Raw genomic sequence first — 114,975 nt, forward strand, 5'->3', positions numbered from 1 at the left:
TTCCTTTGCGCAGGGGCCTCCAAGCGAAGCGCGGAAGTTAAAAAAAATACGCCAAATCAAGCCGGATAAATATCTATTTTATTGACAGAAGTCCAGATTCGGCCAAACCAAATGCTTTAACCTAAACTAATCAATCATTTACCCAAACAGAAAGTTATTTTCGAAATTACTAAATCATAGTAAAATAGTAATAATATATATATTTAGAGGGGTAGATTCCTTTTGTTTTTCATTCGCCTTGTTAAATCATTTATGAAGAAGAAATGGTTTATCTATCTATTTCTCACTTTGGTCCCTGCTGCCGTTATTAGTTTTGTATTAGCACAGCATACGGTTAGCTCTGTTGAAAACAAATATAAAAGCGAAGCACAAGAGTTTGCCGATTTTCATGCGATGAATATTGAGCATTTTCTGAGTGAAACAGTGGGCAGATTAGAGATGCTCGCTACCTCTATTAAAATTCAAAATAATAACAAAGATGATTTACAAAAAATACTTCAAGAAACGGAAGAAAAGGATCCCCGTTTTTCCGGTTTTTATTGGTCTAACTCCAATGGTGACTTGTTAATCGGCTCAAATCCAATCAACAAACCAATCAATGTGAGTGATCGTCCTTATTTTCAGCAGGCGCTAAAAACGGGGCAAACCAGTTTATCTAAGGCCCATATCGGAAGGGTCATGGGAAGATATATCATTTCCGTTGCAACACCCATCGTGGATTATGGAAACGTAAAAGGAGTTCTTATAGCAAGCTTGCGGATAGACGAATTAGGAGCAGCTATTAATACTTTAATTAACGAGGAAATGATTGTCGTTACCGATGAAAGAGGGCAAACCTTAATAAAGGCCGGTTCCATTCCCGAAAAAAACTCGGTAAAATCCAGCATGGAAGTGACCCAGATACCTTGGACGATTTCTGCATATGTCACTTCTGAAAACGATTTGGTTTTTCGGAAAGCTCTGTTGCAATACTTCATCATTTTCCTACCGATTACGAACATATTGTTTTTATCGGTCCAACATTTATTATTGAGAAAAAAAATAAACAAAGACAAAGAACAAATAGAAATTCATAAGCTTGAGTTAATTGGCAATCTGGCTGCCAGCACAGCCCACGAAATCAGGAATCCTTTAACCGGAATTAAAGGTTTAGTGAAACTCTTAAGCGAGGAATTTCGGGAAGAAAAGGCACAAACTTATTTTGAAGTGATTCAATTGGAGATTGACCGAATTAATACGATTGTTGGTGAACTCCTTGTTCTGGGAAAACCAACCGCCTACAGGCTTAAAACTTATTATGCCAACGAAATTGTCGCTGAAATTGAACCGATTATTCATTCCGAAGCCAATTTTATGAATGTCGAATTATCAATCCATTATCATTCGGAAGGTCTTCCTGTTTCTTGTATCAAAGACCAATTAAAGCAAGTCATTCTTAACTTAGCGAAGAACTCTTTTCAGGCGATGCCAAATGGCGGGAGATTGTCTATTATTCTAGGAAAACAAGACGATTCATGTTTGATTACCGTTGCAGATAATGGAATCGGAATGCAGAAGGAACAAATAGCCCAGGCCTTTAAACCTTTTTTTACATTAAAAAAAGATGGTTCAGGATTGGGGTTAACCGTCTGCAAACGAATTATTGATTCTTATGGCGGGAAAATTTTGATAAAAAGTGTTCCTAACGAGGGTACTCAGGTTGAGATTATTCTTCCTTTAGTAATGAAAGAAGTTGACGGCAGACAAAAGTCGCAGTGAGCTACACTGCAATTTTTCTATTAGTCGCTATGAAAATTCGAAATAATAGAAAGAAATGAGCCGGAGTATTATCCTGGCTCATTTCTTTATTGAAAAATCTCTTGGAGCATCTCATCCTCGTCCAAAAATCTTAGTGCTTTTTGGCGATAAATCTCATCATGCAAATACGTATACCGATTGGGTTTCACCGTTGGAGCGATTTCGATGGCTTGTCGGTATTCTTCTTTATTTAAGCCAAGCCCTTTTACATAATCGAAAAAGCCGGTCCTTGTGAAAACTTTCATCATTCGCTCGGCGCGATGTTCTTGAACATTGGCCATAATGTAGGTTGCGATTCCCACTTGGATTCCGTGCATTTGCGGCTGCCTTGCGATTTTATCAAGTGCATGGGAAATCAAATGCTCAGAGCCGCTGATTGGCGAACTGTTTCCGCTAATAACCGTCGAGATACCGCCAAGTGTAAGTGAACTGATGAGTTCCTTTAGAAGAATCGGATTGCGAATGTCGGTCAATGGTGTTCGAATAAAACTATTAACCGCTTTTTTACTAAGCATGTAGGCGAAATGGTTCATCCTTGCCGCTCCATGCTGTTCCTCAAACTCCCAATCATAAAGAGCGGTTATGTTAGATAGCAAATCGCCAATCCCTGCTAGGATAAACCGATTCGGGACATGCTGAATAATATCTAGGTCGGCAATAATTCCGTACGGGACTCTCGCTGGAACCGTCGTTTTCTTTTTATTGACGATGAGTGAGCAATTGCTGCTGGCAAAGCCATCATTGGAAGCAGACGTTGGAATGCTAAGGAATGGACTCCTTCGTGAAAAGGCAATATATTTTCCGTAATCAATCACCGTCCCGCCGCCCATGGCAATCACCACATCAAAGCGCTCCATTTCGAATGCTTTTTTGATGAGGTCCTGAATATCTAGATCTGACGTCATGAGTAAAGCTGAAATTTTCACATCGGAAATAGAGTTAAGAATATCCTGTCTGTACGTTTGATAGGTAAAATCATCGAACAAGAACACAGCATTAGCAAACCCATGTTGTTTCAAAATCCGATCAAGGTTAAAAACAGTTCCCTTACCTATTTCTAAAATTGCGGGAATCGGAACACTGGTAACAGGTGTCAACACTTAAGACAGCACCCCTTTTTCAAGCAAATAATTCTCCACTTCTTTAAATGTTTCAACCGGAATAAATGGCACCTTCTTTTCACGGAGCAAGTCCTGCAAGCCGTTTTTTGCAAACGTAACATCTGCATACCGGGCAGGGTGGGAATCCGGCTCACTATCGCCGATAAAATAAATCGTTTCGTACTCTTCCTTCAGTTTCTGAATCACTTTGGTTTTATCGATTCCGTAACGTTCAGAATAATGCCATTGGTTTTTGTCAATGTTCATTTGGACGTTCTTCTCACGATAGTGCCCTTCATTGGAAAAAACCTTTACATTCTCAACACCATACTTTTTTAAGAGATGATAAATATAATAGTCTGTACCGGCACTCAAAATATAAAAATCGGCACCGCTCGCTTGTACCTTTTTAATAAAATCAGGAACATATTCATCAATTGGGATGGCAAGTGTATCCTCGATAATTTTTTCTTCCTCTTGATTGATCGACTTGAAAATCGTCGCCAGGAAATCAATATCCTTGATTTCGCCAGCTTTCCAGTTCTTATAAAGTTCCCGGCCTTCCGGAAAATATTTGTCCATCATCACAATATAGAAGTCCTGTTTAGAAATCGTCCCATCAAAATCCGAAACAAACGCCCATTTTTTCACAAAGCAGCCCTCCATGGTCAATGTTATTCCTTTGTATAATACCCAAAATATCACAAAAGGCGGATTTTACAAAGGAAAGGGGCCCTGAAGTCTATTAAAACTTAAAAACCTTCGCCAAAGCTTTCATTGACTCTGGACCGCAGATTTTTGCAAAATGGTTCTTGATTTCTGCTTTTGCCGTTTCAACGTCAATAGTACGCTCGTCAACATGGTGGTTTTCAGCCCAATACCTCATCGTTTCAAAAGATGTACTGCTCCAGCCATTCTTCTCTCCCAGATCATTCATTTTCGCCTTCGTACCGGAAACAACAATATCCATGGATCCTTGAAGCTCTAGCAAGGCGTGATCAAATGGCTTTTTCTTTTCTTTATCTTTCATTCCTGCTTGGACTCTTAGCAATCTTGTATCGATGCCTTCTTCTCCGCTAATTAACGTAAACAATTCCAGCGCCTCTCTTGAAACGAGACCATCCTCATAGCGTTTTTTCACCGGATGTTGTGATCCTAATATAGTTTTTACTAGAGGAAGGAGTTCCCTTGAGATTAAAATAGATTTTTTCTTTATGAATTTTCCGTAGGCAGCCACACCATCGACCGGGAATTTAGCCCGCCACATCCATGGATCTAATTCCGAACCCGAATGCCAATTTTCTTTCAAGGTAATGCTATCTAGCGACGGGTAACCAGGGATGAGCTGTGCCAATGGGAGCATACCAACTTCTTTTATGACTTCAATGGCTTCTTCATATGTATGTATCTGAAAATCTTTCAAATTAACCACTCTACTTTCTCCGTTAATGAGTTATCTTACTTGTTCTCCTTAACAACATTGTGGACCCAGGTGCCAAATTTAAAACTACCATTTACCACGATATTCCAAACCTATTATACATTGTGTTCTGAATTTTCGGTATGATAATTTTGAGATGTGAGTGAAAATTATGATAAATTAATAGGGAGTGCAGTTTTCTTTATTTAAATCCAAAAAATACCGATAGGAGATGTTGGTAAAGTGTCGTTGGAAAGTGTAAAAGCCCATTTTAAACAGTGGCATCGTGAAGTAGATGTGATGGAATTTGACACCTCGAGTGCTACCGTTGAACTTGCAGCCGAAGCAATTGGCGTCATCCCTGCCCGGATTGCGAAAACATTATCATTCAGGGGTGACGGAGAACAAGCCATTTTGATCGTCGCCGCTGGAGATGCAAAAATCAATAACAAGAAATTTCGTGATACCTTTGGTTTTAAAGCCCGAATGCTTAATCCTGATGAAGTGCTCGAACAAACCGGACATGCGATTGGCGGCGTGTGCCCATTTGGGTTGGAAAATAGCCTAGATGTTTACCTTGATGTCTCAATGAAACGATTTGAGACCCTGTTCCCGGCTTGCGGAAGCTCCAACTCTGCCATCGAATTGACAACGGAGGAAATTTTCCACTATTCATTTGCTAAGGAATGGGTGGATGTTTGTAAAGGCTGGGAAGAAGCTGAGCCCGAAGAGAATGTTACTCTAATTAATCAGCACACAAAAAATGCCTAGGGGCTGTTCAGACCCCTAAGCGTTTTTATTTATCGTTTCTTGATGAATTAAACCCCTATTAGCTTGTAAGAGGGGTTTATTTTTTTAGGTGACCTTTTAATGCAATTAATTTTTTCTGAATAAAAGGCTCGATTTCTTCGGGTAATTGATTTAATCTAAAAAACATAGCTTCTATTCCTTGATTACGATCAGGAGTTATTTCTCCTTCATACTCGGTACATAAATAACCAATTGCAACAGTATGGTACCTTTCATCGACTCGATTTATTAATTCCTTGCCTGAATAGACACCAATCAATTTTAACGACTTTATCTTTACGCCTATATTTTCAAAGACAATTCGTGTAATACACTCTTCAACTGACTCATTTAACTGTAAAGTTCCACTTGGAATAGTCCACGTCCCACCTATGTTTCGACTCAGTAGAATTTCTCCTTTATTATTAATGATAGCTACACTAGGCCGCACGATGATTAGTGGAGAATCCCCAATCATTTCTCTTATATCTTCACAGTACCCCATAAATACCACTCCATTTGATAAGGATTAAATGCAACTATTTTAATTGAAATAGAAGAGTATGAAAGGAGTAACCTACTCCTTTTTAGATGGCATTTGTCAGCCGCCTTCTATGCAAGTTGTGTTGGAACTTCCTACTACTTTATTTAATTCAGTTAACAATTCTTGAAAAATGCTGTCGTTTACTAATACTTGTAATGTTTTTTCTGTAATTGGAATATTGTATTTTTGAAAAACCTCTACTGTTTCTTCCCATACTTCGCTTATAGCCTTTGAAGTCATATTTGATTGGATTACCAAAGAAACAACCACCTTTAATCCTTTTTTCTATTAGAATGGTTTTAATATCATTAAGGAGATAATGATTAGAAAAATTACATTTTCCATGTTTTCATAGCGAAATAGAACTTTTGATAGGCGCCAATATTCTTCTGGAATGGCTTCGCCCTTATGTGATTCTAATAGTGCTTTAATTGGTTTAGACCTTGGTGATAATACGAGCGGACCCATCGCAAGCGCAGCTAAAAAGAGGACGAGACTTGTTACATACCACCCCATTCGGAATAGACTTGGATTTAAATAGCCCATCGCCAAACCTGTGAGGAGTAAAAATATGCCCCCAATCATCACAAATATATGTAATTTATGCCTGATCATATAAGAATGTCTTAACTCGGTCATCGTATTCCCCGATTTAACAACAGTCGTTAAAACAAAACCCGGGCCCATTCCCAAAATCGCTGAAAAAATATGTATGAAAACAATGATGTTATAAATAGTACTCACAGGTGTGAAACCCCCAATCTCTGCATTCTCCTATTTTAACATAAAAATATCATCTTAAAAGTGATGGTATTGGCACCTGTGAGCCGATTTGTCCTTTTTCAGCCATTAAATTTCCATCCTCTAAATGCTATAATGGAGATTATTGAAATCTAAAAGGGGGCTGTCATCATCAATAAAATTGTTAAGATTCTCTTTGTTATCGGTGGATTTCTCGCCCTTGGTTTAGGGATTTTAGGTATCATCCTGCCGCTTCTGCCGACGACTCCATTTTTACTTTTAGCATCGTTCTGCTTTGTGAAAGGCTCAGAACGATTTGAACGCTGGTTTAAAGGAACAAAAATCTATCAGCGTCATTTGGAAAGCTTTGTTAGAGAGAGGGCCATGACATTAAAAAAAAAACTGACCATTCTACTTTTTGCAGACGCGATGATTGCCATCCCCTTCTTTCTGCTCAACAGTATAATCATAAGGGGCATCCTTCTCTTCATCATCCTTTATAAATACTATTATTTCTTCACAAAAATAAAAACGGTTCAGACTAATAAGGGTGTCAGGCACCCTGTGAAAAATTCACATGGTGTCTGACACACTTTTCTTTTCGGAACTAGTACAAAAGTCGAACCAAATTTTCAGTTGAGGTAATATAATATTAGGATGATGAGACAAGCAGGGAGTGATGATATTGGAACCGAAATGGCTGGGTTGGGCAAAGCAGCTTCAATCCATTGCCCAAGCAGGATTAACCTATTCAAAAGATGTGTATGACTTGGAGCGTTTTGAATTAATCCGTAATATTAGCGTGGACATTTTAGCTCACCATACAGATTTGGACAGGACAATAATCAAAGATCTATTTGCTAGTGAAACGGGTTATGCGACGCCTAAAGTCGATATTCGCGGTGTGGTCTTTAAAGAAGGGAAAATATTAATGGTCCGCGAAAACATGGATGGACGCTGGTCATTACCTGGGGGTTGGGCTGATATTGGACTAACTCCAAGTGAAGTTGCTGTTAAGGAGATTAAGGAAGAATCGGGATTTGATGTGAAAGCCTTTAAATTGTTAGCCGTAATGGATATGAAACGCCACCCCCATCCGCCTTCTTCCTATCACATTTATAAAATGTTGATCCAATGTGAGATTATTGGCGGGCAGGCTGCGGAGGGAATTGAAACAAGCGAAGTGAAATTCTTTGCTGAAAACGAACTTCCGCCGCTGTCAACAGCCCGGAATACAAAATCACAAATTGAAATGGCCTTTAACTATTTAAAAAACCCACAAGAGCCCATCTATTTTGATTAGGTCTATTATAACAATTGGCGGTCTTCGTTTTAATTCTGAAAATGGAAAAAACCAAGGTGTATTTGAAATTCGTCAAAATACATCTTGGTTTATTGTTTTTTAGTCTGGTTATTCTAGGCAATAAATTAAATAAACCACGAGCACAAATTATCAAAAGGAAAAGCCCGCCACACTGTTTGTATAACGAACCAGTCAGATTATTAGGGCAGTCATTTTCCTACTCCTTTGGCATTTTGCTTAAATCCATATACAACACATTCCAGCGATGGCCGTCCAAATCAGCAAAACCGCAGCCGTACATCCAGCCTTGGTTCGCTGCCGGCTCTCCAAAGATGGTACCGCCAGCCATTGCTGCCTTCTTAGCCATTTCATCAACTTCTTCCCTGCTCTCTGCATCAATGGAAAGCAATACTTCCGTAGCTTGCTTTGTATCGACAAGTTCATGTTGGGTAAAATTTTTGAAAGTGGAATCAGGAAAAAGCATCACAACAGCGTTATTATCCCCGATGATTAATTGCGCTTGATCGCTATTGCCATGTTGAGTATTAATAGTAAATCCAAGTTTGGCATAAAACTCTTTTGATTTATTAATGTCTTTTACCGGCAAGTTAATCCAAAATTGTTTTGTCAAAGTGATTTTTCTCCTTTTTTTATTATTCCTAAACGCTGGGTATTGATTTTCCTCTATTTTATTATTAGAAATTTAATTACTATTTATGAATACTAGGTCAAATATATTAGTAAACCTTCTAGCCATAGAAAGTTTATTTACCCCTCAATTCTTTGATATCTTCCCTAAGTAGTTTGTTTTCTTTTATCAGTACATCCTCTATAAATTTATAATCTGTAATAATCAAGTCTAAAAAACTATCAACTGCGCCTTCATTGTAGCCGCCAAAGAGCTTTTTTTTGAAATTCTTATCATGTATCATTTCTTTAGTTAATACTAAATTATCGTGAATTTTTCCTTTTCTAGAAGGTATCTCATCAACGGATAGTAAATTTATAGTTCCATCCCAGTAATTGATTACAATTCTTGTACCATTGGTATTTTCCATGTGAATTTCTATGCTTTTAATATCGAACGATTTTTCAGGAGGGAGCGACCTGGCAGAAATATTTGTTATAGTATATCCTTCATCGAGCTTAGATTGATAAACTTTTTTCAATTTAGGATATTCATTAATAAATTCCTTTAATTTTTCAAATAGCATTGTGGACACCCTTTTTTTTATTCGTTATGATAAAAAACAAATCTATTGCCAACCACATTTTCTTACGTCGGCAACAATCCATTTATTACCATTTAATGTTTTCACCCAAATCAAAACACTGAATCACATTATTCTCAAAATCTTCGCCATATAGTATTCATCCACAAATTCCCCAGCAATAAAAAGTGAATGGCGTTTTGTTCCTTCAATCTCGAATCCCATTTTCTTATACAACGCTACTCCGGCCTCATTCTGAGTGACTGTCGTTAACTCTAGACGGTGAATATTGTGTTCCATTGACCATTCTTCTAGTTTCGTAAATAACTTTGTTCCTACGCCTTTTCCTCGATAATCCTTTAGAATCCCAATAACAATATAGGCTGAATGTTTGGTTCTTCTCGCAGTGCCGCCAATCGCATACAGATATCCTAACAAATTGTTGTCTTTTTCTGCAATGAATATAGTCGAGTTATCACTTTTTTTCATATTTTCAATTCTATTTCTTTGCTGTTCAGCTGTTATTTGTCTTTCTCCCGCTTCCATCAACATAAATTCGGATTCAGCCTCAACTTGCTGAATAACGCGCACTAAGTTTTCTGCATCTGTTATTCTTATTTCTCTAATAAGCAATGCCTATCTCTCCCTTGAAAAATTTTCCCTTATGTAAATGTGTCATTATATCTTATCGACCGTTAACTGCTTTTCTGGCTGATGAACCATTCATATCCTAAATTATAGGTATATTTCTTATATCATCCCACCCATAAACAAGTTCATATAGTTTTTCCCCGGCAAAATCCACTTCTATGGTATCGATTTTTTTACCTCCCAACACCTCATAAAAAAACCGGGAGCTATTATCTTCAAGCACTAATACCAACATGGTTGAGATATTTTGCTGTAGCAGTTCCGTAATAATTGGTTTCACCAATAACTTTCCAAGTCCGTTTCCTTGGTATTCCTTTAAAATATAAATGGCATATAATTCGCCTGCGTATTCAGGGTATTCACCCGTTCTCTCCTTGCCCCCAGATGAAAATCCAACAATTTTTCCATCCGTGGTTTCTGCAACATAGACACCCCCGTTGGGTATGTTGTCCTGCCATAACTGCTCACGGCTTTCATAGGAAAGCTTATTTAAATATTCGTCTGGAACAATATTTGTATAGGTAGTTCTCCAACTATCAACATGGACTTTCGCGATTCCAATGACATCAGCTAACACGGCTTTTCTAATCTTCATTCCAACACCTCCACATTTATCGATTGTTATTCCCTTTATATATCTCTAAAGCTTCTAATAAAAATTGCATGTCATATCCAGTTTTTTCATGGATTCTTTCTGCCCAATCCTCTACTCTATCGATCTTTGTATCATGAAATTGTCCTTCACTCGTGCTTAAAAAGCTCTTCCAGCCGTAGAATTCCCAATGGGCTACTTCAGATTTATATGGTATTCTACACTCTAGCAAAGGCTTTGGTTTAATTAAATTCTGAGAATACTCAGCTGCCTTGATGAAGATGTCCCCATCTATTGGTTGAGTGTCATATATCTGTTTGGATACTTTACCATTGGGTCTATGATAGAATATTTCGACAAACTTTTCACATTGTTTAACTTGAACCTGTGCTCCTGGAAAAAAACCACTAAGCTTCTCTTCAGTAAAATCTTCGTTATTTTCGTCGATTAGAATGGGATTTAACCATTGATCCCCCAAATCACACAAAAACCGATTGCCCTCCTCATCTAGTGCAACCACCACCACATGAGCATGGCTGCTGTTTAGATTATGACCAATTGGATAGGCTGTAATCCCGTTATTTTGAAATTCATCAAGTAGCCATATGGCAAGGTCAAAGCAATTACCAGCTATACCAAACTGATGCCTGTGTTCCCACATAAGGGAAACATCTCGTTGTTTCTTATCATTACTTTTTGTCTGGAACCATGCTTTTGTTAAGGTTTCCATGGGGAAATCATCAAATTTGTTCCATGTACTTAGAATACTATTTGGGGCAAACAAATTTCAAACACCTACTTTAGAGATTTTTCTTTCTAGAAATCTTACAAACTCTAAATAAAATCCAATGGGACAAGAAACCCATAAGGTTTTCCTATTTAATTCGCCAAAGCAGTGAAAGACCCCTTCATGCTTCCTGTTTTAACAGCTGAGCAATGGAGAAATTCTCTAATAGTGAGAGAAAACTCGTCTTAGTTTCACTAAGGTGGAGAACGGCATATTATTAACAACAAAAATTTTTAATATAACATGTAACGTCCGAGAACCTCCAGACGTTTTTATTATTGTTAACAACCTGGCAGAGAAAGTAGGTGCTAAATAAATGCCTGAATTTAAGAATTTACAACAAGACAACGATGGTACCACAGATTCCTTGGAAGATATTTGTTCGGCTACGTGGGAACCGGTCTATCGATTTATATATTATAAAGTTCAAAATCGTGAGGAAGCAGAGGATATCACGCAGGAAACGTATGTCAAGGCAATTTCTTATTTACAGAGGGGTACTATTCATCCTGAAAAATACATTGGTTTTTTAAAAACCGTTGCCTTAAATGTTTTGCGTGACCTGTGGCGGAAGAAAAAACGCAGAGGAACCTCCGTCAATATTGATTTGATTAACCCAGTCGATAACACGGAGGAAAATCCTGCAGAAACAGCTACACAACGTCTATTAATAGAAAATGCACTGATTCAACTAAATAAAGAACAACGTACTGTTATTGAGCTACGGATTATTAAAGGGTATTCGGTAGCCGATACCGCTAAAGTCATGAATAAAAAAGAAGTGACCATTCGTGTGATGCAGCATCGGGCATTACAGCTGCTTGCCGAGATCCTTAAAACAAATAATTAGAGTAAAGGGGGAAAATGAAATGGATTCCAAGGAACAGAAATTATCCGATTATATTGATTGCTTGAATGCCGAGCGGAAGCCTGATGAACTGGAAGGTTACACTGATTCAGAAAATTTAGAGGATCTTTTTCAAACCGTTCGACTGGTTCGCACCCTAAAGGAACCAGCGATGCCGGAAGCTAATTTTCAAAAGAAACTAACGAAAGCGATGGAAGAAAACGTATCACAAAAGAAGCCTGCCAAATACAGAAAATGGGCGTGGCTTACTGGAGTGGCCAGTATCGCTGCCATTTTCGCCCTTATGTTGAATCTCGTGTTACCTTTTGGCGGGGCAAAAATCGTGAATGCGATGGAAGCGGCGTACCAAGATGTCAAAGCCTATCATGGAATCCTTGAAATTGTTGAAACAAATGCTAACGGAGAAACGACCACGCAAGGGAAAGTGGAGGTATGGGCAAACAAAGATGGGCAGTATTATATAAAAGGGTTGGAAGGACCAAATAAAGATTTAATCACTGTTAATAATGGCAAACAGAAATGGCAGCTCCAACCTGACCAAAAGGAAGTGCATCTATTTCCTGCCTTTCCTGACGCTTACCGGTTTATTTTTGAACTAGGAAATGAAATTAAGGAAGTAACGAATGCCTTGTCCACTAAAGTGGTTGGCGATGATACTGTAGCTGGTAGGAAGGCATCTATTCTAGAGGTAACCCCTAAAGGTGGTGCCCCGTACCGAATTTGGGTTGATAAAGATACAAACCTTCCGTTACAAAAACAAACGGCCATGCAAAATGCAATCCAATATAAAGTAACGTACACAAAAATTGATTTCAGCGAGGCAGTACCTGCGGAACTTATCGCTTATCATGTACCAAAAGGCTTTAAAGAGATTGACACTAACCCTGAGCAATTAGTAACCGATATGAATGAAGTAAAGGCAGTGGCCGGATTTTCTCCAAAGACACCTACATCCATCCCGGCCGGATTTACGCAAGACCATTTAGCGGTTATCCCCAATCAAAATCTTGTGAAAGTTTATTACAGCTCACAAGATAAGAAGAGCAAGGTTATCATTGCACAAGGGAAGTCTGTAAGCGAGTTTAAACCTGTCGCAACGGCAATTTTAGGAAAAATTAAAAATGGGATCGCTGAAATCCAGTCACCTGTTCAGGAGGATGCCGGAGTGCTTGGCGGGGGCGGTCTCTATGCGGGTGTAAAGGATATTAGCTCAATCCGCTGGCAGCAGGATGGCTTTGAATTTGCAGTAGTAGGCAATGCTCCATTAGAAGAACTGGCCTCATTTGTTAAGGGCTTAACGAATGGTGCTTTTGAAATGCCTGCTGTTGATGAGCAGATGAAACCTCAAGTAGAAGTTCCTTACGACATAACCGTGGAAGAAAATACGCAGAAAAGTGTCGATGCAGGAAGCTCTCCATGGAAACTCGATCCTGCATTTACAGCACAGGTTTTTGTCAGCTTAAAAATTTCTCCAAATGGGATCACTGGAGAATATCCAATTGCCGAGGAGGACTTGAAAGTCATCCAAAACAACGGGAAAGAGGCAATAATTGAGGTTGGCGGTGATAAAACCCCGATAAAGAAAGTGTACCTAAAGCGGCTAGTTAGACAAGATACCACAGGAATTTGGACCGTCGTTGGCTATGACCCAAAGTAAACTCGCCGATTGGCGAGCCGTTAGGCGGTTCATGAGGCGTAGTTGCACTTATGCCTGATAGGAAAGTTATACTTTCCTATCGGCCAAAATAAAGGTGTCAGGCACCATGTGAAAAATTCACATGGTGCCTGACACCCTTTTTTATATATTCTCCTGCTTTAGTGCGTCAATGATGTTTTCTTTTTTTACTTTGGCGCTGGAGTAGAGCATGGCGGATCCGACGATGATGAATACGGCGGCAATCACATAAATTATGCTCATCCACGGAAGGGTGAATCCATAGCGGAAGCTGTTCATCAATGCCTTGTGAATTAAATACATCACTGCAATGCTGATGGGAATTCCGTAAAGCAACGACTTGATGCCATAAAAAATACTTTCATAATTGATCATTTTGTTAAAGCCTTTTGGTGTCATACCAACCGATTTCAGCATCGCAAATTCCCGTTTTCTGAGGGAAATTGAGGTCGAAATCGTATTGAAAATATTCGCTATCGATATCGCTGTAATCAGCGCAATAAATCCATACGTAAAGACCGACATTAATAAGAGCATTTGTTCATCATGCTGTCTGCCTTGATATACATTCTGTACATACATCTTGTTGTCTTTTATTTCTTCGATTTCCTGCTGGGTTTTCATTGGATCCTTACTTTTAAGGTAAAGCAATGTCTGAATCCTATCATTCACCTTTTCGTTTACCAGTTTGTTCATGACTTGTTCTGAGACGATAATAGTTAGCCCGCCAATCTCTGTAGGTAAAATTCCCATTGGTAATTGATCGGTTAATGCCGCAATTTCCACTTTATTAAAATTTACTTCTTTTTCTGTTTCCGGATCTGAATAGGTTAAATCGATACTTTGGCCAACCTTCGTATGAATGACCTTCGTTTCAATATATTTCCCTGATGCTTCATCCTTGAAAGGAATCGTATCAATCACAATGCCAGTAATGTTAGTCGGGTTGGTAAGCTGTTCAAAATCTGCTCCAACCGTTTTTGCATACGTTCTTAGGTTCTGTTCATTTAGTGTGTGTATTTGAATAAAATAAGGATATTTCTCGTTCTCAAAATTATCCTTATATACCGCCTTTCGGAATTCATCAGCAACTTCTGCTTTGTTTATCCAGGCGTTCACGTATAATTTGTTCATCACACTAGATTCTGTCACATCTTTTAGGGATGCGAATGATTTCAGCAGTTTCTGATCTGATACCGAAGCTGCTGTGGACAATGAAACTTCAATATCATAATTCACCCCTTTTTGCGAGAGCTCAAGCGATTTTTTCAAATTGGCTGTGAAAAATGAGACCGTTAAAAACAAAACGATACTGATGACAAGTGAAAATACCGTTGCCTGGTAGCGGCGTTTGTTTCTTTTCAAGTTTTTCAAGCCAATTTCCGCTTCAATTCCGAATAACTTACGAACAAACATTGATGTCTTAACAGCTTTACGTGTAAGCTTTACATCTGCAGTTTGGCGAATCGCATCAATAGCGGAAACCCTGGATGCTTTTATTGCTGGGAGATAGGTTGAGATAAAGATCGTCACCACCGAAACGGCACAAGCAAGAAGGATAGATAATGGTGTGATCGACACGGTTAATTTTTCAGTCATTCCTAGTGCACCTTGAATGATTGAGTTAATGAAATAAAAGGTAATTCCAATTCCCACTAGACCACCAATTATTCCAATTGGGATGCTAATTAATCCAATAATTGCTCCTTCAAAAAACACTGAGTTTCTTTTCTGCCTATTCGTAGCCCCGACACTCGAGAGCATCCCTAAATGACGCGACCGTTCCGACACGGAAATTGCGAAAGCATTATAAATTAATGAGACAGAGCCTATGATAATTACTGCCATAATGATCGTCGATAATGAAAAAATTGTGCTGCGCAAGCCGTCGTTTTTTATCACACCATAATTGCGAAGTAAATTATTATTAAATTGGAATGTTTCAATTTTGTTTTTCTTTGCTAAGGCTTTCGCATGAGTATACAAGGATTTTTCGACCTTTTTTAATACAACTGCCGTATTGACCGTATCGTTTACTCCAATCATGCTTTCATCCACATAGCTAATGATTGTATATCCCGGTGCCCATGTTGGTTCCCATGTAGGACGTTTTATGAAGCCTACGACCGTGTAACTTCTTGCTGTTGTATTTTTTAAGGTTTCGGTGATTTTACCATTTTCCATTCGTAATGGTTCAAATTGTTCTAGTGGATACTCGTTAGCTTCAATGAATCGTTCGCCAACATCAAGGGTGAAACGGTCACCAATTTTGAATGCCACTTTAGCATTTGTGGCAATCTCTTCTGAGATCACCACTTCATCAGCTGCTTTGGGCAGCTTCCCCTTACTTAATTCAATCGGAAACTGTTTAAACCCTTGGGTATTATACTCCTTGACAAACAAGTATGGCTTGCTTTCATTTTGAGATCCATTTAAAAGGGCATAACCACGATCTCTTGAAATTACCACTGTTTTCGTTGCTTCTTCGTTTTTAATCGCTTCAAGCTGATCCTTGTTCACATCCTTATATAGGACATGCCATTCTCCTTCACTCGCAATCGTCTGCCTTTGCATTAAATCCATAAATGAGACACCGAGCGTGGCAACGGCGGTCACCATAGCCACTGATATAATAACTCCTATGATGGTCACCAGCGTCCGCCGCTTGTTTTGCTTCAAATGTCGAACCGTTAGTTTATTGACGATATTCACGGACGAATCACCTCATCCTTAGCGACCCTTCCATCTTCAATTGCAATGACTCTGTCAGCCTGGAGGGCAATCCGCTCATCATGGGTAATGACAAGGAGCGTTTGATTAAAGGTTTTATTGAACATTTTTAATAGATCGATGATTTCACTACTATTCTTGCTATCTAGATTCCCGGTTGGTTCGTCAGCGAGCATTATTGCAGGGTTACTAATCAATGCCCGGCCAATGGAAACACGCTGCTGCTGCCCACCGGAAAGCTGATTAGGCAGATGTTTTAGGCGGCTTTTCAGATTAAGAACCTTGACGATATCGTCAAATTGTTTTTGATCAACCTTATGTTCATCAAGGAGGAGCGGCAGGGTAATATTCTCCTCAACTGTTAGAACCGGAATTAGGTTGTAAAATTGATATATGAGTCCGATTTGCCTCCGTCTAAAAATGGCCAGCTGTGTTTCATTTAAGTTGTAGATATCGGTATTGTCGACGAGCACTTTTCCACTTGTTGGCCGGTCAACACCGCCAAGCATATGCAGAAGTGTCGATTTCCCCGAACCAGAAGGTCCAATAATCGCGACAAACTCACCTTTTTTTACTGAAAAAGAAATATCATCAAGCGCCTTTACTGCCGTTTCACCTTTTCCGTACACTTTAGACAGATTCTCTATTTTTAAAATATCCATTGTGGTAAAACCTCCATGTATTCCTGATAATCATAGTTTATCTGTTTAAAATGACTTTCTAGTGACTGGAAAATGACAGTTTAGTCACTTAACACTATTCTACTTAACGGCAAACAAGGGGGCTTCTCTAGTTTGGGCGATGGATTTCTGCATGTAAATCACTTGTTTCCGGGAGTAAAAATCTTATCCGAGAGTAAAGTGACCCCATCCGAGAGTATATCTCCCTTATCCGAGAGTATATCTCCCTTATCCGAGAGTAACTCTCCTTCCCCGGCTATTCTCACTAGATTACCTGCTTATAAACCTTAATCCGAAACTCGGTACCCTCTCCGCTCTTACTGTTAACCTCGATATCGCCATGTTGGCTGGTAATGATGCTATGTGCCATTGCAAGCCCGATGCCGATGCTGTCCTCACCAGCATTCTTTCCTTTGTAAAATCGTTTAAAAATATACGGGAGATCTTCCTTGGCGATGCCTTTGCCGTTATCTGCTATAACAATTTCCGTAAACAAAGCATTTTCTGAAAAAGAAATGTCAATTTTTCCACCGTCTAGGGTATGCTCCACACAGTTTTTTAAAATATTGATTATTGCTTCGGTGGTCCATAGAATGTCACCAGTAAAGGTGACGGAATCTTTGCCTTCTAATGAAACGGTTTGTTCTTTAATGTCCATCGGAATCATAACCGGCTCTAATGCTTTTTGCAGCAGCCTTTTCACCGATACCACTTCTTTTTTAAAGTACACCGTTCCCGCGTCAATTTTTGAAAGTTTTAATAAGGAGGAAACGAGCCACTCAATCCGTTCAAGTTGAATGCGAATATTGTGGGTAAATTCGGTTCTTTTTGCAGCGGGCACCTTGGCATCACTTAATAAATCGGCCATCATCAGCATCGAAGTAAGCGGAGTTTTCAGCTGATGGGAGATATCAGAAATCGCATTGGTTAGTTTAATTTTATCTTGCTGTAAAAGGGAGCCCTGCTCCGATAGCATGATGGTCACCTTATAAATATTGTTTTTTAATATACTTAGCTCACCTTCGTGATTATCACGGACATCAAGCGAATAATCGCCACTGCTAATTTGCCGCAAATAGCTAGACAGCTTCTCGATTTCACGATATCGCCAGCTTGTAAATAATAAGCTGCAACCAATTAACAAGGCAGAAATGATAAAAACAAGTACCGTGGCAGCGAGCGAGAAAAAAGCCGCTGCTATGATGGTGATAAAACTTAGCAAACACATCGTTAATATAAATATTTGAATCTCGCGATTTCGGAGCATGCTAATCACCGACCTTGTAGCCTAAACCGCGCACTGTTTTAATAATCTGCGGATGTTGTGGGTTATCCTCTAACTTTTCTCGCAGTCTTTTTATGTAAACTGTTAAGGTATTATCATTCACGAAGTCCCCCGCTACATCCCAAATCCGCTCCAACAGCTGACTACGTGAGAGAACCTGTCCAATATGGTTCGCAAAGATTAGGAATAGGCGATATTCTAGGGCAGTTAATAGAACTTCTTCGCCATTTTTATACACCTTACCTTCAAGCGTATTAATTCGGACATTTTCTATTTCTATTATCGTTTTTGTCGCCGTCTGCTTTTGGTAGCGTCTCAAGACTGTTTTGATTCTTGAGATTAACTCTCTAATTCGAAAAGGCTTGGTAATGTAGTCATCTGCGCCCATGTCGAGCCCCATCACGACATTGACTTCATCATCAATCGCCGTTAGAAAAATGACGGGAATATCGCTTCGCTCCTTCACAAGCTGACACAACTCATAGCCGCTTCCATCAGGCAGGGATAAATCAAATAAACATAACGCGAATTGGTCAATTTCATCAGCTATCACCTTTTTTGCTGATGCTGCATCAAGGCAAAGAACCGTGGCAAATTGATCCTGTTGCAGTGAATATTCAAGCCCAGCGGCGATTGTCCTATCATCTTCCACAAGCAAAATTTTCATCATTTTATCCCGCCTTTCTCTATCGTCATTATATCAGCATTAAAGGGTGTCAGGCACCATGTGAAAAATTCACATGGTGCCTGACACCCTCAGTAACTATTTAAATCAAAAAAACGAGCTTGGAATTCCAAGCCCACCCTTCTCATTTTACTAACTTACTTCAAATGCAGGACCATATATTCATCATCATAATAAACACCGTTTACTATCAGGGCCTTTTCTTCCAATCCAAAAGTTTTAAACCCTAATTTGTTATAGAGCTTCTTCGCTTTTTGGTTACTTGCTGTTACGGATAAATTTATTTTTTCAATCGCTTCTATCGTTCTCGCTTTATTGATGGCTTCTGTGAGCAATGCTTTTCCCACACCTAAACCTTGTTTCTTTGGCGTAACATACACTGCAAAAATGTTTGCACGGTGCTGGATTTTCGCTCGCTCATCCAAAACTAAGGTCACAACCCCGATAAGTTCCCCACTGTCAAACGCACCAAACGTGTAGTTTCCTTCTGTGGTAAAGTTGCTGGCAACCTGTTCAATTGGATTTTCTCTTTTTACAGATTCTTCATAGCTTGTTAAAAATGCTTCCGGATTTTGCTGTAATGCTTCTAAACGTAATGCCCAATAACTTTCCGCATCTGATGGGCTTAGTAATCTAATTTCCATTTCTATTCCCCTCCAGTCAACAATTTGCCTTTTTCATTATGTTTTCCGTTTATTTTACCACATTACCCCAATAGCGAAATAGGTAAATGATTTGACTTTTAGTGCAGAAGGCTCTTTGACCTCGAGGGGTCAGGCTGCTTGCGGTGGATTCAGAAAACTTTGTCTACACCTAAATGATTCTAAAGTTTTCTAGACGACGAAAAATTCGGGAGCCATCAAGGATTCACAGATTTTTTATAATAGAAATTAGGAAAGAAGATATGTTCCTCCATTGGTGGCTGTATTTTTATTTTTGACTTTCAGCAAATTGAGCATTTTCTGGAATTTGATCAAATGGAAGTCCTGATGCCGCTTCCATTCTTCCACTAAAGTTAAAAAAACTAATCAATGCTGTGACTTCGTAAATGGCATCATCGTCAAATTCGACATTTTTTAAATCTTGGATGTCCTGATTCTCAATTAAATAAGGAGTTTTTGTAAGTTTTTCCGCATAAGAAAGCAACGTTTTTGTAGCTTCGTCTAATTCAAATTGCCGCCAATTTGTGGCAAACTCTGGACTCACATGTTCATTTCCCGTTATACGGCGAACTGCCGTTGCGTGTAATATTAGTCAGGGAGCCCCGCCAATGGCACCATTCACAACGGTTGCGATCATTTCTTTTTGCATACGAGAAATTGGCGAGTTCTTTTTTAAATTCAAGTATTTATACAAATTTCCAGCAGGTCTCCCTATTTTTAAATCCACTAATAATAATCTCATTACACTAGGAATGAAACCCCCATATTGCTTTTTGAACAGTTTAAGTAACAACTTCCGAATACCTTTGGCACTGTTTTCATCTATGATTTTAATTCGAGACGACATTTTGATCCTCCTGAATTCATTCTGACTAAAGCAATTACCATATTATTTATATTAAATAATTAATAAAAATGCTTATCTTGTTTTAATATTTTTCGAGCTCGATTTATCACTTTTAGTAACAAAGCCTTATAAATATATGTGGATCAAAATGCTGTTTGATAAAGTAATATTTCTGAACAATGTTCCCATTGAAAGAAGCTATGCAATGTTTCAATTCTAACAAAAACCTTGCCGGCTAATTGGCAAGGTTTTATGTTTAGAAGAAAGAGTGATTTCAGGTTGATCGAAAAATCCGGGAGCCATCGAGGGTTCCCGGATTTTTTTGCTTTGTTAATCATGGTGCCCAACACAGTTAGCTCCTCTGCTATTTCCTTAGAATCGATTTGATACAATTGTCTGTATATTTTTCGTCTTTTAACGGATTACGAACTTGTTGATTCCAAATACTATTACTTTTAGTTAATTGACTAAAATCATCATATAAACTTTTGACATTTTCCCTTTTGACTTCAAAAGATTCATCCGCGAAGTTATATTCGATTTTTTCCAAGTTCCCAATCAGGGCAAAGGCAGCTGTTGAATTATAAATAAGTGACTGATTGACAAGGTTGGTGCCAATTTCCGAAACTGATTGGTGATAATTTACTATTAACGTAAACGCTTCAGATTTAAGTTCAAAGTCCTTTTCAACCTCGTTCAGCGGTAAATGGTTAAATAAGTTGAACACGTTGCTGGCATTGCCCATATAGAGAAAACGATAAGGAATAATATTTTCTAAATCATGTGTAAGCGGTCTTCTTTGATCAATGACATATTGTTCTGCCGCATCATTCTGCTTTGGAATGATGATAAACTGTACAATAATAAATAGCCCTATACCTAAGGCAAGTAATGCAGCAATCAATTTTCCCAGCTTATTCATGGAAATCCCTCACTTCGTATTGTGGTATCAACTTAATGCACAAGTTTAGAATTAATGGGATTATTATTGATATAAATGGCAAGGCATACCGGGCAATTAATATTCCAAACTGATATGGTCCATCGATGTGTATCGGTCGAGAGAACCAAATGTTGCTGCCGAATAATAGCGCCGATAAATATCCCCATGTAACAATAATAAATAGGAGCCAGAGCAGCCAAGTGATTTTCTTTGCTCTCGTAAAGGCTGCTGCATTCAATTCCCCAATTTTCTTCTCATTTCCTTTTACGTTTTTAGCTAAAAATAAATAGAAGATTCCGAGGACCAAACACACGAAAAACAAGCTGTAATTCAACATAAGCCCCATACTTATGATAGAAAATGGAATCGTCACAATCCACGCGATCAGGATATAAATATATGCGATTTGAAACGCTTTAAAGCGAAACTGATTAATCCAGACGGGGATATGATCATCAATTAGGTCATCTATTTTTGTAATACTGTTTTTGGCTCTGGCAATTGCCTCGCGTTCATTCAATCCTTCTGCCATTAAATGAGATACCTTCGCTTCCAAATTTCCTAAAATCTCATCCTTCAGGTCGCTAACACCACGATGGTTTTTATATTTTCTGAACAAGTGATCGACATATTTTCTTAGTTCATTCATCGCTTTTTCCTCCCCTGACAATTAGCTGATCAATTAGTTCCTTCGCCGCCGCCCATGCCTCAATTGCTTGTTCATAAGCACCTTCACCATTGGGGGTGATTTTATAATACTTTCGTCTGCCCCCTTGACTTTCATCACCCCAATAGGCGGAAATCAGTTTTTGTTTTTCAAGCCTTTTTAAACTGGTATAGAGTGAAGGTTCTTTTAGCTCAAATTTTCCATTGCTTTGTTCAAATATCGATTTAATAATTTCATATCCATAGTTATCACCTTCACTCAACACACGAAGTATCATCGTATCGATGTGGCCGCGAATAAGGTCGCTGCTTATTGGAGTCTCAGCCTGCATAAAATAACCTCCTCTGATATTGTATATTGTAACACATATTACTATGTATGTTGAGGTACTAAATTAAAAAAATTTCAAGAATTTGTTTTATCTTGCAAAACAGTAAAGACAAAAGAGGAATGGCATGTAAAATCATCCAGAAATTCATATAAAAAAACAGTAAAAAGAACTTGGGGAGACCAATTTCTTTTTACTGTTTTTAAACTAAACTCCACCTGAAAAGCAAAAAAACATTTGGTAGTTCCCCTCATTTTTTCATCATCGCTAATTTCTTTCGATCTTCAGCTAATGGAGGCTGCTCTAGCCAGCCGTTGTCAATCATCATGTCCAACCAATCGTTTCCGATTTTCAAATCTCCTGAAATCGCCAACATATATTTTGGAGTCAAGTCTCTTCTAGGTGATGACGCCCATCCCGTTCCGTAATAAACCATTGCAGTAGAGAATAAGAATCCAACTTGAAACATCATCAGCTTCTCCGAAAACGGAGAAGTGGTGGAATTGGTGATCTCCGCATCTAACAAGGGTACTACCGGCAGGTTTTCGCTATTCATTAAGTCAAGAAACATTTGGACATGACTGTCTTTTGTATTCATCGCTTTTAAAAGAAAATCACGCACTTTCTTAGAAGTGGCCACTTGGCTAAATGCAACTGTGAGAGTTTTTGTCAGGATGCTTTTTTTCATATTAAAATAGATATCGGTTATTTCAATACAGCTTAATGGTCTTTTTTCACCAAACCATCCTGCTAAAAAGTTATCATTTTTGACAAAATCCGGTTTTTCAGGGGGGAAAACTGTTGGAGGGCGAAAGTATTGGCCTTTTTCTAACAAGATATTCTTTGATCGATTACATAATTCAACTGCAGATACGTTACAGCTCGTATAATAATCACGAACGTCTTGTCGAGAACAGGTTGTGACAGCCCCGCTGTACCCATGACAGCCATGGATGGACATGATATTTAAATAATGTAAACACAATACATCTGAAAATAGCCGTGGACTGTTGGGGATCATGTCATCATTTGTAAAGCCGATTGGAACTGGAAAACCTTCACTCACAAGAAACTCTTTAATTTTCTCCAAATGTTGGGTGCCAAGCAAAATTGCAAATTCAAAAATTTCTCTAATTTCCATATCCTCCAGGTGTTCCAACATGTGTTTGTGAAAGCAAAGTCCAGCTGTTTCGTTTAAATACTGTGACCATAAAGCAGCAATCTCTGCGGAAGTCATTTTCGGTTTATGGAGGGAGTTCAACCCAAGCACCTCACTGTTTTTTCCATAGGTTGTCTTACTTTACTTCGGAATATTCTCGATTGATCATTGAACGTAACCAATTAATAGAAAAAAGACTGCCATATGCAGCCTAGTCTTTAGAAAAATGCAGATAGTTCTCTAGTGGATTCGGTGGCACGTTCTTTGTTCGTACCTATGCTTATAGGGCATGTGTTTTTGCTCCACGTTATTACAGGCAAGCTTTAAGGGAGTGAAATTATTTGTTAATAATTGGAGGTTATCCCACTGTGCCATTAAAGGTTGAATCTGATGTTCGGGTATTATGATCCCTTTTTTTTCTAAGAATTTCAAAATATTTTCAGTCATTTTCCTCTACCCCTTCCATGATTTTAATAAGTTGTGCCTGATGTAGAAAAAATCATGAGGTCCTATGGTTAATTATACCATTTGTCAACGTAAAATGTTAGCGCCTTCAGAATTTTTGTATTGTGTTTTTAAGAAGACGGAACAACATTATTCTCTGGCATACAGTTCCCACAAATATCGCTAAAGTGGAATAGCAGTAGCTGCTGAGGTTAAACTATGAGAGGTTACTATTGGAACAAGGGCGGTGTTTATTTTGTCAGATTTTCTGGAATCCATTGAGTATGAAACGGGTACAGCTATTCAAACGTTTAACATTATCGAAGTTAAGGAACATGCTGAGGGTTTTGAAGTACTTTTGGATATCGATTTAGACAGCGGTTACGGATTGGAAGGCGTTAAATTAATTGTTACTCATGAGGACTTAGACGCATACGAAACCAATGATATCCATGAAGGAGTCAAATATGCTTTAGGCTTCTTTGATCAAACGTAGGAGGAGATTCAGCTGGAATTAGAAAAGAAGAGCCGGAAAGAACCCTTAAAAAGTCCGGAGTCACGAAATCAAGAAGATCAAGCATTAAAAGAAAAGTACAATATTAAAGACGATGACAGGGCATGGGAAGATGACCGCCTATAAAGGGGGCATCTTACCTTCCTCTATTCATAATGACCCTTAACTTCCGGCAGGGATTGATAAGTCGAATTTTTCTTCAAGATTTCAAGGATGTTAGCAATCAACTCGGTCATTTCCTGACCATCATAACTCTTATCACATTCCGACCATTCAAAATGCCGTTCCCCGCTATTAATCCAAACCTGCATTTCATAGCCCTCATACGGTTTCTGATTACATTCCTTTGATAGTTTTTACTCTCCAAGGTAATTGGAAAAAATCATCAATTTATAAATGGCGTTCATTTCCTTTTTGGAAAATTGAAAGTCGCTAACGGCAACGGTTTCGCCATTCTGTAAATCTTTAATCAACTTTTGTTCTACTGTATTAATGACGTTTTTCTTGCTCACCCCATATTTTAACTCAAAGGCAAAATAATCCTCCTTGTCTACATCATGGGAAATGGTTAATAGGTCAGTAAGATCCGGACATTCTTCAAGAATATATTTAGTTTCTGTTTCTGATTCTTGCTTTTGAATCCCTTTACAGACATATGTGGTTACTTCCCCTTGACCAAACTTATCTTCGGTGTTATCTATTTTTATCGTTAATTTTGAATCATGATAAGCTAAATCGTGAAAAATAGGATCGCCTTCAATCGTATATCGGGTAAGCCGTACCTTATCGTCTTTACCGGTTTGAGCATTTTCAACAAATAGATTTAACCGTTCGATATTTTCCATCATACCGTAAATTTCTTTGACTTCATTACTGGCAGGTTTTTTATTTTGCCCACTGTTAGCAGGCAGGTCACTGGCAGTACCATTATCTAATCCGCAGCCGGATATAAAAACAGCCATTAATGCGATTAAAATAATCGAGGATATTTTATTTATCACAATTCTACACATCCCTTTATAGAAAAAGACGAATTAATGCTGGAAAGGTTTCTTGACTATTTATTCTTTGATTTTATTTTTAGCGATAAAATCATGAATATGATTGAACACTTCTTTCGCAGCATCGATGGACGCTAACGTATCCCCTTTTATTTCTAATCCATGGTCAGCCTTGGGAATGACAACCGTACTGACATGTTCATTATTTTTCAGGGAAGAAATCCGTTCTTCAATATAATGATGGTCTTCATCCCCGATTACACAAAGGGAAGGCAGCTCAGTTTTCAATAACGCATCAAAAACAGCGTCAATTTTTAAAAGCGGAGTTAACCAAATTCCGAGCGTATTTTTGATGAAATTCCGTTGATTCCATTCAAAAGCCATCGGAATCGTGCCAATCGATTTACTTAATACAAAGGACTGTTCATATTTGGTATCCTTCAAAACCTCCGCGACAACCGCCTTCACATCTTGGTACATCCAACTATCTTGCTCTTGATTGTTAAGCTTTTTAAAATGTTCATTTTTTGCAAAGTTATAATTGATATGAAGAACATCCACGTTCTGATTTAAACATACTCCCGTTGCGTAATGAAACAACGGCCGCTCCGTAGAATAACCGAGTCCTGGAAGCATAATACAAATGCTTTTATTTGGGTGTTCACCGCGAATCCACGTATAGGGGATGGTGGATTGCTCGGTTCTTACAACTTGACCTTCCGTAATTTGATACATTGGATTCACCTCTTTTGGGAGTCTGTAAATTTGAATTCTGCAATTTTACCACTTTCTAAAAAGCCGATATTTTGATAAACCTTATTGGAGTCAGGATTTTTAAGGTCTGCATACAGCATCGGAACTAGTTTCTCAGATGCAATGATTACACACAGATCTGCTACAAGCGCGCTTGCATAGCCATTTTTCCGATGTGAAATCGGTGTAAATACTGAATTAATCCGTGCGTGTCTTGGGGAGCGATGTGAAATATTCGCCATCGATACCGGCTGGCCATCTACAATCCAAAGATATAGATTCCCCGTTTGTACCATCGTCTCCGCCCTGGCTGCCTGGGTATCCGGTTCAACAGCGGTCCCAAAAGCATCTCTTAAAAATCCTGCTATATATTCGGCGACGGTATCCACATCCTGCAATGTGGCTGCTTGGATTTCACCTGGAACATTTAACGGCTTGATTACCTTAGGACAATAATAGGCTTCCATAACCATTTCGGTTTCGTATTGAAGATGATTCTTTTTCGAATAAACGTCGGCAAACATTGCGGCAGTCTCGGGTTCGCCGGTCACCCCGGGAAGGGGAACTCCTTTAAGATGGTTGACCAATTCTTGAGTAATGTAATTCCGTTCCTCAGCCGTCACCTCTTTTGAAACCCATAACCAGCCACTATGCCCCGGTGTTTGGGCAAAAATCATTTTTCCATCCCGTGTTTTACAGGATAAGGAATCGCTGCCTTCAGTGATTCGATGGAACAGATTGTATTGTACTTCGTCCGATTCAAAGGCACTACCAATGGCAATTGCGTCATCATTTGAGACAAGTCTTGAAAACATATTCGCTTCCTCCTATGGGAAAATAACTTATTTTTTCTGGTACTTTTTATCCTAAAAGCTTTGTTCTTCAAATTTTAAAATACCGAAATGTCACAGTGCCCGTCTTCCACTTTTTTTCCGCACTATGGGCACTCTCGACTCTTCACAGTGCCCGTCCCCGGCATTTTTTCCGCTCTATGGGCACTCTCGACTCTTCACAGTACCCGTCCCCGGCATTTTTTCCGCTCTATGGGCACTCTCGACTCTTCACAGTGCCCGTCCCCGGCATTTTTTCCGCTCTATAGGCACTCTCGACTCTTCATAGTGCCCGTCCCCGGCATTTTTTCCGCTCTTTGGGCACTCTCAACTCTTCACAGTGCCCGTCCCCAGCATTTTTTCCGCTCTATGGGCACTCTCGACTCTTCACAGTGCCCGTCCCTGGCATTATTTCCGCTCTATGGGCACTCTCAACTCTTCACAGTGCCGTCATCTGATTTTTCTCCACCATACGGGCAATGTTTTGTGACCGCGACGACTCTTTTCCCCCAGAATCATATTTTTTCAATGTGTCTGTTAACAGACTTCATATTTAACCCTAACCATGATTTATTCATTCGGTCCAAAAACCCGGTCGCTGATATCGGGGGACTTAGTGCCGCCTTTCTCAATTCGCTTTTCTAATGTCGTTCTCATGCCTGGTGCAAGCAATTCACAACAAGCAAGCTCCCGCATTTCTACTAAATTTTGCTGCCTAGCATGAATAATTTGATTACATTTTTGGATGGTCCACTGTGGATACGGGCGGTCTACTAGTGTAAAAGTTTGACCCTCCTCCACATATCCCTCATTTAACACACGGAAATACCAGCCGGTCCTTCCGGTATTCTGTAATAACAGCGCTAAATTCTTTACTTTAAATCGGCGCGCCGGCTTCCAGCATGGCTGTCTGGGCTGTGAAACTTGGATAACCGCCTCGCCAATTTGAAAGGTATCGCCAATCGCAATTGTTTCCTCATTTACATTGCCCATGACCAAATTTTCTCCCATGCCGCCGGATGATATCTCTTTAATGCCTAATTCTTCTTGCCAGTATCGATAATTTTCAAACGAATAGGCGAAAACGGCTTTTTCTGGTCCGCCGTGATGTTTCAAATCACCTTGTCCGTCTCCTGTTAACCCCGTTTTGCCGACCCAGATTGATCCTTCGACAGGCTCTTTAAAAATTGCGCTAGTCCATTCCCGCTCCATTGGATTTACCGCTTCTTTATTACCGACTGTTTTTGGTAAACCAACAAATACTTGTTTCAATAAGAAATCCATTATTTTTCCTCCTAAAAATCACATCCGATTTATTTAATTTCGGCAGAAAGGATAAACATCCCTTCCTAGGTACGTTAAATAAATCATTAGCTAAAATTTTTTTGGAATAATAAATTTAGTAAAAGCGCTTGCATTTTCAAAAATCTGTTTTATAATACTTGTATACAAGTATCCTAGTATATTTTAGGAAGGTGGTTTAATGACAGAATCGAAGGAATTTCTTTATCCACAAAAGTGGCTTTCAAAAGCATCCACCGGTGATCGCGTCACCTGCGAGCTTAGAATGCAGATCATTTCTGGCAGGATTGAAAGCGGTGCCATCCTATCAGAAAATAAATTGGCTGCCGATTTTGAAGTAAGCCGTTCACCGATTCGTGAAGCATTAAAAGTATTGGCAGCTGAGAACTTGATTCGCTTAGAAAGAATGGGCGCAGTTGTCATTGGTTTAAGCGAGAAAGACATCGAAGAGATTTACGATGTACGCCTGCTCATCGAAACGTTTGTCTTTGAACGGCTTGTCAAAATAGATACGAAAGAACTAGTAAGGGAACTAAGTAAAATTGTTGAAATGATGAAAATCGCCATCAAATATCACGATGCTGATGAATTTTCCTATCAAGATATCTTATTCCATGAAACAATTATTCGGGCAATTCATCATTCTTACATGTTGATGATTTGGAATAACACAAGACCCGTGATGGAAAGCTTTATCCTATTATCAATGCGTGTCCGCTTCGAGGAAAAATACGATGACTTTACACGCATTATCAAGAATCATCAGTTGTATATCGAAGCAATCGATACAAAAGACCGAAACCTGATGATTCAATCATTACATCAAAATTTTGATGATGTTCAAGGGAAAGTAGAAGACCTTTGGATATCACAACAAATGCTATCTAAAGGAGTAGACCCGGAGAAATGACCAGCTATATGTTAGGTGTTGATATCGGTACAACAAGTACAAAAGCCGTTTTATTTACTGAAAAAGGCGAAGTCATCCAACAAGAGAATATCGGTTACCCCCTTTACACACCTGATATTTCGACAGCTGAACAAGATCCTGAAGAGATTTTTCAAGCTGTCGTACAAGCGATTTCGAAAATAATGAAACAAAATTCACAAAAAGGAATATCGTTTCTTTCATTTAGCAGTGCGATGCATAGTCTCATTGCCATGGATGAAAATGATCAGCCGCTGACACCTTGTATCACTTGGGCAGATAATCGCAGTGAAGCCTGGACCCATAAAATAAAAGATGAGTTAAACGGGCATGAAGTCTACAAACGGACGGGAACACCGATTCACCCGATGGCACCATTAAGCAAAATTACTTGGCTTGTGAATGAACATCCAGAAATCGCCACAAAAGCGAAAAAGTATATCGGGATAAAAGAATATATTTTTAAAAAGTTCTTTGACCAATACGTAGTTGATCATTCCCTTGCTTCGGCAATGGGTATGATGAATTTAAAAACCTTGGATTGGGATGATGAGGCCTTAAGAATTGCTGGTGTGAAACGGGAACAACTATCCACACTCGTGCCAACTACCACGATTTTTACAAACTGTCATCCAGAATTAGCGAAACAAATGGGGCTTGATCCACAAACACCATTTGTCATTGGCGCAAGTGACGGTGTACTTTCCAATCTAGGTGTAAATGCGATTAGAAAGGGCGAAATTGCAATTACAATTGGGACAAGCGGTGCGATTCGGACGATTATTGACCAGCCGCAAACAGATGAAAAAGGGCGAATCTTCTGCTATGCCTTAACTGAAAAGCATTGGGTCATTGGCGGACCTGTCAACAACGGCGGGATGGTCCTTCGCTGGATTCGGGATGAATTTGCCGCTTCAGAAGTAGAAACAGCAAAACGTCTCGGAATTGACCCCTACGAGGTTTTAACGAAGATTGCTGAACGGGTAAGACCAGGTGCTGACGGCTTGTTATTCCATCCATACCTTGCCGGTGAACGTGCGCCATTATGGAATCCTGATGTAAGAGGCTCATTTTTCGGGTTAACGTTGTCACACAAGAAAGAACATATGATTCGTGCAGCCCTAGAAGGAGTCATTTACAATTTATACACCGTATTTTTAGCATTAATTGAATGTATGGAAGGTCCTGTGACCCGAATTCAGGCAACTGGAGGCTTCGCAAGGTCAGATGTTTGGCGGCAAATGATGTCCGATATCTTCGAATCCGAAGTAGTTGTTCCAGAAAGCTACGAAAGTTCATGTCTCGGTGCTTGTATTTTGGGCCTATATGCTACAGGGAAAATTGAATCGTTTGAAGTAGCCTCTGAAATGATTGGCACTACACATAAGCATACACCAAAAGAAGATGCAGCTAGAGAATACAGAGAATTGCTGCCTATCTTTATTAACTTATCCAGAGTATTAGAAGAAGATTATACACGGATTGCCAATTATCAGAGAAGCTTAATCAATAAAAATATATAAATCAACGGGGGAAAATACTATGCCATTAGTTATAGTAGCAATTGGGATTGTAGCATTACTTATATTAATCATGGGCTTTAAATTAAACACATTTGTGTCACTTATCATTGTCTCATTCGGTGTCGCAATCGCACTAGGAATGAAATTAGACGAAATCATCGGGACAATAGAAGCTGGATTAGGCGGAACACTTGGCCATATTGCATTAATCTTCGGACTTGGTGCGATGCTGGGTAAATTAGTTGCGGATTCAGGAGGCGCGCAGCGAATTGCGATGACTCTGGTTAATAAATTTGGCGAAAAAAATATTCAGTGGGCTGTAGTGGCAGCTTCATTCATTATTGGAATCGCTTTATTCTTTGAAGTAGGACTCGTTTTATTAATTCCAATCGTATTTGCCATTTCTAAACAATTAAAGGTTTCTATTCTTTATCTCGGCATTCCAATGGCAGCAGCTTTATCTGTCACACACGGCTTCTTACCGCCGCATCCAGGACCAACCACTATTGCCGGTGAATTTGGTGCAGATCTTGGTCAAGTATTACTTTATGGTTTTATTATTGCCATTCCAACTGTCATTATTGCAGGACCTTTATTTACAAAGCTAGCAAAAAAATTAGTGCCGGCATCATTTACAAAAACTGGTGATATCGCTTCTTTAGGTGAACAAAAAACATTTAAGCTTGAAGATACTCCAGGTTTTGGAATCAGTGTGTTCACTGCTATGCTTCCTGTTATTTTAATGTCGATTGCTACCATTATTACTTTGCTTCAAAAAACGATGGGATTTGCAGATAACACGTTACTGGCAATTATCCGTTTTGTTGGCGGCGCATCCCCTGCCATGGTCATCTCTTTATTAGTTGCGATTTATACAATGGGATTGGCTAGAAATATTCCAATTAAAGCAGTAATGGATTCTTGTTCAACAGCCATCTCCCACATCGGGATGATGCTATTAATCATCGGCGGCGGCGGTGCCTTCAAACAAGTATTAATTAATGGCCACGTTGGTGACTATGTTGCCGAATTATTCAAAGGAACAAACATTTCGCCAATTTTACTTGCTTGGATTATCGCAGCAATTTTACGAATTTCATTGGGGTCGGCTACTGTTGCAGCTTTAACGACTGCCGGTTTAGTTATCCCAATGTTAGGTCAAACTGACGTTAACTTGGCTTTAGTTGTACTTGCAACAGGAGCAGGTAGTCTAATTGCCTCACATGTAAATGATGCTGGTTTCTGGATGTTTAAAGAGTATTTTGGTTTAAGCATGAAAGAAACATTTGCAACTTGGACATTACTTGAGACGATTATTTCAGTAGCTGGATTAGGATTTATTCTATTACTAAGTTTATTCGTATAAGTAAAAATATTCAGCGGCGGTTTTATAGTCCACTGCTGGTAAGCAAAGGGCAGTATAGTCCCCGCTCATTTCTTAGATTCCTCTAAGGAATGAAGTGGTGGTTATACTGCCCTTTCATTTGGGTTCATTAGCAATAAGAGACTTGTTGCCAAAAGGTGAATCGATTTCCTTACGAATATTTGTGTAGTTTCGATACAAAATACAGATTAGACTCAAATGTTTTTATCGATAACTGAAGGGCTTCCTATTTCCTATCCTTTGTTGATGTCCAAGGCTGGGGACCAAGGAGAAAATGGGTGAATGGCTATGAAAACGTTTAATAAAGAAAAGTTCTTTTTATTCCTAAAAATTTTATTTCCAATGATTTTGTTAGGACTTGCCGTTTATGAAATTAAAAAATTTACTGGAAACGTTAATGTTCAATTGCTTCGTCATGAAGTCAGTCAGTTGCATTTTGCCAAGCTGCTCTTGATTCTATTGATTACTTTTTGTGCTATTTCCCCGATGATTTTTTACGATGTGTTATTAACAAAAATATTAGCGATTAAAGTACCGGTAAAAGAACTGATGAAAAAATCTTTTATTGCGAATACCTTTGCAAACTTCATTGGATTTGGAGGTCTGGCTGGTGCTACACTAAGAGCTTATTCCTATCATGAATATGAAACAGACAAAAAAAGACTGTTGAAGATCATTGCTTCTGTTTCCCTTTATTTCCTTACCGGTATCTCTTTGCTTGCCTGGATTGTCCTAATTGGATATAGAGGTTTCCCTCTCTTTCATGATAAAAAATGGCTATTTTGGGCCAGCATAGTGGTAAGTTTATATTTGCCAGTTTTTTTCGCCGTCTATCTTATTCAGCGGAAGAAAGCGGCGGAATTCATTATCGATTGGGGAATAGCATTAAGACTACTCTTCGTTTCTTTATTTGAATGGATCGCCATTTTTCTTGTATTTTGGCTATTATGTCTGATATTGAGCATTCCCATTAATTTTGCCCATCTTGTACCTGTATTTATTGTTGCATCATGCGCCGGTATCATTAGTATGATTCCAGGAGGCTTTGGCTCCTTTGACCTAGTTTTCCTTTTGGGAACTCAATCCTTGGGGGTTCCGGATGAAAAGGTGGTTATCCTGCTACTGTTTTATCGTATCGGCTATTTTATCCTTCCATTTTTAGTAGGGCTAGTGTTATTCATAAAGGATTTTTGGAACAGATGGAATAAATCGTGGAACAATGTGCCTGATGCCATCCTTGCGAGGACTAGCCACATTCTTTTAACCCTTTTGGTCTTTCTATCAGGACTTGTTTTGCTTCTTTCGGCAGCTGTCCCTGGAATTATCGGAAGGCTCAAGATTGCGCAAGAATTTTTATCGTTTCCAATCATGAATATTTCACATCAGCTCTCCGTTGCAACTGGATTTATCCTGCTCGGTTTATCCCGTGGTATTCAGTACAAGGAGAAAAGGGCATACAACCTAACGATGGTCGTTTTAATTTTTGCCGCCTTATTCACTTTCTTAAAGGGATTTGATTATGAAGAGGCATTGTATCTTTTAATTGTTGTCGTGCTCTTGAGAGCTTCCAAAAAGCGGTTTTACAGAGAGCGTTTTGTGTTGAGCTGGGGCAAAACCATTTTTGACATCGTTATGTTTGTCGTGATTACCTTTATGTTTGTATTAATCGGCTATCTCAATTTGCCTACCTCCGAAATAAAAGTGAACCCAAAGCTATCACCCTATCTGATTAAAGACTATCGTGATGTATTTAAAAGTGCGTTAATCGGCTTGTTTTTCGCCATGGTCCTATTTTCCATCGGCTATTTGTTTAAACGCAATAAAAAATGGGAGCTGAAGCCCTCCCGTTCCCAAGAAGAAAAAATAATCAAACATTTGGAGCATTATCGTGGAACGGTCCTAACCCATTTAATCTTTTTACATGATAAAAATATTTACTGGAATAAAACGGACAACGTCATGTTTGCCTATCAAGTATACGCAGACAAGCTAGTGGTCCTCGGTGACCCTGTTGGAGACCGTGACGAAATGCCACTTGCGATAGAAGAATTCCGAGAAACAGCAGATCTTCAAGGATATACGCCTGTTTTTTACGAGGTCAGCGAGAAAATGCTCCCTTTTCTGCATGAAAACGGTTATGACTTTTTCAAGCTTGGCGAGGAGGCTTTTGTTGACTTAGACAGCTTTTCCTTTAGTGGAAAAAAAATGAAAGGGGCCCGGGCAGTAAAAAACAAGTTTGAACGTGAGAATTATCAGTTTGAAATTGTTACCCCACCCTTTCAGGATGATATCTTGAAGGAACTTAAAGAAATATCTGATGACTGGCTTCATGGAAGAACGGAAAAAGGTTTTTCCCTCGGATTTTTTGATGACGATTACCTCAATAAAGCTGAAATAGCCGTTGTCAGAGTAAATGGAACGATGATTCTAGGATTTGTCAGCCTAATGCCAGTTTATGACCAAAAACAAACGATTTCGCTGGACCTGATGCGCTTCGGAAAGGATGCGCCAAATGGAACGATGGATTTTGTATTTCTCTCATTATTTGAATGGGCAAAAGAACAAGGGTATCAATACTTTAATATCGGAATGGCCCCATTATCAAATGTAGGATTATCAAAGTTTTCCTTTTTAAGTGAAAAAGTAGCTTCACAAATATTTTTACATGGACAATTTTTCTATTCCTTTAAAGGTTTGAGAAAATTCAAAGATAAATATGCCGATATGTGGCTCCCAAAATACTTAGCTCATCGAAAGAAAACTTCTTTGCCTATTACGATGGCACAAATCACTTTATTGATTGGGAAGAAAAGAAAAAATGGAGATGGATAGACGGAAAGAAAGATTGGCTATTTTTGAGCCAATCTTTCTTTTTCGATGGAACTTATTCATTAAGTGATATCTATTTATTTGCTTTAACATCGATATGGACATTTCGCAGCAAACGTAACATCTCTAACACAAGGATATTTAAACCTAACCAAACTCCGCCAAATATATATTCGACTACGATATCACTAGGATCTTGAACACCAAAAAAGATACGGCTGACTGCTATAAGAAGTAATAAAAGAAGTGTTCCTGCAGCGGCATTTGAATGAACCCGTGCCTTACGAGTGTGACGCACGAACACAAAGACAGCAAAGCCATAGATGACAAATGCCATAAGCGGCTGCTCGCTTGGAAATTTATGAAACAAGCGTGCTGCCGAAGTTTGCTCGGGTAGAGGCAAGCTATGAAATAGCCTTATTAAGCTTTCTTCATATAATTCTCCACCTGAAATAATCAGCAGCCATGCTAATAATTCAAGCACTTTGTTCTTTCCTTTCCAGATAATCCACAAAAATGAACAAGCGCATATTATTAAAAGGACCTTAGAATTGTCCATGAAAGAGAATAACTGCATGAAAGGAGTCCAATCCTGACCAAAAGTTGACGGAACCAAGAAGTTCATCGTTTCATCGAATTCTTGAAACTCATTGGTCAATAAACTTTGAATGACTTCGATCAACAGAACACTTAACACAAGTGTGATGACAACAGTGCACACAATAAATATCCCTGTTCGTCTTCTTGACTTCAATAATTTCATCATTCTATTAATCCCTAAAATAGCTGCACCTTTAATTTGTTCTTTCTTCCTTCGGTATAGATAAACAATGACCAAAATGAACAAAGCAATTATGATGCCAATTAATAGATATTTTTTAATGGATGCATGGAATTGCTCCCATTTTGGTCCAAGTACTTTTCCTAGCGAAATAAAGGTAGCTACCCAAATAAATGCACCACTATAGGCATATATAGCGTATGTACGAAATTTAAGATGTGTAATCCCTGAAAAATAGCCAGTGAAATGTCTTACTCCAGGGATAAAATAGGCAATAATTAGCAATTTGTTGCCATACTTACCAAACCACTTTGAGGTGTTTTCCAAACGTTCTGGACCCATATGGAATTTCCTACCGTATTTATCAAAAAAAACTGTACCAAATTTTGAACCAATCCAATAAGCAATCGTCATTCCAATTGAGCTACCCACACCAGCAACGAAAATGCTGATGAACCACCCCAGATGTCCCTGGTAGACAAGAAATCCAGTGTAACTCATGATCAGCTCACCCGGTAGTGGGAGTGCTAGCAGTTCAAGTAAAAGCGCGATAAATAATAATACATATCCATACTGATCCATATAAGATGTAATCACACCCACAGACAGCCCTCTCTTTTATTAATTGGTAATAATTTTGGACTTCGATAATTATCCAGCTCCAGCGCCAAGGCGCTTCCGCTTTTATTATTATATGTAAAGTATTTTCTATTTTTTAATTAACAATACAGTTGCATAGATTGAATCCTTCATAATCAAACTAGTCATATAATGTGAAACTTTTGCCACATTCCCTTTTACTTCAGGAAGTTGTTTTCGATATTTATCTAAGTGACTTCTCAACCAAAGGCAACACTTGAATTGTAAAATTCCGTCATATTTTAAAATTAAAGCTTTCCAATCCATTCAATTTTCATTATGATAGTGGATATGAAAAAGTTTGAAGGGGAATGTAATCCATGTGGGGTAAAGTACGAGACTGGATGGAGAAAATGTCACCAGCCCAGGTTATTTCTAGCTATTATTTACTGGCAGTAACAATATCCATCCTATTATTTAGCATCCCGGCTGTCCATAAACCCGGGTTCAAAGTGAGTTTTATTGATACAGTTTTTACTGCTGTCAGTGTGGTAAGCGATACAGGTTTGAGTGTGTTTAATATTTCAGAAACATTCAGCGTATTTGGATATTTTATGATTATGCTTGTATTACAATTTGGGGGTATTGGCATTATGGCCATTAGTACCTTTTTCTGGGTACTTTTGGGACGAAAAATAGGATTGCGTGAACGCCGCCTTATCATGGTTGACAATAATCAATTTGCTTTATCAGGTCTCGTACTATTAGTAAAAGAAATTATCAAGATTATTCTTCTGATTGAGCTGATAGGGGCACTCATTCTCGGGTTTTATTTCTTGCAATATTATCCGACTTGGCAAGAAGCTTTTCTTCACGGCTTGTTTACATCCGTCAGTGCGACAACAAATGCCGGGATGGATATAACCGGTGAGTCACTGGCACCTTATGCAAAGGATTATTTTGTTCAGTTAATCAATATTACTCAAATCATTCTTGGTGCCATTGGGTTCCCTGTCTTAATTGAAGTAAAGCATTATTTACTTAGAAAAAAAACTGAGCTTGGACACCCGTTCCGCTTTTCATTATTTGCAAAGTTGACAACATTAACATATGCAATCCTTCTTATTCTTGGGACAATCCTTATTTTTCTCTTGGAATTTCAACACTATTTCAAGGATATGAGTTGGCTTGACAGCTTTTTCTATTCCTTTTTCCAGGCTGCTACGACGAGAAGCGCCGGGCTGACAACCTTGGATATCAATGATCTGTCGAGGCCAACACTCTTGATCATGAGTGTTTTCATGTTTATTGGCGGTTCGCCGAATTCTGTAGGCGGAGGAATACGAACAACAACATTTGCGTTAAATATGCTATTTATTTATCATTTTGCGCGAGGAAATCGTGAAATCAAACTCTTTAACCGCGAGCTTCATCCGGATGATGTTATGAAATCATTTGCGATTACATTTTTAGCTATTATTATGTGTTTAATATCGGTTGTCGCTTTAAGCATATCTGATAGCCAGCATGAGCTTATCGCCATTTTCTTGGAAGTTTGTTCTGCCTTTGGAACGGTTGGTTTATCTCTAGGGATTACCCCCGACCTTAGCATTTTTGGAAAATTCGTTTTGATGATGTTAATGTTCATCGGAAGAATCGGTTTAACATCTTTCTTATTTATTATTGGCGGTAGTAATAAGAAATCAAATTATAATTATCCAAAAGAGAGAGTAATTATCGGTTAATCGAAACCTCCGGGAGCCATTGGGGTTCCCGGAGGTTTCCTTGATTCCCGGCAGGTCCAAACTGATTCTGCAAGGTTTTTATGTATAAACTATATTAAAAACACCTTGCTTTCGCAAGGTGTCGTAATGTTAGGCTGCTTTTTGTTCATGAGAATCATTAAGCTTATGGCCTTCCCATTTTGTAATAACAATCGCAGCTAGGGAGTTTCCGACAATGTTTACACATGTACGGGCCATATCGAGAATCCGGTCAATTCCAGCAATAAAAGCTAGTCCTTCTACAGGTATGCCGACACTTCCTAATGTAGCAAGAAGCACTACAAAGGATACACCCGGAACTCCGGCAATCCCTTTGGAGGTTAGCATCAAAACAAGAACTAAAGTAATTTGATGCCCGATAGTCAAATCAATTCCATACATTTGCGCAATAAACAATGCCGCAATTGCTTGGTATAATGTCGACCCATCAAGGTTAAAGGAATAGCCTGTTGGAATAACAAAAGAAGTAATCGCCTTCGGACAACCGATTTTCTCCATTTTTTCCATAATTTTCGGTAAGACAGTTTCTGAACTTGCGGTTGTATAGCCTAAAATTAATTCATCTTTCAAATAGCGAATTAACTTAAAAATATTAAACCCGACAATTTTCGCCGTTAACCCTAGAACAACTAGAATGAAGAAAATCATCGATCCATAAACAACAAGGACCAGCTTCCCGAGCGGAATTAACGAGGAAATCCCAAATTTCGAGACAGTTACACCAATTAAAGCAAAAACACCGAATGGCGCAAGCTTCATGATTTGGTTAGTGACATAGAACATCGCATCGGCCGTTCCTCTAAAGAAATTGAGAATTGGCAGTCCTTTCTCACCAATCGCCGCCACACCAAGTCCAAACATGATGGAAAAGAATATAATTGCTAACATATCGCCACTCGCTAATGACTGAATGATATTGGTAGGAACTATATTCACAACTGTGTCAATCATCGAATGTGACTCTGTTTGTTCCGCAGTATGGACGTAACTATTTATATCCGTTTTTGTCAGTTTGGATCGGTCTACTCCGGCACCTGGCTGAAACACATTCCCGGCAAGAAGCCCAACAAGGATGGCGACTGTGGTAATGATTTCAAAATAAAGCAGGGTTTTACCGCCTAGCTTTCCCAATGACTTCATATCACCGACGCCAGCAACTCCGACAATAAGGCTGGAAACAACGATTGGAACAACAATCATTTTTATTAATCGAATAAAGATATCTCCTATTGGCTGGAGGTAACTTGCCACATGCGGATTGCCATAAAAAACTGCACCGACAATAATACCGAGAGCCAGTCCAATAAAAATCTGCCACGCTAAACTAATCTTCTTCATCTACACTTCCCCTTTTTAAAATTTATTACAGTTGATAAAAATGAACAATCAACTTATATGCTGTAAACTATTGCACATTCATCTTTATTAAGATTTACTATTTTAAAAATAAAAATCTTAGTGGAAAATACTTCATTTAATTTAATGCTTGTTTAATGAATCTTATTTTTCAAGACATTAAATCCATTCAATCAAACATTTAAGTTTTTAGGTTATTTTTTTAGAATAACATGTTTGCCCAAAAAGGAAAATAGTAAATTTTGCTTACCCTCAACTTGGTTAATCAAACATAAAGATTCCAATCAAAAAGCAGGTGCTATTCCACTTTACTTTTGGAATAGCACCTGCTTTGTTGATGGTTCCATGCAATCTGAATGAATATTTGCATTTACCACTTTAATAATCTAATTGCCGTAAAGACAAAAGCAGCTCATTTTCATTGATTTTTTTAATTTTGTATTTACGAAATTGACTTTCGATTTTCTTTTGTTCATCATCTTTTTTACTAAATAAATTGGCTAATTGATAAAAACCTTCTGCCAAGATAGTCACTGCTCCAGCAGAACCTAATTCCAATCCTAATGTTTCCGTTTCTGAAAGCTGTGATTTAGCTAATTCTTGGATTTTATTTTTATATTCTCCCTTAATAACGATAAACGACTCCTTATTATCAAAGGCTACTAGTAATTCTTCAGCATTAAAAACTTCAAAGATAGGCTTTTCTTTTTCAAGCTGCAATAATTCGTCAAGTACCATCCCCTCACTTTTTCCAACTGTTTTAGCAATTGCTTGAATGGTTTTCACCGAATAACTGCTGACACTTTTTTTGTTTACACTTGAAAGCATTTGTTGACTGATTCCCGTTTCTTTGAATACATCATAGCGTTTTTTTCCATTTCTTTGTAAGTAAATATCCAAAAGGCTCATTTATTCCTCTCTCCTTTTGATAAATTATTTTTTACTAAAATTTATTTTACTTAATTATATTTTAGCGAATTGTCAGAAAAATGTCAAGATTGGATCGCTTGGATGATTGCAGCGGGGCAACAAATAAGATACTATCTAAAGGGGCAAATGCTGTTGGCTTCAATTGGTAATGTGACCATGAAGAGAAAGTCAGTGGCGAATCTGCTGAAGCTTTATCAAGAAAGGAATTTTCTGCATGCATATAAGTGAATTAGAATTGTGGGTTGCAAAGCTCGGACTTGTTCCGCATCCGGAAGGTGGCTATTACAAAAGTACTTTTTCCTCTTGGGAACAGATTTCCGACAAAGAGTTAACGGTAAATTTCGAAGGCCAGCGAAAGCTTTACACGAGTATTTACTTTTTATTAACTTCCGACAATGTGTCCCACTTTCATCGTCTAAAGTCGGATGAATTGTGGTATTATCACGCTGGAAGCTCACTGACCGTTCATGTAATTCATGATAATGGAGAATATGAAGAAATAAAATTAGGGATGAATCTTGAAGCGGGAGAAGTTCCACAGGCCTTAGTTCCGAAAAATTCAATCTTTGGATCATCCGTGCTTGAAAATGATACATGCTCGCTAGTTGGCTGCATGGTATCTCCAGGTTTTGAATTCCAAGACTTTGAATTATTTACCCAGGATGACCTTTTGTCGAAGTATCCGCAGCATAAGGATATCATTATGAAGTTGGCATACAAAGAACTGCCTAAAGCTTGAGGCTGCTTAACAGCCTCAAGCTTTAGATCTACCGTTTGATTTGATTTTGTTCTCTTCTTTCATCCAACAACTTCCACTTTCTCCTTAAGAAGTTTAATTTGTGTTAAAAACTCCTCCTTTTCATCGAGCGTTAGATACATTTTTCGGACCAAACAATCTCTTCCAAGACCATCTCTTAACAAGAGTGGTTCTTTGAGGGAAATTTCATAATCCGGGTCCTCGAATCCAAATAAGGTGAGATTCCAAACATCTTTTTTCTTTTTATCTTTTTCAAAATTCACTTTTCCCGCTTGAATACTTTCGATATTATGTAAGTAAATTTGCGCCTTTAACCGCAAGCCCAAGCGAATGTGGACTTTTCCGGGTAATAAAAGGACAGGATTCCGTTTGATTGCTTTATAATCACTGATAAGAAAAATTATCAAATACACTGACAGTGCCAAGTGGATCCAGGCTATAACCGTGTTCCAGCTATGTAGGAAATACGAGACCCCAACTGCTTCTAAAACTAAAACAAAGAGAAACCCAAACACAATTCCGCCGTAGCCGATTTTTTTATGAAGCGTATAGGCCGTTCCTTGTTCCGGCTCTCTTTGATTTGATGTTGAAAAAAGATAGTAAATGGTCAAAAGATCTCGTGTAAGAAACGCAGCAAGCACTTTATTCTTGATTTGGCTATTTACCATCGCCTCGACTTTCTCTTCTGTTGGCAGGCTTTGTTCTGTGCTTTTATACGCTTTGATAAATTTAAAAACTTGCCATACCGCTAAACATACAACTAAAATTTCCAAGCTTATCCATACCCCAACAGGAATATTACTCAAGCTAAACCTCCTTTCTCAGGTGCTTTAGTACCTTTTCTTATTACTAATTTTGAAATTATTGGAATATTCGTTATTATTTATTGTACTACAAACACAGAAAAACCGTCGAACCCTTTATGCAGGCCCGCCGGTTTAAATTTTACACATAATAAGAGGATAAAGGCTCGAATAGCGCTTGTTTCAACTTCTCCAAGGCATATCTCATCGTTTGACTAACTGTAATCTGTGATATTGCTAATCGGTGGGCAGCGGTCCGTTGGGACTCCCCTTCGACAAAAATTAGATAAAGAATCCATTTTTCCATCTCATTGAGCTGTGACCAGGCTTGGGACAAATCTAAACGAGTCTCAATTAGATGATATTGCTTATCTTCTTCCCCAATCACATCCCACAGAGTAAATCCCTGTACATTGTATAGCGGAGCATCAAGTGAAGTGACACGCCAGTATTGCCAGCCCCTTCGCTTGGGAGAACGTGCTTCATGATTCTTCCTCACCTTAACTCTCTCCTTTTTTCAATGATTGGATTTCTACATTACTTCAATTGGTACTTTGATGAAATAGGTTGTTAGTAGCTTTTTCGTCTGCCAAAAATGAGCGATACGACAAACAGAATCAAGAAGATGACGAATAAGATTTTGGCAATACCCACCGCTGCAGATACAATTCCAAAAAATCCAAAGATCCCTGCAATAATGGCAATAATGAGAAACAAAATAGCAGCTTTTAACATGTGTTTTACCCACCTTCTGGAATATTTTCGATTTGCTTCCGTTTGTTATCTATTACCCCGTTAAATCTTTGATAAAACCTGTCTCAATTCCCAGTTCTCTCCTCTGCGAGTTGTTTCAAACGCAGAAAATACGGGTACTTAACTAAGCAGGAACCAAACTATAACGATAAAGGAGTGGTCTTCGATGAGTGAAACAGCGGAAACGAATAAAAGCGGACTTTGGTTAGGGATTTTAATTGGCGGTGTGATAGGGGCAGCCGCTTCATCTTTGTTGACGCCGAAGTCTGGCACGATGTTGCGGGAAGATTTATCTAAAACGTATAAATCCCTTAATGAAAAAGGGAGCCAATTATCCGCGGTTGTTAAAGAGAAGGCACAGGACGTTGCAAACAGTATCGGCAAACATGCTTCTGAGCTTTCAGATAAGGCCAAAGAAGGAAAACAAGATATTGCGGATACGCTTCATGACGCCAAAGACGAAATTCGTGACAAGAGTAGCTGAGACTGACACTGTTCGCGCTTTTCAGCTCAAAAAGTCCACGTAGAACCTTTTACGTGGACTTTCTACCTTATTTTGACTTAGAATGTTCACGTACACCCCTTCACACTCCCACTTTCCCTCTGATTCGAACCAATCTTGACAGGTTCCCATATCAATTATTATTTCCTCATTTACAATCCAGGGTCTGTTACTAGATAATATATTCAATACCAGAAAAGTTCTGAATATTAACAAAGGGCCCTAGTCGATTTAATCATGTTCATCATTTTGGTTTTTTTGGCATACTCTAAGGACATACAATTATTAGGAGGACCGAGATGTTTTTATCCTATCCCATTTTAGCTGCGCTTTTAGGAATGTTGATTGCCCAATTTGTAAAAATCCCCATCCACTATGTAACATCCGGGGAATTAAAATGGAACCTGATGTTTAGTACCGGCGGCATGCCGAGTTCACATACAGCTACCATTATTTCTTTAACGACAGCGATTGGTTTAACGACTGGACTTTATTCAAATGAATTTGCCATTTGTGTAGTCGTTTCCCTTATTGTCATGCATGATGCTACTGGGGTTCGAAGACACGCAGGCTACCATGCAGAAGTTTTAAATAAATTGTTAGCTGATTTCAATCTACTCATTGAAACCTTAAAAGACCCAAATTTAAAGAAAACAGAGTCGAGAGAAAAGCTAAAAGAATTATTAGGCCATCAACCAGCAGAAGTCTTTTTTGGTGCGATTACAGGAATCATCGTCGGTATTCTAACTTATCAGGTCTATCCGTTTCCATAGCGAATAGTGTTAACCACTGTTCGCCTCCATTCTACTCTTTTTCACATTTCGATAGGGTTCTTAATATACTAAATACATAGCGAATACTCTTTGCTAAATAGGCGGCGTTGTTGAAGTTGCCAATGATATAAACGTCCATAGCAGGATTGTAGAGCATAAACGAGCCAATCGAACCTAAATGTCCCCAGACGTTATACTTCTGAGTAAACGGCATCATCCGGACCCTCATTAATCCAGACCCGTAATCAACGCCTATCCACAATTTTCTCCATTGCTGCATTGTTAACAACGATTCATCTGGAATCAGCTTGTTTTCTGCCAAAGCCTTCATGAATAAAAGTAAATCTTCAGACGTGCTCACCGTTTGCCCTGCAGCATATATACTCGTGAAACTGAGATGGTCTTCCACTTTAATTTGTTTTTCCATTAGATATATATTTGCGACCGGATCACTACTTTTTATAGCCGGTTCCGAGTATTGGGACAAATACGAGTGATTCATCCCGAGCGGCTGAAAAATGTACTCATGAAGAACTACATGATATCGCTTTGAGGTAATCTCCTCAATTATCAATCCTAAAAGGTTAAATCCAGTATTGGTGTAGTGGCAGCCCTTTCCAGGTGAAAAACGGGGGCTAAGATGTTGCTTGGACCATTGAATCGTTTCTTGCGGCGTCCAATTTCGTGAAGGATCTTCAAGGAGAATTTCCAAAAATGCCTTCCCCTGTTTTGGCTTATCCTCATAATAATCCGGTAGACCTGATGTATTCGCTATTAAATGTTCTATGAGAATTTCAGTTGAATAGTCTTTGCCTTTATAATTATGCAAGTCTAGTAAAATATCTTCCGGTAAGTACTTGGAGATTGGTTCACGAAAACTAAGTTTTCCTTCTTCCGCTAACATAGCAATAATCATCGCCGTAAACGTTTTACCAATGCTTGCCGTATGATATGGCTGCTCTGGCTTCGCAAGGAATTCATCTGTTTGCCCGTGCGCCATATTCCAATGAATCTTCAGTTTATCTGAATGGATTAACAGATAGGCATTCAGAAGTTTGGAATTGGCATCCACGGTTTCCTTCAGTTTTTTTTCAATTTTTAATTTAGCTTGTTCATGGTTCATTAATTCCCCCCGTTCATTTGAATCATTCAATATCATAGCTAACAGAGGCAGCCCCCTGTTAGCCCTTAGATAAGCATATTACCAAAGTAACAAAATAGACGTTTTCACAGCAAATATCGTAAAACCATTAGGGAAATAATTCCTGCCAGAACAGTGGCTAATAAACTGCGTGTCTTAATCGCAATCAAAAACGTGGGGATTGCCGCTAGGATTTCTACGTTTCCAGCCGTTAGTGCAATTTTCCCATCAGCCATGAAAATCTCCTGGCCTACCAATGCAGCCATTACAGAAATGGGGATAAAACTTAACCATCGTGTCGCCCATTCCGGCAGTTCAAAGCGGCTAAGCACCATCAGCGGCAGGACCCTGGGAATAAATGTGACAAGTGCTGTTCCTAAAATAATTAATAGAATGGCCCCTCTTACTTCCATTTTTCCAACACCATCCCTATCGTTGAGGCAATAATTGTAGCCGCAATCACGCCGAGACTGCTCGAAAACATGGCACTAATTCCAACAGCGATGATGACTGCAATGATGGCCACAAAAATATCCAGTTTGATTTTTTTCCGGCTTAACATCGAAAGGACCAAAAGCCCAATAAACATCGCCGGCAACGCATAATCTAAGCCGAATTTTTCAGGATTGGAAATCCAATTGCCAAAATAGGCCCCTGCTAAATTGGCGATTACCCAGTTTAACCAGGCGGTAATATTTAGCCCATGCATCCATTTCTCGCTAATGTTTCGCTTTTGCGCCGCCTTATTAATAGCAACACCAAAGGTTTCATCCGTGAGCAGTGATCCGATGAGCATATTTTTAAGCGGAGAAAGATGGCGAAAATAGGGTGAAAGGGCAGCACTAAGTAATATATGGCGCACGTTGACAAAGAAAATAGTAATAATAATCGCAGTCGCAGAACTATTAACGGCAATCATGCCCGCTGCAATAAATTGAGCAGAGCCGGCATAAAGAACGAAGCTTATCAGGGTAATCTCTGCAATGCTAAGGCCTGCCGTCTTTTCAACAACACCGGCAGCAAAGCCGATACTTAAGTAACCCAGCAGTGTCGGGATACAATCCTTTACACCTTGGAAAAAGGAATCTTCGTCACTCGGATGGATTACGGATTCACTTTGAGCGTTGGAAAGGCTCATCATATCCCCTCATTTGTCATTATTTAAACTGATTTCCTGTAACCACATGAAACAGGTCAGGCTGGTTCTTCCATTAGTGAAAAATTAGCAAATAATATTTACTCTTTATCCCTTGAGACAATCAGAGGTTATTATAATACTTACTGATGAAATATTCAATATTTTTCAACAATAGAAAAATGTGATTTTGAATTAGAAAAAGCTGCCGGCGATGCCGGCAGCTTTCAGTAACACATTATTCCCCAATAACCTCATGTGTCCAATAATTACCTTGTGACACATAACCAACGCCAATATAATTATAGTTTGGGTTCAGTTTATTGCAATTACGGGTGGTGACAGGCACTTTTTTCGGCACCTTTTTCAATTATAGTATTCCTTTGCTAACTCCATAAAATTCTTAGCTGGAGTAGAGACAAAATGATGTTCAAGCCAAATGACTCCTAAAGAAGAGGTCATGTTGGGATTGCTTATCGGCGTAGAGTAAAGACTTTTAGCCCCATAGACATCAAAAACAGATTTTGGAACAATCGTTGCCCCCATTCCCCCCTTCACTAGGTCCATTAAGACATGCATATCAGAGCACTCCGCAATACTTGTTATTTGAAGATTTTGTCTAGTAAATGCTTCAATAATCGTATTATAGATGCCCAAGCCCTCTGTACTAGGAATAATAAGGGGCTTATTCGAAATCTCTTCTAGAGATATATTAGCTACTACATTATTGCTTACGAAAACAAAGGGCTCATTAATTAGATGATGATATTTCAAACCACGATGTTCAAGCGGAAGACGTACAAATGCAATTTCAATCGCCCTGTTTTTTACCAATTCCGCTAAATAAAAGGAGTCGTTTTGAACTATTTTTAGGGAAACAAGGGGATTATTTTTGTGAAAAGATTGAAGCATTTCCGAAAATCCCGAAACCGATAATGTATTGATTCCTACATTAAGAACACCCTTTTTTCCCTCCTCTGTATCCTGTAATTCATTTTTTATTTCTTCAAAACTGTTTACGAGATGCATTGCTCTTTTGTAGAGCACATAGCCTTTATCGGTTAATTCCATACTCCTCCCATTTCTCTCGATTAATTTAACACCTAGCTCATCCTCTAATTGTTTCATCATTATGCTAAGCGGTGGTTGTGACAAATGCAGCCGATTGGCAGCAGCTGTTATATTCTTTTCCTCAGCTATCGCTATAAAATACCGTAATTGTTTAATATCCATTGAATCCACCTTATATTTAAAAAATATATAGTTTATATATTAATTATATATTTTTCATATAGTATATGTCCATGATATGATAACTATCGTTTTCATTGTAAATAGAAAGGTGATCACATGGAAAGATTTTTTAAATTAAATCAAAATGGTACGACAATTACAAAAGAATTTTCTGCAGGATTTATTTCATATTTAGCAGCGTTCTACATCATTATTGTCAATGCAACGATTTTGGCAGTAGCAGGAATTCCGATGGAAGCAGGAATCATCTCGACCATATTAACCAGTGCTTTTGGATGCGTAATAGTCGGCTTATGGAGTAATGCCCCTCTTACCCTCATCCCTGGTATGGGCCTCAATGCGATGTTTACTTATACTATCGTTCAATCCGGGGGATTTACTTGGCAGGAAGCGTTGGCAATGGTTTTCGTTACAGGAGTGATCTTTGTTGTGATTGCCTTTACACCAATGGCGAAAATGATTATGTCCTCTATTCCTAATTCCTTAAAAGAAGCCATTACCGTTGGGATTGGAATCTTATTGATCTTAATTGGATTTGACAATGCTGGTATTATTACAAATTCTGAGCATACCCTGCTTGCAATTGGAGATTTAAGCAGCCCCTCAGCAATCACTACATTCATTGGTTTGGTTATTACGGTTTTATTATTTATTAAAAATGTACCGGGAAACCTTTTAATAAGTATTATGATTACCTCGTTGTTATCGATTTGGCTTGGCGGGGCCACTTCTGAGGGGCTGTCCCTTTCAATGCCATCCTTTAATGGATACCTTGGCGTTTTTGGTCAGGCTTCGTGGTCACAAGTAGGTAATATTGTATTCTGGCTGACTTCCATCTCTTTTGCAATGGTCGTTGTGTTTGAAAATATTGGCTTGATTCATGGACATAGCAATATGTTAAAAAAACCTGGGATCAGTAAGAAAGCACTCCAGGCTACAGCTGTTTCCGTTTTATCTTCCGGGATCTTTGGAACAAGTCCAACTGTTGCATCAGTGGAAGGAGCAGCAGGAATTGCAGCCGGCGGAAAAACAGGGTTGACCAGCATTGTGACTGGATTATGGTTTCTCGTTTCACTCTTGTTTATACCTGTCATTAAAATGGTTCCTGCAAGTGCAGTTTCCCCGATTCTGATATTAATAGGCGTTCTTATGCTGCAAAACATTGTCCATATTTCAATGGATGACTTAACAGAGAGCTTTCCGGCACTTCTAATTATTGTATTGATTCCATTAACCTATAGCATTGCAGATGGCATGTCTTTTGGCTTTATTCTATACCCATTGATGAAGCTTTTATTGGGGAAAGGAAAGGAAGTTCACCCTGTGCTTTATTTGATCGCCATTCTCTTTATCGGAAATTTTATTGTTCAATACGTATTTTAGTGTAAAAGCTATTTTCTGCAATCTAACCGTTTATTAATTAATATTACTCAAAATGGAGGTTTGTAAAATGTTCGAATATAATATAGTGAAAATTAAACTCAGCAGATGGAACAATATGCCGAAAGAAGATTATCATGAGATTATTGCCAATCATGCGAAGGATGGTTGGAGATTCGTCCAATTATTCGCTCCTGCTACATCTGGATACGGTTCTGCCTCATATTTTGAAATTATTTTTGAAAGACCCCTTAGTTAAGAACAGTGCCTTTAACACTTCGAATAATGTTGATGAATTCGACAGAATGCGGGTGTGCCAGTGGCACTTACAGTAATTTAACGTTGCTTATGAAGATAAAGGCGATTGCTAAATATTATTAGCAATCGCCTTTTATAAATCCTCATTTATTTATGGTATGGTTCAGCGTGATGTATCTAAATGAGGTTTTTAATGGGGTATTAAAGTAGTTAGTCCCACCAGAAATACCATACGGAAGAATTAATAAGTGTTCCTGAAAGTGAATTTACTGTACCAACCCCTTGCCAGACTATATCACCACAAAATCCAAATTGTTCCCAGGCAAGTAATTCCGATTCTTCTTGTGTTTTAGGGGGATTTCCCACAAATAATTCCCATACATCAGGAGTTATTAACGCGGGTGTAGCTCCATATTTTTCATACCAATATTTGAATACAGCAACTTGCTCCTCTGGCAATGGACATTCATTAAATCCTCCCATTGGAACCCAGGCGGCTACTTCCCAAGGTTTATCTGTTGGAATCTTAGCTAGAATGATTTTCTCATTAATTACTTCTTCAATTGACAGAAAAAAGTTTGTCTGTTCCTTTGCAGAAAACTCACCTGTGATATCGTAGTCTTCGTCATCTTCCATAGGCATCACCTCATCTAGCAGTCTCTTTAACAACTCTTTTACATCAATGTCCTCCGCTTTCGCTATAATGGTTTCTCGATCATCATTCGAGTATTCATTATCCATCTCGGTATCAACTATTTCTAACATCATCTCTGAAGGGATAATAATAAGTGGTGTATAGCCATCTTTTTTGCCTTCTATGAGAGCTTGATGATACATGGTCATAACACCTTCAACATCGTTCTCTTCAATAATTGAACAGTCGCAACCCAATTTAGCTATTATTTCTTCAATATAATCTTTCTTTTCTTTATTTTTTTTGAATTTATCAAATATACCCATTCTCTTCATCTCCTTAAGGCTTTGTTATTGGATAAAGATGATCATATTTATAAATTCAATAAAATTTTATTAGTACCTTCTTAAAAATTTATCTACATTAAAAGGTGATACAGAAATTTGTATCACCTCTAATTATTACATCCTAAAACCGTCTCTATTTATGATTAGTTTCATCGGCACTTATTTAAGCAGCAATTTTTTTACAAAAATCCACAGATGTAGACCCGATAAGAAACTTAATAATATCAAAACCCAATTTGGCCTCTTATTTAAGAGTCTCCGAAAATCGGGTTTTTTTGGAATTAGATCTGCAGGTTCTAATCACACTAGATAATTCCGAATTTATTTTTTTTTACATTAAAGATAGCGACTTACAAGCACCTATTTCATTCCTCAACAACAATCGCCTCTTTAAACATCTTGCTTTGTAGATACGATAATTTTTTTGCCATCACTTCAGGAGAATCTTTGAAATCCTGCTGAATCCAATACATAAAGAAGCCGAGGGTTCCATATGTTAAGAAATAGTTTAATGCAGGAATTTCAATTTCAGTTGCCTCTCCTAGTCTTAGCTCGGTGCTAGATACTTGTACTAGACATTCACAAAATTGATTTTGCGATCCTGGGACAACTTCTCCTTTTAAAATGAGGGAAAAAACAAATTGATTTTGATAGATAAATTCAAAAAGAGGTAGATGTCTGTGCTCATTCTCTGACGAAAAGCGCTCTAAATTTTGATAGCCTTTACGAAAGTAAGTAATTAAATCATTTAAATAATCATCAAATATCGCAGCTAATAAAGCGTGTAAATCCCTATAATGCGAATAAAAGGTGACGCGGTTACATTGAGCATATTGCGCTACCTCCGTAATGGAGAGATCGTTTAACTCCTTTTCTTTCAATAATTCCAATAACGCATGCTTTAATTTTTTTTGCGTCCTCTTGGTGCGGCGGTCTTCGTTTTTTGTCATAGGTAATTGTTATCCCCCTATTATTTATTAAAAAATAGATATATTAATTATGACATCAATCTTTTTATTGGACAACTCTCGTATTATCTGTTAATTTACAAATGTAGTTTTTTATTATATTACCATAGTATTTATAGGAGGAATAAAACATGGCTCGTTTAGACGGAAAAATTGCGATTATCACTGGTGCTGCTCAAGGGATGGGTGCATCACATGCACGGAAATTTATCGAAGAGGGTGCGAAAGTCGTTTTAACAGACTTAAATGATGAAAAAGGAAATGCCCTTGCAGCAGAACTTGGCGAAAACGCTTTGTTCGTCAAACACAATGTTACAAGTGCTGATGATTGGGCAACGGTCGTAGCTGAAACAGAAAAAGCCTTTGGTCCGGTAAATGTTTTAGTCAACAACGCTGGGATTACTATGGCAAAATCGATATTAGCATTAACAGAAGAAGAATACCGCCGCATCGTCGACATTAACCAAGTTTCCGTATTTTTAGGAATGAAGTCCGTTATCCCGTCCATGCAAAAAGCCAGCGGCGCTTCCATCGTCAATATTTCATCAATGAATGGAATTGTTGCTGGTGCTATCGGTTATACAGATACAAAATTCGCCGTTCGTGGTATGACAAAAGCAGCTGCAATCGAAGGTGCTCATTACGGAATTCGTGTAAACTCTGTGCACCCGGGAGTTATTGCAACCCCAATGGTTGTTCAAGAGGATACAAAAGCAGCAGTAGAAGAATTCTCTAAACATATTCCTTTAAAACGTGTTGCACAGCCAGAAGAAGTTTCAAGCTTAGTGGTTTACTTAGCCTCTGATGAATCAAGTTATTCAACAGGAGCTGAATTCATCATTGATGGCGGCTTAACAGCCATGTAAGGCAAGCATAACTTAAAGAACTCCCTGCCGTTTCAAACTGGAAGGGGGTTCTATATTTAGCTTCTGACGAATCCAAATTTGTTACTGGAATTGAATTAATCATCGACGGCGGCTCTATTTTACATTAATTATTTATTATTGAACATGAAGACAGTCTTAGTGAATAATCATTTTAGTTTAGCTCCAAACTATTTTAATATTTAACTTAGAGGATGTTTAGAATGGGGAAATTACAAGATAAAGTAGTTATTATTACTGGTGGTGCTGGTGGTATCGGCAGTGGAATGGCGAAAGCGATGGTAAAAGAAGGCGCAATCGTAACTATCGTAGACGTAAATGAAGGAGCCGGTAAAGAAATGGAAAAAGAATTGCAAGCCTTTTCTCCACAATCAATGTTCCTTCAAGCTGATTTAATGGATCGAGAAAATCTTGGTCAAATTATTAAAACAGTTGTTGATAAATACGGTAGATTAGATGTTTTAGTAAATAATGCCCATGCTGCGAAACAAATAACAATAGAAGAAACAACACAAGCAGATTTAGATCTATCATTTGGTACTGGATTTTATCCGACATTTTATTTAATGCAAGCTGCACTACCATACTTGAAGGAATCTAAAGGAAATATCATTAACTTCGCATCTGGTGCGGGTCTTGAGGGACATGAAACACAAGCAGCTTATGCTGCTGCTAAAGAAGCGATTCGTGGGTTATCACGTGTAGCAGCAAACGAATGGGGCAGATTCGGTATTAATGTAAACATAATCAGTCCACTCGCTAACTCTCCAGGTGTACAAGCATGGGCAAAAGCACAGCCTGAATATTACGAAAGCGTTAAAAGCAAAATTCCAATGGGCCGTTTTGGTGATGTAGAAAATGATATCGGCCGTGTTGCCGTATTCTTAGCTTCTGAGGAATCTCGATATATTACTGGCCAAACAATCATGGTTGACGGCGGTTCAATAATGCTTCACTAATCATCACATATATAAAGTATAGGTATTAGAAAAGCCTATTCAAGAATTATTGTTCTTGAATAGGCTTGTTTGCATTATTAATTACGCGTGACTAATAGTATTTGGAGACTGTGTGCTTTACCAAAAATGAAGGGTTTTGTAAAAGTCGAAATATTAATTACTAAAAATCTATCAATAATATATAAAGCACACTGGACAAAAAAGGTAGGCTAAACAAGTATGTCATAAATAATATATCTTGTTTAGCCCTATACTATCCATTTCCCGCCCTACTCACTTCGTTCCTTGAGATAGGGGAATTCTGGCTATGTTTGTTAAAGTAATCGAACATTAAACAATTTGTTTATAGTACGTTAATTTCTTTACGACCACTTTCTTTTTTTAATGAAAATTTTCCTTTAAATAGAATCACAACAAAATAGAAAATAGATAGAAGTAAAACGTAGGTCCAGATTTGATAAACAGATTGTGTATTCCATACACCTAAAAAATAAAGCATGGATGGCATTGTAAGCGTTACCCATGATTGCACAAATGCAACCATACCAAGGTAATAATCAATTTTCTTTTTAAGCGAATTTGATAAAAAGAATAGAAACCATAAAAATGCCCACATTCCCCATGTTAATGCACTGACAATATTATGAAAGTGAATAATAGATGTAATGGTATAAACGACTGCAACAATTGCAACCCATAAACAATACCAACCGAGACCATTTCCCTCTAACCCCTTCAAGAAGGTTATCCCAGCATATAAATAGGTTAAGCCAAATAAAAAAATGGACGCGCCATTATAAAGGTCCCAATTATTTTGATCTGAAACAACGAGTAAATAAAATGGAATAATTATTTGAAGTGTTCCTACAAAAATATTAAAGATACCAACACTCTTTGCTTCTGCCTTCCCTAACAACAAAAGGCTATTTAAAAATAAGACTGCACCCGAAAGAAATAAACCAACAAAACTCATATTAATTGTTGTGAAAAGCCTTTTCCACAACATTCCCCTCCTTTTAAATAGAAAAAGCAGTTTCTCCTCTTTATAAAGAAGAAAAATTGCTTTTTCAAACATTTTTTATAAAACAATACTTACAATCACAGCTGTTAGTACACTGACTAACGTTGCTCCATACAATAATTTTAAACCAAATCTTGCCACAGTGTTTCCTTGCTTTTCATTTAAACCTTTTACAGCTCCTGAAATAATTCCAATTGAAGAGAAGTTGGCAAATGAGACAAGGAAGACAGAAATAATCCCTAATGTTCGAGTGCTAAAGTGTGCTTGAATTTTTGTTAAATCCATCATAGCTACGAACTCATTTGTCACAAGCTTTGTTGCCATAATTCCACCAGCTTGTACAGCTTCAGAGAATGGAATCCCCATGATAAAGGCAACAGGCGCAAAGATATATCCTAAAATTTGCTGAAATGAAATACCAAAAATCAAATCAAAAATATTATTAATGGCTGCCATTAACGCAACAAATCCGATTAACATCGCGCCGACAATAATCGCTACTTTAAAACCATCAATAATATATTCCCCTAACATTTCAAAGAAGCTTTGTTTTTCTTCTTCTTGAATAATGAGAAGGTCCTCGCTTGCCTCAACAGTATATGGGTTGATAATTGAAGAAATAATAAATCCGCCAAATAAGTTAATCACAAGTGCCGTAACGACATATTTAGGTTCAATCATTGTCATATAAGCACCAACAATTGACATCGAAACAGTCGACATGGCTGAAGCACATAACGTATATAAGCGATTGGCAGGTAATTTGCCAAGTTGCTTTTTAACCGTGATAAATACTTCTGATTGTCCAACCATTGCCGAAGCAACGGCATTGTAAGACTCTAATTTCCCCATACCATTGACTTTACTTAACAACAAGCCAATAACTTTCATAATAAAAGGAAGTATTTTTAAATATTGAAAAATACCAATTAATACTGATATGAACACGATTGGAAGTAAGACGTTAAGGAAGAAAGGCATTTCACCTTTATTCGCAATCCCTCCAAACACAAAGGATACCCCGCTACCAGCGTATTCTAATATTTTACTAAAAACGTTTGCAAATCCTTTTATTAAAACTAAGCCAAACTTTGTATTTAATAATAAACTTGCTAATACTACTTGAATGATAACCATAAGAATAATCGGTTTGACTTTAATATTTCTCCGATTATTACTTGCTACATAAGCAAGTCCAAAAACAACTAGTAATCCGATGATGGCAATGATGTATTTCATGATGTCCTCCACAATGATGTAATTCATTCTTATAAGTAACTTGTTCTGAATTCGCTTACAGGATTAGGACAAAAAATTATTTTGCTAAATCCTAATAAAACTGTTTAGCATTTTGCCCAACGTGAACGCTTACATCATTTCGTTTAATTTAACCTAAATTACTATAGCATATATCATGAACAAATGTTAAGTAACACTTGAACGAAATATTAACTTAATTTTTACCAATTCTCCCATCATCGATCTTTTTATATTCACATTAACAAAATTGCACCATAATTTAATAATTACTGAAATTTTGTAATCATTAGCAAGAAATAATGTAAAATTTATAAACAAAAAATGGCACTTTCCATCTCTTTTACTACGAGATTCCAGTATTACTACAGAAATAAAAAAACATCCATCAGCATGTCATTTATTGATGGATGTTCACACACCTTTTACATATTTTTATCAGAAAAACCGCCTGTATTTATAATACGGTTCACCGTGCTGCATCTAAATGAGGTTTTTGTAATTCTTCTAAAAAAGAAAAAGGACCTGTTGAGTTCTCAAAATTTATTGAATAATAAAGAAAACGCGCCGATTGGCGAGCCCCTCATGGCAAAAACAGAGGCGGGGATACCCAAAAATAACCCTCAGCCTGAAACTGAGGATATTTCATTTATTCTCCTGGTATAGGCTTTGGCCCTCTCCGCACTCTGATAGATAGGATTTCGATCGCCAATCAATTGGACAAATTGTTGTACATCTTCTTTACTAAAAATAATCTCATGTTTATCCGTTTTCATGTTGCCACCTCGAATAGGACCGCTACTCCGATTCCTCCACCGCTTCCAATCGCAGCCAGTACATATTTGATATCCTTTCTTCTTTGAACTTCATAAAAAAGCCTAGTAATCATAATGCTTCCTGAAGCTCCATATGGATGTCCTAGCGTTAAAGCTCCCCCACAAACATTTAACTTTTCATACGGAATGGAAAGTTCTTTTGTACAAGTGACAATTTTGGAAGAGAATGCTTCGTTTATTTCAATTAGGTCAATGTCCTCAATGGTTAAGCTGTTTCTTTTTAATAGGGCTTGAATAGCTGGAATAGGAGCTGCCCCTGGATAATGAGGAAGTACACCTGCGACTTCACTATCCAAAAATCGTAAAACAGGCTGGAATCCATGATTTACTGCCATACTTTCTTCCATGACTAGTACAGCAGAAGCCCCGTCATGTATCCCACAACTGTTCGCTGCAGTAACCGTACCGTTCTTCTTGAATATAGGCTTCGCCCGATTTAAAAGTACTTCCATCTTTCTTTTTCTAAGTAATTCTTCATCTTGATGGAAATCCCCAATTGGAATGATCTCTTGATGAAAATATCCTTTATCGTAAGCTTCCCAGCTGCGTGTATAGCTTAATAGAGCATATTCATCCTGCATTTCCCTTGTAATGGCATATTTTTCAGCTACAAATTCTGCTGCAACGCCCATATCTGGGTCGCCAATTTTTTCAGGAGAAAATCTCGCTCTAGCTGGAAACGGTGAAGTACTCGTACTTTCTACACCACCGGCAATGTAGCAAGATCCTGCTCCACCTTGGACAAAATAACAGGCTATTCTAATCGCTTCTAACCCTGCACTACATTGACGGTCAATGGTGATTCCCGCAGCAGAAAGAGGAAGTCCTGCTTCTAATGCAGCCACTCGAGCTACGTTTCCACCTGGTCCAACTACATTTCCCAAAATGATGTCTTCTATCTTTTCTTCTAATCCATCCGCTAAATGTTGGAGGAGAGGAGCTGCCAGCTCATGTGGCTGAATGTCTCGTAAGATTCCATCCTTTTTTCCGATCGGGGTTCGTTTCGCTTGAACAATTACCGCTCGTTTAATCGCTAGTCACCATGCTTTCCATTCGTTTTATTAACTCGGCACGTGCAATCTTTCCACTCGTTGTATAGGGCATTTCAGAAAGAAAAAACCACTTTCGAGGAATTTTATAAGAAGCTAGATGGGTTTTACAAAATCTTTTTAACTCTAATGGGCTACACTTTCCTTTCACTACTGCAGCCACAACCTGACCCCAATACGAATCTGATAGGCCTATTACAGCAACTTCCTCGACATCCCGATGTAAAGAAATCACTTTTTCTATTTCTTCAGGAAAAATATTTATTCCTCCATACAAAATCATATTTGGCTCACGACCTACAATATATAAAAAGCCATCCTCGTCAAAATAGCCCATATCATGGACTGTAGCCCATCCCTCTTCATCTTGAATGGAATGAATGGTCCTTCCATTATGATCAAAGTACCCATCGATCATAAATCTGCTTCTTACATATATTTTTCCGGTCTCATTTGGCTGTGCTAATTCCTGCTCCTGACGCCGTATTTGTACCTCTACACCATAACAAGGCTTTCCGACAGTTGTAGCCTTCTGAATTCCTTCTCTATCAGAAAGTACAGTAATGAAACTCAATTCACTTGCCCCATAAAATTCGTACATGGTCATATTAGGAAACATCTGGCGGATTTCTAATTTTGATCTTTCAGACCATTTTGCACCAGATGAAAGAATTTTTATTGACTTATCGATTAGGATTCCTTCCTTCAGGAATGCTTCTATCATTGTCGGAACTACATATACCGTTGTTATTGGAAAGGAATGGATCCATGAAAGTCCTTCTTGAGGAGAGAACTTATCTAAGAGAAAGACCGTTCCTCCTAAATACAACGTGCTAATGGCTCCGTACAGAAAATGAGAATGAATTAAGGTACCAGCAATAAGAACTTGATCGGATGCATCTAACCCGAAATCAAAACGATTGCAATCAAAGCTAGCCACCCATGAATCTTGGGAGCGAACAAATGCTTTTGGATTCCCTGTCGTACCAGAAGTAAATCCAATGTAAAAAGGCAGGTTTTCATCCGTTTTCTTTACCGTTGTAGGATTGAACTGCGCGATTTCCTGTAGGATATCCTCCAAAATCATTACATTAGGAATACTTTGTTTGATTTGAATGTAATTTTCTTTAGTTGTAACAATGATAGAAGGTTGCGAAAGGATCACCCTTTTTTCCAATTCGGTTATTTTCCATTTCAAATCATATGGAACCGCAGTCCAACCTCCCTTGGAGGCACCTGCAAAGAACTGTAAGAAAGGGATACCGTTCGGCAAAAGGATTCCGATTGTTTTATTTTCTGAATGAAGGGAATGAAGCCAGTTTGCTGTTTGATTGATTAATTCATCCCATTGTTGATAACTGATTTGTTGATGATTTGTATGGATCGCGATCTTGTTGGGGGATAATGTTGCGAAAGTCTTATATGATTCTGTAATATTTCCCATAATCTATCTCCTTATAAAGAAAACTCAAAGACTCACAAAGCTTTCCTTCGTGTGCTCATGCCTGATAGGATAGTTATTTTTCCTATCCTCTAAAATAGAGACACATCAAAGTGTCTCTTAAGATTTAGGTATTATTAGATAAATGATTGGAATTACTTCTTGTTACTGAGCGTGAAAAAACAGGGTGCTTTCTTAGTCGGTAAACTAAAATAGAAGCTAGTATTGATTTTAACACATCCCCTGGAATATAAACTAAGCTTAATTTCACCGCTTTTAACACAGGAATATTCATCATAAATGCTTGGATAGGAATTCCGATCAAATAGATTAATAGAATGCCCACTGTCAGATTAATCAATAAAACATGCTGTATTTTTAACGTTTGAAAACGGGATAGTAAATACCCAATACAGAAAGCCGTAATAGGCCATGAAATTAAATAACCAACACTTGGTCCGACAAATACACTTAGTCCACCACGTCCTCCAGATAGAAGAGGCATTCCCGCAGCAACAATTAATAAAAAGATGGTTTGGCTCATCGCCCCTAATCTTGCTCCTAATATTCCTCCCGTAAGAAGAACACCTAGAGTTTGTAATGTTATGGGAACGGGTGTAAAGGAAAGCATAATTGGTGGAACTAGTCCTAGAGTCCCCATAACGGCAGCAAACACTGCGACAAACGTAATTTCTTTAATCTTCATTTTTTTAGCTCCTTTTAATCAATATGTACTATTTTCAACTATCATACTAATGAGTCTTAAGTTAATTGTCAACCAAACTAAAAGGTTGGTTAACAATTAATATTGATATAAGTGCCGGAATATGTGTCGTAAGTGCCGGGAATTGTGACTGAAAGTCCTTCATCAAACAAGTGACTACAAATGTGATTCACATAGAAACTCCATAATAAAAAGCAGGGAATCCGTTCGTGATTTCCCTGCTTTTCTGATGTTATCTCAACTATTATTATTAATTTTGAATTTCTAAAGATGATCAATTTAATGCGTATATTTTATAGAGAATAATTTTTCATTGACATTTATTATCATTTGTTTTAAAGTTACAAAAGTAAGTTTGAATAATAAAAAACTATTTGTTTGTGGACTTTTCTAGAGAAATCTCTATTTTCGCCACACAGCCATCCTATGATAGCTGTGTGGCTTTTTTGTGTGGTAAAGGGATGGGCCACGCAAAAACAAGTCAATTAATAGATTGAAAGGGGTAGGAAAAATGAAAACTTGGCAATACGCACTCATTGTGTTTTTAGGGGGATGCTGCTACGGTGCCTTATCTACTTTTGTAAAGCTTGCTTATTCCGCGGGTTTTACCACGGCAGAGGTGACAGGGAGTCAGTATTTATTGGGGACAATACTCATCTGGATGGTAGCCCTTTTTTCAAAAAAGAAAAAACTGACACTTCCCAAAATAGGAAAACTACTTATCTCGGGAATTCCACTTGGATTAACGGGTGTCTTTTATTATCAATCACTACAAACACTTCACGCTTCACTTGCGATCATCTTTTTATTTCAATTTGTCTGGATTGGCAGCTTATTTGAGTGGGTCTTTTATAAAAAGGCACCGACATTTGGGAAGATTATCTCGATAGGAATTCTCGTTATTGGTTCTATTCTGGCAGCAGGTATTATTACAGAAGGCGGCGGAGACATAACATGGCAAGGAACCGTTTGGGGACTGCTTTCCGCTTTGACCTATACTACTTTCATCTTTCTTAGCAGCACAGTGGGAAAAGATACACCAGCTGTACAGAAAAGTGCACTATTTGCCACTGGTGGTTTGATCGCTGTTTTAGTCCTGGTTCAACCAACGGAGTTACTCCATTTACCTGTTTTCATGGGTGTAGCACCGTATGGTTTGTATCTTGGCATATTAGGTGTATCCTTGCCGCCACTTTTACTTTCAATCGGGATGCCGCATATCGGTCCAGGGCTTGGCACCATATTAACAGCATCTGAACTTCCGGTTGCAATAATATTATCATCGCTTGTTTTGGCAGAACACGTAAGCACATCCCAATGGATCGGGGTTGTTTTAATCTTAGGTGGAATTGTCGCAGGAAATGTCAAATTACCTAAAGCAAAAATGAAATCCGTTTCTTTGGAAAGGGAATCAGTCTCATAGATTAAGCAGGGTAGAGGAGTCCGCGTTCGCACAGAGCATATGATGAACAATACTACGTGTCTCTTCCACAAAATTGTCCTTCATTATCCTTATGAAGGACAATTCTTTCTTGTTTTCCAACTAAAATGTCCTTCATCTCCTTTATGAAGGACAATTCTCTCTTGCTTTCCAACTAAAATGTCCTTCATCTCCTTTATGAAGGACAATTCTCTCTTGCTTTCCAACTAAAATGTCCTTCATCTCCTTTATGAAGGACAAATCTCTCTTGTTTTCCAACTAAAATGTCCTTCATCTCCTTTATGAAGGACAAACCTCTCTTTTTTTCCAACTCAAATGTCCTTCATCTCCTTTATGAAGGACAATTCTTTCCTAGTTTTCTCTCAAAATTGCTCTTCATTTCATATATTGTTTAATGGGCTACATTCTTTTTTGAAAAGCCTGTGATGACAAAACATCAAACAAATAAAAAGAGCCATTTCCGCTTAGAGAAACGCCCCTTTATACTATTTCAATAATTAATAAGATAATCTGATTTAAATATTCCAAGCTGTTGTCAAAAGCCGAATTCCCTTTTCAATTTCCTCTATCGTCAAACCGCCAAAACCAAGTAAGACTTTTGACTCTTGGCTTTCATTAGACCCAGCGTAATAGATTGACAATGGATATACTTTAACGCCAACCTTCATTGCCCTATCGATTAATTCTTTTTCCGAAATTCCATTTTTCACTTCCAAAACGATATGCAGCCCGGATTTTTCACCAATTATATTTACATTGTCCCCCATGTACTTATTGATAGAGTGGATTAAAGTATTCTGTTTTTTACGGTAAAGGGTTCTCATTTTATTTAAATGTGTTTGCCAATAGCCTTCGTTCATAAAACGATATAAAGTAATCTGATGAAGTCTGGATGCTGTTTGTTTATAAATCGTAAAGTGCTCTTGGTATTTCTGTAATAGCGTCTGTGGCAACACCAGATAGCTGATCCGAATGGACGGAATCAATGACTTTGAAAATGTCCCTAAATAGACAACATTTCCGTTTGTATCTAGCCCTTGTAAGGAAGCAATTGGTTTCCCTTTATAACGAAATTCACCGTCATAATCATCCTCAATAATATAGCTGCCTTTTTCTTCTGCCCATCTTAACAACTCCATTCTGCGTTGTATCGGCATAACCATTCCATAAGGGAATTGATGGGATGGGGTAACATAAGCAGCATTTGTGGTACTATCCTTTAATTTTTTTACATCCATTCCGTCTTCATCTAGAGGAATTGAGATTGTATGAGCTCCCAGATCTTCTAAGACGGTCCTGGTACGGTGGAATCCTGGATTCTCTAGGGCATATGTATGGTCTTTACCAATTAATAAACATAATAATCCCATTAGTACCTGGGTACCTGCACCAATGACGATTTGATTGGAAGAACACTTAACACCCCTAGACGCAAATAGATATTTTGCTATTTCCTCTCGAAGTTGTTGCTCACCTTGCGGATTTCCAGTATTAAAAAATTCGCATTGATCATCGTATAAGTATTGAATGGTTAATTTTCTCCATACAGCAAACGGAAAGTGCTCTAAATCAACATTTCCCGAATTGAAATCAATTTTAACATTTGCTTGAACTTGCTCACTTTTCGGCTCAAATTGTGGATATTCTTGATTAGGGAATATGTCATCTTCCAACATTGTGACAAATAATCCTTGACGGGGTTTACTTTCCAGATAACCTTCCGCACCTAATTGATCATAGGCAGCCTGAATGGTATTTAAACTCAACCCAAGATAAGTAGATAAATGACGTTTTGACGGTAATTTTTCTTTAGGCTTTATTCTACCCGTTAAAATTTCTTGTTTTATGTAGTTCGATAGTTGAATATACAAGGGATCCTTACTTTTATTATCAAAAACAGGAGTTATTTCAAGCACCCTTCATCCTCCTTATCTGGTACTAATAAATTTATCAAATCTGATACTTTCGATTATACCAGTTTGTGATTAAATATTATTAATGAATGGAATTTTAGATAAGGGAGGAAGAGAAATGGTTAATAAGCAACCATTTGTAATAAAGGAATTGAATAGTGAAACGGAATGGCGAGAAGCATTTCCAGTGATGAAACAGCTGCGGACACATTTAGACGAAGTAAGTTATCTCGAATTAGTTCAAGAAGCAACACAAAAGGAAGATTATAAACTGGCGGGGTTATTTGAAAATGGACAAATCGTAGCTGTAACAGGCTTTATGCCGATGATTACTTTATACAATGGCAAGTCCATCTGGGTTTGTGATTTAGTGACCAGTTCTGATGTACGTTCAAAGGGTTACGGTGCTGCCCTTCTTGTTTATGTACAAAGGTTGGCAAAAGAAAATGGCTATGAAAATGTATCACTCTCTTCTGGTTTACAACGCATTGATGCCCATCGCTTTTATGAACATAAAATGAAATATGACAAAGTTAGTTATTGCTTTTTAAAAAGACTTTAGTTTGCTCGTTGCAAGAGCGATCCACAAGGAAAGATAAGGGGATCGTTGAGAAGTGTATTTAGCAAGTTTGCCACTGTCACCTATAGGCTCCCACTGCTTTAGCGGTGGGAGTTGTTAGAATGTTTAAACAGGATTTAATTAAGAAACTAGATAAAATAGAGACTTTTATTCTTATTTAAGAATTTTGCTTCATCGTTTCTTCAACATAAGTGAGGAAATTGGGATAGATTGAGTTTCCTTCCAAGAATTGTGATACCTCATTTAATGGTAATAAAACTGTATCTCGATTTTTAGAATAAAGAACACTCTGCTGCGTTTGAATACTACTGTACACGCCATCAAGTTTGGTAGAGTGATTGTAAACCGAACCAAACTCATACCAGTAAAAGTCTTGCTTAAGATTATTTTTAATAACCTCGCCAATATAAGCACCGATTCGAACCACGAAATTATCAAAATGCTTAGTCAACAGTTCATGACCGATTTCCGAATTCATTAATCTATTTGCATACTTATCAATATATCGAATGCTTTCAATAGTGAAATCTAAATTTCTTTTAGTAAGGTTCTCTTGATCCCAGGAATCAGTCGAGACATCCTGATACATCAATTTCGCCCTGCCTTTTAAATCATCTTTTATTAATTTTGTTCTATTTAAGAAACCAAACATAGGATAGGAATTCTCCTTCTAGAATTTTAGTAATATTTATTAGCTCCTTCAAACACTAATTTATCTGTATCCTACTTCGCTTTAAGTATATAAAAATCCTTTTTTTACACGTCAACTCAATAAGTCTGACCAATTTACAGTTTAGTCTATTGTCGTATTATTAAATTTTATTCTTCTTTCATCAAAGGTCTTTTCATCTTCGGTACCGAAGCCATAGCCATCATAAATAATTGACCTGACAGGTACATGTGGGGTTAAAACAATTTTCCATTCTCCATCCTCTAAAACCATTACAATAAAAAAGTAATTTACTCCGTTAATAAAAAAACTGTTCTGTATATGCACAATATAATTTACTCCGACATAAAACACTCTTGGATTAGTAAATTTCTCGATATAGCGGCTAGGTAAAAATTGCTTGCCATATTCATAAGGAAGTTCTCTCCACCTAACAAGTTCTGCTTCTTCTATATTCAACAAACCATGTTTGTATTTCTGATTTTCTTTTTCGGCTATGAAGTCTAATAATTCTAGCTGTTGTTCTTCTACCCACCAAGATGAAGCGTTTTCCCACTGGCTTTCATTCAAATCAGCAATATAATTTTTGATAACTTTTTCTGGAGATACTGTTTCTTCCCCTTTAACAGAATTGCTAAATATGCAGCAAAAAAGCAAAGTAAAGACAATGATTGGTTTATTCATGAATGATCGCCTGCCTGGATAATTTTATTCTTAGATTATCCATTTTTCTTCTCAAACATATCTAATGCATACCTTTACTAAAAAAACAAAAAGTAGTGTGATCTTCTTCTAGAGATCCACTACTTCTATTTTTAAGGTCTTTGCTTAAACAAAACCTCATCTTTATACCTTTTCCAAATAGCCACATACTTCTTTGCTCTCCTTCAAAAAATTGTTTGGCAGTATGCATAAATCAATCACGTAGTTTCACACTGTTTTCTGGTCTTTATTCAATAAACGGCACCATTAGTAAGGAACTTTCTAAATGAAATTAATATTCTATCATTCGTTTTATCGCATCAATTACAACGAATGGTTCATCGTTCTGAATATAGTGAGCACTATTTTCTGCAATAACAAGTTCGCTTTTTCCGGAAATATCAAGAATTTCTTTTTGCATCTCATTCCATAATTCCTGAGATTCCTTAGAGTAATGAGCCTTTTTCCCTGCTGATAATACAATCATGGGAATATTATCTAAATACCTTTGCTCTTTTTTTAGTTGGCTCAGACTTGCCATAAATTCTTCATATGTGCCTTCATAAATAAATTGTTTATTGTATGCTTCCTGAAATTCCTTAGACATTGTTGGAAGAAATCTTTCTTTATAATCTACTGGTGTAGAATCCACTAAAACTACTCCTGCAATGTCATTAGGAAACTGCGTCGCAAATAATCGTACGTTTACACCGCCAAAAGAATGACCTACTAAAATATAGGGAGGATTTAATTTAAGTTTTGTCAGAACCGCCTTTAACTCTTTTACCATTTCCAGACTCGTACGAGAATTGGGACTTTTTTCGCTCCGTCCTAATCCAGCCCTATCATATACAAAAACATTTGCAAATTTCATAACTTCATAAATTATGTTATCCCAAGCCTTTGAATAGTCACCATAACCAGAATCCATCACAACAGTTGGCTTCTCTTGTTTTTTTTCATAAAGTTTTGTGAATATTTTAAAGCCATCAATTTCAACGAATGACTCCTCTAATGCTATCTTGTTTGCTCTCATCCTAATCCCCCTTATTGAACTACTAATTTTTCCCTTTAAATCAGCATTATACATCCATTGATAGTTGAAGAACAAATCCATAAATATTTTAACATATTATTCCTTTTTCCCGAAAATAAATATATATGAAACTATTTTAAACAAACCCCTTTTTTAATTCGGATAATTAAACTTATGATAAAAAAAGAGGAATTTTATATTTAATAGAAAATTCCTCAACTACAGGACTAAATCTCCATATCAGATTCGATTTCAAATACAATTTCACCGTTAGCAACTACTTTATCTAAATACCTAAGTCACCACTCATTAAAACTACTACCTGCTACGCATTACCTTTTCTCATCGAACCACTAATTAAATCCTTGCCCTTCCAATGTGCCGCTCCCATCGCTGCCAAGAGCAGGATACCTGTTACAACAAAGACAATTTGCACCGGAAAAATTCCGCCAATGACACCGCCGATCATTGGACCAATCATTCCGCCGATTTGGTTGGCTGTTTGACTTAACCCGAATGCTCGTCCGCGGAAGTCCTCCGCTGTTGATTTCACAACGAGTCCATTTAATGCCGGATAGACGGCGCAGAAAAAGACGCCGAACACAAAGCGGATAATCGAAAATCCGATAATTTCACTAAAGAGAATTTGTGCCAGCGTGCCAAGGCCGCCGCCAAGAAGCCCGATAACCAGAACCCGATGAAATCCTACCTTATCGGCCCATTTTCCCCAGACTGGAGCAAATAAGGCACTTGCGATTCCCGGAAGAGAAAAGACAATACCAGCCAACAGTGAGGCCTTATCAACTGAGCCGCCCAATTTTACTATATACAGGGGAAGGACCGGTTCGATTGTCATGATTGATCCTGCAGTGATAATCGTTAAGATAAGCACCAGCATCAATGGTCGATTGCCCCACGCTTCTTTTATATCATTTTTAACAGAGCCACGCTTTTTGCTTGGGGTGAAGTTCTCCTCCGTTACCCAAAAAATGACCAAAATAGTCGAAATCAACGTGAAAATTCCTGCGCTGCCAAAAGCCCAGCGGTTTCCCACCAAATGAGCAATTCCCCCGCCAAGAAGCGGTCCAAGAATCCCGCCCGATGCGGATGCGGTAGAAATCATCGACAGGGCGTATCCGATGCTTTTACCTGGCGTATTCGTTCCAATCAAGGCAATCGCCCCGGGAATAAATCCGGTTAAAAGCCCCTGTGCAATTCGTAAGACTAATAACTGATAGGGATTGGTCACAAATGCTGTTAATGTATAAATGATAAAAAGACAAACCCCCGCCCTGATAATCATTGGTTTTCTTCCATATTTATCGGCAACACTACCCCAGAACGGGGAAGCGATGGCACCTGCGAAAAAGGCAGCGCTAAATAACAATCCTGCCCACAGCTCCACATTTTCAGTGACACCGATTTGCGGCAAAAAGATGGGCAAAAAAGGGATGACCATTGAAAAGCTTGCCGATGTGAAAAAGACGCCAATCCACAGCACCCATAAATTACGTTTCCAGCCTTGCATGCTAATCGCTCTCCTATTTTTATCCCAAATAATAATTTCTCCCTCACTTTATCACAAAGGCAGAAGAAAAGAACGTTTAGAGTCCCGAAATAAATTTCAAAATCACTTTTTCGATCGCAAAATTTCTTTTTAAAAAATTGGACATTCCTAAACAATCAAGCAAAAATAGAAATATAGAAAACCTGTTCAAACAAAGCACAAATTGACAGGAATTCGGATTGGATAATTGTTAGGATTGAATCAAGGAGTGAGCGATATGGGATGGGTAGAATCGTTACAGCGGGCAATTGACTATATGGAAGAACATTTACTAGAACCTTTATCGATGGAAAGGATTGCAAAACAGGCGAATGTCTCGATATTCCACTTCCAACGTACCTTTTCAATATTAACCGATATAACAGTGGCTGATTATATTCGCCGGAGACGATTAACTCTTGCTGCCCAAGAACTATCGAATACCAGCAGCAAAGTTATTGATGTCGCCCTGAAATATGGCTATGACACTCCTGAGGCTTTTACCAAAGCCTTTCGCAGGCAGCACGGGATTACACCAAGTCTAGCAAGAAATTATACTGGAAAGCTGAAATCGTATAACCGCCTGATGATTCAGGTGAGTCTGAAAGGAGCCGATCCGATGAATTACAAAATTATTGAAAGAGACAGTTTTCAAGTAGTTGGCGTCAAACGGGAGTTTTCGTGTGTAAATGGAGAAAATTTAATCGGGATTCCAAAAATGTGGGATGATGTTCATGCAGACGGAACAAACGACCGATTAGTGAAGTTGAATAAGGGAGAAATTAATGGGATAGTTGGCGTTTGTGTGGATAAAAGCAGTTACCAATCAGAGCCTCTCATTGATTACTGGATCGCTGTAGAATATAACGGGGAGACACCGGATGGATTCATGCAGCTGGAAATTCCCGCATCAAAGTGGGTAGTATTCGAAGTTCACGGAGCTATGCCAGATGCAATCCAGAAGGTCTGGAAGCAAATTTCCTCAGAATGGTTTCCATCAAATCAGTATACGCCAGCAGGCACCCCGGAATTAGAAGTCTATTTCGATGGAGATCCGTGGAGCCCTGATTACTACTCCGAAATTTGGATACCGTTGAAGAGAGACTGAGCAAAAATATAGCGATGCTTGATTTGTATCAAGCATCGCTATATTTTTGGAATTATTTCCTAATCCTCACTTCGAGAAAATTGTTGTTTTCTTAGATTATCCGATAGAATGTGCAAATTCGCCGATTGAAATGCTAATATTCGCCCATAGGATTCAAAAATTCGCCCATAGACTGGTTGGGTCGTTAATTTATTCATGGAAATCAATGAATAGTGGCCTAGTTTTACACTAAAATTGTATCTTTTATGAGTTTGACCTTAATTTTAACAACACCATTTACTAAAACAGTCATTTCTTAATAAACTCTCATTAAATTCAAGGCAGCAGAGCCGATTCGCTCTCTGTTGTCAGGTAATGTTCACGCTTCTGAATCTTTGACTTTCACCACTTTTTGAATAAACGGATACAAAAAGTAACCCATCCAGACCCCGAGCAAATTTAAGATAAGATCATCGATATCAGCAGTGCCGCGCCTTGTAAGATGCTGTGTCGTTTCAATCAGGAGTATGGCAACAACTGGTACGAACCATAACTGACGCTTCGATGGTTTTTTATAAAGCATTAATGTCGCCACACCAAATGGAGCGAAAAGAAAAATATTTGCTGCTAAATTATAAAAAGCGACAAGGAAATTCACGTTTCCAGTTAGGAAACCGATAATAGTCTTAAATGGGATGAAATTAATTTGACTATATTCTTGGTTTGCCGGGCGGAAGAATAGGAGGACAAATAAGCCTAAACTATAAATCCCGATGACACTTTTTAATATAGTTTTAGAGATTTGGAGGGTTTCTCTCCGCACACTATAAACTACGAACAATACAAGTATTGTCAAACACATCCACACCACTAGCAAAACAACTGGGTGCAGATAGGATAAAAGCCGCAGCCAGATCGGCAATAATATAACAAACAGAAGCTGGGAAATGCCTATCGATAACCAAAGTGAGTTGGTTTTCATTCTAATTAACATTCATAAGTCCTTTTTCCAAATAGGCTTAAGAATTCGGATAGGTTGCTTGCAAAAACTGAACGGATTGTGTAATTAGTGATTGTAGTACTGATATATCAATGTCTGCGACCTTATTGATATACACACATCCTTTTCCTGTTGTATGCTTTCCAAACTCCTTAAGTAAGTCCTCACGTTTTGGTTCACCCGGTGCAAAATACAAACTAATTTTTGCCTTGCGCGGTGAAAAGCCGACTAACGGGGCATCGCCTTCATGTCCAGTATCATATTTATAATGATAAGATCCAAATCCGATAATACTTGGCCCCCACATCTTTGCTTCAAATCCTGTCGTCTCAGAAAAAATATCTACAAGTTTATAGGCATCCTCACGTTTTTTCGGGTTCTCGACACTCTCAATAAACTCGACAACACTATGATCCGTTTCTTTTGTTTTTTGCTGATAGCTCATTAAAATCTCTCCTATTCTTTGAAAAAATTAACTCCATGATAGCTTCATTATATCCCCTATTTAATGAAATATTCTTCATTTAAAGGGTAAGTCCAACTGCAGTTGGACACCGGTTTATTATTCAATACTCCTAAAATCTTGTTTTTCCTGCTAAATTGCAGGAATTACATATTAAATAATAGAATATTTTGTGGTGAGGAGGGGTCAAATTGAAGAAAGAGGATATCATTAATGAAAAGTTAGCTTTTATTGACCGGGTGCATTCTCTAAAAGCTTTGTCGGACGATTTATGGTTCCTGCCATTGCGAGAAGGTTCATGGGGAATTGCCGACGTGATTTCACATTTTATTGCATGGGATCAATTTATGATTGATAATAGGATTTCGTATCTATTAAAAAACGAGCCATTCCCGCAAATGGCCATCGATGTAGAAGAAATAAACAGGTCTGCATCAAGATATGCCAGATCAGGAATAACGAAGGATCAGCTGATAGATGAGTTCATATCTATTAGGAAACAATTATTATCCCTCTTGCGTGCATTGGATGCGGAACGATTTGCTAGACCGCTCCCTGGCAGGGAGAATATTATTCTAGGTAATTACTTTATTGGAATGATAGAGCATGATCAAAAACATATGGTGCAAATTGAATCATTCATTAACCAAAATCAAAATGCATAAAAATTATTACCGTTAGAATTCACCAAAAAATGGTTTGGAACCTTCAAGCCATTTTTCTTTTTTAGTATGAATTACATTCTCCCCTGTTTTATCCATTTCCAAATTCTAAAACTGCCAAAAATGGATATCAAAAAAGAGCAATCCACGTTAATCACTTATATATTGCCAGAATGGAAAGAAAAATACATATAACTGCTGAAGTAAATAAGATGACAGAAACAACAAGATTTCTTCTAAATTTAATAGCATATGCACAAAAAAAGATTGCCGCAGCTAATTTGGAGCAGCTTTGAAAATAAGCATTATTCGAAAAAAATGAACTGCTAAAAATAATTGAAATAAGCAAAGTTGTCGAAATTAGTATTTTGAACCACAAAGGCTCTATTAGGAATAGTTTAATTATAAATTTTATCCTCTGCATAACGGTATGACTCCTTCCAATACACTCTAATTTCTACTTAAGCATATGATGTGTTCTTGAAAAGTAATACTTACCTTTTGCAATGGTGTTAACATATGTATTAGCAGCGTGCTAATAGTTATTATATTAAGGTTATTAAGTGAAGTTATAAAGGATAGTAATGATTTACTATCTCTATAAGACGTTCAGATTTTTCTGCTGAAACATTTTCAGACAATCTTGCCCCGGCTATTATGGGAGCCCATTGGAAAATCTCGTCTTTTGACAAATCGCTTTTCGCACAATAAAGATGCAAATACAAATCCGCTATTTCCATTGAAACCTGTGAATACAAAAGATATGTGCGATATACGTCAGAACGAATATCCCCCGCACTGGCATCAACCCAATCAATAATTGTCACTTTATTATCTGTCATGATCAAGTTAAACAAATGATAATCTCCATGACAGAGCCTTTTCTCAAATGTCATTGAATCCAATTTTTCTATTAAAGCAGACTTATGCCTTTTATCAAGATTATCGGCTGATTCAATTTGTCGGCTTAATTTTTCAGACATCGGTTCAAGTGAATCAGCGGCAATCATATGGATTTTTTGTTGTATATCAACAGAAATATTCATGTAATATTCTGCTTGATCCATGTTTTCGGATAGGATATCTCCTATTGTTCGACCCTTAATATATTCCATTATAATAGCTTGTTTCCCGTCTATTTTCGTAACATCTAATATTTTCGGGACAGAAAGTCCACACGAATACGCATATTTTTGCTTATTTGCTTCATATGAAGATTCCGTCGTAAAATAATCATTATATATTTTGACAATCCTGTTTTCGTAAAGATATATTTTGGCTGTATTTCCACTTGCTATTGGAGTGCCTAAATTCATTTGTTATCCCTCTTTCCAATATTTTCTCTGTTTTTACAAGAAACAATTGTCGTGGGTCGGCAATCGCTACCAGTTTGTTAATGAAGAAAGTATCTCATAAATTTCATTTCAAATCCCACTTTTCTGTTCAGAAAATCCATCCTATTATTTACATATTACTACATTCTTGTTGAAAAGGACGAGAATTAAATCGGAATAATGCGTTAATAATGTTCTTTATCTAATTATATAAATTTACATGTTACATAATACCATGATATAATAATATTAAGTAACATGGATTGAGGGGCGTTTATTAATGGAATATGTTGAAGCGTTAAGAGACATCAAGCAAATCAATGCAATAAAGAAGTATTTAAAAAAGCATTCTGAGCGTGACTTTGTTCTCTTTGTCTTTGGAATTAATACTGGGTTAAAAATTACCGAAATGCTGGATATCAAGGTTGAGGATGTGTTAGACAAAGAAAACTGTGTTAAAAAGTTCTATTTGTTGGCACATAAAGAAACGGTGAAGGAAGTCTACCTTAACCAAAAAGTAAAACAGGCTATTGCCCATTTTGTTCATACTCATCATTTATCAGGTGAAGATTTTTTGTTTAAGTCCAGTAAAACCGACAAACCGATTACCCGCCAACAAGCTTATCGTATAATCCATCAGGCAGCAGAAGCAATTGGCATCGGAGGAAAAATCGGCACCAACTCACTAAGGAAAACCTTTGGATTTCATGCTTATAAACGTGGAATAGCCATTTCACTATTGCAAAAGCATTTCAATCATTCAACCCCTTCCGAAACACTCAAATATCTGGGAATATCCAAAGATGAAAAAATAAGAACTGAAATCGATGTGAACCTTTAAAGCTCAAATTCTTAATCCATGATCAAACCATATAGGAGGAATAGATAATGAATATTCGCGAAATCGAACTTCCAGGTATCGGGAAAAAGTATGAAATCATCACCAAGAGCAAGGACAAAATAGTGGTTATTATTCATGATGACGGCAGAAGAGACATTTATTATTTTGATCAAGAGGATTACGAGGAAGCCATTTCCAGCACAACGTTTGATGATACGGAAGCAAGGCAGATTGCTGCGATTATTGGCGGAATGACTTACGCGCCAAAGGCATTAGAAACGATTGAGATGGCATTTGATGATTTGGTAATTGAATGGTCTAAGGTGGAACCTGGAGCATTAGCGGTTAATCAAACCATCGGAAATTTAAATATCCGTCAATCCTATGACGTAAATATCGTCGCGCTAATCAAGCGCAATCAGAAAAAAATTCATACCCCTGGTCCTGAAACCCTTTTAGAAATAGGAGATACAGTCATCGTGTCTGGACAGCGCAATCAAGTAAAAACGATTGTAAAAGAAATTCTTTCAAGAAGGGACGGGTGATACTATGACAAATCACTTAGTTTTCGAGGTAGGTACAGCGTTAATTTTAGTGGCCGTAGCAGCATTGTTAGCAGGCAGGTTAAAATTCTCCATCATTCCATTTCTGATTCTTTTAGGGATGGTAGTTGGTCCCCATGCACCGCATTTTGGAATAATCGATCTTAGATTCATAGAAAGCTCAGAAATAATTGAATTTTTCGGGCGCATTGGGGTTTTGTTTTTATTATTTTACCTTGGGCTGGAATTCTCTGTAGGAAAATTAATTCGTTCAGGGCGGTCTATTGTAGTTGGTGGAACTATTTATGTAGCACTTAATTTCATTTTAGGATTCATTTATGGATTGTCTGTAGGCTTCCCTATTATGGAAACGTTCATTATTGCAGGTCTCCTTAGTGTCTCCTCTTCAGCCATCGTCGCTAAGGTTTTAGTTGATTTAAAAAGAACAGCGAATTCAGAAACAGAATTAATCTTAGGTATAATTTTATTTGATGATATTTTCCTAGCTATATTCCTCTCTATTATGTCAGGTCTTTTACTCGGTGGGTCAACGACGATTTTAGGCACGATCACTTCAGTTCTAATTTCACTTGGTTATATGATTCTATTTTTCGTTATCGCCCGCAAAGGGGCTCCAATTCTTAATAAACTATTAAACATTAAGTCTAATGAGATTTTCATCCTCGTTATCTTTGCTTCACTATTTTTTGTCGCCGGTTTTTCAGAAAAACTCCATGTTGCTGAAGCCATTGGTGCACTATTACTGGGGTTAGTCTTTTCTGAAACAGAACATCGCGAACGTATCGAAAAGTTAGTTATCCCGTTTAGAGATTTCTTTGGGGCACTATTTTTCTTCAGCTTCGGTTTAAGTATTGATCCATTTAGCTTAGGTGGTGCCATCTGGCTAGCTTTAGGTGCTGTAATCCTAACAATCATTAGCAACTTTGTAGCGGGAATGATTTCCGGAAGAAAAGCTGGTTTGTCTTATAAGGCCTCTTCAAATATCGGATTAACAATCGTTTCTCGGGGTGAATTTTCGATCATTGTTGCTAATTTAGGACTTGCTGGAGGCTTGATGCCTATCCTAAAACCATTTACCGCGGTTTATGTTCTAATCTTGGCTATTCTTGGTCCTTTATTAACGAAAGAGTCTAAAAATATATATCAATTATTAAATAGAATTTTCCAATGGGAAAATAAGATAAAAACTAAACGGCAATCTACATCTATCCCTAAAAAACATACGGAAGAAAACAATAGCCCTGGAGCGTAAATAAGAAAAAAGCTAACGAAGCGGGATTATACCTTCCCACTTTGTTAGCTTTATTCACTATAGAACTCCCTTAAGAAAGGAGGAATTTAATTATGAGCATCGGCATTGTCATTGTTTTATTAACGTATGTTACAATCTTAGTCTTATCATATGCAATCCTTGTTTTCACTCAGGAAAATGATGATAAAGGAAGTATGATTATTAACAAAGCCTATCAATATTATTATTCCATACTCCTTTTTAGCATACTTGTCGTTCTTGCCCTCATAATACTCCCGCACATCACTCTTGATTCTCAAACCACCAGTTATCTATTCATAGCCAGTAAGTTTATTTCCGTACTTACACTTGGCGGCAGTATTTATGTATTAAGCAAAAAGAAATGGAAAAATTAATTCTTGTGATAAAGAATATTTGGTCTCGTAATCTGGAATTGGATTGTTAAGCGACCGTTTCATTGATTCCAAAAAGGGATTCGGTCGCTTAGAAGTTCCATATGCAATCGCAACTCCTATTTATTGAAAAGAACTCTCCGTATTAAAGTCGAGGGCACTGAAAAAGTCTCTTAAATTTAGATTGTGTGAATAAATAGTCTGTTGATTTCCACTCCAGGCGGCTTCGCTTTCCGCGGGCGTGCCGGTGAGCCTCCTCGGCGCTAGCGCCTGCGGGGTCTCACCTGCCCCGTACTCCCGCAGGAGTCTTCGCCGCCTTCCGTTACAATCAACAGAGTTCTTTTAATCAGATAGATACCCTAATGAACAAAAAGACGCCTAAAAATTCACTTTTGGAATTTTAGAGTCGTCTTTTTTTATACTCTATTCAGCACTATTGAAAAAATCCGGACGTTTTTTTAAATATTCGATATTTTTTGTTTGGTACATATTATCCTTGAATTGATAGGTAATAAGAATTCCGCCTTCTGTTGGTGGAGAAATGTGGCCGCTTATAAAAACTACTAGTTCGTTTTTATATACAGAGAAATCAATCTGCTCATGTTTCAAGTAGTCATGAGTAGTGTCATTTGTTTTCTTTTTACCTATCGTTATCTCCACTTGGTCATTAGATACTTTTTTCGTTTTTACATTCTTATTGATGATTGCCACTGGATTATCAATTAACTTTTCCTCAAATATTTCTCCAATGTTTGTCATCGTTTTTTGTAGGACATGTGCTTCCGTAATCATGATTCCTGTACCATGATCAGTTGTTAATACGATGACCAACTCTTCTTTTCCGTCCTCGTTAATATCTTCGAAAAATAATCTTGGACCAAATGCAGGAGCAGCAGTACTTCTCCAATAAGGGAACCATCTAATTCCTCCATCCATCTCCAACCTGAATTTTTCTAAGTCCCCTTCTCTTTTTGTCGCGTAAAGGGTCGCTTTTGCTTTCTTTAGCGTGGCCACAACTTCGGATTGAGGTTCTGCTATATTCGAAATATGAAGCGTCTTGTTCTTCATATCATATTCGACATCCAATTTCAGTTCGCTGCTTATCGATTCAATAGAAACGAAGGGCAAACCACCTATAAACTGTACAATGGAAGGAGTACCGAAAACTGGCTGACCATTCACAAACACCTTAAAAGGAGTAATAGCAGATGCGACTGGAACAATCGTTATTACTAGCGCAACGAATACGGATAAGAACCATTTTACTTTCATCTAATCAACAGCCTTTTTGAATAAATATATTTTGTATATTTCCCCCAAAGTAGCCCTTTATTAGAAAAAATTCGCTCTTATTGAATCTTTACCTTTATTTATCTAATTAGTTTAGTTACTTACAACAGTACTTCAACAAGGTTTTTATTCAATTTCCTTTGAATATTTTTCAGGAAGCAATTCCAAAACATTGCATTTTACAATTTCACCTTTATACGGAATAATGACCTCGATATCTTCACCGTAATCACTTATTAATTCACGACACATACCACAAGGAGCAACTATCCAACACTTATCTATATTTTCGTGAGGGTGTGGATGAGCAACCGCTACTATCGTATCAAATTCATGATCACCTTCTGAAACAGACTTCCCAATTGCCATAGCCTCTCCACAAACGGTTATTCTCCCAACATTAGCTTCAAGATGCACTGCTGAATAAATATTCCCTGATTTTGTGGATACTGCTGCTCCAATATGATGCCGTCCATATTTATAGTTTTTTTCAATTACCTTTTCAGCTTCTTTTATTAACTCATAATCTTTACTATCCAAAGCTTTTACTTTCAACATTTAAATCCCCCATTTTAAAATATTTTTGTTGCATCAGCAGGTAAATTTCTTACATGTTTAAGATATTCCGTCATATTTTTATCGTCATCCATTTGATATGTAAACAATAAATTATCTGCAACATCTTTTGCCAAACTTCTAAACAATTCACAAGTGGCAAATATAGAACTCCAAAAATTCTCATAGTTATGGTCGGAATAAGTGTTTTCATACATCTCCCAATATGATTCAGGAAGGTACTTTTTGAAATACTTTCCCATTTTTCCCGTTGAAACTTGGAAGTCGTGGTTTATCCCAACCCACCAAGAAACCATCTCATCTAATCTAGCCCTTATAACATATTCAAACATTTGCTTTGCGTATGGTAATTCATCACGCCAAATTCCTTTGGCGACGTTTTGCAGACACCACCAAAAATCATTACAACAACTAAAAAACATAGGTTCCGATGGCTTTTTTACTTGGTAATCAATATCTGTAGCAGCGGGAATGAGTGGCAGAATATTGTCCTTATCTAATAATGGTACCGTCAGTTTATCATTGCCATATTCAGCAATCATTGTATCTTTGGTTTCAATATGAAGGTCGATACGATTTCCATCTGTAAAGAGCATTAAATAGCCATACGACCTATCAAAATCCATTTCGTCTCCAACCAATTTATCATTCTTATCAGGCTCTTGGATCATAAGTAAATCTCCAAAACTCTTAATCCATTTCTCATCTTTTATGAAGGATGCCGTTTCTGTCACGACATAAACGATATCAAAGTCCTGAAAAATATCCTTTGGCGCATTAGGATTCGTTCTCGAACCGTTCATATAAACAGCTCGAATTCTTTCGTCTTTTTGAGCAATCCCTAAAATCAAATCATACATTTCTTTTTCGGACCTCATAGCTATTCACCTCATTAGAGAGTTTCTGTCTTTTGTAATAATAAAAATTTTAACTTTTCAAAAAGTTCTTTTTCAACTAAACTTAAAACAAACTATCTAGTGTTTTGGATGCTGTCGCCATACTATTCTATGGTCCCGTCAGTTTATTCCCGGAGCTGGAATCTTGTACATGAAAGGTGGATTTCAATGAATAAAACCATACTTCTTTTTTCACTCATGATTTTTTCACTCTCAATTCTTGTTTCATGCAGTGTCACAAAAATAGTTGATCAGAACTATGAGATTGTAAGCCTGTACATTATAAAGAATGATAAAGCAGAAAAAGTTGCGGAACTAAAAGATAAAAAGAAAATACAAGAATTAACCACCTTGATAAATAGTAGTAAAAAGGAAGATGCAGATAGTGTGGTTTTTGAAAAAGGTCCTGACGGCATTCTTGTTTTCGAAAAAAAGGATAAGAAACTTGAATTACAAGTATTTACAGATGCGGGTAATCTTTTGACAAAAGAATACTATGTCAACTCTGGCATTGATATGAAAAAATACTTTGGTTACTAATATCTTTATGTCAATGGTTATATGCTAATGGTTTTTTTATAGTTTATTGCCTTTTTTTCGAGGTATATTAATTTGTGTTTCTAGCTTTTTGAGTACCTTCTTTCCCTAATCCAATTCCTTTGAATTTTTATGCTTATCAGTCTTATAACTAACTCTTTTGATTCTGTTCTGAAATTTTTTAGGATAGGTGGCTATGTTGCCCGAAAGGAATAATCCAATTAATACAAATATTGTTGCTATTATATCAAACATTTTAATAGATTCATTTAAAAAAATAGCAGCTAATACGTATCCAAAAATAGGAGTCATAAATAACCAATTGTTAGCCTTTACCGTATCCTGTTTTAATAGATAAAACCAGAGCAACATAGTGCCGATGGAAATAATAAACACCAACCAGATTAAAGAGCCAAGTAAATAATAATCCAATTTTAAAAAATAATTATCTTTTTCGAGAATATAGGTGATAGGGATTAACACTACTCCGCCAATAGATACTTGCCAAGTATTAATAACAACACTAGGTAGATTTAAATTAATTTTTTTAAAATAAACACTTCCAACCGCCATTGATACCATTCCTAGTCCTAAAATAAGCAATCCATTTATTTTCACCCCACTGCTTGTGATAGATGGCCATGTGGCGATGAATAGTCCAATAGCTGCAACAATCATTCCTATCCATTCTTGTATAGAAACTTTTCGTTTTAACCATATATAGGACAGGAAAGCAACTAAAAAGGGATTTGTTGTAACAAATAAATTAAATAAGCCTGCCGATACATAACTTAACGCCCAAAAGGTTGCTCCTAAATAAATGGTTGTATTCAATAACCCTAAAACAATTAGTGAACGCCATTCGTGTGACTGAGGCCAAGGATATTTTTTATTGAACAAATAAACATAAAGAAATAGCAAGCCTCCAGCAATCAGAAAGCGAGTGGTAGCTAGTATCAAAGGGGTGGTAGAGTACAAGCCAAATTTTGTGGCAATCGCCGCAGATGACCATAAAAGTGTAAAAAATAAGCCCAATAACGTTTTCATATTTTTCTCCTTTAACTGTTAATAAAAAAATAACTGTGACTAAACATAATCACAGTTATCAAGGGCACTGGACCTTAACCAAGTTGGTCCATAATTTAATTTTACATTTCATTGGTATTAAATTTTTGACTAAAAATCAGAACCTTTTAACCAAATGTCATTTATTTTAACCTTTATTTTTCTAAAAGCCTGTATTTTTTCGAAATTGGCTAGGTGTAATTCCCTCATATTTCTGGAACAAACGTGTTAACGAGGATTGATGGTCTAATCCGACTTGGATCGCAATGTGTAAAATGGGTAAATCTGTATTACGGAGCAATTCTTTTGCTTTATTTAATCGTACTTCTTGTATATATGATGAAGGGGATTTTCCAGTTTCTTTTAGAAACCAATCCGAATAATAGGAACGATTATAATGTTCAAGCGATGCTAATTTATGTACCGTAATTTTCTCATTATAATGTTCATGGATATAACTGATTGATTTAGGTTGTTGGTCTTGAAGTAAATAATATGAAATATATGGGTATAGTTCCTTAAGCGCAGATTGATTTAAAGGTTTTTGGTCGATTTCATTTAGGATAAGATATCGAATGCCTTTCCATTGATTATTTAATTTCCATGAATATCCCCTATTCTGCAACTCATTTCTGGTAAGCATAAAATGTGGGATATCTAAAATTAAAAACTCATTACGGACAACCGAATGAAAAGTATGAATACACTGGGGAGGAAGAAAAAATAATGTTTCATGATCTAGCCGAAGTTCCTGTACCCCTTCTTTTATAGAAAGTTGTCCTTGGAGAGGAAAAATTAATTGAGCATAACAATGAGAATGAGTTTCTTGAGTTGTATTATAAGTTCTTCGTTCTGCCATAAAATCTTTAAGCTCTTCCAATCTACAATCCTCCTACGCTGAAAATTCTAACACCATTCGGATCAACAATATTCGATGATAAGAACCCTTTTAATAAAACTTCTTTTATAGTACCAAATGTTTGAAAATTTAATGAAAATTCGATTTTATATTCATCATACCTTATTTAAGGGACCACTAGGTCAGTCCCTCGCCGCTTTAAATCAACGAGGAACTCTGACCAAAATATTCATTTTTTCCTGCCTATATAAAGCAAGTGAGTGGATATTCCCAAAGTATAAGGGTCTGCCGCTCTTTCTTTTAGTAATCTTATAATTTTTTTGACCTCTTGTTCACCCTTGTCACTCCAGTAACTCCAACTATCATTGTTTAAAATAGCTCCTATATTTGAACCTATTAATTCCAACGTTTCAAATCCTTGTGCTTCCATAAAAGGATTAATGTCTTCAATATTAAAATAGTAAACACCAGTAAATCGTCCTTCGTCCGCGTGATTAAAGCAACCTGATTGCGAGAATTGCAAAACGGTATCCATATTATCGTTTGGCTTCCAATGCTCTGGTGATAAGAGTGATGTAAGTATGTGTCTAATTCTTGGCATAAAGGCGACAAAAACAAGTCCGTTCTTCTTTGTTACTCTATTTAATTCTTGAACTGCCTGTATACGGCCTTGTTCTTCCTGTAAATGATACATGGGTCCCAGCATTAATGATGCATCGAACTGTTCATCTTTAATCATATTAAGTTCTCTAGCATCAGCAGCATAAAAGCCATTAAATTGTCCTTCTAATTGAAGCTCGTTCGCCTTACCTTCTGCAATTTCAACTAATTTAGGCGTTAAATCGGTTAGTGTTACTCTATACCCTTCTTTAGCAAGCTCCATTGAGTATTTTCCCGGTCCAGCTCCATTATCCAGAACGTTTCCGGTTTTTGGCAGATATTTTTTAATATAGTGCCAATTCACTTGAAACTCTATCGGTTCACGGTCAAGCCTTCCCCACTCATCAAATTGACTGTAATAGTTAATGATTTCACACATAATTTTCTCCTGTATTTTATGTATTTACTCCATTTAATTCGATAAACCAAACTTTAAATCCTTCTTACGCTTCTGCTCTGATAATGGAAGGTTGTAGCAGCAACCCCGTAATAACGTTAGTGAGATGTCCGATGACCAACAGGTGTAATTGAGAGTGCGAAATCGTTGATTTATCGAAATTGTATAGAATCCTGAATATACGACTAAAACGAAAAACGCTAATATTTTTGCGCCAAGGGATTCGCGTTTTTCGTACATCCTAAAATGTGCGATTATTGTTAACTAGCTTTGTATGGATTATATAAACAGGAATAATCTTTATCTGATACGAATCTATTGTAAAGTAAGCAATAATAAATTCAATCTAACCTTGTATACAGAGGAGCGAAACTATATATGTCAAACATCTTAAAAAGTGCATACCCATTAGATACATTCACTCAATCAACACTTACATCACAAGATGGTACAGTCATTAGTTATCAAAGTATCGGTGAAGGACCCAGTCTTATTCTAATCCATGGTGCATTAAATGATTCGAGGGACCTTAGCAAGCTTGCCCAAGAACTATCGGATTCATTTACAGTCCACATCATTGATCGAAGAGGACGAGGGATGAGTGGACCTCAGGGAAGTGAGTATTCTATTAACAAAGAATGCGAAGATATTCAAGCGCTACAAAAAGTAACAGGTGCAATTTATGTATTTGGACACAGCTATGGTGGACTCGTAGCTTTAGAAACTGCACGTACATTTCAATCTTTTACCAAAATAGCTCTCTATGAACCTGGAGTTTCTATAGATTCAATACCAACAGATTGGGACTGGATATTAAAATATGAAAAGGCCATGAACCAAAAAGATTTTAGAGAAGCATTTACTAGTTTTGTAAAGGGTGCAGGCCATAGTCCTTTAACAAGAATGCCAAACTGGTACGCAAAACTTATCTTACGTATGGTAATACGTGGAGATCATTGGATTAAAACAAAAGAATTATTACCAGCAAATTTATGTGAGCATAGGGAAGTAAAACGCTTAGAAGGAACTTACAACAATTATCAAATCATTAATGCAAATATTTTATTAGTTTCTGGAGAAAAAAGTCCAGAAACAGTGCACCAAATGATTCGAATATTAGGTCGAACAATTCCAAAAACACAAACATTAATTCTCCCAAAATTACATCATCTTTCTCCTTGTAATGAACATAATCCAATTGAAGTTGCAAGACACATAAAGCGATATTTTCTTAGTTAAGAACTATATAATATTCAAAAAATTCGACATATTATAATTACTTCTTTATAACTACCGATAACACTTTATTATGTAACAAAAAGGTGAATTTAATATGCAGCAATGATACTAATTTTTATAAATTAAGATCTTCCACAATCGGGCGCTTTTCTTGAATAAGAAGGCGTCTTTTTGTATTGTACTGGATTCTGGAACAACAATTATTAGGGATTGTAGTTATATTAATGCGTAGAAGAGATTGTGAAGGATTACACTTAAACTATCGGGCAGGTTAGTTTAAGAGTGTTGTTTTTACTTGCCCTCAACAAACGGAACAGATTGTAAAGCACTGTGGATTTGAAATAAAGTCATCACATTTATAAAAAATGTTTGATGAAAAATCCAAAATCCAGTGTTGAAATGTAGGATTTTTGATTGTTCCACGAACGGGACAGATTAGTTCAAAAGGTACTAACGGAGAATTTTCAATACTTTGGAGAAACTAGTTAAAAACCCTTTCAAAAATTATCGTTTTTTGAAAGGATTTTAATTAAAGTTTGTAGATTTAGAGAGTGTAAATATATCCCAAATTATAAACTTACCCATACTAAAAGCATTACGAATGGAAGTTAAATAACACCAAAGACATCCCCAAGTAATATCTGCTTAGGCTCTTCAAATGTATAGGAAAGCTATATATAGCTTTAGCTTTTCACTTGTTTCCCTTTAAAAAACCAAACAACTACAGGAATAAGTAACAATGATAAAACGGCTCCAGAAATGGATAGTATTGTATAGCTAGAATGTGCGACAACCATTCCTGATAAGGCTCCACCTGCTGCTCCTGATAGTGCTACAAAGACATCGAATGTTCCTTGTGTTTTTGCACGTACAGATGGATGTGTTGAATCTATAATGAGAGCAGTTCCCGTAAGTAAACCAAAGTTCCAACCTACACCCAGTAATACTAGTGCTAGGATTAGCAATAATAATGAGTCTGCCGGTGCAAAAGCTGCCACCATTCCAGCGGCAAGGAGTGTAGAAGCTGAAGCAATAGCCATTGTAGTGCGACCAAACTTATCTACTAATAAACCAGTCAATGGTGAAGGAAGATACATCGCTGATATATGGAACCCTATAACTAATCCCACTTCGCTCAAACCATGACCGTGATGTCCCATGTGAACTGGTGTCATTGTCATAATAGCTGTCATGATCAGTTGAGCTAAAATCATTATTACAGCACCAACCATAATTCCTTTTTTGTTTATGGTTGGATTTTTTAGACTTCCTCCTGTCTGAACTTTATCGTCTTTTTTCTCAGCATTCGCAATTGCTGTAGATACAAACAACGGATCTGGACGAAGAAAAATTAAGAGAATTAATCCGGCAATAATAAAAGCTGCTCCTGACATGATAAACGGACCAGCTAAATTTGGAACACCAATTGATTCTGCAAATTCTCCCATTGGATTAACTAAGTTAGGACCTACTACAGCTCCTAAAGCAGTAGAAACCAATGCCATACTTGCAGCAGTCGCTCGTTGTTTCTCATTTGCAAGGTCTGTCCCTGCATACCGAGCTTGAAGATTAGAAGCCATACCTGCTCCATAAATAAGAAGGGCAACAAATAAAAGGGCAATGCTGTTGATTAAAGCCGCAGTTACAACACCTATTGCACCTAATCCACCTATAAGGAAACCACCTGCAAGTCCAGCTCTACGACCAAAACGTTGTGAGGATGCTCCTATAAGTAGGGCAGCTACGGCAGATCCGAAAGTAAAGAGGGCAATTGGAACCCCTGCTGCATTTTCTGAACCTAACATTTCTTGTGCAAGAAGCGCCCCAACTGTTATCCCAGCACCAAGTCCTGCTCCCCCAAAGATTTGTGAAAGAATCAAAATTCTTAATGTTTTTTTATAAAGCTGTTTATGTCTTTCTGGTGAATCAATATATTCTTGCAACCATATAGGCTGCCGTGTTGAAGTATTTGTATCTTTTGTTGTCATTGTCATTGTCATGAACTCTACCTCCTAACGAAATATCCTTGTAGCTTTTCATGTTTGTTTTGTCATCCTTGGAACATTTCATTTATATCGTCATTAGAAGAAGCTCATAATAAAATTTTCGATAATTATGAGCTTCTTCTATTTTCTTATTTATATATAAGAACGTGACACTATTTGTCGATTTTCATATTAAAATGTATAGGATTCACCATCTTCTGGTACTAAAATATTAATTGAGAATCCTTTTTCTTTACTAAAGTTTTTTAATTCTTCTCTAGATAGTGTCCAATGGTTAACAGCTTCCATATGAACAGAAATAACCTTAGCATTAGGAGCCGCCTTGTGTACTTCATAGATGTCTTTTTTCCCCATAATGAGAGAACCATATTCTATAAATTGATTATCTCCGCCATTGACGACAATAATATCTGGTTTATGGGTATCTAATTCTTCCTGTACACCTTCATACCAGACTGTATCACCAGCTACGTATAATATTTTTTCACTTGGATGTTTAAAGACAACGCCACATACTTCCCCCATAAGCTTTAATAATTCTTCTCCTCTTCCATGCTCGCCTCTTGTTTTAACTAATTGGATGCCTTCAAAGACAGTGTCCTTTGTTAATACCTCTACATTTTGGAACCCGGTATTTTGGACTTCCTTTGCATCTTCATTTTGAACGAACATTTTAATATTTTTTGGTAATAGTCTTTGCGCTGCCTCGTCAAAATGATCTAAATGTAAGTGAGTCACAATGACCGCATCAACTCCACTAATAATATCGTCAACAGAGGTTGGTAAACTCACAGAAGGATTGTTTTGATCTTGCCTAATCGTACCAGGGAAAGATGGGTACGTACCTTTCTCTGCTAACATAGGATCAATTAAAAACTTTTTATTTGCATATTCTACAACTATCGTTGCATTTCGAATTTGTGTAATCTTCATCTTTACAACTCCCTTTCTTTTATGTGTGTTTCCTAACAGTGTTAAGTGTATAATATGAGCATCATTCAAAGACACAGATAAAATAAAGTGTTTTAGGCGTTTGACTTTATTTTTGAAAGGAGTTGACATTTAGATGGATCAAACAGATAAGCGAATTATAGAGGAGTTATGTAGCAATAGCCGGATTACGATGAAAGAACTAGGGGAGAGAGTTCACTTAACAGGACCAGCAGCTGCAGCTAGAGTGGAGAAATTAGAGGACAATGGAGTTATTGAGGGGTATAGCATTAAAGTAAATCAAGCAAAATTAGGGTGCTTTACGTATGCCTTTATCAATATCTATATAGATGGTACACACCATCAACCTTATCTCTCATTTATTCAAACAAAGGAGGGGTATGTCATCAATAATTATAAAATCAGTGGAGATAGCTGTTATCTTTTGGAGTGCAGGTTTCCAAGTAATGAAGCTTTAAATCAATTTTTATTAGAGCTAAACAAGTATGCAAACTATAAATTATCGATCGTTATAAGTAAATAGAGCATGAATAAAAATGGATACTTGTGAATAATCGCATAAACTATAGGGGCTTGAATAGAACAACGAAGGTAGCTGCGGCACCTCTTTTTCTTATTCAAAAGTTAGTTTGTGAAGGACTGTACTTAAACTACCGGGTGCTTTAGTGAAAAAAAAGACTGTCTTTTTGACGGTCTTTTTTTGGTGAGATTAACACAAATACATTTTTGTAAAGTGCATGCTACCTATTTATAGAGTTATTTTTGCTCTCATCACGGTTTTTGGAAGCTGTTTTGTCATCGACTTCAGCCCCCTCTACGATCTGGTTACCAATAGCACCGCCTGAAACACCGCCTATTACAGTACCAATTAGTCCAAATGGAGCACCTATCATAGCACCCGCAACGGCGCCATTAAAAGTTCCTGCTGCTTCACCAAAGTCACTCGCATCTTGATTAGCATTACTACCAGCTTGATTGTTGCCACTTTCTTCTACATTTCCACCAAAGTTATTGCGTTCGTTACTCTGATTCATCTATTCACTTCCTTGTTTATTAATGGGGAATATGCTGATGATGAAAGCACACCATCCCAAACATATACTACCCAGCTGAAGTAGTTTTACTCACTATATGTTGGTTCAAGATATAGTTGTCTTATCGGCAGCCATTTTTTCTTGTTCAACTAAAGGGGGCGTTAGTTTAAAATTGTATTTTTTATTTCAAAAATAGATGCATGTCCGTTTCAGACCTATTCATTTATTCATATCCTAGTAATAGTAGGGAGGAGATGAATAGTTGTGTCTAATGATGCATTAATTTGTCAAGAGTTTGCTAGAATTATCGGCGGGCAAGAGGGATTTGCGGGTGGAAAATGCGTGGCAACCATAAATCGAAATGAAATAAAAGCAATGATTTTAGGAAAACGTTTCAGAGTAACCTCTTCTTTCTCGTTTGAATCAAGAGATAATCAGACTGGACGAGCATTGTGCCTAGGTAGGGTAGCACTGTTGCAAAAAGAAGTCGAGAATTTTGTTGCTTCAATTCTTAATCAAGGAATTATAGTTTCGTCCATACACAATGAGTGGCTTTTTGATGATCCAAAATTGATTTACGTTAATATCGAAGCTGTTGATGATCCATTAGATTTTGCAAGGAAGGTCAGAAGAGCGTTAAGAAGCTAACCCTCACAAGTATTGAAGATCGATGAATTGATTTGCAGCTCTTTTTTCTTATTGAGCTACCGAGGGCGTTCCTGCACTAAGCAGGAACGTTTTTTCACTAACGGGCAGGATAATGGAAGAAGGAGTTTTTATAGATATTGTGGAATTAAGTTTACATAGGGAAAATATGGTGGTTTTAAAATAAATGATAAAAGTACTTCTGTTAACGTAGTGGGCAATTCTTTATGATCACAACTGGAGTATAAAATTAAGATTAAATTTTGACAAGGTGGGGATTTATTATGAGCCGTAAAAACAACTGGATTGTAATTTTTATTTACAATTTTATGTTATTTTTTATCTTTAATTTTTCATTTAGAACTTTGAGGGAAATCGCTGTAACAGCAGAATCATTTCCAAATTCGAACTTTTTCATTATATTATTATCAACTATCATTGGAATTGGGTTATTAGGTCTTGGTGTTAGAAGATACATTTTTATTTCATCAAAAGATGAAAGAGAACGTCATAAACTTAAAAATATTTTTCTTTTAACAACCCCAATAACTTTTATTATTTATATGGGGTTGATAATCAATACCTGATAAAATAACAAGTGCTTTACTTAAAGTTCAGGATTCCATAATTAGCGTTTTTCTCCTCGTTTAGGCATTACTTCAATTATGAGGTAATGCCATTTTCATATTCAAGTAACGGATTTAGTTGAACAAGATTTATATTCCAAAACATAGTAAACGACTTTTTTATTATGTGGCTAATCTGTTTTTTTACGATTATTACAATGAGCAAACAACTTTTATTCTATAGGTTAATTCATGGGTGTTAATGTAGTTGGGTTTTACAGCTGATGTAGTAAAGGACTTTTTTATCAAACAACACATGTCATTGTTTTTCTATGTGTAAATTTTATTAAGAAAGGAGGGAGATCAGCCTTGCCAGATTGGTCGTATCATACCATTTTTAAACCGATTCTTCATGAACTGCCGCCCACCTTTAGTCGGGAGTTTATTCATCGCGGGATAAGCATGTTATCTTCTTCGGCAATAGGGGAAGCATGTATAGAGTTTCTTGGCCATATGGCACCTTCTAATAAACTGGAGAAATCATTATTCGGTGTTCAGTTTACCTCTCCTGTTGGACTAAGTGGTCAAATCGATCCCCAATTATCTGGACTGAAAGCTTTTCAAAATCTTGGTTTTGGCTTCATTGAGATTGGTCCAGTATCCATTCGCGGTACAGAAAAGAAGGAAGAACTTCTTGTTGATTATCAAAACGAACAGATATTGGGACTTACCGGCTTCTCCATAATGCTTTCTACGGTTAAGGAACAACTACACTCTCTTAAAAAAAAGAAGGTCCCTTTTTTTATCAGGGTTGAAGGGACTTTTCAGGAAATAACCGAAATTTGTGAAGAACTCCTTCCTCTTAGTGATGGATTTATACTGAACAGCAATGCGTTTGATTCAGCTGATCAATATAACCAATTTCAAGAAAAATTAAGTAAGCCCGTTATATTTGCTTTTTCAACAGAAAATACAGCTAATATTGATAAGCTGAAAAACTATGATCCAAGTGGATTACTTCTTGAAGGATGTCATTCGCCTGATAGGATGACCGAAACGCTTTTAGCCTTAAGAAACTCATTTAATAATGTACCTATTATCACTTCAGGTGGGGTTAAAGAGCCAGTAGATGCTATTAAATTATTAGAAAATGGAGCTTCACTTGTCATGCTAGGCTTTGAATATGTATTTGCTGGACCTGGTCTGCCGAAGCGGATTAATGAGGCAAACAGCAACAGGCTCCCGAAGGAATCCGTAATTGCTAAAGGATGGCTTTGGTATTGGTTGTTTGGTTCGGCCATAACAGTTGCTGGATTCATTGCACTGTTTTTTAGTATGACCGCCATTATCCTGCCATATGATGAATTCTTTTTAGGCATAATGAGGAAGGATATCGTAGATTTCAACCCTGCCATTTTATACTTTATGGCACATGACCGGATGACTCTTTCAGGGACAATGATTTCAGGCGGAATCATCTATCTGCAGCTTTCGAGGCACGGAATCAGGTATGGCCTTCATTGGGCAAGAAAAGCAGTCAATATCGCAGGGATGATTGGTTTCCTTGGAATTTTGTTATTTATCGGTTATGGTTATTTCGATTGGCTCCATGGATTATTTTGGCTCATTTTATTACCGTTATTTATCTTTGGATATACGAAATCCAAGAATTCGAAAGCAGCGCCATCAAGCATCAATCTTTTTAATCATAAATACTGGAAGTTGAGCTTAATTGGTCAATTATCGTTTGTCCTTTTAGGGTTTGCATTAACGATTGGCGGAATCGTCATATCAGTCGTTGGAGCATCAACTATATTTGTTCCAACTGATCTTTCTTATTTATGTCTTACTCCGGAAGCGCTGAATGAATTTAATGAACGATTAATCCCTGTGATAGCACATGATCGTGCCGGGTTTGGCAGTGCCCTGCTAAGTGTGGGCCTACTCGTATTGATGCTTGCCTTATGGGGAATTCGCGAAGGAGAAGGCTGGGTCTGGTGGACCTTCACAATCGGTGCCGTTCCAGCATTTTTATCCGGGATTATCACACATTTTATTATTGGCTATACTGATTTTGTTCACCTATTACCTGCTTATATTGCAGTAGTTCTATACATGACAGGAGTAATTTGCACTGCACCATTTTTATTAAAAAGAAATTGAATGTTACTACTAAGCTATTCTGTCCCAAATCTGACGATACAAGTTGTCCCACTTTTGTCGACATAAATGTCCAATTGCTGTTTTCATATCATTTTGGAGTAATTTTTTGACAGGCTAGAATGTCCAGTTTTTCAGTATTTTAATTCAAAAAATAGCGTTGATATTTAAGTTGTCCAAATTAGGCAATTCAGTACACGTTTTTGGATATAAATAATCGAATTTCATGATGCTCCTCCGTCCTTTAAATAGCACAGAAAAACATAGTTTTGCAGTCTCAAGAAATTAGATGGCAACTTGACAGGAGCCTCTTCAGGCATGTTTCCTAAGCCAGGAATCCAGCAGTCACAATGACTGGCTGTTACAAAATACTGTCTCGGGGCAGTACTTTTCCAAATGTAAGAAAGCCCAAAATAAGCAATTAGTGCATAAATACTTGCTTATTTTGGGTCTATTAAATTTTATTCCTTATTGTGTTAAAGCACCCTTTTAGTTTAAGTGCGTTTATTCACAAACTTATCCTTTTTACAGTTCATTTATTACAGGAATGCTGTCTTGTTTATAAAAAAACGACAGCTCTTATTTGCAATCGCCCTGGTTAGCTCTTTTTTGACTAACTACTTCACCAAATGTTCCCTATTAAGCGAATTATCATTCTTGGTATAAACATTAAGATGTTCCAAACCACTTCAAATATAAACTCAATTAGGGTATCTTTAAAAAAGCCGTCTCTATTTCTTTTTTTATTTTTCATGTTCTAACTCCCAATTAATTAATCGTTGTTTAACTATTCTGACTCGCAATAACAATTTCAATCCTTTAAATAAATTCTACTTTTATTTTCTATTTCCTTCTTCCGCTAACCTGCCCGTTACTTGAATAAGAAAAAATGATCCCTCGATTTTGAAGAATCGCCCCCGTTACTTTAAGTGAATTGATTCACAATCTTACTGGGAATTTACCTAAAAAAGATGAATTAGCTTAATAAAAAAAGGACTCCCTTTTTGGGAATCCAATTCATTCAGTGCCACTTTGGTTAAAGTCTAATCTTCTCGGTTCGCAACACTGTCATTAGCCTCATTGGCACCTTCGCCGACTTTGTTACCCATCGCTCCTCCTGCAACAGCTCCTGCAACGGTACCAAGTGGACCAAGAACAGAACCCAAAGCAGCTCCAGCGGCAGCACCGACACCAGTTCCTACCGCTTCGCCAGCATCATTATCGACACGGTTACGTTCGTTTTTATCAGCCACTCATCTCACTCCTTATTTAGAATAGGCAAGTGCTTGCCAGCACAATACCGTTACATATTTTTCCCTATAAGGACAGATTTACTCTAATTTAAAATCTGTCCATAAAACTTTGCTATTTTCACTTTCCTTCACGTTGTACAATAAAAAAAGCTGCCATAATGACAGGTAAATCTTAAACTATTGCACCCTTTAGTTTAAGTACAATCCTTCACAAACTTTCTTAATGAAATAACAGTAGACCTTTAACTTAGCTATTCGTCCGCTTTTTTTCGATAATCAATGTTATATACTTAGATTACTTATTTAAATCTTTCTTTTCTATATACTCTAGGAAGCAATCCTGAAGCTCGCCCTCAGTATCAATAGAGTCAAGAAGCAATTTTGGTTCAATTGGACAGTCTAATAGCGTCGAACTCCCGTCAATTATCCCAAGCATATTTGAAATCGTATCATTCATTGTTTGTTCAATAATTTTGAAAAGAACGTCTTTATTTTCTTCTTCTAAACTATTGTATAAACCTAGAGCTTTTGTCCAGTAATCATCAGTGTTATTAATGACATTCGTTGTTTCGTATAAGCTTTTGTAAAGCTCAAGGTTTTCTTGAACTATTGACTTGTAAAGAGATTTAACAAAATCTTCATTCATTGAAACCCCTCATTTCTGGATATAGAATTCCTTTATTTATCCAAATTATAGCTCATTTAAGGTTATTCTTCTTAAACTGCCCCTTTACTTTAATAAGGAAAAAGCTTTACTCGTTATTGAATTAAAGCCCCTTTAAGATGTTGATTTTTCTAGCTTCTTTTTTAACTTTTTAAGGGCTGTTTCCCTTGCTTTATATTCATAAAACCCTTTTTCAACATTTAGTTTTTCTAAAACTGGTATTGCATCCGCACTTCCAAATCTCCCTAACCCTTCGATGGCGTGTCCACGTACTGTAATATCTTCAAGACAATCAATTAATACCTTATAAGCCTCTGGACTTTTGGCTCTTGCCAATGTACCCATTAACATTTGTCTTGATGAGCCAAACTTAGAGTTTTTACAAATTTCTATTATTGCTGGGTACGATGCTTTGTCGTCTATAATGTACAAAGCATTTCCGACTGCCCATAAATCTATTTTTTCTCGATTGTAATCATTGAAGATTGACAAAAGAAAAGGTACAGCCTGTTTATTTCCTTTCTCCGATAAACAGCGTGCTATCCAAGTTTTCTTACGAATGTCTAATTTAGGTGCATATTTTAATATGATATTCACAAATGGTTTTACAGAAATTCCACAGTTGACTAGTACACTGGTTGGATTCATAGGTGTGCCATCTAATCCATTTTTGATAGGTACACCTGCATCTGATAACTCTTTCTCCAATAGATCCATAAATTCATCGCAAGTTTCTCTATGCATCGGGACCTCCTACTTCTCATACTTTTGATTCTTATAACAATTCGGCAGTTAAAATGAAGAATCCTTCTTGAACTAAACTGACCGTTAGTCCAATAAGCAATGCTCCAAAAACCTGTATAAATATTAGTATTTGTACGGGTTTTCTTTGAGAGATATCTCATTAAGAATATTAAACATGCTGCAAAAACATTTATGCCCACCATTTCTGTCAAGTTGATGCGGAGTAGTAGCTTTGCAAAATAATGTTTTCATTATATTGAACGCATCCCTCCACTATTTAGATATTGGTCCATGTTTCTGGCAAAACATGGACATACTAGAACATCAACTTTTGGATATTAAAAGGTAGCTAAAACACTTGAAAAAAATAAGCCCCACAACCATGTTGGCTTATTTTTTTCTTTCTTCTATAAGTCCTTCTTTTATACTCTGGCTTGGATTAGATCCTTCCCTCCTGAATTTGCTTGAGAAACTGGACGGCTGACAATAATTTAAAGCCTTTTAGCTTAGGAATCATGGCTTCGAGCATCACGACCGCCTCTTCCCTTTTGCCGTCATAAACGGCTTGATCAACTTCTAGCGTTTTTAAAAGGTAGATATCTTTAATCTTCTCCTTATGCTGTTTGAGTGCTTCTGCGTCGCCTTCACTCATTGCGATATACGCCAAGGCATACCACTTTGCATTATTTTCGCCTATTTGCCTTAGCAGTTCTTTCGCTTTCCCAAATTGTTTTTGCTCCAAAAGCAGCATCATTTCAGCGATCTTTTTTAATTTTCCGAAACGGATTTTCCCCATTGCTTTTTCAGCTTCTGACAAATCATAATTAAGAAAGTGATAAAGAAATTGCAAATACGGTTTTTTCGATTTCTTTAAAAAAGTCATCATTTTTTTGGTGTCTCTTCCGAATAAAAGCGGGTTTCGAATCAGGAAAAACACAAGTATGACAGCCATAACGCTGCTGTACATGATCCATATCGGAACCTGGAAAACCCCCATTAATAAAGCAAATATAAAAACGATTAGCAAAAACCAAATCATAAAAATCCTCCCCCAAAAAGTTTCTCTATTTTATATGAAGATTTCCCATTCTTATTTAACTAACCTCCCGTTAGTAGAGTGGAAAAGAACGTCGCCACTCAATTGCTCTTCGTTCTAAGTTATTAACAAAATCATCCTTACCACTGCTATATCCCTCAATATCTTTAGGGAACTCATTAGCAAGTAGTTCCTTTAACTTTCCATATTCAATTGCGTCTTTTTTATGTAATATCAGATAATCACGAACAGCTAAATGTCTTTCAATTTCAATGCCATTATCAAATTGAAAAATATGTATTTGGTGTGTCCTATTTTCTCCACCTTTACGGAAATACCTTCTTCCTTTAATCCCTAATTCCCCAAGAGGCTCATAACCTATTTCAATCATCTTTTCATTAAACCTATCAACACTTTCGATATTTTTAACTATTGGCATCATGTCAATGATTGGTTTAGCTTTTAAACCTGGAACGGCAGTACTGCCAATATGATGAATTTCAACGATTTCATCTTTAAAAATTTCACGAATTTCTCTTGCTTCAGTTCTGAAAAATTGAATCCAGTTTTCATCATAGTCTGTAACAATAATATTCATTGCACGATTAACCATTACGATTCACCTTCCTATAACCATTATATTGGGAGAAATTCCTTCGCTAATCAGCCTGCCAAAATCGAACCATACAACAACCGATTTTTTTATGGTACTTTAAAAGGTCAAAATATTGCTTACAGATAGTTCAGTATTGTTGCTGCAATACTAGTAATTACTCCTAAGATAATCCAAAAGATCACCCAATACAAACGCTTAACCCACTTTTTCGCCAATTTTTCTGTAATAACCTGATCTTCATCAAGATTTTGAACTTCTTTTTTAAAACGATATAACTGCACAGGTCCTGCCACTAAACAAATAACAGAAATAATTAATCCAAAAGTTTTAATCCATTCCATAAAATATTCAACTACTTTCAAACAATTGGTTAGCAATTCCTTTACATATCATAATACTGATTTTCTTATTTCCGCTGTCCCAATAATGCACCCGCTTGTTGACAAAAATTAGAACAAAAATTGAAGCCACTTATGTTCTGGTTCGTGCAATTCTAAGGCATTTCGAAGCCATTGTTTCTTTTTATTATCGAGATAGTCCTTTATTTTCATAAAATCTTGATGGTCTTTTTCTCTTGTATTCTTCGCCTTATATAAAAGTACAATTTCAGGATTTAGATAAGGAATACCTATTTCAGAATTACTCCAAACTGAATTAATTGGGCAGAAAATCCTAAAATCTCTTCTGAATTGCCAATTATTATCTTCTGTTTCGTTTAGAAGTATTTCAATTTTATTTCCATTTAACCTATTCGAAGCGTGTATTTCATGAATTGGTAACTTTAAAGGCTCACTTTCCCAAGGATGTAATTTCCCTTTTATGACTTTTTTAAATTCCCATTCTTTAAGGTAATCTTTCAAATATTGTTGCTCTTTACGGAATATAGCAATCTCTAAATCTTTGTGTTCCCTAGTTTCTTTACCAATAAAAAGGTCAATGGCCCATCCACCAGCAATAAACCATGATTTGTTAAATCCTGACATTAAAGATGTAATACTCTGGCATTGTTCAAATGACATATAAACCCCCACGATTAAGAAAAATTTATGACCTCTCATTTTTTGTATATGTAAATGCGGCTAACATAGACAGTTCTCCTTTTCACTGCATTCTACTAAAATAATCTTAAATTAAATCGTTAGCAATGTCTCCAACCAACTAATAATAAAGTGACAGAGGGACAGGTTCCTTGACCCAAAATAGCCTCGGGACAAGGGCCTGTCCCCTTGTCCCCCATTGGGTGGGGGAAAATGAAAAATCATCTTTTATATATTGAGGACGATCAGGAAATTGATGCTTGGGTTAGTGAGGATTTAAGTGAGCGGGGCTATGATGTAATCTGGCTTACTTCGGGGGATGGCGCGCTTGATCATATGGAGGATATCGACTTAGTAATCCTTGATATTATGCTTCCTGGATTGGATGGATTCTCTATCGGCCAGCGGTTAAAAAAAGAATATCCAGTGACGCAGATTCTGATGCTTTCTGCTAGAACGTCTATTGTTGATAAATTGCAAGGTCTTCATTTTGCCGATGATTATGTGACGAAACCATTTCATCCTGATGAGTTGGCGGCACGTGTGAAAGTGCTGTTAAGACGGTTTGGCAAGATTTCACCGCCCCTTATTCAACTTTCACATCTTAGCATTTATTTAGATCAAAACCGCATTGTCGATACAAGATCGAATCATGAAATCGTTCTAACGGACAATATCCGCTCGCTACTATGTTCTGGGTGGATGGAGCAGGTAAAACCAAACTAGTACTTTCCAAACAAAAGGATATTCCGACTCAACGGACCTTAGAAAATAGCATTGAGTTTATGAACCATAGCGATGGGGATCCCCTTAATTTTGTGTCATTTATTGGCGGCGATCGGAGGCAAGGATTTATCGTTTTCCAAGTATCGCTATCAGATACAAAACTTCCGATCATGTCCTTTATAGATGACAAGTTATTGGTGATATATGCTTTTCTCGTATTTGGTCTCTTTCTATTTCTCTCGTGGATATTTTTCTTCAAGATCCGTAAACGGCTCGTTCATCTCCAAACCGCCATGACGGAAACGACGGAAAACGGAATTCCCGAAAAAATCGTTGTCGATAAAAAAGACGAAATCAGTGGATTAGGCAAAGCGTTTAATCATATGATCGATGAACTGACAAAAAGCAGGCAGCATGAACAAGAAGAAGAAGCGCTGCGCAAACAGCTGATCGCCAATATATCCCATGGCTTACGAACACCTCTCACAGCCATTCGTGGACATGCCTATTCATTACAAAAAGAGCCTTTGTCGTCCAAAGGCAAAGATTCGCTTCATGTAATTGAAGACAAGGTAGATCTCTTAAGCCATCTGCTTGAAAATCTCCTTTCCTACACACTAATATCAGCAGGAAAATACACATTGCAAAGAAAAGAAACGGATATGATTCGATTCATTCGTGAATCAATGGCAGGCTGGTATCCAGTATTTGAGAAAGAAGGATTTAAAGTAGATGTTTATCTGCCCGAAAAGGCTATGATCTGGAATATCGATCCCCATTGGTTCATGCGCATCATAGATAATCTCTTCCAAAACGTACTGAGACACGCTAAATCTGGGCGGTATGTCGGTGTCCGAATCGTGGATTTTGAAGGAAAAACAGCCATTCTAATTGAAGACAAAGGCCCTGGCCTGGATGTAATTGCAGACAAAAAGGGTGCCGGCATCGGCCTTTCCATCGTTTCACTAATGCTTCAGGAAATGCAACTAGACTGGAAAATTACAAGTTCAACAAAGGGTACGCAAATTTATCTGTACGAAAAAAAGGAACATGAAAACAAGAATTAAACAAAATTTAAACGAAACCCCACCCTCATTTTAACCTTTACTGATTAGGATGAAAGTGGGGATATTTGTATGGTTTAAAAAAAGGAGGATTGTTTAAGAATGAACGAAAGAACAATCAATGTAGAGGCTCATACAGAGAGGCTGAATGCCTTTGAACGATTGACGAAGAATGCAGTCTGGCCAGGTTACCTCGGTTGCATATGGGCAGTCATGTATACCGTTTTTGTCCGATTTTATCAAGCTGCCGGTGGAACTTTAGGTCTTCCGGGGCAGTTTGAGGATCCCAAAGCTGTGTCCATGGGAAGCTATTTTGCAGGCGTCTTAATCATGACCTGTGGGTTCATTTTAATTGCTCTTGTCAAGCCATGGGGAAGGGTCGTCCCGGTATGGGTGCCGTTCATTGGAGGACGAAACATCCACCGTCTCATCATATTAATCCCTACCCTTGCCTGCACTGCTTATTTAATTGCACATGGAATCAGCGGGATCATTACAAAAGCCCTTCTTCTAGCAGGTGTCATTACCATTCATTTCACTGGCTGGATTTCACTTGATGTCCACAGCTTGGCGTTATGGAGTCTTTTGTTTTATGAGCCGTGGTTTGTTATCATGGGCATTTTGTCCAGGTTAACAGCTGCCCATTATGCGCAAGCTTCCGGTATTTCGCTTTCTTCATTTAGACGATGCTTGGTCATCTATTTCATTTCCGTTTTTCTACTAACGGTGTTTTGTGTATTCTATATGATTTTTAAACTCTCATAAAGGGGATGTATTTCTTAATATGGATTCTAACAATCGGGATATTATTAGGGAAGAAGTGGTTAAAGGAACTGGATCGTCTTTTCGAATGTTGGCTGCAATGGCGGCGTGTACACTAACTCTGGTATCTGTTTCATTCCAGTTGTTTTCTTTCGACAAAGCCGACTATACTGGGGGATTTGCGCCCTTAGGGGTTACGGCATTTACCGCACATAGCGCGGTTATCGTAGTGCTGATGATGATTGGTTGGAATCGCCGGCAACCCTTACCACGTTTAATGGTACTCATCCTGGCGTGGGGCTCCTCCCTCTTACTTATCTGGTCCTCGGCAGGGATTGTTTTTGATGTGCTTCGTACCGCGGACGTCCTCGGAATTCCTGGTTTACCGCCCATTGTTGACTGGATAGGTTTTGGGACCCGAATGATAAGCCTCATCGCGGTAATATTCCTTGCTTCATCTACCGTTCACTTTCAGCGTGTTTCCCTTGATCCGTCTAGTTATGTGTATAGAGATAAAGATCCAAACGACCGCAGACGGGTCATCATTCATGTGAATCTTGAAAAAGTGGAGAAAGAAATTCTACCTCTCTTCGCTTCTTTAGCCAATCCATGAGGGAACTATTCGAAAAATATAATGATCAGGAGATTAAATTTCTTTTTGATTTTGTAGTCCGCAGCCAAGGTATACTTCGTGAAGAGTCAAATAAATTAAGATAACGTGGAAATCATTCAATTGGTAACCTTGCAGATGAAGTCAGAGTAGGCATCCATGTATTTGAAGAGAGATGTAGGTAATTCAAAAAGGCAAAAAACGAACTTCCACAATCGGCGCTATTGTGTAAGAGAATCATAGGTAGATAATGATCAAACTATTAAAGACAGTAGAGCTATCACTCAATCGAGTATTACGAAATCCCTCCTGAATCTTTTACATCTCAGGTGGGATTTTCATAATAAACCTTTTCGGGGGGATATGCAAAAATACCCTTGTATGGACTAGGATGTATAAAATCGTGCATAATCGATAAAAAACGAAAAAGAGCCAAACCCTTTATAATACTGGGTTTGGCTCTTTGTAGGTATAATGTCGGGAACAGATTACTTCTATGAGCATGCTTATTACTGGGGAAGAGAACGGACCTTGGCTTCTGGAACATGGACATACGCTACAGGTGTCCGGTGGGGATCTTTTGGGAATGAGAGAATTTCTTCTTTAAGTGTAGCTCCTTGGTCTTGGATCAAGCTGTATCAACATAATAATTATGGCGGTTATGCGATTACATTTAGCAACCGATCAAGTTATAGAATATTTGAACAGCTAACTATTTATCGAATGCCTAACGGTAAATCATGGAACGACCAAGTCTCCTATATTAAAACTGGAAATTACTAAAATGAAAAGCAGCTTTTTAGTCTAACAGGAAATATTCATAGAAAAGGCAGACCTTCCCTAGATCCGTCACATGTTAACTAGATTTGTATATAATATTCATTTGATTTCTTTTTTAATTTTTCCTCAGAAAATCAATACTTTAGTAGCATTTTTGCTTAGTTGCTGTCTAAAAAAATGGTCGTTTTTATAAATGTAAAATAGTTCCTTAGTACATCGTAAAACAAATTTTCACATGGTAAAGTTTAGCAAAAGGAGTGTTGTTATAATGAATAAACTATTGAATATCATGATGATAGCTACTCTTGTCGTTGGTCTGTTTTTTGCAATTACACCAATAAATAAAGCATTTGCCCTATCTTATGATGGTTCAAACCCTGTTTCAACAGGTTGTGCAAAAGATGCAGTCACCAAATCCTATAGTGGTATTGCTGACAGATACGATAATATTTATGGAAAAGTGGAGCTAAAATGGAGTGCGAAGTGTCGAACATCTTGGGGTAAAATAACGCTTTATCGTGCCGCTCCGTACGATAAAGGTTCTTACTATGCGCTTGCAACGGTGTGGAGTTACAATAGTAATGGTACTTTAAGAACGAGATATAATTGTGCTGATCGTGGTGGTAACGGGGCGATAATGAAAGGTCAAACCTCCTGTTATACCCCTCAAGTGTATAATGGTGCTGGGTATAAAGCTAAAGCTAGAGGGATTATCAATTGGGATATAGCCTCAGGAATGACTGGTTGGTACTAATCTGCGAAGAAATTTTGCGTCCTTCAGCCAAATAAGATTTAGAAGTTATAACTCTGATAATCCATATATATTTTGTCTTGTTTGCATAATCGGGCGCTTTTCTTTAGCAAGAATTGCGCTCCTTATTTTTGTATTGGGCCATATTGGCCTAGTGACAGGGTAGCTGCTCTAATCCGCAAGACTTTTGGGGAAAACCAGCAACCAAAACGACAAAAATAAACCCCTTGAAATTTCCATGTGAGTCCTAATTCATCACAATAAACATCTGCTTCAATAAAACAATTCTTCATATAAGCCTACTATATTTCAATCTACCCCAGCTACGCTGGTACTGGGCCAAATACGAAAATTTCATTTAATTTGGCTTCCACGGCAAAACTATGAAACTTACTTTGTGTATACTTTTATTTATTTAGTCGTATTTATAAGCATAAATGCATGATATGAACCGAGGAGTGGTTGTATGAATGGTTTCTCTTTTATGGAAAAAGCAATTGAAGTGGCTTTAGAAAATGTCATGTCCAACCACGGTGGACCATTTGGAGCCATTGTTGTTAAAGACGGTAAAATAATTGGTACCGGCCGAAATGTAGTTACAGCATCAAATGATCCAACTGCACACGCTGAGATGCAGGCCATAAGGGCAGCTTGCCAATATTTAAACGACTTCCAGCTTATCGATTGTGAGATCTATACGAGCTGTGAACCTTGTCCGATGTGTATCGGAGCAATCTATTGGGCGAGACCAAAAGCTGTTTATTATGCATGTACGAAGGAAGATGCAGCGAAAATAGGTTTCGACGATCAGTTTATTTATGAACAGCTTTCTCTTCCAATTGACCAGCGTAATATTACTATGAAACAAATTTCTCCAAATCAATATGAATTACCGTTTAAAACATGGGAAAAATCAAAAGATAAAAAACATTACTAATCTGAAATAAGGGATGGTGTTTATGCGGAGAAATCAATTAACGAAAAGATTCTCTGTTGCATCAGGAAGAGGAGCTGCGGATACAGTTATTAAGAATGGGAAAATTATTGATGCCTTTAACGGTGATTGGAGACATTGCCATTGTTGATGCGTATTTCAGATTTGAAAAAATTTATCTTTGTGCACATTGGAGGAGTTCTATGAGAAAAATTCATTTTACTGTTAATGGTGCTCCCTGCTCTATTACTTGCCATCCTGCTAAAACACTGTTGGATGTTCTAAGAGAAGATTTGGATTTGACAGCAAGTAAAGAGTGTTGCGGTAAAGGAGAATGCGGCTCATGTTCTGTCCTTGTTAATAATGAGGTGGTTTGTTCGTGTCTGATTCTTGTTGGGCAGGTGGAAAATCAAAATGTTATTACTTGTGAAGGAGTCGGATTAACTCCTCATCTGGATAATATACAGGAGTCCTTTATTGAAGAAGGCGCAACTCAATGCGGCTACTGTACTCCAGGTATCATCGTATCCGCAAAGGCCTTTCTCAATGATGTAGATTATGTTCCTTCTGTTGATGAAATTAAGACTGCCCTTGGCGGGAACCTTTGCCGATGTACTGGATATTCGAAAATCATTCAGGCTGTAAAAACAGCAGCGGAGAAGAATCTTAAAGAGCTAGGAACAGTATAGAGTTAATGGGTGTGACAGCCATTCTTCTTGCAGCCGGACAGTCAAGCCGTATGGGCAAAATAAAAGGTCTCCTTCCTTGGAAGGGACTAACATTATTTGAGCACCAGCTAATGACACTAGAAAAATCATCCGTGGAAGAGATCATTGTCGTAGTTGGCTATTAGGCAGAACAATTTATGAAACTAGCAAAATATTCTCAAATATAGGAGGACCGTTCACCATGCTAATCTCTGAAATTGATCTCGTCTCCCCTGTCTCTTTACAAGAATGCTTAAAGCTGCTATCCGATAAAACCATTGACTATAGATTGATAGCGGGAGGGACTGACGCAGCAGTAAGGATGAAGGAAGGAAAATGGCGTCCAGAAGTTTGGATAAACATCAAAGGTTTACATGAATTGCGCTACATTTCAGAAAAGGATGGAGCCATCCACATTGGACCATTAACAACACACACTGATATCATTCGCCACACCCTACTTCAAAAGAAAGCCGATGTATTAGTGGAGGCTGCCCGTGAAGTAGGTGCAACTCAAATGCAAAATATGGGAACAATCGGGGGAAATATCGGGACTGCTTCACCTGCCGGGGACACCATCCCAGCACTTTATGTACTCGGTGCAGTCATTGAGCTGCGCTCCATTACTTCTGTACGACTGGTACCAATCGAAGAATTCTTTATAGGCCCAGGAAAAACCATTTTAAAGAAAAAAGAAATGATTACAAACATTATGATCCCACCCCAAAAAGCAAATGAAATCGGTATTTTTCAAAAGCTCGGTCCAAGAAAAGCACAATCTATTTCGATCGTGAATGTAGCTATTTCGCTTTTAATGGGTAAGGATCGCAAATGCCTGGGCGGAAAAATTGCCTTTGGGGCAGTAGCACCCACCATTATCAGGGCAAAAAAATGTGAGGCATTACTGACACAGCAGCCTTTGACAGATGAAATGATTCAAAATATCGGAAAAATCGCCTGGAAAGAGGTGATGCCGATAACGGATGGAAGAGCAACTGCCGCATACCGAAGAGATATGGCAAGCTCTCTGCTCGAACGCGGATTATTTCGACTTTTAAGGAGGTGGGAAAACGATGGAGAAAAATAATATTGAAGCCTTAAATTGGGTAGGAAAAAGAGTCAAGCGAATTGATGGACCCGAAAAGGTGACAGGTGAATTAAAATACATGACCGATTACCAGTTCGACAATATGCTGTGGGGAAAAGTTCTTCGCGCAAAATACCCTCATGCTAAGATAAAATCAATAAATACAAAAAAGGCTGAACAACTGTCAGGTGTTGTAACTGTGCTTACGCATCAAGACATCCCTGGATTTAACGGCTTCGGCATCGTAATTCCCGATCAGCCGGTACTATGCTCTAAAGTCGTCCGGTGTACGGCTGATGCGATTGCTTTGGTTGCGGCAGAAACCCAGGAAATTGCAGAACAGGCACTTGAATTAATCGAAGTTGACTATGAACTGCTCGAAGTGATTTCAGATGCTGAACAGGCAATGTCACCAGCAGCTCTTAACCTCCACCCTGACGGAAATATCCACAGCCACGTAAAAATCAAAAATGGTGAGATTGATCAAGCCTTTCAGGAAGCAGATATTATCGTTGAAAACACCTTTTACTCCCCTCGCCAAATGCATGCTTTTATTGAAACAGAGGGCGGCTGGGGTGTAATGGATGAGGACGGCTCCATCACCATTCGCTGTCCTGGCCAATATGGCTATCGCGACAGAATGCAAATCGCACGTGCGCTCGCTTACAATCCTGAGCGGATCCGAGTCATTTCCAGTCCGATCGGAGGAGCTTTTGGCGGAAAGGATGAAATAACAGTCCAGATATACCTCGCTCTTCTAGCTATGCATACAAATGGCCGTCCTGTAAAAATTCATTACAGCCGTGAAGAATCGGTCATTGCTGGGATAAAACGGCATCCTTTCAAGGTTCATATGAAAACAGCTGCAAAAAAAGACGGCACTTTATTAGCAAACGAAGTTAGGGCTGTTGCTGATACAGGAGCTTATGCATCGCTTGGCGGAGCCGTTATTGCACTTGCAATTGAACATTCATGCGGTCCTTATAAAATACCAAATGTAAACCTGGAAGGGTTTTGTGTATTTACGAATAATGGGATAGCAGGAGCTTTTAGAGGATTTGGAGTCAATCAAGTCTGTATGGGCATTGAAACTCATTTAGATATGATTGCAGAGATGCTCTGTATGGACCCTATCGAAATTCGCAAGAAAAACGTCTACCACCAAGGAGAAACTTCAAGCGTAGGGCATATCGTAAAAACGAGCGTAGGTACTTTTAAAACCCTTGAGACCGCAGAAAATTGTGATCTATGGAAAAACAGGGAAAAATACAAAGCTGATGTCAGTGAACCTTGGAAAAAAAGAGGAGTCGCCCTCGCTACCTCCTTTCATGGAATTGGCATGGGAATAGGATTGCCTGATTATGGCGCAGCAGCCATTGAACTTTTGCCTGACGGAAAATTCCTTGTTGCAGTGGGCTGTGAAGAAATCGGCGGAGGAAATGGCACAGTCTATGCGCAAATAGCGGCTGAAATCCTTAAATGTGATATAAGCCAAATTAAAGTGGTTCAAGGCGACACGTCCAAGACGATTGATGGAGGTACTGTGACCGCATCCCGTTCTACCTATACAGGAGGCAGAGCTGTTGCTGCTGCAGCACCAAATATGCTTAAACTGCTTACGGAAACGGCCGCAGAAATGCTTGAGGTTCCTGTATCAAAAGTAGAAGTTAATCCTAATAGTATAGCGTCAAACGAATCATGTCTAACATATAAGTCTATATTTGATTACCTCTATCAAAAAAGGAAACAAACTCGAGTTGAAGGTCACTTCTCCCTTCCAAAAGAAAAGAAAGAAATTGAAGGTTCAGGCGGAGCACCTCATCATATATACGGCTATCTGACACATGTTGTAATGGTAGAGGTTGATACATTAACAGGTGAAACAGACGTTCTTCGAGTTGTATCTATTCCTGATGCAGGCAAGGTGATAAATCCGCAGGGACTAGAGGGTCAGGCAGAAGGCGGAGCTGTTATGGGTATTGGCTACACATTGTACGAAGATGTATTAATTGAAGAAGGCTATCATAAAACACGAAACTTCACAGACTATATCATCCCTACCATTCGAGAAACTCCACTAATTGAAACATTTCCAGTCGAGGAAGCTGAACATTCAGGACCATTTGGTGCGAAGGGTATTGGAGAAGTTGTAATGATCCCGATTATTCCAGCTATCATGTCTGCTATTTATGATGCAACAGGCGCAAGGATCAAGCATCTTCCTGCAACACCAGAAAGAGTTTTTAATGCATTAAAAGCCTTAAAAAATGAAAATATCCAATCTGCAAAGTGACCCGAAATGATGAATGAGAGTATGTATGAAAAACTCATTGAAGCACTTAATGATCGAAAAAATACATTCTTATTAACTATTACCAGCCACCCTGAAAAGCAATTAATTGGCGCCAAAGCTCTAATATGGCCTGATGAAGATTTTTATACTGAAGACCCTATTTCGTTAATTTTAAACAAAATTTTGATAGAAAAGTGCGAAAAGCTAATAAAAAAAATCGGTCCGGAGGTTGCTCAAGGTTTAGCATTCGGTTTTATCTCATATACTGTATTAAAGCTGCTTACTGGAAAAAGAAATCAAATTCAATGGATTATGTATTTCGTCAGTATTGCTTTCATCATTAACTTTATTATGGGCGGGCATTAATGACACAATTTCTTAAAAAAGGAGGAGTCCTTGTTGAAGCAAACAATGGAACAGCTGAAAAAGAGAATTGATGTGGCAGCTAAAAGAACTCCTGCCGATCTTGTTATAAAAAACGGGAAAATCGTTAATGTTTTTACTCATGAAATTTTGGAAGGGGATTTAGCCATTGCAGATGGCTATTTTGCCGGGATTGGCAGATATGAGGGTTATGAAACAATAGATGTCTTAGGAAAATACATTGCCCCTGGATTAATTGATGGGCATGTTCATATTGAGTCTGCAATGGTGACACCTGCAGAATTTGCTAATGTAGTTCTCCCAAAGGGGGTAACGTCTGTCATTGCAGATCCTCATGAAATTGCAAATGTCAGCGGAGCACTGGGTATAGAATATATGATCAAATCTTCTGAAGGAATTCCGCTAGATGTTTTCTTTATGCTTCCCTCCTGTGTTCCTGCCACACCTTTTGAAAACGCAGGAGCTGTATTGAATTATGAACAATTGGAATCGTTTTATGCGCATCCAAGAGTCCTCGGTCTTGGGGAGGTAATGGATTACCCGGCTGTTTTTCATAATGAAGAAAAAATGCTTAACAAGCTTGTGTCTGCCTCTTTAAAAGGAAAAAGGATAGATGGGCATGCCGCAGGAATCGATTCAGACGGTATTAACATTTATATGGCTGCAGGAATCCGAACTGATCATGAATGCGTTACTTCTGAAGAAGCATTAGACCGGCTGCGTAAAGGAATGTACGTCATGCTGCGGGAAGGTTCGGCCGCAAGAGATTTAACAGCCCTTTTAAAAGCTGTTAATGAGAAAAATGCCCGCCGCTGTATGTTTGTAACCGACGATAAACATCTAGATGACATCATCAGTGAAGGCAGCATCGATCATAATGTCCGGGTGGCCATTAGAGAAGGTTTAGACCCTCTTCTCGCTATACAAATGGCAACTTTGAATGCAGCAGAATGCTTCGGCCTTAAACATAAGGGGGCCATTGCTCCGGGATATGAAGCCGATTTTATAATTATTGATGATCTTAAAAATATTCAGATTGATTTGGTATTTAAAAGTGGGAAGCTCGTGGCCAAAAATGGAGAAATGGCTACAAGGACAAAGTCAACAACTTCTCCTTCTCCTTCAATTATTGACAGCATGAGGCTTAATCTGATTACAAGAGAGCACTTACAAATTAAGCTTTACGATGATAGCTTGGCCAACATTATTGGCATTATTCCAAACAGCATTGTGACAAAACATCTGATTGAAAAAGTTGATTTTATGAATGGCTTTTTCCAAAGCAGCACAGAAAAAGACTTTTTGAAATTAGCAGTAATAGAAAGACATAAAAACACAGGTAATATTGGTGTAGGAATCATAAATGGATTGGGGATAAAAAACGGGGCAATAGCTTCAACAGTCGCTCATGATTCCCATAATGTCGTGGCAGCAGGAACAACAGATGATGATATCATAAAAGCCGTAACAGTAACCGCACAAATGAATGGCGGATTGGCAGTCGTTCAAAACGGGAAAATATTGGCTTCTCTCCCACTGCCAATAGCTGGCCTAATGTCTGATAAGCAATCATCAATCGTAAATGAGAGGTTAATGGAATTAAATAAGGCGTTAAGGAAAATCGGCTGTACGATGGAATTCAATCCGTTTTTAACCTTATCGTTTTTGGCTCTTCCCGTTATCCCAGAACTAAAGCTAACAGATATAGGATTGTTTGACGTAAAAACGTTCAAACATATCGACGTGAATTACAAACAGGAAATTTTTTAGTTATTTTGAAATAAAGTTGAACTGTTTATAAAAAAAGGACTACTCATCATCATCATCATCCAAATGCCGTAATCTTCACATAAGTTACCGATTCATGAATGTGCCTGGAGCCCGTTGATCCTTAACAGGCTCCTGCTACTTGGTATTTATCGTTGCTCATGTTATTCACAATCACCCAATTGCCGAAGCAAGGTGTAAAATAATATCAAAAGTTTCTTTTGGTTGAAAAATATTATTTTGCCAAAATACGCATCAACACATCCACATCTGGCAGACCATACTCTTCATCCACCTCATCCTGAGTGAGAAGACTGTTGATTATGGTAAAATACCAGGACAACATCCTTCGTGATTCCCCCAGTGAAAATTCGCCTATCTCCTGACCTTTAACGAAGATAGGAATCAGCGGATCAAGAAGAACATTAGTGGAAATCTCTTTAAAGATCTGAGTGACCTTTTCCGGGACATCCTCCGCCTTGCGAGCTCGTTCCATTAGCATAAATGCGTACATATTGTTTTCATCCATCATATGTTTTGTTAAGTTTCTAATTTGTTCGAAGGGTGTTCCAGGCAAGTATTGGACATGCTTGATTTCCCTTCTAGCTTCCTCCATCAATTCTTGCACAATCGTTGTGAAAAGCTCCTTTTTAGAATGGAAATAGCGGTAAATAAGTCCTTCGCTAATACCTGCTTCCTCGGCAATGATGCTTGTTTTCGTTCCAGTATACCCACGGCGGGCAAACACTTTAAGTGCCGCCTGCTTTATTTGCCCCCTGCGTTGGTCGCGGATTTGATCAAGCTGTTGTTTGTTTATTGGAGACAATCTTTCCAACCTCCAGATCTTTCTAAAATGTTATGTCCATTATACCATTATTCTGGAGAAGTTTTAGTTGAGAGTTGGGGAAGCTAAAGGACGAACTCTCGTTATCAACTCCTCAAGGAACTGATGGGCACGGGCAAAGCATGCCAAATGGCCAGCGTTTTTGATTAGAACAAATTCCTTATGAGGAGCTTCAATCTCGTTGTAATAAACTTTTGCCAGTTCAGTTGGAGTGATAATATCGTTTTCTCCATGAAAAATAAAAACTGGCAGCTCAAATCGCATCCCTAATTCTTTAAAATCAAAGTTTTTTAATTCATCAAATAGATGGCCAAGGGAATAATTCATGCCTTTAAAAATATCCATCATATCACGTATTTTATGTTCCGGAGAAGAAAGCATAGATGGTAAAATTAAGTCTGTAATCATATTTGGTACATCATTAATAGCTTTCACAAGAATTCGATTCCTCTTGTCGAAGTCCTTACGACTCCACTGGGATTGATCCGCTCCCATTTTTTCAAGCAATTGAGCACCCTTCGTATTTCCTGCTTTGCGGACAGCATTCATTGTTATTTCATACAAAAGATTTTGCAAATCCGGGGCATTCTGATCCGTGCCTACATACGCATAATAAAGATCCGGTCGATGCTTTGCCATTATGCCACCAATCAGACTGCCCGCAGAACTTCCAATGAGAATGACTTTTTGATGGCCGAGCTTTGCAGTCAAGTATTCGGTTACCTCTATTCCATCCTGTGCAAGGCGATCAAAAGTGATGGTTCCGCTTCCGTCTTTTCCATTCTTGCCGAATGTCTTTCCTGCGCCGCGCTGATCCCATTGAACGACAACGAAGTGCTTTTCCCATGAGCGTAATAATGGACTGAAGATAGTATAGGTGGAAGCCGGTCCCCCATGGATCAATAATAAAATAGGGTTGTTCCGATTCTCACCGCGTATGGTGATCCATTGGTCAATGCCGCCAATTTTCACATAACAGCTTTCGACGATGCTGTTCGGTGTATTGATCTGAAGTAGCTTAGTATTCTTACTCTGGTTACGCTTTCGTAAAAGGATTTCCCGCAGGATATTGGTATTGCTCATGTGTACATACCCTCTTCCTTTGTTGATGAGTGAGTAACTCACTCATTTTTATAATGAAGTATTTCCAATTGACTGTCAATAATAAATTTTGGGGTACAGTTTACAGGTTCCTTGTCCCAAAATAGCCAAGAATCTTTTATTAGGTAAAAATCACTCAAACAAGTATCCTTTCATTGATACTCTTTCAGCTTACTTTTCATTTAGTTTTCACATATGCATTCATAAATAGAGGGACAAGGTTCTGTCCCCTTGCCGTTTAAATAAGCCCTTTTAACCGCTTAATTACCGAATGAACGGTTAATCTATGAAAAGTGATAAGTTGTCCCTTAAAAATGACGGAAAATATACCGTAAGGAGTTGGAGAGATTTCCATTAATTCTTCTCTATTTTTTAAATCAATTATTTTAACCTCAATACCCAATTTATTTGCACCAGTAATTATATTTTCTGTTGCGATTTCTACATACGGACATTGAAAGGACCTTATGATTGTAAGGTTATGGAACTTTTCAACTCTCTCATCCCAGTTATTAGGAAAGTAAGGTAATGGCGTATTATGATCAAATTGATATGCAAGTAGCTCAAAGTTATAAGTTGCCCTGTCAACTAAATCAAAGTTATTCTTGATGAAGATGTCCTTACTTGGTGCCCAAGAAGTTTCAGGATTTGTCACAACTACTATACCTAGCTTAGATTGCTTTTTTGCATCTTGAAGACATTTATTTATCAGTTTTGTACCGTACCCTTTTCCATTTTCACTTACCCAGAGACAATGGATTACCAAATAATTATCGGCATGAACTACCCTGGAAGAAAACTCAGCTTCCGTGTATTCAATAAACCCCACTTGTTTTTTATTTTCTATCAATTGTACATATCTTAAGCCTTCTTCAAATCTATCATTAAGCCACTTATTTTTATTTATATATCCAATCGAATTTTTTTTACTTCGAAGGCAATAACTGCCCATTCCTTCTAGGATTTCAGTATTTAGTTCAACCATTTGAGTATCTTCCAAAAGACCCCTCCTTTTTCTATATACAAAAATTCCTAATTCTTAAATAAAGAAAATACAAGGTAAATGGCTGCCCCCCACATGACTAAGGCTGATAGTTTATTCAATACCAACATAAATCTCCCGGATTGATCCAGTTTTCCGCTTATCCGTCCAGCTAGGGCAAGCCCAAAAAACCAAATCCATGAAACCAAAATGCAGGTAACCGCAAATATGACTTTTTCTTCTCCCTGGTATTTTAACGAACTGGTTCCAATGACACCGATCGTATCCATGATCGCATGAGGATTCAGTAAGGAAACAGACGCCGCAAACAACACTTGCTTTTTAAACGGGAATTTCTTTGCTACTTCTTCCTTGTCCTGACTTGGTTTGCTGTTCCATGAGAGCCAGCCCATATAGATTAAAAAGACGGACCCGCCCACAATCAAAATCGTTTTAATCCAAAAGGAACCAAGAATGATGAAGGAAACCCCTAAAACAGCCACCAAGATCAATAGGGTGTCACACAATGAAGCGGTAATCACAACGGGTAATGCTTTTATAAAACGCGGTTGTAATGCCCCTTGATTAAAAACAAAAACATTTTGAACCCCAAGCGGAAGAATGAGCCCAAGAGCAAGAATAAATCCATGAATAAATGAAGCTAACATCAACAAATCTCCCTATCTAGCGTTATATGTATCTAATCGTATTGTAAGTAGAATTGTTCGAAATGTCTCCAGCCAAATGGATGGTTTTTGAACTATTCTTATTTGTCTCTGCTGAAAATTCGGTACCCATGCTATGCTTTAGCAAGTCTTAAGCAAAGTTTATAAATGGTAACTCATTATGATAAGCTCACCTTTTCCCCCCATCCTTCGTTCACCCTCATCGACATATCCACATTTTTGATATAAGCTTTGTGCTGCATCATTTTGAAGGTTAACAGCTAATACAATTTCATTTATTTCTCGATAATGCTCCTTAACAAAATCGGGCAATAACATTAATGCTTGGTGGGCATACCCTTTACCTTGATGACGAAAATCTGTTGAAAAAGCCCTTACCAAAATAGCGTTATGATTATTTGAATACGGCTTTATTCCCTCATTTCTGTGGAGAACGAAAAATGTAACCAGTTCATCCCCCTCGAAAGCTAAGATTGAATCCCGATCTGAATCTTCATTAGAGAGTTTTACACTGTTAACTGGTGTACCAGTAAACCGAAGTTGTTCCGCCGTTAATGTATATTGGTCAATCGCATTTCTGAATCTCTCATTGTAAAAATAAAGTTGCATCTTCTTTCCACCTTCCACGAAAAAACTTGCTCTTATTGTAATAGATTCTATTTAAAAATCATAATATTTCTACTATCTTTATGCTGCCTTTTTAAAAATGTTTGTCAGAGTCATTCAAGGCTAGTAGCAACTGTTTGATTATCCGGCAAAAAAAGAACCCTAGACTTTTCGTCTCAGAGTTCTGATTGAATAACAACATATAAGGTTATTATCGTATTACTTTCGTCCAACTAATCCCCAATAAACAACTAAACTAAAAGCCGAGATTAATGATAGAATTAATAGGATATTGCTATATAAGGATGCATTTGCAAGATGGATATATCCTAATAGACTGTTTTTCATAGAAGGTGAATCCATCATCGCAGCTGTATAGGCAATCCCTATCGATGCAGCAACATTCAAAACGAGATTATAAAATCCAACCGCAGTACCGGAATTTTCCTTCGCAATCGTGCTTACGCATGAATCTATCATTGGTGCATACATAAGTGCAAAGGAACTGGAGAATAAAATCATTGAAATTACAAACACAACCACCGAGCTTTGGACAAAAAAGCCACCTAATAATACACTAACAGTAATGCCAGCCATGGCTACAATAATAGATTGCTTACTTCCAAGAAATTGAGCAATTTTTCCGGAAAGTGCTCCAACAGTTGCGGATAAAACATAGGCAGGAATCAATAATAACGAAATCGTATCCAGTTTCAAGCCATAAATGTTTTCAAGCAAAAATGGAAACAGGAAAATATACGCTAATTGAACTGAGTAAATGACAAAAGCTACAGCAAGAATTGATACAAAACGCTTATTTTTAAAGAAGGAAATATCTATAAATGACTTTGAATTCTTGCTGATATAAGCAAGGAATAGCAATATTGCCACAATAAAAACGAGTAAATAAATCCAGTTGAAGTTTGAAATATACAACATTAGAAATGCGGCGATGACACCAACAAGGAACAAGCCAATAACATCAACATAGCCGCCCTTTCCGTTTTCCTTCGGAAGATATTTTAAGATAAAAGGAAGAAGAACGATGGTGATAAGGGCTACTAAAAATAGACTTGTCCAATGTAAATACGTCGATACAAACCCACCTGCCAATGAACCAATAACAAGTGATAGGGCGTAACTGCTCGTACTGAATCCCAAAAATTTCTTTTGTTCATTTTGCGGTAAATGTTTCGTAACATAAATTACGTATAATGTTTCGGCTGCAGCTAGCCCAGCTGTTTGAATGATACGTGCGATAACCACAAGCGTAAATGAATGTTGAAACAGATAGCCCATTACTGAACCGGCACAAATTAAGATGATACCAATGCTCAATAGTCTTCTAATACTGATGGAGTCAGCCAAAGCGGCATAGACGACGGCTCCAATGCCAATGACAAGACCAGCCAAAGTGGATTGCCAGCTAACTGTTGTCGCAGAAATGCCAAAGTCTTTGGCCATATCTACAGAAATAATTTTAAATGAATTGTCGATTACCAAGCACAACACAAACAATAATAATAAAACCGGGACAGCCTTTTTTATCGTAACGTCTTGTGCTTCTGCCTTATTCATACTAAAGGTAGCCACTGCTACACTTCCCCTCTCCATTGCCACAGTTCTATGATGTGAGCAGAGCCAGGCTTCCCGCCGCTCCGCCCCTTTTCCATACAAAGATGTGATTTACCTAAGCAAGCTCCAAGGCAATTTCCATCATATTTGTAAACGCAGTTTGTCTTTCTTCCGTTGTTGTTTGTTCATGTCTAAAAATATGATCACTTACGGTTAGAATGGTCAATGCATTTACTCCGGCATGGGCAGCATTCATATAAAGTCCGGCTGTTTCCATTTCGGCACATAAAATGCCCATCTTACTCCATTTTTCCAATGCTGTTTGATCGGCATTATAAAAGAAATCACTAGAAAGCACATTTCCAACATGAACAGGAAGACCTTTTTCGTCCGCCACTTTCTTCGCTTTTTCTAATAGTGAAAAAGAAGCAATATTCGAATACTGTCCTGGAAGATTGTATTGCTGTACATAGTTAGAATCAGTTGAGGCACCCATGGCAAAGACGATATCATACAAGTTCAATTGATCCTGAATCGCTCCACATGACCCAATCCGAATCAAATTTTTCACGCCAAATATATGGATAAGTTCCCATGAATACAAACTCATGCTCGGTGTGCCCATGCCCGTTCCCATAACGGAAATTCTTTTTCCTTTGAATGTGCCAGTGTAGCCAAACATATTACGAACATCATTAAACTGGACAACATCTTCCAAATAGGTTTCTGCAATAAATTTTGCCCGCAAAGGATCTCCCGGTAAAAGGATTGTTTCGGCAATTTCGACACCATTTGGTTTGATATGAGGTGTTTCTTTTAATTCAGTTGTACTCATGATGATTCTCTCCTTTTGATTAAATAAGTGATCTTGTTTCCGCTTTCAAATAATGCATTGGATGACGCTTTGATTAAACAACGTTGTATAGTTGTATAAATAGTTGTCTATTATTTTTACAACCAAAGAATAACATACAATTATTCTGTAAGCAACAATTATTTTTAACGATAGTTTTTGCTTTTTTAATCAAAAGCTGTGTTAAAAGTGAATGTTGATTTCCGTTCCAGGCGCTTCGCTTTCCGCGGGGCGGGCGGTGAGCCTCCTCGGCGCTAAAGCGCCTGCGGGGTCTCACCTGTCCCGCTGCTCCCGCAGGAGTCTCGCGCCTTCTACTCCAATCAACATTGCGCTCAAAATCAACAATGTGCTTTAACACAGCCTAATCAAAAAAAAAACAGTGCATTTCATAAAGAAATGACACTGCTTTGCTAGTCGGTGAAAGGATTATTTGGCTGCATTAATTCTAATTTTACTAAACTCTTTTGGTATATAGTATTTGTTATAAACAACGGGATATTGGTCGCTAATATAGACGCTTTCCAGAATCAAATCACATTCCTCGCCCTTAAAAAGTTGATATTTCTGGAATGTTTTATTCACGGCAATTGAACGTTTGATTTCAATGGTTGACGAATTAGCAAGTTCATATACTTTCTCTTCAAGCATGGCTAATAATTGCTTATCATTTTGCAAATCTAGATTTAATTCTGTCACGGTTTCGACTGCCATCATTGTAAGGGCATAGGCCACCACTTTTTCTCCACTTTTATACCAGCGTTCACATGCAACAACTGCAGCCATCTTTTTCCTTAATACTTCCTCTGCATAGTCGCTGACTAAATCAATCCTGAAATTCAGATCGACTTCATCAATTTTTTCCGAATGGCATTTATAAAGCGGATTTCCAACTTTCTCGAGGCCTACTGTCTGATGGTTTTGATGGGACTTTGTAATAAAATTCCCTTTCCCATGGACATTTCGGACCAAGCCATCATCTTGCAAAAGAGCCAAAGCCTGTCTCAGTGTCATTCTGCTTACCCCCAACTTTTTAGCAAGTTCAGGTTCCGTAGGCAGTCTGCTATCTGGTGGAAATGTCCCCTCCATAATCAGCTTAAACAGCTTATCGTAAACAATAATGTATAATGGCTTTTTTGATTTAGTCAAATCCTCTTGATTGAAATTCATGCTTTCTCACACCTATTTTTTGTTTTCAAACATGGCATCTATAACTAAGTCGTTATAACCAACATTGAATATATTTTAACATCATTATACCTTAAACTCTCGAATGGAAAAGTCCAAGAAAAAAGGAATAGAAGTAACTGGGACTACTTTCTCGTAATATGTATAATATTCCAACACTATTTAACTGATTTAATTAGATGGCTACATACTATGGATTCGTATCAACATTTTCATCCCACCTAAGCTTGTTTAACGAATGAGCATTAAGAAAAGTTTTAAAAAGATAACTTTCAATTTAACGAATA

At 37.7% G+C, this 114,975-nt stretch carries 123 protein-coding genes and 1 pseudogene; 47 read left to right on the forward strand and 77 right to left on the reverse strand.

Features of this window, described 5'->3' with window-relative positions; all coding sequences use genetic code 11:
• Positions 1-222 precede the first annotated feature (222 nt).
• A complete protein-coding gene (locus ACFVSW_RS13895) occupies positions 223-1,758 on the forward strand; it encodes an ATP-binding protein (protein WP_387316950.1) in 1,536 nt (511 codons plus the stop codon).
• Positions 1,759-1,844: 86 nt separating this feature from the next.
• Here the strand turns inward: ACFVSW_RS13895 and ACFVSW_RS13900 are convergent, their stop codons facing one another.
• From ACFVSW_RS13900 to ACFVSW_RS13910, 3 genes are all read right to left on the reverse strand, one after another.
• Entirely contained in the window at positions 1,845-2,897 is a 1,053-nt protein-coding gene (locus ACFVSW_RS13900; protein ID WP_387316953.1) for an iron-containing alcohol dehydrogenase family protein, read from the reverse strand.
• The gene (locus ACFVSW_RS13905) at positions 2,898-3,548 is read right to left on the reverse strand and encodes an MtnX-like HAD-IB family phosphatase (RefSeq protein WP_387316955.1); all 651 of its coding nucleotides are present in this window, start codon (positions 3,546-3,548) and stop codon (positions 2,898-2,900) included.
• Between the two features lie 94 nt (positions 3,549-3,642).
• The gene (locus tag ACFVSW_RS13910; protein WP_387316957.1) at positions 3,643-4,329 is read right to left on the reverse strand and encodes an AlkZ-related protein; all 687 of its coding nucleotides are present in this window, start codon (positions 4,327-4,329) and stop codon (positions 3,643-3,645) included.
• A gap of 231 nt (positions 4,330-4,560) precedes the next feature.
• Here ACFVSW_RS13910 and ACFVSW_RS13915 point away from each other — a divergent pair, with 231 nt between their 5' ends.
• Positions 4,561-5,088 carry a YbaK/EbsC family protein gene (locus tag ACFVSW_RS13915; RefSeq protein WP_387316960.1) on the forward strand — a complete coding sequence of 176 codons (528 nt, stop codon included), beginning with the start codon at positions 4,561-4,563 and terminating at the stop codon, positions 5,086-5,088.
• Positions 5,089-5,164: 76 nt separating this feature from the next.
• Here ACFVSW_RS13915 and ACFVSW_RS13920 read toward each other — a convergent pair whose 3' ends face one another.
• The 3 genes from ACFVSW_RS13920 to ACFVSW_RS13930 form a co-directional block, all read right to left on the reverse strand.
• Positions 5,165-5,611 carry an NUDIX domain-containing protein gene (locus tag ACFVSW_RS13920; RefSeq protein ID WP_387316962.1) on the reverse strand — a complete coding sequence of 149 codons (447 nt, stop codon included), beginning with the start codon at positions 5,609-5,611 and terminating at the stop codon, positions 5,165-5,167.
• Between the two features lie 96 nt (positions 5,612-5,707).
• Entirely contained in the window at positions 5,708-5,908 is a 201-nt protein-coding gene (locus tag ACFVSW_RS13925) for a hypothetical protein (RefSeq protein WP_387316964.1), read from the reverse strand.
• 30 nt (positions 5,909-5,938) lie between these two features.
• Positions 5,939-6,394, reverse strand: a complete 456-nt coding sequence (locus ACFVSW_RS13930) for a DUF2269 family protein (RefSeq protein WP_387316966.1) — start codon at positions 6,392-6,394, stop codon at positions 5,939-5,941.
• Positions 6,395-6,580: 186 nt separating this feature from the next.
• Between ACFVSW_RS13930 and ACFVSW_RS13935 the strand changes: the two genes are divergently transcribed.
• Together ACFVSW_RS13935 and ACFVSW_RS13940 are read left to right on the forward strand one after the other, a co-directional pair.
• A complete protein-coding gene (locus tag ACFVSW_RS13935) occupies positions 6,581-6,979 on the forward strand; it encodes a YbaN family protein (RefSeq protein WP_387317391.1) in 399 nt (132 codons plus the stop codon).
• 97 nt (positions 6,980-7,076) lie between these two features.
• Complete coding sequence (locus ACFVSW_RS13940) at positions 7,077-7,694, forward strand: NUDIX hydrolase (RefSeq protein WP_387316969.1); 618 nt, start codon at positions 7,077-7,079, stop codon at positions 7,692-7,694.
• A gap of 217 nt (positions 7,695-7,911) precedes the next feature.
• Here ACFVSW_RS13940 and ACFVSW_RS13945 read toward each other — a convergent pair whose 3' ends face one another.
• The 5 genes from ACFVSW_RS13945 to ACFVSW_RS13965 form a co-directional block, all read right to left on the reverse strand.
• Positions 7,912-8,325: a VOC family protein gene (locus ACFVSW_RS13945; RefSeq protein ID WP_387316972.1), complete on the reverse strand. Its 414-nt coding sequence runs from the start codon at positions 8,323-8,325 to the stop codon at positions 7,912-7,914.
• Between the two features lie 133 nt (positions 8,326-8,458).
• Positions 8,459-8,908, reverse strand: a complete 450-nt coding sequence (locus tag ACFVSW_RS13950; RefSeq protein ID WP_387316975.1) for a DivIVA domain-containing protein — start codon at positions 8,906-8,908, stop codon at positions 8,459-8,461.
• Positions 8,909-9,031: 123 nt separating this feature from the next.
• Positions 9,032-9,538 carry a GNAT family N-acetyltransferase gene (locus tag ACFVSW_RS13955; protein WP_387316978.1) on the reverse strand — a complete coding sequence of 169 codons (507 nt, stop codon included), beginning with the start codon at positions 9,536-9,538 and terminating at the stop codon, positions 9,032-9,034.
• Positions 9,539-9,635: 97 nt separating this feature from the next.
• On the reverse strand, positions 9,636-10,151 hold the full coding sequence (locus ACFVSW_RS13960; RefSeq protein WP_387316980.1) for a GNAT family N-acetyltransferase: 516 nt from the start codon (positions 10,149-10,151) through the stop codon (positions 9,636-9,638).
• A 16-nt stretch (positions 10,152-10,167) separates the two neighbouring features.
• Positions 10,168-10,932, reverse strand: a complete 765-nt coding sequence (locus tag ACFVSW_RS13965) for a hypothetical protein (RefSeq protein ID WP_387316983.1) — start codon at positions 10,930-10,932, stop codon at positions 10,168-10,170.
• Between the two features lie 319 nt (positions 10,933-11,251).
• On the opposite strand from ACFVSW_RS13965, the gene ACFVSW_RS13970 reads away from it, so the two are divergent.
• Both ACFVSW_RS13970 and ACFVSW_RS13975 read left to right on the forward strand, forming a co-directional pair.
• Positions 11,252-11,785, forward strand: a complete 534-nt coding sequence (locus ACFVSW_RS13970) for an RNA polymerase sigma factor (protein WP_387316986.1) — start codon at positions 11,252-11,254, stop codon at positions 11,783-11,785.
• Between the two features lie 19 nt (positions 11,786-11,804).
• Positions 11,805-13,460: a LolA family protein gene (locus tag ACFVSW_RS13975; RefSeq protein ID WP_387316988.1), complete on the forward strand. Its 1,656-nt coding sequence runs from the start codon at positions 11,805-11,807 to the stop codon at positions 13,458-13,460.
• Positions 13,461-13,601: 141 nt separating this feature from the next.
• Here ACFVSW_RS13975 and ACFVSW_RS13980 read toward each other — a convergent pair whose 3' ends face one another.
• From ACFVSW_RS13980 to ACFVSW_RS14030, 11 genes are all read right to left on the reverse strand, one after another.
• The gene (locus ACFVSW_RS13980) at positions 13,602-16,190 is read right to left on the reverse strand and encodes an ABC transporter permease (protein ID WP_387316990.1); all 2,589 of its coding nucleotides are present in this window, start codon (positions 16,188-16,190) and stop codon (positions 13,602-13,604) included.
• The gene (locus ACFVSW_RS13985; protein ID WP_387316993.1) at positions 16,187-16,870 is read right to left on the reverse strand and encodes an ABC transporter ATP-binding protein; all 684 of its coding nucleotides are present in this window, start codon (positions 16,868-16,870) and stop codon (positions 16,187-16,189) included. The genes ACFVSW_RS13980 and ACFVSW_RS13985 overlap by 4 nt, the downstream gene beginning before the upstream one ends.
• A 283-nt stretch (positions 16,871-17,153) precedes the next feature.
• The gene (locus tag ACFVSW_RS13990; RefSeq protein ID WP_387316996.1) at positions 17,154-18,155 is read right to left on the reverse strand and encodes a sensor histidine kinase; all 1,002 of its coding nucleotides are present in this window, start codon (positions 18,153-18,155) and stop codon (positions 17,154-17,156) included.
• Between the two features lies 1 nt (position 18,156).
• The gene (locus ACFVSW_RS13995; protein ID WP_387317394.1) at positions 18,157-18,840 is read right to left on the reverse strand and encodes a response regulator transcription factor; all 684 of its coding nucleotides are present in this window, start codon (positions 18,838-18,840) and stop codon (positions 18,157-18,159) included.
• A 155-nt stretch (positions 18,841-18,995) separates the two neighbouring features.
• The gene (locus ACFVSW_RS14000) at positions 18,996-19,502 is read right to left on the reverse strand and encodes a GNAT family N-acetyltransferase (RefSeq protein ID WP_387316999.1); all 507 of its coding nucleotides are present in this window, start codon (positions 19,500-19,502) and stop codon (positions 18,996-18,998) included.
• Positions 19,503-19,788: 286 nt separating this feature from the next.
• Complete coding sequence (locus ACFVSW_RS14005) at positions 19,789-20,064, reverse strand: carboxymuconolactone decarboxylase family protein (protein WP_387317001.1); 276 nt, start codon at positions 20,062-20,064, stop codon at positions 19,789-19,791.
• 48 nt (positions 20,065-20,112) lie between these two features.
• On the reverse strand, positions 20,113-20,367 hold the full coding sequence (locus ACFVSW_RS14010; protein WP_387317003.1) for a hypothetical protein: 255 nt from the start codon (positions 20,365-20,367) through the stop codon (positions 20,113-20,115).
• A 364-nt stretch (positions 20,368-20,731) separates the two neighbouring features.
• Complete coding sequence (locus ACFVSW_RS14015; RefSeq protein ID WP_387317006.1) at positions 20,732-21,289, reverse strand: DUF4825 domain-containing protein; 558 nt, start codon at positions 21,287-21,289, stop codon at positions 20,732-20,734.
• Positions 21,282-21,959 carry a permease prefix domain 1-containing protein gene (locus ACFVSW_RS14020; protein WP_387317007.1) on the reverse strand — a complete coding sequence of 226 codons (678 nt, stop codon included), beginning with the start codon at positions 21,957-21,959 and terminating at the stop codon, positions 21,282-21,284. Before ACFVSW_RS14020 ends, ACFVSW_RS14015 begins: the two co-directional genes overlap by 8 nt.
• A complete protein-coding gene (locus ACFVSW_RS14025) occupies positions 21,952-22,308 on the reverse strand; it encodes a PadR family transcriptional regulator (protein WP_387317010.1) in 357 nt (118 codons plus the stop codon). Before ACFVSW_RS14025 ends, ACFVSW_RS14020 begins: the two co-directional genes overlap by 8 nt.
• A 247-nt stretch (positions 22,309-22,555) precedes the next feature.
• Positions 22,556-23,542 (reverse strand): DUF3231 family protein, encoded by a 987-nt coding sequence (locus ACFVSW_RS14030; RefSeq protein ID WP_387317397.1) that lies wholly within the window; start codon positions 23,540-23,542, stop codon positions 22,556-22,558.
• A 622-nt stretch (positions 23,543-24,164) separates the two neighbouring features.
• Between ACFVSW_RS14030 and ACFVSW_RS14035 the strand changes: the two genes are divergently transcribed.
• On the forward strand, positions 24,165-24,404 hold the full coding sequence (locus tag ACFVSW_RS14035; protein WP_387317012.1) for a hypothetical protein: 240 nt from the start codon (positions 24,165-24,167) through the stop codon (positions 24,402-24,404).
• A gap of 164 nt (positions 24,405-24,568) precedes the next feature.
• Here ACFVSW_RS14035 and ACFVSW_RS14040 read toward each other — a convergent pair whose 3' ends face one another.
• The 5 genes from ACFVSW_RS14040 to ACFVSW_RS14060 form a co-directional block, all read right to left on the reverse strand.
• Positions 24,569-24,733 (reverse strand): hypothetical protein, encoded by a 165-nt coding sequence (locus ACFVSW_RS14040; RefSeq protein WP_387317015.1) that lies wholly within the window; start codon positions 24,731-24,733, stop codon positions 24,569-24,571.
• A gap of 45 nt (positions 24,734-24,778) precedes the next feature.
• Positions 24,779-25,423, reverse strand: a complete 645-nt coding sequence (locus ACFVSW_RS14045) for a DUF4362 domain-containing protein (RefSeq protein ID WP_387317018.1) — start codon at positions 25,421-25,423, stop codon at positions 24,779-24,781.
• Between the two features lie 60 nt (positions 25,424-25,483).
• On the reverse strand, positions 25,484-26,158 hold the full coding sequence (locus tag ACFVSW_RS14050) for an alpha/beta family hydrolase (RefSeq protein WP_387317021.1): 675 nt from the start codon (positions 26,156-26,158) through the stop codon (positions 25,484-25,486).
• Positions 26,159-26,163: 5 nt separating this feature from the next.
• On the reverse strand, positions 26,164-26,991 hold the full coding sequence (locus tag ACFVSW_RS14055; RefSeq protein ID WP_387317024.1) for a GNAT family N-acetyltransferase: 828 nt from the start codon (positions 26,989-26,991) through the stop codon (positions 26,164-26,166).
• A 585-nt stretch (positions 26,992-27,576) separates the two neighbouring features.
• Entirely contained in the window at positions 27,577-28,290 is a 714-nt protein-coding gene (locus ACFVSW_RS14060; RefSeq protein WP_387317027.1) for an MOSC domain-containing protein, read from the reverse strand.
• 199 nt (positions 28,291-28,489) lie between these two features.
• Between ACFVSW_RS14060 and ACFVSW_RS14065 the strand changes: the two genes are divergently transcribed.
• The 4 genes from ACFVSW_RS14065 (at position 28,490) to mprF (ending at position 34,975) form a co-directional block, all read left to right on the forward strand.
• The gene (locus tag ACFVSW_RS14065) at positions 28,490-29,218 is read left to right on the forward strand and encodes a GntR family transcriptional regulator (protein WP_387317030.1); all 729 of its coding nucleotides are present in this window, start codon (positions 28,490-28,492) and stop codon (positions 29,216-29,218) included.
• Positions 29,215-30,759 carry a gluconokinase gene (gene gntK, locus ACFVSW_RS14070; protein ID WP_387317033.1) on the forward strand — a complete coding sequence of 515 codons (1,545 nt, stop codon included), beginning with the start codon at positions 29,215-29,217 and terminating at the stop codon, positions 30,757-30,759. The genes ACFVSW_RS14065 and gntK overlap by 4 nt, the downstream gene beginning before the upstream one ends.
• Before the next feature lie 19 nt (positions 30,760-30,778).
• Complete coding sequence (locus ACFVSW_RS14075) at positions 30,779-32,125, forward strand: GntP family permease (protein WP_024026242.1); 1,347 nt, start codon at positions 30,779-30,781, stop codon at positions 32,123-32,125.
• Between the two features lie 300 nt (positions 32,126-32,425).
• Positions 32,426-34,975 (forward strand): bifunctional lysylphosphatidylglycerol flippase/synthetase MprF, encoded by a 2,550-nt coding sequence (mprF, locus tag ACFVSW_RS14080; RefSeq protein WP_387317036.1) that lies wholly within the window; start codon positions 32,426-32,428, stop codon positions 34,973-34,975.
• A gap of 70 nt (positions 34,976-35,045) precedes the next feature.
• Here mprF and ACFVSW_RS14085 read toward each other — a convergent pair whose 3' ends face one another.
• Complete coding sequence (locus ACFVSW_RS14085) at positions 35,046-36,356, reverse strand: VTT domain-containing protein (protein ID WP_387317038.1); 1,311 nt, start codon at positions 36,354-36,356, stop codon at positions 35,046-35,048.
• A gap of 356 nt (positions 36,357-36,712) precedes the next feature.
• Between ACFVSW_RS14085 and ACFVSW_RS14090 the strand changes: the two genes are divergently transcribed.
• Entirely contained in the window at positions 36,713-38,077 is a 1,365-nt protein-coding gene (locus tag ACFVSW_RS14090) for a TrkH family potassium uptake protein (RefSeq protein ID WP_387317040.1), read from the forward strand.
• Positions 38,078-38,206: 129 nt separating this feature from the next.
• Here ACFVSW_RS14090 and ACFVSW_RS14095 read toward each other — a convergent pair whose 3' ends face one another.
• Together ACFVSW_RS14095 and ACFVSW_RS14100 are read right to left on the reverse strand one after the other, a co-directional pair.
• Positions 38,207-39,454, reverse strand: coding sequence for a cation:dicarboxylate symporter family transporter (locus tag ACFVSW_RS14095; RefSeq protein ID WP_387317043.1), 1,248 nt, complete (start codon positions 39,452-39,454; stop codon positions 38,207-38,209).
• A gap of 396 nt (positions 39,455-39,850) precedes the next feature.
• Positions 39,851-40,381, reverse strand: coding sequence for a hypothetical protein (locus ACFVSW_RS14100; RefSeq protein ID WP_387317046.1), 531 nt, complete (start codon positions 40,379-40,381; stop codon positions 39,851-39,853).
• A gap of 235 nt (positions 40,382-40,616) precedes the next feature.
• Between ACFVSW_RS14100 and ACFVSW_RS14105 the strand changes: the two genes are divergently transcribed.
• A complete protein-coding gene (locus tag ACFVSW_RS14105) occupies positions 40,617-41,141 on the forward strand; it encodes a cupin domain-containing protein (protein WP_387317048.1) in 525 nt (174 codons plus the stop codon).
• Between the two features lie 59 nt (positions 41,142-41,200).
• Here ACFVSW_RS14105 and ACFVSW_RS14110 read toward each other — a convergent pair whose 3' ends face one another.
• The 3 genes from ACFVSW_RS14110 to ACFVSW_RS14120 form a co-directional block, all read right to left on the reverse strand.
• Complete coding sequence (locus ACFVSW_RS14110; RefSeq protein WP_387317050.1) at positions 41,201-41,965, reverse strand: hypothetical protein; 765 nt, start codon at positions 41,963-41,965, stop codon at positions 41,201-41,203.
• 139 nt (positions 41,966-42,104) lie between these two features.
• The gene (locus ACFVSW_RS14115) at positions 42,105-42,461 is read right to left on the reverse strand and encodes a sigma factor-like helix-turn-helix DNA-binding protein (RefSeq protein ID WP_387317052.1); all 357 of its coding nucleotides are present in this window, start codon (positions 42,459-42,461) and stop codon (positions 42,105-42,107) included.
• Between the two features lie 71 nt (positions 42,462-42,532).
• A complete protein-coding gene (locus ACFVSW_RS14120; RefSeq protein ID WP_024028879.1) occupies positions 42,533-42,697 on the reverse strand; it encodes a DUF1328 family protein in 165 nt (54 codons plus the stop codon).
• 184 nt (positions 42,698-42,881) lie between these two features.
• Here ACFVSW_RS14120 and ACFVSW_RS14125 point away from each other — a divergent pair, with 184 nt between their 5' ends.
• Both ACFVSW_RS14125 and ACFVSW_RS14130 read left to right on the forward strand, forming a co-directional pair.
• Positions 42,882-43,199, forward strand: a complete 318-nt coding sequence (locus tag ACFVSW_RS14125; protein ID WP_387317054.1) for a YtxH domain-containing protein — start codon at positions 42,882-42,884, stop codon at positions 43,197-43,199.
• A gap of 317 nt (positions 43,200-43,516) precedes the next feature.
• A complete protein-coding gene (locus ACFVSW_RS14130) occupies positions 43,517-43,990 on the forward strand; it encodes a divergent PAP2 family protein (RefSeq protein ID WP_387317056.1) in 474 nt (157 codons plus the stop codon).
• A gap of 31 nt (positions 43,991-44,021) precedes the next feature.
• Here the strand turns inward: ACFVSW_RS14130 and ACFVSW_RS14135 are convergent, their stop codons facing one another.
• The 4 genes from ACFVSW_RS14135 to ACFVSW_RS14150 all read right to left on the reverse strand — a co-directional run bounded on the left by ACFVSW_RS14135 (position 44,022) and on the right by ACFVSW_RS14150 (position 47,499).
• A complete protein-coding gene (locus ACFVSW_RS14135; protein WP_387317059.1) occupies positions 44,022-45,113 on the reverse strand; it encodes a serine hydrolase domain-containing protein in 1,092 nt (363 codons plus the stop codon).
• Positions 45,114-45,217: 104 nt separating this feature from the next.
• Positions 45,218-45,544: an AzlD domain-containing protein gene (locus ACFVSW_RS14140; RefSeq protein ID WP_387317061.1), complete on the reverse strand. Its 327-nt coding sequence runs from the start codon at positions 45,542-45,544 to the stop codon at positions 45,218-45,220.
• On the reverse strand, positions 45,535-46,269 hold the full coding sequence (locus ACFVSW_RS14145) for an AzlC family ABC transporter permease (RefSeq protein ID WP_387317063.1): 735 nt from the start codon (positions 46,267-46,269) through the stop codon (positions 45,535-45,537). The genes ACFVSW_RS14140 and ACFVSW_RS14145 overlap by 10 nt, the downstream gene beginning before the upstream one ends.
• A 363-nt stretch (positions 46,270-46,632) precedes the next feature.
• Positions 46,633-47,499, reverse strand: coding sequence for a LysR family transcriptional regulator (locus tag ACFVSW_RS14150; RefSeq protein ID WP_387317065.1), 867 nt, complete (start codon positions 47,497-47,499; stop codon positions 46,633-46,635).
• A gap of 117 nt (positions 47,500-47,616) precedes the next feature.
• Here ACFVSW_RS14150 and ACFVSW_RS14155 point away from each other — a divergent pair, with 117 nt between their 5' ends.
• Together ACFVSW_RS14155 and ACFVSW_RS14160 are read left to right on the forward strand one after the other, a co-directional pair.
• Positions 47,617-48,903, forward strand: a complete 1,287-nt coding sequence (locus tag ACFVSW_RS14155; RefSeq protein WP_387317067.1) for an NCS2 family permease — start codon at positions 47,617-47,619, stop codon at positions 48,901-48,903.
• 67 nt (positions 48,904-48,970) lie between these two features.
• Positions 48,971-49,159, forward strand: a complete 189-nt coding sequence (locus ACFVSW_RS14160; RefSeq protein ID WP_387317069.1) for a DUF4177 domain-containing protein — start codon at positions 48,971-48,973, stop codon at positions 49,157-49,159.
• Positions 49,160-49,368: 209 nt separating this feature from the next.
• On the opposite strand, the gene ACFVSW_RS14165 is transcribed toward ACFVSW_RS14160, so the two are convergent.
• A complete protein-coding gene (locus ACFVSW_RS14165) occupies positions 49,369-50,118 on the reverse strand; it encodes a DUF4253 domain-containing protein (RefSeq protein ID WP_387317070.1) in 750 nt (249 codons plus the stop codon).
• Between the two features lie 386 nt (positions 50,119-50,504).
• Complete coding sequence (locus ACFVSW_RS14170) at positions 50,505-51,089, reverse strand: TetR/AcrR family transcriptional regulator (RefSeq protein ID WP_387317072.1); 585 nt, start codon at positions 51,087-51,089, stop codon at positions 50,505-50,507.
• Between the two features lie 149 nt (positions 51,090-51,238).
• On the opposite strand from ACFVSW_RS14170, the gene ACFVSW_RS14175 reads away from it, so the two are divergent.
• Both ACFVSW_RS14175 and ACFVSW_RS14180 read left to right on the forward strand, forming a co-directional pair.
• Entirely contained in the window at positions 51,239-51,973 is a 735-nt protein-coding gene (locus ACFVSW_RS14175) for a glucose 1-dehydrogenase (protein ID WP_387317074.1), read from the forward strand.
• Positions 51,974-52,194: 221 nt separating this feature from the next.
• Positions 52,195-52,950, forward strand: coding sequence for an SDR family NAD(P)-dependent oxidoreductase (locus tag ACFVSW_RS14180; protein ID WP_387317076.1), 756 nt, complete (start codon positions 52,195-52,197; stop codon positions 52,948-52,950).
• Positions 52,951-53,293: 343 nt separating this feature from the next.
• Here ACFVSW_RS14180 and ACFVSW_RS14185 read toward each other — a convergent pair whose 3' ends face one another.
• The 6 genes from ACFVSW_RS14185 to ACFVSW_RS14210 all read right to left on the reverse strand — a co-directional run bounded on the left by ACFVSW_RS14185 (position 53,294) and on the right by ACFVSW_RS14210 (position 59,260).
• On the reverse strand, positions 53,294-53,923 hold the full coding sequence (locus ACFVSW_RS14185; protein WP_387317399.1) for an AmiS/UreI family transporter: 630 nt from the start codon (positions 53,921-53,923) through the stop codon (positions 53,294-53,296).
• A gap of 105 nt (positions 53,924-54,028) precedes the next feature.
• Positions 54,029-55,210 carry a NupC/NupG family nucleoside CNT transporter gene (locus ACFVSW_RS14190; protein WP_387317079.1) on the reverse strand — a complete coding sequence of 394 codons (1,182 nt, stop codon included), beginning with the start codon at positions 55,208-55,210 and terminating at the stop codon, positions 54,029-54,031.
• 641 nt (positions 55,211-55,851) lie between these two features.
• Positions 55,852-56,004: a hotdog family protein gene (locus tag ACFVSW_RS14195; RefSeq protein WP_387317081.1), complete on the reverse strand. Its 153-nt coding sequence runs from the start codon at positions 56,002-56,004 to the stop codon at positions 55,852-55,854.
• Positions 56,001-57,095: an acetyl-CoA C-acyltransferase gene (locus tag ACFVSW_RS14200; RefSeq protein WP_387317400.1), complete on the reverse strand. Its 1,095-nt coding sequence runs from the start codon at positions 57,093-57,095 to the stop codon at positions 56,001-56,003. The genes ACFVSW_RS14195 and ACFVSW_RS14200 overlap by 4 nt, the downstream gene beginning before the upstream one ends.
• Positions 57,091-58,557 carry an AMP-binding protein gene (locus ACFVSW_RS14205; protein ID WP_387317084.1) on the reverse strand — a complete coding sequence of 489 codons (1,467 nt, stop codon included), beginning with the start codon at positions 58,555-58,557 and terminating at the stop codon, positions 57,091-57,093. Before ACFVSW_RS14205 ends, ACFVSW_RS14200 begins: the two co-directional genes overlap by 5 nt.
• Positions 58,558-58,681: 124 nt before the next feature.
• On the reverse strand, positions 58,682-59,260 hold the full coding sequence (locus tag ACFVSW_RS14210) for a biotin transporter BioY (protein ID WP_387317086.1): 579 nt from the start codon (positions 59,258-59,260) through the stop codon (positions 58,682-58,684).
• Between the two features lie 529 nt (positions 59,261-59,789).
• Here ACFVSW_RS14210 and ACFVSW_RS14215 point away from each other — a divergent pair.
• Complete coding sequence (locus tag ACFVSW_RS14215; protein WP_387317089.1) at positions 59,790-60,701, forward strand: EamA family transporter; 912 nt, start codon at positions 59,790-59,792, stop codon at positions 60,699-60,701.
• Between the two features lie 533 nt (positions 60,702-61,234).
• Here ACFVSW_RS14215 and pdxR read toward each other — a convergent pair.
• Positions 61,235-62,635 carry a MocR-like pyridoxine biosynthesis transcription factor PdxR gene (pdxR, locus tag ACFVSW_RS14220; RefSeq protein ID WP_387317090.1) on the reverse strand — a complete coding sequence of 467 codons (1,401 nt, stop codon included), beginning with the start codon at positions 62,633-62,635 and terminating at the stop codon, positions 61,235-61,237.
• A gap of 115 nt (positions 62,636-62,750) precedes the next feature.
• Between pdxR and ACFVSW_RS14225 the strand changes: the two genes are divergently transcribed.
• Entirely contained in the window at positions 62,751-63,194 is a 444-nt protein-coding gene (locus ACFVSW_RS14225) for a GNAT family N-acetyltransferase (protein WP_387317092.1), read from the forward strand.
• A gap of 175 nt (positions 63,195-63,369) precedes the next feature.
• Here the strand turns inward: ACFVSW_RS14225 and ACFVSW_RS14230 are convergent, their stop codons facing one another.
• The 4 genes from ACFVSW_RS14230 to ACFVSW_RS14245 form a co-directional block, all read right to left on the reverse strand.
• Positions 63,370-63,864: a hypothetical protein gene (locus tag ACFVSW_RS14230; protein ID WP_387317095.1), complete on the reverse strand. Its 495-nt coding sequence runs from the start codon at positions 63,862-63,864 to the stop codon at positions 63,370-63,372.
• 141 nt (positions 63,865-64,005) lie between these two features.
• Entirely contained in the window at positions 64,006-64,566 is a 561-nt protein-coding gene (locus ACFVSW_RS14235) for a hypothetical protein (protein ID WP_387317098.1), read from the reverse strand.
• A 310-nt stretch (positions 64,567-64,876) separates the two neighbouring features.
• Positions 64,877-65,620 carry an alpha/beta fold hydrolase gene (locus tag ACFVSW_RS14240; protein ID WP_387317100.1) on the reverse strand — a complete coding sequence of 248 codons (744 nt, stop codon included), beginning with the start codon at positions 65,618-65,620 and terminating at the stop codon, positions 64,877-64,879.
• A 325-nt stretch (positions 65,621-65,945) separates the two neighbouring features.
• The gene (locus ACFVSW_RS14245; protein ID WP_387317103.1) at positions 65,946-67,148 is read right to left on the reverse strand and encodes an MFS transporter; all 1,203 of its coding nucleotides are present in this window, start codon (positions 67,146-67,148) and stop codon (positions 65,946-65,948) included.
• A gap of 256 nt (positions 67,149-67,404) precedes the next feature.
• On the opposite strand from ACFVSW_RS14245, the gene ACFVSW_RS14250 reads away from it, so the two are divergent.
• Complete coding sequence (locus tag ACFVSW_RS14250; RefSeq protein ID WP_387317106.1) at positions 67,405-68,274, forward strand: AraC family transcriptional regulator; 870 nt, start codon at positions 67,405-67,407, stop codon at positions 68,272-68,274.
• Positions 68,275-68,632: 358 nt separating this feature from the next.
• Here the strand turns inward: ACFVSW_RS14250 and ACFVSW_RS14255 are convergent, their stop codons facing one another.
• Together ACFVSW_RS14255 and ACFVSW_RS14260 are read right to left on the reverse strand one after the other, a co-directional pair.
• Positions 68,633-69,247, reverse strand: a complete 615-nt coding sequence (locus ACFVSW_RS14255) for a VanZ family protein (RefSeq protein WP_387317108.1) — start codon at positions 69,245-69,247, stop codon at positions 68,633-68,635.
• A gap of 25 nt (positions 69,248-69,272) precedes the next feature.
• Positions 69,273-69,698 (reverse strand): DUF1801 domain-containing protein, encoded by a 426-nt coding sequence (locus ACFVSW_RS14260; RefSeq protein ID WP_387317111.1) that lies wholly within the window; start codon positions 69,696-69,698, stop codon positions 69,273-69,275.
• 209 nt (positions 69,699-69,907) lie between these two features.
• On the opposite strand from ACFVSW_RS14260, the gene ACFVSW_RS14265 reads away from it, so the two are divergent.
• Positions 69,908-70,381: a DinB family protein gene (locus ACFVSW_RS14265; protein WP_387317112.1), complete on the forward strand. Its 474-nt coding sequence runs from the start codon at positions 69,908-69,910 to the stop codon at positions 70,379-70,381.
• A 566-nt stretch (positions 70,382-70,947) separates the two neighbouring features.
• Here the strand turns inward: ACFVSW_RS14265 and ACFVSW_RS14270 are convergent.
• Positions 70,948-71,694 carry an aminoglycoside phosphotransferase family protein gene (locus tag ACFVSW_RS14270; RefSeq protein ID WP_387317114.1) on the reverse strand — a complete coding sequence of 249 codons (747 nt, stop codon included), beginning with the start codon at positions 71,692-71,694 and terminating at the stop codon, positions 70,948-70,950.
• Between the two features lie 298 nt (positions 71,695-71,992).
• Here ACFVSW_RS14270 and ACFVSW_RS14275 point away from each other — a divergent pair, with 298 nt between their 5' ends.
• From ACFVSW_RS14275 to ACFVSW_RS14290, 4 genes are all read left to right on the forward strand, one after another.
• Entirely contained in the window at positions 71,993-72,553 is a 561-nt protein-coding gene (locus tag ACFVSW_RS14275; protein WP_387317116.1) for a tyrosine-type recombinase/integrase, read from the forward strand.
• Between the two features lie 47 nt (positions 72,554-72,600).
• Complete coding sequence (locus ACFVSW_RS14280; RefSeq protein ID WP_387317119.1) at positions 72,601-73,098, forward strand: cation:proton antiporter regulatory subunit; 498 nt, start codon at positions 72,601-72,603, stop codon at positions 73,096-73,098.
• Between the two features lie 4 nt (positions 73,099-73,102).
• Positions 73,103-74,368 carry a cation:proton antiporter gene (locus ACFVSW_RS14285; protein WP_387317120.1) on the forward strand — a complete coding sequence of 422 codons (1,266 nt, stop codon included), beginning with the start codon at positions 73,103-73,105 and terminating at the stop codon, positions 74,366-74,368.
• Positions 74,369-74,460: 92 nt separating this feature from the next.
• Complete coding sequence (locus ACFVSW_RS14290) at positions 74,461-74,763, forward strand: hypothetical protein (protein ID WP_387317122.1); 303 nt, start codon at positions 74,461-74,463, stop codon at positions 74,761-74,763.
• Positions 74,764-75,183: 420 nt separating this feature from the next.
• On the opposite strand, the gene ACFVSW_RS14295 is transcribed toward ACFVSW_RS14290, so the two are convergent.
• The 3 genes from ACFVSW_RS14295 to ACFVSW_RS14305 all read right to left on the reverse strand — a co-directional run bounded on the left by ACFVSW_RS14295 (position 75,184) and on the right by ACFVSW_RS14305 (position 77,504).
• Complete coding sequence (locus tag ACFVSW_RS14295) at positions 75,184-76,032, reverse strand: hypothetical protein (protein ID WP_387317124.1); 849 nt, start codon at positions 76,030-76,032, stop codon at positions 75,184-75,186.
• 144 nt (positions 76,033-76,176) lie between these two features.
• Positions 76,177-76,608 carry a cytidine deaminase gene (locus ACFVSW_RS14300; protein WP_387317127.1) on the reverse strand — a complete coding sequence of 144 codons (432 nt, stop codon included), beginning with the start codon at positions 76,606-76,608 and terminating at the stop codon, positions 76,177-76,179.
• A 14-nt stretch (positions 76,609-76,622) separates the two neighbouring features.
• A complete protein-coding gene (locus ACFVSW_RS14305) occupies positions 76,623-77,504 on the reverse strand; it encodes an aminoglycoside 6-adenylyltransferase (RefSeq protein WP_387317129.1) in 882 nt (293 codons plus the stop codon).
• A gap of 186 nt (positions 77,505-77,690) precedes the next feature.
• Here ACFVSW_RS14305 and ACFVSW_RS14310 point away from each other — a divergent pair, with 186 nt between their 5' ends.
• Complete coding sequence (locus tag ACFVSW_RS14310; RefSeq protein ID WP_387317132.1) at positions 77,691-78,062, forward strand: hypothetical protein; 372 nt, start codon at positions 77,691-77,693, stop codon at positions 78,060-78,062.
• Between the two features lie 105 nt (positions 78,063-78,167).
• Here ACFVSW_RS14310 and ACFVSW_RS14315 read toward each other — a convergent pair whose 3' ends face one another.
• The 3 genes from ACFVSW_RS14315 to ACFVSW_RS14325 form a co-directional block, all read right to left on the reverse strand.
• A complete protein-coding gene (locus ACFVSW_RS14315) occupies positions 78,168-79,106 on the reverse strand; it encodes a DMT family transporter (RefSeq protein ID WP_387317135.1) in 939 nt (312 codons plus the stop codon).
• 181 nt (positions 79,107-79,287) lie between these two features.
• Positions 79,288-80,004, reverse strand: coding sequence for a helix-turn-helix transcriptional regulator (locus ACFVSW_RS14320; protein WP_387317136.1), 717 nt, complete (start codon positions 80,002-80,004; stop codon positions 79,288-79,290).
• A 208-nt stretch (positions 80,005-80,212) separates the two neighbouring features.
• Positions 80,213-81,022 (reverse strand): class I SAM-dependent methyltransferase, encoded by an 810-nt coding sequence (locus tag ACFVSW_RS14325; protein WP_387317139.1) that lies wholly within the window; start codon positions 81,020-81,022, stop codon positions 80,213-80,215.
• Positions 81,023-81,418: 396 nt separating this feature from the next.
• Between ACFVSW_RS14325 and ACFVSW_RS14330 the strand changes: the two genes are divergently transcribed.
• A complete protein-coding gene (locus ACFVSW_RS14330; protein ID WP_387317141.1) occupies positions 81,419-82,279 on the forward strand; it encodes an alpha/beta fold hydrolase in 861 nt (286 codons plus the stop codon).
• Between the two features lie 683 nt (positions 82,280-82,962).
• Here the strand turns inward: ACFVSW_RS14330 and ACFVSW_RS14335 are convergent.
• Positions 82,963-84,273, reverse strand: a complete 1,311-nt coding sequence (locus ACFVSW_RS14335) for an MFS transporter (protein ID WP_387317402.1) — start codon at positions 84,271-84,273, stop codon at positions 82,963-82,965.
• 183 nt (positions 84,274-84,456) lie between these two features.
• Positions 84,457-85,218, reverse strand: a complete 762-nt coding sequence (locus tag ACFVSW_RS14340) for an MBL fold metallo-hydrolase (RefSeq protein WP_387317144.1) — start codon at positions 85,216-85,218, stop codon at positions 84,457-84,459.
• A 133-nt stretch (positions 85,219-85,351) separates the two neighbouring features.
• Between ACFVSW_RS14340 and ACFVSW_RS14345 the strand changes: the two genes are divergently transcribed.
• A complete protein-coding gene (locus ACFVSW_RS14345) occupies positions 85,352-85,759 on the forward strand; it encodes an Lrp/AsnC family transcriptional regulator (protein ID WP_387317146.1) in 408 nt (135 codons plus the stop codon).
• A gap of 217 nt (positions 85,760-85,976) precedes the next feature.
• On the opposite strand, the gene ACFVSW_RS14350 is transcribed toward ACFVSW_RS14345, so the two are convergent.
• Entirely contained in the window at positions 85,977-86,270 is a 294-nt protein-coding gene (locus tag ACFVSW_RS14350) for a hypothetical protein (RefSeq protein WP_387317148.1), read from the reverse strand.
• Between the two features lie 258 nt (positions 86,271-86,528).
• Between ACFVSW_RS14350 and ACFVSW_RS14355 the strand changes: the two genes are divergently transcribed.
• From ACFVSW_RS14355 to ACFVSW_RS14365, 3 genes are all read left to right on the forward strand, one after another.
• Positions 86,529-86,918: a DUF1259 domain-containing protein gene (locus ACFVSW_RS14355; RefSeq protein WP_387317405.1), complete on the forward strand. Its 390-nt coding sequence runs from the start codon at positions 86,529-86,531 to the stop codon at positions 86,916-86,918.
• A 281-nt stretch (positions 86,919-87,199) separates the two neighbouring features.
• Positions 87,200-87,502: a hypothetical protein gene (locus ACFVSW_RS14360; protein WP_387317150.1), complete on the forward strand. Its 303-nt coding sequence runs from the start codon at positions 87,200-87,202 to the stop codon at positions 87,500-87,502.
• Positions 87,503-87,850: 348 nt separating this feature from the next.
• A complete protein-coding gene (locus ACFVSW_RS14365) occupies positions 87,851-89,644 on the forward strand; it encodes a beta/alpha barrel domain-containing protein (protein ID WP_387317152.1) in 1,794 nt (597 codons plus the stop codon).
• 1,040 nt (positions 89,645-90,684) lie between these two features.
• On the opposite strand, the gene ACFVSW_RS14370 is transcribed toward ACFVSW_RS14365, so the two are convergent.
• The 7 genes from ACFVSW_RS14370 to ACFVSW_RS14400 all read right to left on the reverse strand — a co-directional run bounded on the left by ACFVSW_RS14370 (position 90,685) and on the right by ACFVSW_RS14400 (position 94,973).
• Positions 90,685-90,894, reverse strand: a complete 210-nt coding sequence (locus ACFVSW_RS14370) for a glycine zipper domain-containing protein (protein WP_387317155.1) — start codon at positions 90,892-90,894, stop codon at positions 90,685-90,687.
• Positions 90,895-91,189: 295 nt separating this feature from the next.
• On the reverse strand, positions 91,190-91,540 hold the full coding sequence (locus tag ACFVSW_RS14375; RefSeq protein WP_387317157.1) for a transposase: 351 nt from the start codon (positions 91,538-91,540) through the stop codon (positions 91,190-91,192).
• 132 nt (positions 91,541-91,672) lie between these two features.
• Positions 91,673-92,302 carry a HEAT repeat domain-containing protein gene (locus ACFVSW_RS14380; protein ID WP_387317159.1) on the reverse strand — a complete coding sequence of 210 codons (630 nt, stop codon included), beginning with the start codon at positions 92,300-92,302 and terminating at the stop codon, positions 91,673-91,675.
• A 439-nt stretch (positions 92,303-92,741) separates the two neighbouring features.
• Positions 92,742-93,341 (reverse strand): hypothetical protein, encoded by a 600-nt coding sequence (locus ACFVSW_RS14385; protein WP_387317162.1) that lies wholly within the window; start codon positions 93,339-93,341, stop codon positions 92,742-92,744.
• 70 nt (positions 93,342-93,411) lie between these two features.
• Entirely contained in the window at positions 93,412-93,951 is a 540-nt protein-coding gene (locus ACFVSW_RS14390; protein ID WP_387317163.1) for a GrpB family protein, read from the reverse strand.
• 119 nt (positions 93,952-94,070) lie between these two features.
• Positions 94,071-94,295 carry a hypothetical protein gene (locus ACFVSW_RS14395; protein ID WP_387317166.1) on the reverse strand — a complete coding sequence of 75 codons (225 nt, stop codon included), beginning with the start codon at positions 94,293-94,295 and terminating at the stop codon, positions 94,071-94,073.
• Positions 94,296-94,403: 108 nt separating this feature from the next.
• Positions 94,404-94,973 carry a nucleotidyltransferase domain-containing protein gene (locus tag ACFVSW_RS14400; protein ID WP_387317167.1) on the reverse strand — a complete coding sequence of 190 codons (570 nt, stop codon included), beginning with the start codon at positions 94,971-94,973 and terminating at the stop codon, positions 94,404-94,406.
• A 231-nt stretch (positions 94,974-95,204) separates the two neighbouring features.
• Here ACFVSW_RS14400 and ACFVSW_RS14405 point away from each other — a divergent pair.
• The 14 genes and pseudogenes from ACFVSW_RS14405 to ade form a co-directional block, all read left to right on the forward strand.
• Positions 95,205-95,660: pseudogene (locus tag ACFVSW_RS14405) on the forward strand (response regulator transcription factor); the annotation flags it as partial.
• Between the two features lie 149 nt (positions 95,661-95,809).
• Entirely contained in the window at positions 95,810-96,784 is a 975-nt protein-coding gene (locus tag ACFVSW_RS14410) for a HAMP domain-containing sensor histidine kinase (RefSeq protein ID WP_387317170.1), read from the forward strand.
• 99 nt (positions 96,785-96,883) lie between these two features.
• Positions 96,884-97,546: a DUF3995 domain-containing protein gene (locus ACFVSW_RS14415; protein ID WP_387317173.1), complete on the forward strand. Its 663-nt coding sequence runs from the start codon at positions 96,884-96,886 to the stop codon at positions 97,544-97,546.
• A gap of 19 nt (positions 97,547-97,565) precedes the next feature.
• Entirely contained in the window at positions 97,566-98,156 is a 591-nt protein-coding gene (locus ACFVSW_RS14420) for a hypothetical protein (RefSeq protein WP_387317176.1), read from the forward strand.
• Positions 98,157-98,684: 528 nt separating this feature from the next.
• Positions 98,685-98,936: a hypothetical protein gene (locus ACFVSW_RS14425; protein ID WP_387317178.1), complete on the forward strand. Its 252-nt coding sequence runs from the start codon at positions 98,685-98,687 to the stop codon at positions 98,934-98,936.
• A 265-nt stretch (positions 98,937-99,201) separates the two neighbouring features.
• On the forward strand, positions 99,202-99,687 hold the full coding sequence (locus tag ACFVSW_RS14430; protein ID WP_387317180.1) for a DUF2690 domain-containing protein: 486 nt from the start codon (positions 99,202-99,204) through the stop codon (positions 99,685-99,687).
• A 463-nt stretch (positions 99,688-100,150) separates the two neighbouring features.
• Positions 100,151-100,621 carry a nucleoside deaminase gene (locus ACFVSW_RS14435; RefSeq protein WP_387317182.1) on the forward strand — a complete coding sequence of 157 codons (471 nt, stop codon included), beginning with the start codon at positions 100,151-100,153 and terminating at the stop codon, positions 100,619-100,621.
• Between the two features lie 22 nt (positions 100,622-100,643).
• Entirely contained in the window at positions 100,644-100,769 is a 126-nt protein-coding gene (locus ACFVSW_RS14440) for a hypothetical protein (RefSeq protein ID WP_387317185.1), read from the forward strand.
• A gap of 52 nt (positions 100,770-100,821) precedes the next feature.
• The gene (locus tag ACFVSW_RS14445) at positions 100,822-101,307 is read left to right on the forward strand and encodes a (2Fe-2S)-binding protein (RefSeq protein WP_387317186.1); all 486 of its coding nucleotides are present in this window, start codon (positions 100,822-100,824) and stop codon (positions 101,305-101,307) included.
• An 11-nt stretch (positions 101,308-101,318) separates the two neighbouring features.
• A complete protein-coding gene (locus ACFVSW_RS14450; RefSeq protein ID WP_387317189.1) occupies positions 101,319-101,471 on the forward strand; it encodes an NTP transferase domain-containing protein in 153 nt (50 codons plus the stop codon).
• A 56-nt stretch (positions 101,472-101,527) separates the two neighbouring features.
• A complete protein-coding gene (locus ACFVSW_RS14455) occupies positions 101,528-102,412 on the forward strand; it encodes an FAD binding domain-containing protein (protein ID WP_387317192.1) in 885 nt (294 codons plus the stop codon).
• A complete protein-coding gene (locus ACFVSW_RS14460; RefSeq protein WP_387317194.1) occupies positions 102,399-104,705 on the forward strand; it encodes a xanthine dehydrogenase family protein molybdopterin-binding subunit in 2,307 nt (768 codons plus the stop codon). The genes ACFVSW_RS14455 and ACFVSW_RS14460 overlap by 14 nt, the downstream gene beginning before the upstream one ends.
• A 6-nt stretch (positions 104,706-104,711) precedes the next feature.
• The gene (locus tag ACFVSW_RS14465) at positions 104,712-105,071 is read left to right on the forward strand and encodes a hypothetical protein (protein WP_387317197.1); all 360 of its coding nucleotides are present in this window, start codon (positions 104,712-104,714) and stop codon (positions 105,069-105,071) included.
• Positions 105,072-105,116: 45 nt separating this feature from the next.
• Positions 105,117-106,859, forward strand: a complete 1,743-nt coding sequence (gene ade, locus ACFVSW_RS14470) for an adenine deaminase (protein WP_387317408.1) — start codon at positions 105,117-105,119, stop codon at positions 106,857-106,859.
• A 232-nt stretch (positions 106,860-107,091) separates the two neighbouring features.
• On the opposite strand, the gene ACFVSW_RS14475 is transcribed toward ade, so the two are convergent.
• The 8 genes from ACFVSW_RS14475 to ACFVSW_RS14510 form a co-directional block, all read right to left on the reverse strand.
• The gene (locus ACFVSW_RS14475; RefSeq protein ID WP_387317199.1) at positions 107,092-107,682 is read right to left on the reverse strand and encodes a TetR/AcrR family transcriptional regulator; all 591 of its coding nucleotides are present in this window, start codon (positions 107,680-107,682) and stop codon (positions 107,092-107,094) included.
• Between the two features lie 63 nt (positions 107,683-107,745).
• The gene (locus ACFVSW_RS14480) at positions 107,746-108,783 is read right to left on the reverse strand and encodes an alpha/beta fold hydrolase (RefSeq protein WP_387317202.1); all 1,038 of its coding nucleotides are present in this window, start codon (positions 108,781-108,783) and stop codon (positions 107,746-107,748) included.
• Between the two features lie 256 nt (positions 108,784-109,039).
• On the reverse strand, positions 109,040-109,786 hold the full coding sequence (locus ACFVSW_RS14485) for a GNAT family N-acetyltransferase (RefSeq protein WP_387317411.1): 747 nt from the start codon (positions 109,784-109,786) through the stop codon (positions 109,040-109,042).
• Between the two features lie 47 nt (positions 109,787-109,833).
• Positions 109,834-110,451: a LysE/ArgO family amino acid transporter gene (locus ACFVSW_RS14490; protein WP_387317205.1), complete on the reverse strand. Its 618-nt coding sequence runs from the start codon at positions 110,449-110,451 to the stop codon at positions 109,834-109,836.
• 159 nt (positions 110,452-110,610) lie between these two features.
• Entirely contained in the window at positions 110,611-111,078 is a 468-nt protein-coding gene (locus tag ACFVSW_RS14495; protein WP_387317207.1) for a GNAT family N-acetyltransferase, read from the reverse strand.
• A 216-nt stretch (positions 111,079-111,294) separates the two neighbouring features.
• A complete protein-coding gene (locus ACFVSW_RS14500) occupies positions 111,295-112,653 on the reverse strand; it encodes an MFS transporter (protein ID WP_387317414.1) in 1,359 nt (452 codons plus the stop codon).
• A 112-nt stretch (positions 112,654-112,765) separates the two neighbouring features.
• The gene (gene deoD / locus ACFVSW_RS14505) at positions 112,766-113,485 is read right to left on the reverse strand and encodes a purine-nucleoside phosphorylase (RefSeq protein WP_387317210.1); all 720 of its coding nucleotides are present in this window, start codon (positions 113,483-113,485) and stop codon (positions 112,766-112,768) included.
• 444 nt (positions 113,486-113,929) lie between these two features.
• A complete protein-coding gene (locus tag ACFVSW_RS14510) occupies positions 113,930-114,670 on the reverse strand; it encodes a GntR family transcriptional regulator (protein ID WP_387317212.1) in 741 nt (246 codons plus the stop codon).
• Between the last annotated feature and the right edge of the window lie 305 nt (positions 114,671-114,975).

The sequence above is a fragment of the Neobacillus sp. NPDC058068 genome, assembly GCF_042885335.1.
GTDB lineage: Bacteria > Bacillota > Bacilli > Bacillales > Cytobacillaceae > Neobacillus.

What these genes read in the sequence shown, in the direction of transcription:
- ACFVSW_RS14300 (WP_387317127.1), bottom strand. Translation starts at nt 76,608, where the DNA reads ATGTTGAAAGTAAAAGCTTTGGATAGTAAAGATTATGAGTTAATAAAA.
- ACFVSW_RS13970 (WP_387316986.1), top strand. Translation starts at nt 11,252, where the DNA reads ATGCCTGAATTTAAGAATTTACAACAAGACAACGATGGTACCACAGAT.
- ACFVSW_RS13920 (WP_387316962.1), bottom strand. Translation starts at nt 5,611, where the DNA reads ATGGGGTACTGTGAAGATATAAGAGAAATGATTGGGGATTCTCCACTA.
- ACFVSW_RS14445 (WP_387317186.1), top strand. Translation starts at nt 100,822, where the DNA reads ATGAGAAAAATTCATTTTACTGTTAATGGTGCTCCCTGCTCTATTACT.
- ACFVSW_RS14060 (WP_387317027.1), bottom strand. Translation starts at nt 28,290, where the DNA reads ATGGATTTCTTATTGAAACAAGTATTTGTTGGTTTACCAAAAACAGTC.
- ACFVSW_RS14230 (WP_387317095.1), bottom strand. Translation starts at nt 63,864, where the DNA reads ATGTTTGGTTTCTTAAATAGAACAAAATTAATAAAAGATGATTTAAAA.
- ACFVSW_RS14210 (WP_387317086.1), bottom strand. Translation starts at nt 59,260, where the DNA reads ATGAAGATTAAAGAAATTACGTTTGTCGCAGTGTTTGCTGCCGTTATG.
- ACFVSW_RS14395 (WP_387317166.1), bottom strand. Translation starts at nt 94,295, where the DNA reads ATGGAATGGATTAAAACTTTTGGATTAATTATTTCTGTTATTTGTTTA.
- ACFVSW_RS14155 (WP_387317067.1), top strand. Translation starts at nt 47,617, where the DNA reads ATGGAAAGATTTTTTAAATTAAATCAAAATGGTACGACAATTACAAAA.
- ACFVSW_RS14175 (WP_387317074.1), top strand. Translation starts at nt 51,239, where the DNA reads ATGGCTCGTTTAGACGGAAAAATTGCGATTATCACTGGTGCTGCTCAA.
- ACFVSW_RS14180 (WP_387317076.1), top strand. Translation starts at nt 52,195, where the DNA reads ATGGGGAAATTACAAGATAAAGTAGTTATTATTACTGGTGGTGCTGGT.
- ACFVSW_RS14435 (WP_387317182.1), top strand. Translation starts at nt 100,151, where the DNA reads ATGAATGGTTTCTCTTTTATGGAAAAAGCAATTGAAGTGGCTTTAGAA.
- ACFVSW_RS14150 (WP_387317065.1), bottom strand. Translation starts at nt 47,499, where the DNA reads ATGGATATTAAACAATTACGGTATTTTATAGCGATAGCTGAGGAAAAG.
- ACFVSW_RS14020 (WP_387317007.1), bottom strand. Translation starts at nt 21,959, where the DNA reads ATGAATGAACTAAGAAAATATGTCGATCACTTGTTCAGAAAATATAAA.
- ACFVSW_RS13995 (WP_387317394.1), bottom strand. Translation starts at nt 18,840, where the DNA reads ATGAAAATTTTGCTTGTGGAAGATGATAGGACAATCGCCGCTGGGCTT.
- ACFVSW_RS14185 (WP_387317399.1), bottom strand. Translation starts at nt 53,923, where the DNA reads ATGAGTTTTGTTGGTTTATTTCTTTCGGGTGCAGTCTTATTTTTAAAT.
- ade (WP_387317408.1), top strand. Translation starts at nt 105,117, where the DNA reads ATGGAACAGCTGAAAAAGAGAATTGATGTGGCAGCTAAAAGAACTCCT.
- ACFVSW_RS14480 (WP_387317202.1), bottom strand. Translation starts at nt 108,783, where the DNA reads ATGAGCAATACCAATATCCTGCGGGAAATCCTTTTACGAAAGCGTAAC.
- ACFVSW_RS14015 (WP_387317006.1), bottom strand. Translation starts at nt 21,289, where the DNA reads ATGAATAAGCTGGGAAAATTGATTGCTGCATTACTTGCCTTAGGTATA.
- ACFVSW_RS14225 (WP_387317092.1), top strand. Translation starts at nt 62,751, where the DNA reads ATGGTTAATAAGCAACCATTTGTAATAAAGGAATTGAATAGTGAAACG.
- ACFVSW_RS14165 (WP_387317070.1), bottom strand. Translation starts at nt 50,118, where the DNA reads ATGGGTATATTTGATAAATTCAAAAAAAATAAAGAAAAGAAAGATTAT.
- ACFVSW_RS14160 (WP_387317069.1), top strand. Translation starts at nt 48,971, where the DNA reads ATGTTCGAATATAATATAGTGAAAATTAAACTCAGCAGATGGAACAAT.
- ACFVSW_RS14090 (WP_387317040.1), top strand. Translation starts at nt 36,713, where the DNA reads ATGTGGGGTAAAGTACGAGACTGGATGGAGAAAATGTCACCAGCCCAG.
- mprF (WP_387317036.1), top strand. Translation starts at nt 32,426, where the DNA reads ATGGCTATGAAAACGTTTAATAAAGAAAAGTTCTTTTTATTCCTAAAA.
- ACFVSW_RS14325 (WP_387317139.1), bottom strand. Translation starts at nt 81,022, where the DNA reads ATGTGTGAAATCATTAACTATTACAGTCAATTTGATGAGTGGGGAAGG.
- ACFVSW_RS14050 (WP_387317021.1), bottom strand. Translation starts at nt 26,158, where the DNA reads ATGTATCAAATTACGGAAGGTCAAGTTGTAAGAACCGAGCAATCCACC.
- ACFVSW_RS14375 (WP_387317157.1), bottom strand. Translation starts at nt 91,540, where the DNA reads ATGAATGAAGATTTTGTTAAATCTCTTTACAAGTCAATAGTTCAAGAA.
- ACFVSW_RS14415 (WP_387317173.1), top strand. Translation starts at nt 96,884, where the DNA reads ATGAACGAAAGAACAATCAATGTAGAGGCTCATACAGAGAGGCTGAAT.
- ACFVSW_RS14040 (WP_387317015.1), bottom strand. Translation starts at nt 24,733, where the DNA reads ATGCAGGTTTGGATTAATAGCGGGGAACGGCATTTTGAATGGTCGGAA.
- ACFVSW_RS14380 (WP_387317159.1), bottom strand. Translation starts at nt 92,302, where the DNA reads ATGCATAGAGAAACTTGCGATGAATTTATGGATCTATTGGAGAAAGAG.
- ACFVSW_RS14275 (WP_387317116.1), top strand. Translation starts at nt 71,993, where the DNA reads ATGGAATATGTTGAAGCGTTAAGAGACATCAAGCAAATCAATGCAATA.
- ACFVSW_RS14305 (WP_387317129.1), bottom strand. Translation starts at nt 77,504, where the DNA reads ATGAGGTCCGAAAAAGAAATGTATGATTTGATTTTAGGGATTGCTCAA.
- ACFVSW_RS14495 (WP_387317207.1), bottom strand. Translation starts at nt 111,078, where the DNA reads ATGCAACTTTATTTTTACAATGAGAGATTCAGAAATGCGATTGACCAA.
- ACFVSW_RS14385 (WP_387317162.1), bottom strand. Translation starts at nt 93,341, where the DNA reads ATGATTTGGTTTTTGCTAATCGTTTTTATATTTGCTTTATTAATGGGG.
- ACFVSW_RS14025 (WP_387317010.1), bottom strand. Translation starts at nt 22,308, where the DNA reads ATGCAGGCTGAGACTCCAATAAGCAGCGACCTTATTCGCGGCCACATC.
- ACFVSW_RS14485 (WP_387317411.1), bottom strand. Translation starts at nt 109,786, where the DNA reads ATGGTTGAACTAAATACTGAAATCCTAGAAGGAATGGGCAGTTATTGC.
- ACFVSW_RS14340 (WP_387317144.1), bottom strand. Translation starts at nt 85,218, where the DNA reads ATGAAGATTACACAAATTCGAAATGCAACGATAGTTGTAGAATATGCA.
- ACFVSW_RS14170 (WP_387317072.1), bottom strand. Translation starts at nt 51,089, where the DNA reads ATGACAAAAAACGAAGACCGCCGCACCAAGAGGACGCAAAAAAAATTA.
- ACFVSW_RS14315 (WP_387317135.1), bottom strand. Translation starts at nt 79,106, where the DNA reads ATGAAAACGTTATTGGGCTTATTTTTTACACTTTTATGGTCATCTGCG.
- ACFVSW_RS14195 (WP_387317081.1), bottom strand. Translation starts at nt 56,004, where the DNA reads ATGAAAACGGATAAACATGAGATTATTTTTAGTAAAGAAGATGTACAA.
- ACFVSW_RS14000 (WP_387316999.1), bottom strand. Translation starts at nt 19,502, where the DNA reads ATGGAAATTAGATTACTAAGCCCATCAGATGCGGAAAGTTATTGGGCA.
- ACFVSW_RS14105 (WP_387317048.1), top strand. Translation starts at nt 40,617, where the DNA reads ATGCATATAAGTGAATTAGAATTGTGGGTTGCAAAGCTCGGACTTGTT.
- ACFVSW_RS14075 (WP_024026242.1), top strand. Translation starts at nt 30,779, where the DNA reads ATGCCATTAGTTATAGTAGCAATTGGGATTGTAGCATTACTTATATTA.
- ACFVSW_RS14290 (WP_387317122.1), top strand. Translation starts at nt 74,461, where the DNA reads ATGAGCATCGGCATTGTCATTGTTTTATTAACGTATGTTACAATCTTA.
- ACFVSW_RS13950 (WP_387316975.1), bottom strand. Translation starts at nt 8,908, where the DNA reads ATGCTATTTGAAAAATTAAAGGAATTTATTAATGAATATCCTAAATTG.
- ACFVSW_RS14310 (WP_387317132.1), top strand. Translation starts at nt 77,691, where the DNA reads ATGAATAAAACCATACTTCTTTTTTCACTCATGATTTTTTCACTCTCA.
- ACFVSW_RS14140 (WP_387317061.1), bottom strand. Translation starts at nt 45,544, where the DNA reads ATGGAAGTAAGAGGGGCCATTCTATTAATTATTTTAGGAACAGCACTT.
- ACFVSW_RS14335 (WP_387317402.1), bottom strand. Translation starts at nt 84,273, where the DNA reads ATGACAATGACAACAAAAGATACAAATACTTCAACACGGCAGCCTATA.
- ACFVSW_RS14125 (WP_387317054.1), top strand. Translation starts at nt 42,882, where the DNA reads ATGAGTGAAACAGCGGAAACGAATAAAAGCGGACTTTGGTTAGGGATT.
- deoD (WP_387317210.1), bottom strand. Translation starts at nt 113,485, where the DNA reads ATGAGTACAACTGAATTAAAAGAAACACCTCATATCAAACCAAATGGT.
- ACFVSW_RS14510 (WP_387317212.1), bottom strand. Translation starts at nt 114,670, where the DNA reads ATGAATTTCAATCAAGAGGATTTGACTAAATCAAAAAAGCCATTATAC.
- ACFVSW_RS14455 (WP_387317192.1), top strand. Translation starts at nt 101,528, where the DNA reads ATGCTAATCTCTGAAATTGATCTCGTCTCCCCTGTCTCTTTACAAGAA.
- ACFVSW_RS14245 (WP_387317103.1), bottom strand. Translation starts at nt 67,148, where the DNA reads ATGCAAGGCTGGAAACGTAATTTATGGGTGCTGTGGATTGGCGTCTTT.
- ACFVSW_RS14345 (WP_387317146.1), top strand. Translation starts at nt 85,352, where the DNA reads ATGGATCAAACAGATAAGCGAATTATAGAGGAGTTATGTAGCAATAGC.
- ACFVSW_RS13990 (WP_387316996.1), bottom strand. Translation starts at nt 18,155, where the DNA reads ATGCTCCGAAATCGCGAGATTCAAATATTTATATTAACGATGTGTTTG.
- ACFVSW_RS14055 (WP_387317024.1), bottom strand. Translation starts at nt 26,991, where the DNA reads ATGTTTTCAAGACTTGTCTCAAATGATGACGCAATTGCCATTGGTAGT.
- ACFVSW_RS13960 (WP_387316980.1), bottom strand. Translation starts at nt 10,151, where the DNA reads ATGAAGATTAGAAAAGCCGTGTTAGCTGATGTCATTGGAATCGCGAAA.
- ACFVSW_RS14135 (WP_387317059.1), bottom strand. Translation starts at nt 45,113, where the DNA reads ATGAACCATGAACAAGCTAAATTAAAAATTGAAAAAAAACTGAAGGAA.
- ACFVSW_RS14490 (WP_387317205.1), bottom strand. Translation starts at nt 110,451, where the DNA reads ATGTTAGCTTCATTTATTCATGGATTTATTCTTGCTCTTGGGCTCATT.
- ACFVSW_RS14430 (WP_387317180.1), top strand. Translation starts at nt 99,202, where the DNA reads ATGAATAAACTATTGAATATCATGATGATAGCTACTCTTGTCGTTGGT.
- ACFVSW_RS14145 (WP_387317063.1), bottom strand. Translation starts at nt 46,269, where the DNA reads ATGAGCCTTTCCAACGCTCAAAGTGAATCCGTAATCCATCCGAGTGAC.
- ACFVSW_RS14295 (WP_387317124.1), bottom strand. Translation starts at nt 76,032, where the DNA reads ATGAAAGTAAAATGGTTCTTATCCGTATTCGTTGCGCTAGTAATAACG.
- ACFVSW_RS14030 (WP_387317397.1), bottom strand. Translation starts at nt 23,542, where the DNA reads ATGACTTCCGCAGAGATTGCTGCTTTATGGTCACAGTATTTAAACGAA.
- ACFVSW_RS14260 (WP_387317111.1), bottom strand. Translation starts at nt 69,698, where the DNA reads ATGAGCTATCAGCAAAAAACAAAAGAAACGGATCATAGTGTTGTCGAG.
- ACFVSW_RS14235 (WP_387317098.1), bottom strand. Translation starts at nt 64,566, where the DNA reads ATGAATAAACCAATCATTGTCTTTACTTTGCTTTTTTGCTGCATATTT.
- ACFVSW_RS14010 (WP_387317003.1), bottom strand. Translation starts at nt 20,367, where the DNA reads ATGTCGTCTCGAATTAAAATCATAGATGAAAACAGTGCCAAAGGTATT.
- ACFVSW_RS14100 (WP_387317046.1), bottom strand. Translation starts at nt 40,381, where the DNA reads ATGAGCCTTTTGGATATTTACTTACAAAGAAATGGAAAAAAACGCTAT.
- ACFVSW_RS14270 (WP_387317114.1), bottom strand. Translation starts at nt 71,694, where the DNA reads ATGAATTTAGGCACTCCAATAGCAAGTGGAAATACAGCCAAAATATAT.
- ACFVSW_RS14250 (WP_387317106.1), top strand. Translation starts at nt 67,405, where the DNA reads ATGGGATGGGTAGAATCGTTACAGCGGGCAATTGACTATATGGAAGAA.
- ACFVSW_RS14330 (WP_387317141.1), top strand. Translation starts at nt 81,419, where the DNA reads ATGTCAAACATCTTAAAAAGTGCATACCCATTAGATACATTCACTCAA.
- ACFVSW_RS14205 (WP_387317084.1), bottom strand. Translation starts at nt 58,557, where the DNA reads ATGGGAAATATTACAGAATCATATAAGACTTTCGCAACATTATCCCCC.
- ACFVSW_RS14280 (WP_387317119.1), top strand. Translation starts at nt 72,601, where the DNA reads ATGAATATTCGCGAAATCGAACTTCCAGGTATCGGGAAAAAGTATGAA.
- ACFVSW_RS13985 (WP_387316993.1), bottom strand. Translation starts at nt 16,870, where the DNA reads ATGGATATTTTAAAAATAGAGAATCTGTCTAAAGTGTACGGAAAAGGT.
- ACFVSW_RS14120 (WP_024028879.1), bottom strand. Translation starts at nt 42,697, where the DNA reads ATGTTAAAAGCTGCTATTTTGTTTCTCATTATTGCCATTATTGCAGGG.
- ACFVSW_RS14360 (WP_387317150.1), top strand. Translation starts at nt 87,200, where the DNA reads ATGAGCCGTAAAAACAACTGGATTGTAATTTTTATTTACAATTTTATG.
- gntK (WP_387317033.1), top strand. Translation starts at nt 29,215, where the DNA reads ATGACCAGCTATATGTTAGGTGTTGATATCGGTACAACAAGTACAAAA.
- ACFVSW_RS14240 (WP_387317100.1), bottom strand. Translation starts at nt 65,620, where the DNA reads ATGAGAGCAAACAAGATAGCATTAGAGGAGTCATTCGTTGAAATTGAT.
- ACFVSW_RS14130 (WP_387317056.1), top strand. Translation starts at nt 43,517, where the DNA reads ATGTTTTTATCCTATCCCATTTTAGCTGCGCTTTTAGGAATGTTGATT.
- ACFVSW_RS14215 (WP_387317089.1), top strand. Translation starts at nt 59,790, where the DNA reads ATGAAAACTTGGCAATACGCACTCATTGTGTTTTTAGGGGGATGCTGC.
- ACFVSW_RS14400 (WP_387317167.1), bottom strand. Translation starts at nt 94,973, where the DNA reads ATGTCATTTGAACAATGCCAGAGTATTACATCTTTAATGTCAGGATTT.
- ACFVSW_RS14500 (WP_387317414.1), bottom strand. Translation starts at nt 112,653, where the DNA reads ATGAATAAGGCAGAAGCACAAGACGTTACGATAAAAAAGGCTGTCCCG.
- ACFVSW_RS14420 (WP_387317176.1), top strand. Translation starts at nt 97,566, where the DNA reads ATGGATTCTAACAATCGGGATATTATTAGGGAAGAAGTGGTTAAAGGA.
- ACFVSW_RS14440 (WP_387317185.1), top strand. Translation starts at nt 100,644, where the DNA reads ATGCGGAGAAATCAATTAACGAAAAGATTCTCTGTTGCATCAGGAAGA.
- ACFVSW_RS14095 (WP_387317043.1), bottom strand. Translation starts at nt 39,454, where the DNA reads ATGAAGAAGATTAGTTTAGCGTGGCAGATTTTTATTGGACTGGCTCTC.
- ACFVSW_RS14065 (WP_387317030.1), top strand. Translation starts at nt 28,490, where the DNA reads ATGACAGAATCGAAGGAATTTCTTTATCCACAAAAGTGGCTTTCAAAA.
- ACFVSW_RS14190 (WP_387317079.1), bottom strand. Translation starts at nt 55,210, where the DNA reads ATGAAATACATCATTGCCATCATCGGATTACTAGTTGTTTTTGGACTT.
- ACFVSW_RS14465 (WP_387317197.1), top strand. Translation starts at nt 104,712, where the DNA reads ATGATGAATGAGAGTATGTATGAAAAACTCATTGAAGCACTTAATGAT.
- ACFVSW_RS14350 (WP_387317148.1), bottom strand. Translation starts at nt 86,270, where the DNA reads ATGAATCAGAGTAACGAACGCAATAACTTTGGTGGAAATGTAGAAGAA.
- ACFVSW_RS13975 (WP_387316988.1), top strand. Translation starts at nt 11,805, where the DNA reads ATGGATTCCAAGGAACAGAAATTATCCGATTATATTGATTGCTTGAAT.
- ACFVSW_RS14390 (WP_387317163.1), bottom strand. Translation starts at nt 93,951, where the DNA reads ATGGTTAATCGTGCAATGAATATTATTGTTACAGACTATGATGAAAAC.
- ACFVSW_RS14285 (WP_387317120.1), top strand. Translation starts at nt 73,103, where the DNA reads ATGACAAATCACTTAGTTTTCGAGGTAGGTACAGCGTTAATTTTAGTG.
- ACFVSW_RS14255 (WP_387317108.1), bottom strand. Translation starts at nt 69,247, where the DNA reads ATGTTAATTAGAATGAAAACCAACTCACTTTGGTTATCGATAGGCATT.
- ACFVSW_RS14460 (WP_387317194.1), top strand. Translation starts at nt 102,399, where the DNA reads ATGGAGAAAAATAATATTGAAGCCTTAAATTGGGTAGGAAAAAGAGTC.